101 protein-coding genes and 1 pseudogene (2 of these 102 only partly in view) are annotated in these 115343 nt (G+C 70.3%); 63 read left to right on the forward strand and 39 right to left on the reverse strand.

Translation table 11 applies throughout. From position 1 onward, the window contains the following. Positions 1–5913, forward strand: partial view of a fibronectin type III domain-containing protein gene (locus LQ938_RS03010; protein ID WP_223721694.1) — the 3' portion only. Its footprint begins 399 nt before the window's first position; the window shows 5913 of its 6312 coding nt (coding positions 400–6312); its start codon lies beyond the left edge, outside the window; the stop codon is at positions 5911–5913. An 829-nt stretch (positions 5914–6742) separates the two neighbouring features. Here the strand turns inward: LQ938_RS03010 and LQ938_RS03015 are convergent. After that, positions 6743–7588, reverse strand: a complete 846-nt coding sequence (locus tag LQ938_RS03015; RefSeq protein ID WP_223721695.1) for an NAD-dependent epimerase/dehydratase family protein — start codon at positions 7586–7588, stop codon at positions 6743–6745. A gap of 386 nt (positions 7589–7974) precedes the next feature. Here LQ938_RS03015 and LQ938_RS03020 point away from each other — a divergent pair, with 386 nt between their 5' ends. Next, positions 7975–9615: a sensor histidine kinase gene (locus LQ938_RS03020; protein ID WP_223721696.1), complete on the forward strand. Its 1641-nt coding sequence runs from the start codon at positions 7975–7977 to the stop codon at positions 9613–9615. Positions 9616–9703: 88 nt separating this feature from the next. Here the strand turns inward: LQ938_RS03020 and LQ938_RS03025 are convergent, their stop codons facing one another. The 3 genes from LQ938_RS03025 to LQ938_RS03035 all read right to left on the reverse strand — a co-directional run bounded on the left by LQ938_RS03025 (position 9704) and on the right by LQ938_RS03035 (position 11167). Beyond that, a complete protein-coding gene (locus tag LQ938_RS03025; RefSeq protein ID WP_223721697.1) occupies positions 9704–10075 on the reverse strand; it encodes a hypothetical protein in 372 nt (123 codons plus the stop codon). 79 nt (positions 10076–10154) lie between these two features. After that, positions 10155–10469 carry an NIPSNAP family protein gene (locus tag LQ938_RS03030; protein ID WP_223721698.1) on the reverse strand — a complete coding sequence of 105 codons (315 nt, stop codon included), beginning with the start codon at positions 10467–10469 and terminating at the stop codon, positions 10155–10157. Next, complete coding sequence (locus LQ938_RS03035) at positions 10466–11167, reverse strand: cyclase family protein (protein WP_223721699.1); 702 nt, start codon at positions 11165–11167, stop codon at positions 10466–10468. The genes LQ938_RS03030 and LQ938_RS03035 overlap by 4 nt, the downstream gene beginning before the upstream one ends. 204 nt (positions 11168–11371) lie before the next feature. On the opposite strand from LQ938_RS03035, the gene LQ938_RS03040 reads away from it, so the two are divergent. Continuing rightward, positions 11372–11542, forward strand: a complete 171-nt coding sequence (locus LQ938_RS03040) for a CsbD family protein (RefSeq protein ID WP_223721700.1) — start codon at positions 11372–11374, stop codon at positions 11540–11542. A 60-nt stretch (positions 11543–11602) separates the two neighbouring features. Here LQ938_RS03040 and LQ938_RS03045 read toward each other — a convergent pair whose 3' ends face one another. Together LQ938_RS03045 and LQ938_RS03050 are read right to left on the reverse strand one after the other, a co-directional pair. Next, the gene (locus LQ938_RS03045) at positions 11603–11755 is read right to left on the reverse strand and encodes a hypothetical protein (RefSeq protein WP_223721701.1); all 153 of its coding nucleotides are present in this window, start codon (positions 11753–11755) and stop codon (positions 11603–11605) included. Between the two features lie 165 nt (positions 11756–11920). Continuing rightward, positions 11921–16273 carry a LamG-like jellyroll fold domain-containing protein gene (locus tag LQ938_RS03050; RefSeq protein ID WP_223721702.1) on the reverse strand — a complete coding sequence of 1451 codons (4353 nt, stop codon included), beginning with the start codon at positions 16271–16273 and terminating at the stop codon, positions 11921–11923. A gap of 230 nt (positions 16274–16503) precedes the next feature. On the opposite strand from LQ938_RS03050, the gene LQ938_RS03055 reads away from it, so the two are divergent. From LQ938_RS03055 to LQ938_RS03080, 6 genes are all read left to right on the forward strand, one after another. Then, positions 16504–18630, forward strand: coding sequence for a glycoside hydrolase family 36 protein (locus LQ938_RS03055; protein WP_223721703.1), 2127 nt, complete (start codon positions 16504–16506; stop codon positions 18628–18630). Positions 18631–18672: 42 nt separating this feature from the next. Then, the gene (locus LQ938_RS03060; protein ID WP_223721704.1) at positions 18673–19989 is read left to right on the forward strand and encodes an ABC transporter substrate-binding protein; all 1317 of its coding nucleotides are present in this window, start codon (positions 18673–18675) and stop codon (positions 19987–19989) included. A 55-nt stretch (positions 19990–20044) separates the two neighbouring features. After that, positions 20045–20983 carry a carbohydrate ABC transporter permease gene (locus LQ938_RS03065; RefSeq protein WP_223721705.1) on the forward strand — a complete coding sequence of 313 codons (939 nt, stop codon included), beginning with the start codon at positions 20045–20047 and terminating at the stop codon, positions 20981–20983. Next, positions 20980–21897 (forward strand): carbohydrate ABC transporter permease, encoded by a 918-nt coding sequence (locus tag LQ938_RS03070; protein ID WP_223721706.1) that lies wholly within the window; start codon positions 20980–20982, stop codon positions 21895–21897. Before LQ938_RS03065 ends, LQ938_RS03070 begins: the two co-directional genes overlap by 4 nt. Then, positions 21894–22955 (forward strand): LacI family DNA-binding transcriptional regulator, encoded by a 1062-nt coding sequence (locus tag LQ938_RS03075; RefSeq protein WP_223721707.1) that lies wholly within the window; start codon positions 21894–21896, stop codon positions 22953–22955. Before LQ938_RS03070 ends, LQ938_RS03075 begins: the two co-directional genes overlap by 4 nt. A gap of 111 nt (positions 22956–23066) precedes the next feature. Continuing rightward, positions 23067–24071: a zinc-binding metallopeptidase family protein gene (locus LQ938_RS03080; RefSeq protein ID WP_223721708.1), complete on the forward strand. Its 1005-nt coding sequence runs from the start codon at positions 23067–23069 to the stop codon at positions 24069–24071. On the opposite strand, the gene LQ938_RS03085 is transcribed toward LQ938_RS03080, so the two are convergent. Further along, the gene (locus LQ938_RS03085; protein WP_223721709.1) at positions 24050–24436 is read right to left on the reverse strand and encodes a DUF7882 family protein; all 387 of its coding nucleotides are present in this window, start codon (positions 24434–24436) and stop codon (positions 24050–24052) included. The genes LQ938_RS03080 and LQ938_RS03085 overlap by 22 nt on opposite strands. A 161-nt stretch (positions 24437–24597) precedes the next feature. Beyond that, positions 24598–25080: a MarR family winged helix-turn-helix transcriptional regulator gene (locus LQ938_RS03090; RefSeq protein ID WP_223721710.1), complete on the reverse strand. Its 483-nt coding sequence runs from the start codon at positions 25078–25080 to the stop codon at positions 24598–24600. A 164-nt stretch (positions 25081–25244) separates the two neighbouring features. Here LQ938_RS03090 and LQ938_RS03095 point away from each other — a divergent pair, with 164 nt between their 5' ends. Then, a complete protein-coding gene (locus LQ938_RS03095; RefSeq protein ID WP_223721711.1) occupies positions 25245–25574 on the forward strand; it encodes a DUF7882 family protein in 330 nt (109 codons plus the stop codon). 86 nt (positions 25575–25660) lie between these two features. On the opposite strand, the gene LQ938_RS03100 is transcribed toward LQ938_RS03095, so the two are convergent. Both LQ938_RS03100 and LQ938_RS03105 read right to left on the reverse strand, forming a co-directional pair. Next, the gene (locus LQ938_RS03100; RefSeq protein WP_223721712.1) at positions 25661–26497 is read right to left on the reverse strand and encodes an alpha/beta fold hydrolase; all 837 of its coding nucleotides are present in this window, start codon (positions 26495–26497) and stop codon (positions 25661–25663) included. Positions 26498–26559: 62 nt separating this feature from the next. Continuing rightward, complete coding sequence (locus tag LQ938_RS03105) at positions 26560–27174, reverse strand: arsenate reductase/protein-tyrosine-phosphatase family protein (protein ID WP_223721713.1); 615 nt, start codon at positions 27172–27174, stop codon at positions 26560–26562. Positions 27175–27241: 67 nt separating this feature from the next. Here LQ938_RS03105 and LQ938_RS03110 point away from each other — a divergent pair, with 67 nt between their 5' ends. The 5 genes from LQ938_RS03110 (at position 27242) to LQ938_RS03130 (ending at position 32753) form a co-directional block, all read left to right on the forward strand. After that, positions 27242–28240, forward strand: a complete 999-nt coding sequence (locus tag LQ938_RS03110) for a CPBP family intramembrane glutamic endopeptidase (protein WP_223721714.1) — start codon at positions 27242–27244, stop codon at positions 28238–28240. A 106-nt stretch (positions 28241–28346) separates the two neighbouring features. Then, the gene (locus LQ938_RS03115) at positions 28347–29468 is read left to right on the forward strand and encodes a glycosyltransferase (protein WP_223721715.1); all 1122 of its coding nucleotides are present in this window, start codon (positions 28347–28349) and stop codon (positions 29466–29468) included. Further along, on the forward strand, positions 29465–30538 hold the full coding sequence (locus tag LQ938_RS03120; RefSeq protein ID WP_223721716.1) for a glycosyltransferase: 1074 nt from the start codon (positions 29465–29467) through the stop codon (positions 30536–30538). The genes LQ938_RS03115 and LQ938_RS03120 overlap by 4 nt, the downstream gene beginning before the upstream one ends. Positions 30539–30567: 29 nt before the next feature. Then, positions 30568–31938, forward strand: coding sequence for a glycosyltransferase (locus tag LQ938_RS03125; RefSeq protein ID WP_223721717.1), 1371 nt, complete (start codon positions 30568–30570; stop codon positions 31936–31938). Then, positions 31935–32753 (forward strand): glycosyltransferase family 2 protein, encoded by an 819-nt coding sequence (locus LQ938_RS03130; RefSeq protein ID WP_223721718.1) that lies wholly within the window; start codon positions 31935–31937, stop codon positions 32751–32753. Before LQ938_RS03125 ends, LQ938_RS03130 begins: the two co-directional genes overlap by 4 nt. A gap of 30 nt (positions 32754–32783) precedes the next feature. On the opposite strand, the gene LQ938_RS03135 is transcribed toward LQ938_RS03130, so the two are convergent. Continuing rightward, positions 32784–33542 (reverse strand): DeoR/GlpR family DNA-binding transcription regulator, encoded by a 759-nt coding sequence (locus tag LQ938_RS03135; protein ID WP_223721719.1) that lies wholly within the window; start codon positions 33540–33542, stop codon positions 32784–32786. Positions 33543–33588: 46 nt separating this feature from the next. On the opposite strand from LQ938_RS03135, the gene LQ938_RS03140 reads away from it, so the two are divergent. Further along, positions 33589–33954: a DUF4406 domain-containing protein gene (locus LQ938_RS03140; RefSeq protein WP_223721720.1), complete on the forward strand. Its 366-nt coding sequence runs from the start codon at positions 33589–33591 to the stop codon at positions 33952–33954. Positions 33955–34679: 725 nt separating this feature from the next. On the opposite strand, the gene LQ938_RS03145 is transcribed toward LQ938_RS03140, so the two are convergent. Then, complete coding sequence (locus tag LQ938_RS03145) at positions 34680–34952, reverse strand: GlsB/YeaQ/YmgE family stress response membrane protein (RefSeq protein ID WP_223721721.1); 273 nt, start codon at positions 34950–34952, stop codon at positions 34680–34682. Positions 34953–35172: 220 nt separating this feature from the next. Then, a complete protein-coding gene (locus tag LQ938_RS03150) occupies positions 35173–36066 on the reverse strand; it encodes an oxygenase MpaB family protein (RefSeq protein ID WP_223721884.1) in 894 nt (297 codons plus the stop codon). 348 nt (positions 36067–36414) lie between these two features. Here LQ938_RS03150 and rplM point away from each other — a divergent pair, with 348 nt between their 5' ends. Genes rplM through glmM form a run of 3 tightly spaced genes read left to right on the forward strand, consistent with a single transcriptional unit; the run spans position 36415 to position 38735 of the window. Continuing rightward, complete coding sequence (rplM, locus tag LQ938_RS03155) at positions 36415–36861, forward strand: 50S ribosomal protein L13 (protein WP_223721722.1); 447 nt, start codon at positions 36415–36417, stop codon at positions 36859–36861. A gap of 30 nt (positions 36862–36891) precedes the next feature. Then, positions 36892–37371, forward strand: coding sequence for a 30S ribosomal protein S9 (rpsI, locus tag LQ938_RS03160; protein WP_223721723.1), 480 nt, complete (start codon positions 36892–36894; stop codon positions 37369–37371). Positions 37372–37379: 8 nt separating this feature from the next. Beyond that, positions 37380–38735 carry a phosphoglucosamine mutase gene (glmM, locus tag LQ938_RS03165; RefSeq protein ID WP_223721724.1) on the forward strand — a complete coding sequence of 452 codons (1356 nt, stop codon included), beginning with the start codon at positions 37380–37382 and terminating at the stop codon, positions 38733–38735. Between the two features lie 233 nt (positions 38736–38968). Here glmM and LQ938_RS03170 read toward each other — a convergent pair whose 3' ends face one another. Next, positions 38969–39685: a TetR family transcriptional regulator gene (locus LQ938_RS03170; RefSeq protein WP_223721725.1), complete on the reverse strand. Its 717-nt coding sequence runs from the start codon at positions 39683–39685 to the stop codon at positions 38969–38971. 304 nt (positions 39686–39989) lie between these two features. Beyond that, a complete protein-coding gene (locus LQ938_RS03175; RefSeq protein ID WP_223721726.1) occupies positions 39990–40922 on the reverse strand; it encodes a Ppx/GppA phosphatase family protein in 933 nt (310 codons plus the stop codon). 115 nt (positions 40923–41037) lie between these two features. On the opposite strand from LQ938_RS03175, the gene coaA reads away from it, so the two are divergent. After that, positions 41038–41991 carry a type I pantothenate kinase gene (gene coaA / locus LQ938_RS03180; protein WP_223721727.1) on the forward strand — a complete coding sequence of 318 codons (954 nt, stop codon included), beginning with the start codon at positions 41038–41040 and terminating at the stop codon, positions 41989–41991. 172 nt (positions 41992–42163) lie between these two features. Here coaA and LQ938_RS03185 read toward each other — a convergent pair whose 3' ends face one another. After that, on the reverse strand, positions 42164–42763 hold the full coding sequence (locus tag LQ938_RS03185) for an acyltransferase (protein ID WP_223721728.1): 600 nt from the start codon (positions 42761–42763) through the stop codon (positions 42164–42166). A 250-nt stretch (positions 42764–43013) separates the two neighbouring features. Between LQ938_RS03185 and LQ938_RS03190 the strand changes: the two genes are divergently transcribed. From LQ938_RS03190 to LQ938_RS03235, 10 genes are all read left to right on the forward strand, one after another. Beyond that, complete coding sequence (locus LQ938_RS03190; RefSeq protein ID WP_223721729.1) at positions 43014–44021, forward strand: glycosyltransferase; 1008 nt, start codon at positions 43014–43016, stop codon at positions 44019–44021. 202 nt (positions 44022–44223) lie between these two features. Further along, entirely contained in the window at positions 44224–49011 is a 4788-nt protein-coding gene (locus tag LQ938_RS03195) for a DUF4082 domain-containing protein (protein ID WP_223721730.1), read from the forward strand. A gap of 52 nt (positions 49012–49063) precedes the next feature. Further along, positions 49064–50134, forward strand: a complete 1071-nt coding sequence (locus LQ938_RS03200; protein WP_223721731.1) for a Gfo/Idh/MocA family protein — start codon at positions 49064–49066, stop codon at positions 50132–50134. Then, a complete protein-coding gene (locus LQ938_RS03205; protein WP_223721732.1) occupies positions 50131–51162 on the forward strand; it encodes an NAD-dependent epimerase/dehydratase family protein in 1032 nt (343 codons plus the stop codon). The genes LQ938_RS03200 and LQ938_RS03205 overlap by 4 nt, the downstream gene beginning before the upstream one ends. Positions 51163–51211: 49 nt before the next feature. Next, positions 51212–52327, forward strand: coding sequence for a DegT/DnrJ/EryC1/StrS family aminotransferase (locus LQ938_RS03210; RefSeq protein WP_223721885.1), 1116 nt, complete (start codon positions 51212–51214; stop codon positions 52325–52327). Next, complete coding sequence (locus tag LQ938_RS03215) at positions 52324–52950, forward strand: NeuD/PglB/VioB family sugar acetyltransferase (RefSeq protein ID WP_223721733.1); 627 nt, start codon at positions 52324–52326, stop codon at positions 52948–52950. Before LQ938_RS03210 ends, LQ938_RS03215 begins: the two co-directional genes overlap by 4 nt. Then, positions 52947–54095 (forward strand): DegT/DnrJ/EryC1/StrS family aminotransferase, encoded by a 1149-nt coding sequence (locus LQ938_RS03220; RefSeq protein ID WP_223721734.1) that lies wholly within the window; start codon positions 52947–52949, stop codon positions 54093–54095. The genes LQ938_RS03215 and LQ938_RS03220 overlap by 4 nt, the downstream gene beginning before the upstream one ends. A gap of 39 nt (positions 54096–54134) precedes the next feature. Further along, positions 54135–55640, forward strand: a complete 1506-nt coding sequence (locus tag LQ938_RS03225) for a lipopolysaccharide biosynthesis protein (protein ID WP_223721735.1) — start codon at positions 54135–54137, stop codon at positions 55638–55640. Beyond that, on the forward strand, positions 55637–56704 hold the full coding sequence (locus tag LQ938_RS03230) for a glycosyltransferase family 2 protein (protein WP_223721736.1): 1068 nt from the start codon (positions 55637–55639) through the stop codon (positions 56702–56704). Before LQ938_RS03225 ends, LQ938_RS03230 begins: the two co-directional genes overlap by 4 nt. Continuing rightward, the gene (locus LQ938_RS03235; RefSeq protein WP_223721737.1) at positions 56701–57864 is read left to right on the forward strand and encodes a glycosyltransferase family 4 protein; all 1164 of its coding nucleotides are present in this window, start codon (positions 56701–56703) and stop codon (positions 57862–57864) included. Before LQ938_RS03230 ends, LQ938_RS03235 begins: the two co-directional genes overlap by 4 nt. An 87-nt stretch (positions 57865–57951) precedes the next feature. Here the strand turns inward: LQ938_RS03235 and LQ938_RS03240 are convergent, their stop codons facing one another. Next, a complete protein-coding gene (locus LQ938_RS03240; RefSeq protein ID WP_223721738.1) occupies positions 57952–59166 on the reverse strand; it encodes a rhamnosyltransferase WsaF family glycosyltransferase in 1215 nt (404 codons plus the stop codon). A 281-nt stretch (positions 59167–59447) separates the two neighbouring features. On the opposite strand from LQ938_RS03240, the gene LQ938_RS03245 reads away from it, so the two are divergent. From LQ938_RS03245 to LQ938_RS03260, 4 genes are read left to right on the forward strand one after another with little or no spacing between them, the layout of a single operon-like run. Beyond that, positions 59448–60515, forward strand: a complete 1068-nt coding sequence (locus tag LQ938_RS03245; RefSeq protein WP_223721739.1) for a glycosyltransferase — start codon at positions 59448–59450, stop codon at positions 60513–60515. Next, positions 60512–61201: a hypothetical protein gene (locus LQ938_RS03250; RefSeq protein ID WP_223721740.1), complete on the forward strand. Its 690-nt coding sequence runs from the start codon at positions 60512–60514 to the stop codon at positions 61199–61201. Before LQ938_RS03245 ends, LQ938_RS03250 begins: the two co-directional genes overlap by 4 nt. Beyond that, complete coding sequence (locus LQ938_RS03255; protein ID WP_223721741.1) at positions 61198–62388, forward strand: hypothetical protein; 1191 nt, start codon at positions 61198–61200, stop codon at positions 62386–62388. The genes LQ938_RS03250 and LQ938_RS03255 overlap by 4 nt, the downstream gene beginning before the upstream one ends. A gap of 53 nt (positions 62389–62441) precedes the next feature. Next, positions 62442–63797, forward strand: a complete 1356-nt coding sequence (locus tag LQ938_RS03260) for an O-antigen ligase family protein (protein WP_231341351.1) — start codon at positions 62442–62444, stop codon at positions 63795–63797. Positions 63798–63960: 163 nt separating this feature from the next. On the opposite strand, the gene LQ938_RS03265 is transcribed toward LQ938_RS03260, so the two are convergent. Next, a complete protein-coding gene (locus LQ938_RS03265) occupies positions 63961–65874 on the reverse strand; it encodes a glycosyltransferase (RefSeq protein WP_223721743.1) in 1914 nt (637 codons plus the stop codon). 102 nt (positions 65875–65976) lie between these two features. On the opposite strand from LQ938_RS03265, the gene LQ938_RS03270 reads away from it, so the two are divergent. Then, complete coding sequence (locus tag LQ938_RS03270) at positions 65977–66405, forward strand: VanZ family protein (RefSeq protein ID WP_223721744.1); 429 nt, start codon at positions 65977–65979, stop codon at positions 66403–66405. Here LQ938_RS03270 and LQ938_RS03275 read toward each other — a convergent pair. From LQ938_RS03275 to LQ938_RS03295, 5 genes are all read right to left on the reverse strand, one after another. Continuing rightward, positions 66353–67384 carry a hypothetical protein gene (locus LQ938_RS03275; protein ID WP_223721745.1) on the reverse strand — a complete coding sequence of 344 codons (1032 nt, stop codon included), beginning with the start codon at positions 67382–67384 and terminating at the stop codon, positions 66353–66355. The genes LQ938_RS03270 and LQ938_RS03275 overlap by 53 nt on opposite strands. Beyond that, positions 67381–68715 (reverse strand): MFS transporter, encoded by a 1335-nt coding sequence (locus tag LQ938_RS03280; protein WP_223721746.1) that lies wholly within the window; start codon positions 68713–68715, stop codon positions 67381–67383. Before LQ938_RS03280 ends, LQ938_RS03275 begins: the two co-directional genes overlap by 4 nt. Position 68716: 1 nt before the next feature. Next, positions 68717–69382 (reverse strand): hypothetical protein, encoded by a 666-nt coding sequence (locus LQ938_RS03285; protein ID WP_223721747.1) that lies wholly within the window; start codon positions 69380–69382, stop codon positions 68717–68719. A gap of 127 nt (positions 69383–69509) precedes the next feature. After that, entirely contained in the window at positions 69510–70364 is an 855-nt protein-coding gene (locus LQ938_RS03290; protein ID WP_223721748.1) for a WecB/TagA/CpsF family glycosyltransferase, read from the reverse strand. Beyond that, positions 70364–71857 (reverse strand): sugar transferase, encoded by a 1494-nt coding sequence (locus LQ938_RS03295; protein ID WP_223721749.1) that lies wholly within the window; start codon positions 71855–71857, stop codon positions 70364–70366. Before LQ938_RS03295 ends, LQ938_RS03290 begins: the two co-directional genes overlap by 1 nt. Positions 71858–72548: 691 nt before the next feature. On the opposite strand from LQ938_RS03295, the gene LQ938_RS03300 reads away from it, so the two are divergent. The 6 genes and pseudogenes from LQ938_RS03300 (at position 72549) to tsaE (ending at position 79501) form a co-directional block, all read left to right on the forward strand. Next, positions 72549–73142 (forward strand): hypothetical protein, encoded by a 594-nt coding sequence (locus LQ938_RS03300; protein ID WP_223721750.1) that lies wholly within the window; start codon positions 72549–72551, stop codon positions 73140–73142. Beyond that, positions 73139–74893 carry a DUF4012 domain-containing protein gene (locus LQ938_RS03305; protein ID WP_223721751.1) on the forward strand — a complete coding sequence of 585 codons (1755 nt, stop codon included), beginning with the start codon at positions 73139–73141 and terminating at the stop codon, positions 74891–74893. Before LQ938_RS03300 ends, LQ938_RS03305 begins: the two co-directional genes overlap by 4 nt. A gap of 289 nt (positions 74894–75182) precedes the next feature. Continuing rightward, on the forward strand, positions 75183–77033 hold the full coding sequence (gene glmS / locus LQ938_RS03310; RefSeq protein WP_223721752.1) for a glutamine--fructose-6-phosphate transaminase (isomerizing): 1851 nt from the start codon (positions 75183–75185) through the stop codon (positions 77031–77033). Positions 77034–77190: 157 nt separating this feature from the next. Then, a pseudogene (locus LQ938_RS03315) lies at positions 77191–77538 on the forward strand (holo-ACP synthase); the annotation flags it as partial. A gap of 131 nt (positions 77539–77669) precedes the next feature. Then, positions 77670–78794: an alanine racemase gene (gene alr / locus LQ938_RS03320; protein ID WP_223721753.1), complete on the forward strand. Its 1125-nt coding sequence runs from the start codon at positions 77670–77672 to the stop codon at positions 78792–78794. A 185-nt stretch (positions 78795–78979) separates the two neighbouring features. Further along, positions 78980–79501: a tRNA (adenosine(37)-N6)-threonylcarbamoyltransferase complex ATPase subunit type 1 TsaE gene (tsaE, locus tag LQ938_RS03325; protein WP_223721754.1), complete on the forward strand. Its 522-nt coding sequence runs from the start codon at positions 78980–78982 to the stop codon at positions 79499–79501. Between the two features lie 28 nt (positions 79502–79529). Here the strand turns inward: tsaE and LQ938_RS03330 are convergent, their stop codons facing one another. Beyond that, positions 79530–80471 (reverse strand): alpha/beta fold hydrolase, encoded by a 942-nt coding sequence (locus tag LQ938_RS03330; RefSeq protein WP_223721755.1) that lies wholly within the window; start codon positions 80469–80471, stop codon positions 79530–79532. A gap of 134 nt (positions 80472–80605) precedes the next feature. Here LQ938_RS03330 and tsaB point away from each other — a divergent pair, with 134 nt between their 5' ends. The 4 genes from tsaB to LQ938_RS03350 are packed head-to-tail and all read left to right on the forward strand — an operon-like array spanning position 80606 to position 83611. Beyond that, positions 80606–81283 carry a tRNA (adenosine(37)-N6)-threonylcarbamoyltransferase complex dimerization subunit type 1 TsaB gene (gene tsaB / locus LQ938_RS03335; protein WP_223721756.1) on the forward strand — a complete coding sequence of 226 codons (678 nt, stop codon included), beginning with the start codon at positions 80606–80608 and terminating at the stop codon, positions 81281–81283. Next, positions 81283–81990 (forward strand): ribosomal protein S18-alanine N-acetyltransferase, encoded by a 708-nt coding sequence (rimI, locus tag LQ938_RS03340; protein WP_223721886.1) that lies wholly within the window; start codon positions 81283–81285, stop codon positions 81988–81990. The genes tsaB and rimI overlap by 1 nt, the downstream gene beginning before the upstream one ends. Then, positions 81987–83057, forward strand: coding sequence for a tRNA (adenosine(37)-N6)-threonylcarbamoyltransferase complex transferase subunit TsaD (gene tsaD / locus LQ938_RS03345; RefSeq protein ID WP_223721757.1), 1071 nt, complete (start codon positions 81987–81989; stop codon positions 83055–83057). Before rimI ends, tsaD begins: the two co-directional genes overlap by 4 nt. Next, entirely contained in the window at positions 83054–83611 is a 558-nt protein-coding gene (locus tag LQ938_RS03350; RefSeq protein WP_223721758.1) for a hypothetical protein, read from the forward strand. The genes tsaD and LQ938_RS03350 overlap by 4 nt, the downstream gene beginning before the upstream one ends. 48 nt (positions 83612–83659) lie before the next feature. Here LQ938_RS03350 and LQ938_RS03355 read toward each other — a convergent pair whose 3' ends face one another. Beyond that, positions 83660–84862 carry a class I SAM-dependent methyltransferase gene (locus LQ938_RS03355; RefSeq protein WP_223721759.1) on the reverse strand — a complete coding sequence of 401 codons (1203 nt, stop codon included), beginning with the start codon at positions 84860–84862 and terminating at the stop codon, positions 83660–83662. Between the two features lie 184 nt (positions 84863–85046). Between LQ938_RS03355 and groES the strand changes: the two genes are divergently transcribed. The 3 genes from groES (at position 85047) to LQ938_RS03370 (ending at position 88042) form a co-directional block, all read left to right on the forward strand. Beyond that, the gene (gene groES, locus LQ938_RS03360; protein WP_047543013.1) at positions 85047–85343 is read left to right on the forward strand and encodes a co-chaperone GroES; all 297 of its coding nucleotides are present in this window, start codon (positions 85047–85049) and stop codon (positions 85341–85343) included. A gap of 175 nt (positions 85344–85518) precedes the next feature. Then, positions 85519–86493 (forward strand): EamA family transporter RarD, encoded by a 975-nt coding sequence (gene rarD / locus LQ938_RS03365; RefSeq protein ID WP_223721760.1) that lies wholly within the window; start codon positions 85519–85521, stop codon positions 86491–86493. 196 nt (positions 86494–86689) lie between these two features. Next, positions 86690–88042 carry an ABC transporter substrate-binding protein gene (locus tag LQ938_RS03370; protein ID WP_223721761.1) on the forward strand — a complete coding sequence of 451 codons (1353 nt, stop codon included), beginning with the start codon at positions 86690–86692 and terminating at the stop codon, positions 88040–88042. Between the two features lie 513 nt (positions 88043–88555). Here LQ938_RS03370 and LQ938_RS03375 read toward each other — a convergent pair. From LQ938_RS03375 to LQ938_RS03390, 4 genes are read right to left on the reverse strand one after another with little or no spacing between them, the layout of a single operon-like run. Further along, on the reverse strand, positions 88556–89278 hold the full coding sequence (locus LQ938_RS03375) for an ABC transporter ATP-binding protein (RefSeq protein ID WP_223721762.1): 723 nt from the start codon (positions 89276–89278) through the stop codon (positions 88556–88558). Next, positions 89275–90249, reverse strand: coding sequence for an ABC transporter ATP-binding protein (locus LQ938_RS03380; RefSeq protein ID WP_223721763.1), 975 nt, complete (start codon positions 90247–90249; stop codon positions 89275–89277). The genes LQ938_RS03375 and LQ938_RS03380 overlap by 4 nt, the downstream gene beginning before the upstream one ends. Positions 90250–90253: 4 nt before the next feature. Further along, the gene (locus LQ938_RS03385; protein ID WP_223721764.1) at positions 90254–91234 is read right to left on the reverse strand and encodes a branched-chain amino acid ABC transporter permease; all 981 of its coding nucleotides are present in this window, start codon (positions 91232–91234) and stop codon (positions 90254–90256) included. A 13-nt stretch (positions 91235–91247) separates the two neighbouring features. Continuing rightward, a complete protein-coding gene (locus LQ938_RS03390) occupies positions 91248–92561 on the reverse strand; it encodes a branched-chain amino acid ABC transporter permease (protein WP_223721765.1) in 1314 nt (437 codons plus the stop codon). Between the two features lie 330 nt (positions 92562–92891). On the opposite strand from LQ938_RS03390, the gene guaB reads away from it, so the two are divergent. Continuing rightward, on the forward strand, positions 92892–94394 hold the full coding sequence (gene guaB / locus LQ938_RS03395; protein WP_223721766.1) for an IMP dehydrogenase: 1503 nt from the start codon (positions 92892–92894) through the stop codon (positions 94392–94394). A 71-nt stretch (positions 94395–94465) separates the two neighbouring features. Next, entirely contained in the window at positions 94466–95173 is a 708-nt protein-coding gene (locus tag LQ938_RS03400; protein ID WP_223721767.1) for a TMEM175 family protein, read from the forward strand. A 2-nt stretch (positions 95174–95175) separates the two neighbouring features. Here the strand turns inward: LQ938_RS03400 and LQ938_RS03405 are convergent, their stop codons facing one another. Then, a complete protein-coding gene (locus tag LQ938_RS03405) occupies positions 95176–96606 on the reverse strand; it encodes a DHA2 family efflux MFS transporter permease subunit (protein ID WP_223721768.1) in 1431 nt (476 codons plus the stop codon). A gap of 64 nt (positions 96607–96670) precedes the next feature. Here LQ938_RS03405 and LQ938_RS03410 point away from each other — a divergent pair, with 64 nt between their 5' ends. From LQ938_RS03410 to LQ938_RS03440, 7 genes are all read left to right on the forward strand, one after another. Then, entirely contained in the window at positions 96671–97288 is a 618-nt protein-coding gene (locus LQ938_RS03410; protein WP_223721769.1) for a TetR/AcrR family transcriptional regulator, read from the forward strand. Between the two features lie 46 nt (positions 97289–97334). Beyond that, positions 97335–98450, forward strand: coding sequence for a GuaB3 family IMP dehydrogenase-related protein (locus tag LQ938_RS03415; protein ID WP_223721887.1), 1116 nt, complete (start codon positions 97335–97337; stop codon positions 98448–98450). Positions 98451–98457: 7 nt separating this feature from the next. Continuing rightward, on the forward strand, positions 98458–99282 hold the full coding sequence (locus LQ938_RS03420; RefSeq protein WP_374197465.1) for an SURF1 family protein: 825 nt from the start codon (positions 98458–98460) through the stop codon (positions 99280–99282). A 68-nt stretch (positions 99283–99350) separates the two neighbouring features. Beyond that, the gene (locus tag LQ938_RS03425) at positions 99351–99833 is read left to right on the forward strand and encodes a DUF3817 domain-containing protein (protein WP_223721770.1); all 483 of its coding nucleotides are present in this window, start codon (positions 99351–99353) and stop codon (positions 99831–99833) included. After that, entirely contained in the window at positions 99830–101410 is a 1581-nt protein-coding gene (gene guaA, locus LQ938_RS03430) for a glutamine-hydrolyzing GMP synthase (RefSeq protein ID WP_223721771.1), read from the forward strand. Before LQ938_RS03425 ends, guaA begins: the two co-directional genes overlap by 4 nt. A 97-nt stretch (positions 101411–101507) precedes the next feature. Next, complete coding sequence (locus LQ938_RS03435) at positions 101508–101957, forward strand: nitroreductase/quinone reductase family protein (RefSeq protein WP_223721772.1); 450 nt, start codon at positions 101508–101510, stop codon at positions 101955–101957. After that, positions 101954–103342, forward strand: coding sequence for a glycosyltransferase (locus tag LQ938_RS03440; RefSeq protein WP_223721773.1), 1389 nt, complete (start codon positions 101954–101956; stop codon positions 103340–103342). Before LQ938_RS03435 ends, LQ938_RS03440 begins: the two co-directional genes overlap by 4 nt. A gap of 450 nt (positions 103343–103792) precedes the next feature. Here LQ938_RS03440 and LQ938_RS03445 read toward each other — a convergent pair whose 3' ends face one another. After that, positions 103793–104695, reverse strand: coding sequence for a Bax inhibitor-1/YccA family protein (locus LQ938_RS03445; RefSeq protein WP_223721774.1), 903 nt, complete (start codon positions 104693–104695; stop codon positions 103793–103795). Positions 104696–104862: 167 nt separating this feature from the next. Between LQ938_RS03445 and LQ938_RS03450 the strand changes: the two genes are divergently transcribed. From LQ938_RS03450 to LQ938_RS03460, 3 genes are all read left to right on the forward strand, one after another. Continuing rightward, entirely contained in the window at positions 104863–105876 is a 1014-nt protein-coding gene (locus LQ938_RS03450; protein ID WP_223721775.1) for a glycerophosphodiester phosphodiesterase family protein, read from the forward strand. 128 nt (positions 105877–106004) lie between these two features. Beyond that, positions 106005–107147 (forward strand): zinc-dependent alcohol dehydrogenase, encoded by a 1143-nt coding sequence (locus LQ938_RS03455; RefSeq protein WP_223721776.1) that lies wholly within the window; start codon positions 106005–106007, stop codon positions 107145–107147. Positions 107148–107156: 9 nt separating this feature from the next. Then, positions 107157–107723, forward strand: coding sequence for a hypothetical protein (locus LQ938_RS03460; RefSeq protein WP_223721777.1), 567 nt, complete (start codon positions 107157–107159; stop codon positions 107721–107723). 56 nt (positions 107724–107779) lie between these two features. Here the strand turns inward: LQ938_RS03460 and LQ938_RS03465 are convergent, their stop codons facing one another. The 5 genes from LQ938_RS03465 to LQ938_RS03485 form a co-directional block, all read right to left on the reverse strand. Next, entirely contained in the window at positions 107780–108844 is a 1065-nt protein-coding gene (locus LQ938_RS03465; protein WP_223721778.1) for a YihY/virulence factor BrkB family protein, read from the reverse strand. A 61-nt stretch (positions 108845–108905) separates the two neighbouring features. Then, positions 108906–109505: a DUF3618 domain-containing protein gene (locus LQ938_RS03470; RefSeq protein ID WP_223721779.1), complete on the reverse strand. Its 600-nt coding sequence runs from the start codon at positions 109503–109505 to the stop codon at positions 108906–108908. After that, positions 109502–109915 (reverse strand): phage holin family protein, encoded by a 414-nt coding sequence (locus LQ938_RS03475; RefSeq protein ID WP_223721780.1) that lies wholly within the window; start codon positions 109913–109915, stop codon positions 109502–109504. The genes LQ938_RS03470 and LQ938_RS03475 overlap by 4 nt, the downstream gene beginning before the upstream one ends. Further along, positions 109893–110588, reverse strand: a complete 696-nt coding sequence (locus tag LQ938_RS03480; RefSeq protein ID WP_223721781.1) for a hypothetical protein — start codon at positions 110586–110588, stop codon at positions 109893–109895. Before LQ938_RS03480 ends, LQ938_RS03475 begins: the two co-directional genes overlap by 23 nt. Before the next feature lie 101 nt (positions 110589–110689). Continuing rightward, positions 110690–111571 (reverse strand): manganese catalase family protein, encoded by an 882-nt coding sequence (locus tag LQ938_RS03485; RefSeq protein ID WP_223721782.1) that lies wholly within the window; start codon positions 111569–111571, stop codon positions 110690–110692. Positions 111572–111773: 202 nt separating this feature from the next. Between LQ938_RS03485 and LQ938_RS03490 the strand changes: the two genes are divergently transcribed. The 3 genes from LQ938_RS03490 to LQ938_RS03500 all read left to right on the forward strand — a co-directional run bounded on the left by LQ938_RS03490 (position 111774) and on the right by LQ938_RS03500 (position 113158). Continuing rightward, positions 111774–112193: a DUF7882 family protein gene (locus LQ938_RS03490; protein ID WP_231341352.1), complete on the forward strand. Its 420-nt coding sequence runs from the start codon at positions 111774–111776 to the stop codon at positions 112191–112193. A gap of 90 nt (positions 112194–112283) precedes the next feature. Further along, the gene (locus LQ938_RS03495; RefSeq protein ID WP_223721784.1) at positions 112284–112631 is read left to right on the forward strand and encodes a hypothetical protein; all 348 of its coding nucleotides are present in this window, start codon (positions 112284–112286) and stop codon (positions 112629–112631) included. 95 nt (positions 112632–112726) lie between these two features. Continuing rightward, positions 112727–113158 (forward strand): Hsp20/alpha crystallin family protein, encoded by a 432-nt coding sequence (locus tag LQ938_RS03500; RefSeq protein ID WP_223721785.1) that lies wholly within the window; start codon positions 112727–112729, stop codon positions 113156–113158. Between the two features lie 56 nt (positions 113159–113214). Here the strand turns inward: LQ938_RS03500 and LQ938_RS03505 are convergent, their stop codons facing one another. The 3 genes from LQ938_RS03505 to LQ938_RS03515 all read right to left on the reverse strand — a co-directional run. Continuing rightward, on the reverse strand, positions 113215–114120 hold the full coding sequence (locus tag LQ938_RS03505; RefSeq protein ID WP_223721786.1) for an esterase/lipase family protein: 906 nt from the start codon (positions 114118–114120) through the stop codon (positions 113215–113217). Positions 114121–114192: 72 nt separating this feature from the next. Beyond that, the gene (locus tag LQ938_RS03510) at positions 114193–114420 is read right to left on the reverse strand and encodes an RNA-binding S4 domain-containing protein (RefSeq protein WP_223721787.1); all 228 of its coding nucleotides are present in this window, start codon (positions 114418–114420) and stop codon (positions 114193–114195) included. 44 nt (positions 114421–114464) lie between these two features. Next, positions 114465–115343 carry the final stretch of a helix-turn-helix domain-containing protein gene (locus tag LQ938_RS03515; protein ID WP_223721788.1) on the reverse strand. It continues 1350 nt past the right edge of the window, so only the last 879 of its 2229 coding nucleotides appear in the window; its start codon lies off the right edge, out of view; it ends in the stop codon at positions 114465–114467.

Raw genomic sequence — 115343 nt, forward strand, 5'->3', positions numbered from 1 at the left:
CTGCCGCTCGCGGCCGCCGCGGACGCCTCCTTCCGAATCGGCAACGGCGAAGAGCAGCCGATCAGCCCCGTCGCCGGTCCGGAGAAGACCGTGACGGTCACCGGCACGCTTGTCGACTCGACATCCGGAACACCGCTCGAGGGCGCTCCCATCTGGTACGAGAGCTCGGGAGGCGGGCTCGCCGGGACGGGCGACCCGATCGTGAGCGGAGCGGACGGGCGATTCACCGTCACGCTGCCCGCGGCGGGCAGTGCCTCCTTCACGTTCGGCCCCTCGCTCGCGACCCTGAACGTGTCGGCTTGGGGGTACCTCGATGGTGTTGCCCTGGGGTACGCCTACGACCTCGGCGCGATCGGTCTCGAACCCGGCGCCCTGCTCTCGGGAACCCTCTCCGTCCCGGACGCGCCCGTCGACACCGTCGATCTGTCGGTCTCGGTGCGCGCCAGCGAATCGCCGAACGACACCGGCTCGTGGAGCGGCACAGCGCTCACGGGCGGCACGACGACCTGGAGCGCCGTCGTTCCGGCCGGCACCGTTCGGGTGCAGCTGTCTGACGGACGCAACTACCAGCCGCTGTGGTGGAAGAACGCCACCACCGCCGACACCGCCACGGCCATCACGGTCGAGGCGGGGCAGACGGTGACCGGCATCGACGGCACCCTCACGTACGGCGCCAACTCACTCGCCGGAACCGTCCGCGGTGCCGATGGGCTGCCGCGCGCGGGCGTCGGAGTCTCGGCATCCTCCACCGGCACACCGTGGGCCTCGTACTACGCGACGACCGACGCGGAGGGCCGCTACTTCTTCGGCAACGTCACCGCCACGAGTTACCGCATCTCCTTCTCTCCCGCCCAGGGCGGCGGAGTACCGACCTACTACGGCGGCGCCACGTGGGAGACCGCCGCGACGGTGACGATTCCGGTGAGCACTCCGACCGCGCTGACCGGTCTCGACGCGACCATCCTGCCGGGAGCGACCGTGCGCGGCGCCTTCGACCCCTCGGTCGTCGGCGCCGTCCGATCGGTCAGCCTGCGCACCACCGGAGGGTCGGGCGTCGGATGGGCCAGCGTCGCGCCGGATGGATCGTTCGAGATCACCGATGTTCCCGCGGGAACGTACCGGCTCGCGATCAGCATCGGCGACGTGACAGACCTCTGGGGCGAACCCTTCACCGTCTCGGGCGCGCAGTCCGTCACCGTCGACGTCAGCGGATACACCGCCGAGACCGCACAGCTCACCCTCACCGCCGACGCACCCGTCGGCAACGGATCAGGGTTCAGCGTCGAATTGCTCGACGCCGGCACACGACAGACGGTCGCCACCGTCTACGTCGCCGCCGGAGCAACCCAGACGTTCACGGTGCGACCCGGAGACTATCTCGTGCGATTCCGCGCCGGCGCATTCAACTCCTCGCCGATCTACTACCCGTCATCCAACTCGGCGGCGGGAGCCACCGTGCTCACGCTCACGACCGATACCCCCCAGGCGATCGTGCTGAGCAGCGGATCGGGCAGCGTCTCCGGTCGGGTCACCGACGCCGCGACCGATGAGGCTCTGGGCGGCGTCGCCGTCGAGCTCTACCGCGCCGACAGCGTCGATACGCCGCCGATCGCCACGACGACGACCGACGTCAGCGGGGCGTACGCCTTCGAGGGGCTGACCGTCAACAACTACGCGGTGCGGGCCACCGGCGGCAGCACGCTCTACGTGGACCGCTGGTTCGGCCCGACCGGCGACCGCCAGGACGCCATCGCCATCGACCTGGCCGAGGGCGGTGACTACGACTCTGCCGACATCGGCCTCACGCTCGGCGGCGGGATCTCGGGCACGTTCGCGGATGCCGCGGCAACCCCGGATCGGTGGATCTCGCTGTACTTCACCCCGTCCGACGGGGGTAACAGCCTGACGGTGAGCGGCACGGCCCGCACCCTGCTCATCGACGGGCAGTACGTCGCTCGCGGCCTGCCGGCCGGTGAATACCGGGTATCCGGACGTCTGGGGCAGAACGAGTTCTTCGTCGCCGACGTCGTCACGGTCACCGCGGGCGAGATCACGACCGGGATCGACCTCGCCTTGCCGGTCGCGCAGATCGTCGGAACCGTCCGTGCCCACGCGACGGGCCAGCCCGTCTACGCCTATGTACGAGCGACGTGGACCGAGGGGAGCGAGTGGGGTCAGTGGACCAACTCCGCGTACGCGTACACCGAAAGCGACACCGGCGAGTACCGCCTGTCGGGCATTCCCGCCGAGACCCCGATCACGCTCGCCTTCACACGCGCGGACAGCTCCGACAACGTCTCGTCGCAGTGGTGGCGGAACGCCGCGACGGAAGATGCGGCAACGCCGATCGTGCTCGCGGCGGGTGCCGCACCGTTCGTCGCCGACGCCGCCCTGCTGCCGGGCATTCGCGTGACCGGACGCGTGACGGACGCGCTTTCCGGCGAGCCGCTCGAAGACGTGCGGGTGCAGTACTCGGGGCGCACCGCATCCGATGGCACGTTCGAGATCTACCTCGACCGGCCCGGACAGACGGAGATCACCACCGACGCCACCGATGACCACATCGCGTCACGGCAATCGTTCGACGTGCCCGCCGACGGCCTGGACGGCGTCGAGATCGCACTCACCCGCGGCTACCCGATCGCAGGTACCGTGTCGGCCGCCAACAACGGCGCGCCGCTGTCGAACGTCTGGCTGAGCGTGCATCCTTCCACCGACCAGTGGGGCGAATGGACCTCGATCTACGTCACGTCGGACGGCACGTTCCGCTCCGCGGCGCTCGCCCCCGGCCGGTACAAATTGGAGGCCCTCAACTACTCCGGGCTCTACGTCAGCCAGTGGTACGACGGCGCAGCGACGTTCGACAGTGCGCAGGAGATCGTCATCGTCGACCAGCCGGTCGACAACCTCGATGTGCGGATGACGCTGGGCGGCACGGTCAGCGGGCGAGTCGTCGACGCGAACGGCGACCCGATCGCCGGCGCGATCGTGGGCGTGGCCACCGCGCCCGTGAACGGGGTCGTGTCGTTCTTCCGCGGCCTGTTCGCCGCGGATTCGACGACCAGCCCCATCCTCGACATCGAGACGACGACGGACGAGAACGGGCAATTCCATCTCCCGGCGCTCGAACCGGGGGACTACACGCTCTACGTGTACTCGCCGGAACTCGGCACGACGTGGTTCGACGGCAAGAGCACGCGCGCCCAGGCCGACGTCATCCACATCGCTGCCGGGCAGACGGTCGCGATCACCGACCCGCTCGAACTCCCCCCGCTCGCGGAGGGCGACACGCCGCGGACTCCGACCGAGACCCTTGACTCGGCGTTCGCGATCGTGGCGAACCCCTCCGACCGCACCGCGGACGAGGGTGCAGAGGTCGTCTTCACCGCGATCGCGTCGGGTGACCCGGTGCCCAGCGTGCAGTGGCAGCAGCGCCTCGCCGGCGCAGACGACTGGTCCGACATCGGGGACGCGACGAGCTCGCGTCTCGTGCTGCCGGCCGTCACGGTCGCCGACGACGGCGCGCAGTTCCGTGCCGTCTTCACGAGCGGGTCGGACACTCTCGAAACGGCTGCGGCACGCCTCACGGTGACCGCGGCGGCCACCGCGCCGGCGACTCCGGCGGCGCCCGCGGTCGGCGCCGTGACCACGACGACCGCCGCGGTCAGTTGGACGGCGCCCGCCGACGGCGGATCGCCGCTGACCGGGTACCGGGTGAGCGTGTACGAGCCCGGGGCCGCACAGCCCGTGCGTGTCGTGCAGCTCGGCGCCGTGACTTCGGCCTCGCTGGGCGGCCTCGCGGCCGGGGCAGAGTACGAGGTCTCCGTCGCCGCGGTGAACGCCGTCGGAGTCGGTACCGAGTCGCCGCGGACGGCCTTCGGTACGAAGGCCTACACGCTGCCCGGTGCGCCGACGGATGTCACAGCAACGACCAGCGAGCGGATGCTGACCCTCACCTGGAATGCGCCAACCGACACCGGCGGCACAACCCTCACGGGGTACCGCCTGATCGTCTCCAGCGGCGGTGACATTTTCTCCGAGCTCATCCTCGATGCGAATTCGACATCGGCAATCATCGCCGGGCTCCAGCCGGACACGATCTACGAGCTGCGCCTCGCGGCCGGGAACAGCGTCGGATTCGGTGGCGAGACGATCATCGATGCGCGCACCGCGGCGACCACGCCCGTCGCCACCGTGCCCGACGCGCCCCAGACGCTGACCGCGACCGCCGTCGAGCCGACGTCGATAGCGCTCGCGTGGACCCCGCCCGTCTCCGACGGCGGTGCGCCGGTCAGCGGATACACCGTGAGCGTCACCGCGGCGGGCCTGCCCGTCACGGCGAACGTCACCGTCAGCGGAACGACGGCGATCGTGACCGGCCTGCTGCCCGCGACCGACTACGCGGTCACGGTTGCCGCCACGAACTCGGTCGGCACCGGAGCTTCGTCGGCATCTCTGCCGGTGACGACGGCCACGCCGCCGCCCACCGTTCCGTCGGCGGTACGCACGCTCACCGGCGCCGCCGCGACAACAGGACTCGACCTGCAGTGGGTGGCACCCGCATCCGACGGAGGCGCGGCGATCGCCGGGTACGACGTCACGATCACCCGCGGCGGCCAGCCGGTTGCGGCGGAGATCGTCACCGTCGGGCTCACGGCGACCGTCCGCGGACTCGCCGCCGACACCGAATACGTCGTGGCGGTCGCGGCGCGCAACAGCGTGGGCGTGGGGCCGTCGTCCAACGCCCTGACTCTCCGGACCGCACCCGCCGCGCCGGTGGCCACCGTGCCCGGAACGCCCGCGGCGCCGGTCGTCACGGCCCAGTCGTCCGCATCCGTCGCGCTCGAGTGGACCGCGCCGACCGACGGCGGCTCGGCGATCACCGGGTACGTCGTCCGCACCTCCGCCGCGGGCGCCGTCGTCGACGTGAAGAACGTGACGACGACCGCCACGGTCGTCACCGGGCTCACCCCCGGCACCGCGTACACGTTCACGGTCGAAGCGATTAACGCCGTCGGGGCATCGGCCGCATCCGCGTCGAGCCTGCCCGTCACCACACCCGCGGCAGTCCCGGGAGCACCCGTGGCACTGTCGGCGACGAGCCTCTCTTCGACGCAGGTCGGCGTGTCCTGGCAGGCGCCGGCGACCGACGGGGGAGCGCCCGTCACCGGGTACCTCATCTACGTGAGCGCCGAGGGTGTGACGGTGCAGATCGCCGCGAACGGGTCGCCGATCATCGTGGGCGGGCTCGCTGCATCCACGACCTACGCGATATCGGTGTACGCGGTGAACGCCGCCGGCACCGGTGCGGCGTCTACCGTCCAGGTGACGACGGATGCCGGATCGTCGCCGGAGCCGAGCGAATCTCCGTCCGCGCCGCCCACGTCGGCGCCCGGCGGCGGGGGTTCGGGCGGCGGGGGTTCGACGCCCGGCGGGTCTTCGAGCGGCGGGGCTTCGGGTGGCGGGGGTTCGGGCGGGCCGACGGCGCCGACCGGCCCGACGGCGCCGAGTGAGGCGCAGCTGGCGGACGCGAACCGGGGCGGTGTGTCGGTGCCGGCCGGCGAGATCGCTGCGGGCGGACGACTGACGGTGTCGGGACTGGCGGCCGGGGCGAGCTACGAAGCGTGGTTCTTCTCGACGCCGACCTTCGCGGGGGTCGTGACGGCCGACGCGGCCGGCCGTGCCGTCGTCACCGTGCCCGCCGCGCTGGCCCCCGGAACTCACCGCGTCGTGCTCGTCGACCCCTCGACGGGGGACATCGCCGGCTGGACGACGCTGCGCATCGCCGGAGCATTGGCCGGAACCGGAGCACACGCACCGGTGATCTGGGCGCTCGGCGGCGGAGCCCTCGTGTTCGGCGGCATGTCGTTGCTCCTGATCCGTCGGCGGTCGCGGACCGCATCCGGCATCTAGCGGACGAGCATTGCGGGTCAGGCGAACCGATACGCCTGACCCGCAATTCGTCGTTCCGGCGAGAAGCCGTGGAGCGCGTCGCCGCGGCGCTCGCCGCGCGGGAAGCGGTCGGCGCGGGCTGACCCCGCGTCGGGGTGGCGGGGCGGGTGCGGGCGGGCCTGGGTGGCGCTCCGGCCCGGGTGGCGCTCCGGGTCGCGTTCACGTGGCGCAATCGGCCGCTCGCGTGCGCGAATTGCGACACGTGAGCGGGTCTTCGGGTGCTCACGTGGCGCGATCGGTCGCCCGCATCCGCAGTTCGTGACACGCGAGCCGGGGTTTGGGGTGGAGTCGGGCTTTGGAGGTGGGGCGAGCTGTGAGTTGCTCACATGGCGCAATCGGCCGCCGGCACCCGCAGATTGCGACACGTGAGGCGGGGTTTGAGGTGGTCACGTGGCGCGATTGGTCGTCGGCGTCAGCGGATTGCGACACGTGAGCCGGTCTTCGGGGTGAGCCGGGCTTTGGAGGTGGGGTGAGCTGTGGGTTGCTCACATGGCGCAATCGGCCGCCGGCACCCGCAGATTGCGACACGTGAGCCGGGGTTTGGGGTGAGCCGGGCTTTGGGAGGTGGGGCGAGCTGTGGGTTGCTCACATGGCGCAATCCGTCGCCCGCATCCGCAGATCGCGACACGTGAGCTGGGGTTTGGGGTGCTCACGTGGCGGAATCGGTCGCTGGGGGCGCGGATTGCGACACGTGAGCGGAGGAGCGAAGGAGGAGCGGAGGAGGAGTAGCGGAGGAGTGGAGGAGGAGCGGGGGGAGCGGAAGCGAGAAGCGGGGGACGAGGGGCCTGGGTTAGAGGCCGTCGCGCCAGGAGTGCTGCGGGTCGAAGCCGAGGAGGCGCCGGGCCTTGTCGATCGACAGCAGCGTGGTGTGCTCGCCGAGCGCGCCGCGCACCTCCACATCCGGGAACACCTCCGCGACCAGCTCGTCGTTCGGGCGAGACATCACCGTGTCGGCCGCCGCGATGATGAACCGGTCGAAACCGGCGGGAGCCGCATCGAGCGACCGCGCGATCGCCTGCGCCCCGTCGCGGGCATCGATGTACCCCCACAGGTTCCACTTGCGCGCCCGCGCGTCGGCATCGAACGACGGGAACTCCGCATAATCCGCGGGCACCATCACGTTCGAAAAACGCAGCGCCGTGATGGAGACCTTCGGATGCCACCGCACCAGCTCGATCGCCATCGTCTCCTCGAGGTGCTTGACGAGCGAATAGACCGACTCCGGACGCGCCGGATACTCCTCATCCACCGGGATGTACGGCGGCGGCACATCGAACGGCAACCCCAGCACCGTCTCGCTCGACGCGTACACGATGCGCGTCACCCCGAGCCGGATCGCCGCCCAGAACACGTTGAACGTCGACGCGATGTTGTTGTGGAACGTCGCGATATCCGGACGGATGCCGGGCGCCGGAACCGCCGCGAGGTGCACGAGCGCGTCGACGCCGTCGTGCTGATCGCCGACCGCCTGCAGCGCATCGACGACCTGGCCGTAGTCCGTCAGATCGACCTGCACGAAACCCGGGCCCCGCGTGCCGTGCTGATCGAACCCGATCACCTCGTGCCCGCCAGCCCGCAACTCCCGCACGACGACAGCGCCGAGCTTTCCCGACGATCCGGTGACAGCGATGCGCATGATGTTCTCCTCGACGAGCGACAGAAGGGATGCGCAGACCAACGCGCACCCGGAGTCTATGGCGCGCGAGAGACCTCTCGGTCGGGCTTGCGCCGCACGCGGGGAGGAGCCATCCGACGCGCGGAAACCGCCAGCCCGCGCCCGCGCGACCACGCCGGGAAAGCGTCAAACCGGTCCCGCGCGAGCAGGCGGCGCAGAGCCGAACCGGCCCGCGCGAGCAGGCGGCGCAGAGCCAGCCGGCACCCGCGCGCAACGCCACCCGGCACCCGCGCGCAGTCCTCCCGACAGCCACCCGGGCGAAACTTTCACGCCCTTTCGCCACATCACCTGGGCGAAAGTTTCATTATCACGATCCAAACTGTGCTGTGATCGTGCACACTTCAGGTGTGCCGCTGTTCGAGATGGAAGCGACGCGGCCCGCTCGCGTACGCGTCTTCCTGCGCGCCCAGCTGCCGTTCCTCCTCAGCGTCCTCTTCATCGCCGCGATGGTGGCCCTCGGGCACCCCGACCACTTGACCTCGCCGATCCTCATCGCGGGCGTCGCCGTGACGTTCGCTGCATCCGCCGCATCCGTCCTACTCCCCTGGGAGAAATGGCGTCCGACGTGGATGCTGATCATCGCCGTCGCCGACATGATCGCGGTCGCGTTCCTCCGCGCCGACCTGACCGGCACGATCCCCTCGGTCGGCATGCTCGCGATCTTCCCCGTGCTCTGGATCTCCTACGGATTCGGGCGCTGGGCGATCAGCGTCGCCATCGTCGGCGCCGCGTTCATCACGTCGTTCACGTTCGCGTACCAGGGGCGCGTGCCCGGCTCGGTGGCGGACTGGATCAACGTCATCGTGCTGCCGGTGCTCATCGTCGCCGTCGCGTTCATCGTGAACATCGCCGCCGACAAGCTCCGCCGTTCGGGCCGCCGCATCGCCGCGGCGCACGATGCCGAGTCCGCCGCGCTGCGCCTGGCGCTCGACAGCGAGTTCCTCGCCGGCAGCATCCTGAACACCGTGCACGCGGCCGTCATCTACTACGACGCCGACGGCGCGCTTCTCGTCGCGAACCGGCGTGCAATAGAGATGTCGGCCTCGATGGGACTCTCGCTCGCGGCCCCGCCCTACTTCGGCGACGACGTGTTCGGGGCCGATCGGGTCACCCCGATCCCGCGCGAACAGCAGACCATCGCGCGCGCGCTGCGCGGAGAGAACATCGCCGATCACCTGGAATGGGTCGGCCCGCCCGACCTGCAGCGCGCCATCAACATCGCCGCGAAGCGCGTGCACCGCGAGGACGGCGTGCGCATCGGCACCGTCGTCGTCGCGCACGACGTCACCGACCTCGCCACCGCCGTCGACGTGCGCGAGCAGTTCCTGAAGACCGTTTCACACGAGCTGCGCTCGCCGATGACCAGCATCATCGGCTACCTCGACCTGATCGGCGAGCGGCTGCCGGACGCCGACCGCAGCGGCCACGCCTACCTCGACATCGTGCTGCGAAACGCCGACTCGCTCATGGACCGGATCGGCGAACTCGTCGCCGCGACCACCGATTCGGTGTTGGTGTCGTCGCAGCACACCGACCTGACCGCGCTCGTCGGCGACGCGATCGCCGACGTCGGCGACCGGGCAGAGGCCCGCGGCATGACGATCGAGCGCGTCGGCGAAATCGTGTTCTCTGCCCCCGTCGACCCGTGGCGGATGCGGCAAGTCGTGCGCGAGCTGCTCACCAACGCCGTGAAGTTCGGCACCCCGCACACCGCGATCACGATCGGGCAGGTGCGCGAAGGCGACGTCTGCCGCATCAGCGTCACGAACACCGGACCGGCGATCGGCCGATCCGACCGGCGGCTCGTCTTCGACCGCTTCTACCGTGCCCCGCACGCGCACCAGAACGCGATCCAGGGTTTCGGAATCGGCCTCAGCCTCGTGAAAGACGTGATCGCTTCTCACCACGGACGCGTGATCATCGACGCGCCGTACGCCGGAGCGACGCGCTTCACGATCGAGGTGCCGTCCGTGGTGGCGTCGGCGTAGAGGTCGTCGCGCGGCCCCGCGGCCCTGCGGCCCCGCGGCACTCCGGGCGTGCGTCACCCGCGGTGCTGCGTTCTTCCGGCCCCCGCTGTTACGAGAAGCGCGGGTAGTCGAGGTCGCCGAGATCCTGGTTCGGGTCTTCTTCTTCGTCGTCCTCGACGACGAAGAAGTCGCGCGGGGTGGGGCTGATGCGCTCGAGCCGGGCGTGCAATGCCCGTACATCGTCATCGAACGAGGGCACTTCGCCGGTCGGCTCCCAACGGGCAGGAGCCGACAGTACATCGTTGCCCACGCCGATCACGAGCTGCGCCATGCCCTCCTCGCCCGTACGGTCATCGATGATCGGGATGCTGACGGCTTCCGCGTTGCCCTGCTTCGCGACCGCCGCGGTCAGGAGCACCAACACCTCGGCGACGTCGTCGGTGGTGTGAACGGTCTGGCCCGCATATGTCACGCTGCGCATGAGTGAAGTGTTTCGTGCCACCCCGGACGAAAGCGGGGGGTTGCGCACGAGTGCTACACGGCGCAGGGCCCGGTTCGGCTCAGGCGCGGTCGCCGAACTCCGGAGTGAGGAAACGGCGCTCGTAGCGGCGGATGCAGCCCGACTCATCCGCGAAGCGGTAGGCCGCGAGGCATTCCGCATCCGTCGTCGCCGTGACCCGGTACTGCTCGTACGCGGCGAGGGAATCGAAGGTGAACAGCGCGAACGCCTCGTCGCTGTCGCCTTCGCTCGGCAGGAAGTAGCCGTGATGGATGCCGCCGAGCTTCTCGACGAGGCGGATCCACTGCCGTCCGTACTCGCGGAAATCGTCGACCTTGGCCGCATCGATCTCGTAGCGCAGGTGGATCGTGATCACGCGCGGGAGCCGGTCCGCGCGGGCGAAGGCGCCGCATCCGGAACCGTGGCGAACGCGCGCACCGGGAAGGTGCCGAACGCCTCGACCTTCGGTGGGACCGCCGTGAAGCGCGCGCCGCGCTCGGGAACTGCGTCGAGCCCGGTGAGGTGCTCGACAACGTGGATACGGGCTGCGAGCAGCAGCGAGTGCGCCGGGCGGGCGCCCGCCGCATCCGGGCTCGTGTCGTCGATGTTCAACGAGTCGATGCCGACGAGCGCGACACCCTGCGCGATCAGCGCCCGCGTGCCGGCCTCGGTGAGGAACGGGGCGTCGGTGGCGTAGGCGGGGGTGCCGAAGTGGCGGTCCCAGCCGGTGTCGAGCAGCACGGCGGAGCCCGCGGGGATGTCGGTGGGCAGGTCGGATGCGTCGATGCCGCGGCGTCCGATGCCGCGCACGTGCACGGTGACCGTCGGGAGGTCGACGAGCGTCGCAAGGTCGAGGCTCGAGAGATCGCCGCCGTCGCCATAGCGGTGGAAGGGCGCATCGAGGTAGGTGCCCGTGTTGCCGATCATGGTGATGATGTCCATCGCGAACTCGGTGCCGGGAGCGTAGACGCCGCGCGAGTTCTCGCGGGTGAGATGCGGGGTGAACGTCGGTGCGGGCAGGCCGGGGTAGGTGACGAGGCCGGCGCGGATGGTGTGGCTGAGATCGATGAGCACACGCCCAGTCTGCCGGGGTGGTCGGCCGCATCCGTACCGCGCATCGCGCATCGGCAGGAAAGCGACGGCGGATGACGGGCGTCGAGCGTTTACCCCTATCCGTCACCGAATTCCAGCCCCCCGATGCGCGGGGATCGCCGACGTAGCGTGGGGGAATCGCGCGGGGCTCGTCCCCGGTTGATCACAGAGAAGGGAGCCCGAACTATGGGACTCGACGACAAGATCAAGAACGCTGCCGAAGACATCTCCGGCAAGGCCAAGGAGGCCGCTGGTAAGGCCACCGACAACGAACGCCTCGAGGCGGAGGGCAAGGGTGACCAGACCCGCGCCAGCCTCAAGAAGGCCGGCGAGGACGTCAAGGACGCGTTCAAGTAAGCCTGCCTGACGATGCCCCGGAGACTCGTTCTCCGGGGCATTCGTCGTGTTCGGGCGGGGTCAGCCCGAGGGGTTGTCGACGGGGCGGTTGTTCTCGTCGGTGGTGTCGGGGAGCTCGGGGGAGTCGCTCGTGAGCGGCGCACCATCCGGGGCTTCCGGCGTCTCCGGATCGTGGTCGCCGTGGGTGTTCTTCGCGGAATGCTGATCAACCATCGGGTCGCTCCTCTCCTGCGGCGCACAAGGCGGCCGCGTCGGTGAACAGGCGACGTTACGCGCGTCGGCCTGCGGCATCCGGGGCTTGACGCCCGCGAACACGCGTCGCAGAGGGGATGCGGGGCGGCCCGCGTAGTGCGGACCGCCCCGTGCGATGTCGAGGGGTCAGGACCTCCGCGCGCGTGCTCGCGCGACGAAGCCCGCCGCGATCGCCAGTCCGCCCAGCAGGAGCAGCGCTCCGATCGGGGCGATCATCCCCGTCGCCGCAAGCGAGCCGTTGCGCTCGGATCCGGGCGCCGCAGCGACACCGTCACCGGTGTCCGGTCCCGAACCCGGGCCGGACCCGCCGCCGCCGCCGCCTCCTCCGCCTCCGCCCCCGGCCGACACGGTGAACACCGCCGACGCGGGAGACGGCGCGGATTCGCCGACGCCGTTGAGCGCGACGATCCGTGCGGTGTACGACCCGTCGGCTAGACCGGCAACGGTCGTCCGCATCTGCGCGGCGAGACCATCGGTGACGGTCACCGTCCGCACCGGCGCTGCGACTCGTCCGGTCGCGGCGAGAGCGGGGCCTGCCCACAGCTCGACACGGTACGACGTGACGTCCGATCCGCCGTCAGCTGGAGCCGCCCACGCGACCGTGGCCGACGAACCCGACACCGAGACGCTCGGCGCCGCCGGCGCGTCAGGCACGGTGGGTTCCTCGCCATCCGTGTCGAGCACGAAAGGCGCGAAGGCGATCCAGTCGACATCGGGCGCGATCGCATATCCATCCCGCACCTGATCGTCGGACGTGCTGCCCGTCGGGCCCTCGTCGATGAACAGAGTGGAACGGGTGTTGCCGAACTCGATCGCCCCGCCGTCGGTGCGGAGGTTCAGCGGCATGACCGCTTCCCAGAAGTTCGTCGCCAGGTACGTGTACCGGAACGTGGTGCGCCCGGCCAGGCCGTCGACACCGCCCTCCGACGCCTGGAGCCCGAGGTCGACGACCTGTGGGTTGTAGTCGTGAGTGCCCTCGATGTCATCGTTCGAGTAGTGGACAACCGCGTTGTACTGGCCTGCCGCCGCGAAGCCGTCGCCACGCGGGATCGAGAGGGTGCCCTCGTTGGCGGGATTCGCGTCGGTGATGCCGAGTCCCTGGACGAAACCGTCCCCCGAACCAGACGTGCCCGCGCCCGTCGTCGGCTGGTCGCTGAAGCCGGAGACCCGTGCCGATCCGCCGAGCGTGACCGTGGTGAGGTCCTCCGCCTCCACCCGCACGATGCGGGCATCGCCCTCGACGGCGCGCGTCGTCGTCACCCCCGACACGGTCGCCGGACCGGAGCTGCGCAGCTCGACCTCGCTGATCCCCTCGGGGAGATGCACGCGGACACGGGATGCGGTCTCGCCCCCGCTGCGCTCGAACGTGCTCGCCACTCGACCGTCGACCGTGAGTTCGAGACGCGCATCGCCGTCCGCTGCCCAATCGACCGTGACGTCGTAGTAACCCGACTCGTACGCGGAGGGGTAGAGATCGATGCGTTCGCCGTCATCGAGGCGCGCGGAGCCGCGAGCCGCGCCGTCCCACGTGAGTGTCGCGCCCTCCGCGAGGCGGAAGGTCGACGCCGGGTACCGGACGCTCTCGGTGTTGACGTCGTCCCCGATTCGGACGAGCTCGAAGCGGTCGAGAGTGACACCTCCCTCGTAGCCCGCGTTCGCGAGCAAAGTTGTGCCGTCCTCGCTGGTGCGCAGACTGAGCGTGTTCTCGCCGGCCGCGAGCGCCACGGCGACCTCGGCACTCCCGCGAGCGACGCCGCGCACGTTGCTCGGTTTGATCGCGTTCGCGCCGTACTGCACGATCTGGTCGAACGCGTCGTCGACGAACAGCGCATGCTGCACGGGCACGCCGGGCGTCGCCCCGAGGATCTGCAGGCGATACAGCCCCGGTTCCTCGATGTCGACCGTCCAATCCGCCCGCGAATCGAGGGCGGCGAAGCCCGACACGTCCCGATCCGCGGACGCGCGGTATCCGTCCGGGGTCCGTTCCGACGCCGACTGCAGGGTCACTCGTTCCGCTTCGATGACGTGACGCTCACTCTGCGCGCTCAGTGCGGCCGCGACGTCGCGCGGCGCAGCCGGGGTGACGATCACCTGGTAGGCGCTGCTCGCATTCGCAGAGGGGATACGGATGTCGACCCGTCCGTTCACGATGGCCGCACCGTCGAACGCAGCGACCACACGAGGAGCGCCGGAGATACCGTCGGTTCCGCTCACGAGTGCTTCGCGGACCTCGATATCGACCGCGTCGCCGAAGGTGCCGGGGTCGAGGCCCTCCAGAGCGAGGGCGCCGTCGCGACCGTCGGCGATGCCCGCCACGATCACCTGCGCCCGCCGTGACTCCTCATCGATGGCCGCGATCGCCTTCTGCTCCCCGAGGGGAACGCGAACGGTCTCCGACCCGGTCAGATCGCCGTACCACTTGAACAGCCACCATCCGCCGTTCGCCGCGTTCACTTTGGCCTGGTTGTCGGACAGCGTTCCGGATGCGGTCCAGTACGCGGTCTGCGCATCGATCTTCGCGGCCTCGAAGCTCGCGAACCAGCGCAGCAGGTTGGCCGGGGAGCTCATGTTGGTGCTGGCGCCCCACTCGGTGATGTTCACCTGGGGGACGTCCTCGGGCGCGATGCCGAGATTCCGCGCGTACTGACGGAACTGCTCCGCACGCTGCGGCATCCACTGGTAGCCGCGTAGCTCGTGCCAGACATAGACGTCCGGCACCGTGTCGGTGTCGATCGCCATCTTCAGGAATGAGGTGATGTTCCCCTCGCCCCGCCAGGCGGCGTCGCCGGGACCGGCGATCCGGGGCCGTTCGAGGTCGTACTTCGCGTAGGTATCGGTGATGACATCCCAGGCGGCCGTCCAGTCGGTCGCGCCGTCCGGAGTGAAGCTGTCGGGCTGCCCGCCCACGTGCATGTAGCGGTTGTAGAGGTCATCCGAGTTCAGCCACTGCAGGTCCACCTCGTTGAACGGGATGAAGACGTACTTCTCCGGGTTGTCGGACTCGCGGGCGATCTCGTCGACGACGATCTCGAGTACCTCGAGGTAGTCCCAGCGTCCGTTCGGCGTCGAGGTGCGCTCGCCGGTCAGACGGCCGTCGTCGCCGCGCGCGAACGTCAGGTCGTCGCCGGGGCGTCGGCCTCCGTTGTAGGGCCAATCGGGGTAGAAGTCCTGGGTGTAGACGTAGAGGTCCTTGCCGTGCTTGTCGAAGAACGAGTCCTCGATGTGGAAGGCATCGCCGCCGGGATGCTGGGTGCCGAACGGCGGCTTCTGCGACACGTTCGTCATCGCGGCGCCGTTGACGAGCGCCTGCGTGGGCGATCCCTCATCGCCGAGGCCGTACAGTGTGCCCGAGGCTCCGCCGCGGAACTCGCCCGTGGTCTCGGAGAAGTCGACAGTGACGTCTTCGGTCAACCGCTCGTCGACCGTGACGGTGGCGGTCAGGGTGCCGTCCCATCCGTCGACCGTGCCCGCGACCGTGAACACCGATCCTGCGTTCGCGTAGTCGGCGGGACGAACGCGCTCCCACTCGATCGGGGCATCGACCGCGGGGCCCGCTTCGCGCGCGGCAGCGACGGTCGACGGCAAGACGGGCGGGATGCCGGCGGGTGTCGTGAGAGCCCAGGTCTCTTGCGAGAGCCCCACGATCTCGCCGACGTATCCGGAGAAGAGCGTCTCGACCTGCGCGGCGGTCAGCGCCTCCCGGTAGACCGAGAAATCGTCGAACTCGCCGCCGAAGAAGGCGGCCCACGGGCCGGCCCACGGCACGCGGCCGATGAGGCCCGAGCGGGTGCTGGACGCGCTCGCGAGCTTCGCGAAATCGACGGTTACCGCCTCGCTCCGAACGAGCGAGCCGTTGATGTAGTACGAGAGGGTGGAGCCGTCGACGACGCTCGTGATGTACGTCCAGGTATCGGTGGACAACGGCGCGGGGGAGACCGCCTTCACCTCGCTCCCGGAGTTGGCGGCAGCCTTCGACTGGCCGCCCTCGTTTGGCACGTAGTAGACGCCCCAGTTGTCGGCGGGGAGTGCATCGCTGCCGACGATGTACGCCCAGGGCAGCTGGCTCGCGTTCTTGCCGTCCCACTTGATCCACGTCGACACGGTCAGGGCGTCTGCATCGTCGAACAGGCCGGCCGGGATCTCGAGGTAGGGCTTGTCGCTGGAGGGGGAGTTCTGGGCGCCGCCCGGCAGCAGGCCGGACGAGCCGGCGTCGTCGGTCGGCCCGTCGCCGCGCGCCAGCGTCGGCGCGTTTCGGACCCGCGCATCGAAGGCGGCGCCGAGCGACCCGTCGTTCGTGACCGTCCCGAGCGACGCATCGCCATCGAACGAGTACCGCACCGACGGGTCGGGCAGCGAAACGGCGGCGTGCGCCGCGGGAGCCGCGGCCGACACGAGCGATGCGGCCAGCACAGCGGTCGTCGTCAGTGCTGCGGCGAAGGTTCGGCCCGGTCGGGCAGACGTGCGTGAACGGTGTCTCATCGCTTCCTCTTCATTGAGTGTCGAGTGCATTTCCGGCGGCCGCGGAGTGGTTCTCGGGCGCCCGTGCGGCGGAGAAACAGAAATCATCCGCCGTGTCGGGTCGAAGCTAGCAGGCAGTGATAACGGTTTCAAGAAAAAGTTGATAGCGGTTTCACGTTGTCGTATGGTCTACCTGAAACCGCTATCACAGCGGACCTGCCTTCCCGGAACGCGCTATCAACGGAGACGCGATGACGACCACGACCCTTTCCCACACGAGCACCGTCCGCTGGGACGGTGGCGACGCAACCGTCGCATTCGCGTGGGCAGAGGACGAGCCCGTGCACGTCGCGTCCATCGGCGTCGATGGGCGCACGGTCCGGGTTCACGCCGTCCCGGCCGTCGAGATCATCAGCGCCGATCGCGGGAGCGTTCCGGCGTCGTACCGGCTCGTGCATTCCGAGATCGGTGCCCAGTTGCGGTACGTCGACCACGTCGAGTCGCGGCACGGCATGACGCGGACGCTCCGCATCCGTCAGCGCGCCGGGGGCATCGAGGCCGTCCTCCAGCTCGATAGTGACGACGATGTGGCGGGGTTTCGCGCTCAGGTGACGGTGACCAATCTTTCGGCCGAGCCGCTCGTGCTCTTCTCGGTCGCGTCGTGGGCGATGGGATTCACCGCGGACGGCAGCACCGACCGCGCCCTGTCGGGATGGCAGCTCGTCTCGGGGCGCAGCGACTGGCTCGCCGAGGGGCGCTGGACGACCACAGCGCTCGAGGGCCCCGAGTTTCCCGACCTGGCCGAGAATCGCACCGGACACAACCCCCGCGGCGCCTTCATCGTGACGTCGGACGGTACCTGGTCGACCGGCCGCCACCTGCCCGTGGGCATCATCGCGAACGACGAGCTCGACCTCGCCGTGGCGTGGCAGATCGAACACAACGGCGCCTGGCGCTGGGAGATCGGCCGCGACACCGCCGGCGCGTTCCTCGCGCTCTCCGGACCCACCGACGTCGATTCCGCGTGGTCGCTGCCGCTCGGAACGGACGAGTCGTTCACGACCGTGCCCGTCTCGGTGACGCTCGGGCGCTCCCGCGTCGCCGCCATCGCCGCCCTCACCGACTACCGCCGTCGGACTCGTCGATCGCACGTCGACAATGCGCGGATGCCGGTCGTCTTCAACGACTACATGAACACCCTCGACGGCGATCCGACGACCGAGAAACTGCTGCCGCTGATCGCCTCGGCCGCCGAGGCGGGCGCCGAAGTGTTCTGCATCGACGCCGGGTGGTACGACGACAGCGGCCACTGGTGGGCGTCCGTCGGCGAGTGGCTGCCGTCGACCACTCGCTTCCCGGGGGGCCTGGCCGAGGTCATCGACGCGATCCGCGCGTCGGGGATGGTACCCGGCCTGTGGCTCGAGCCCGAGGTCGTCGGCGTCGACAGTGCGGCGGCCGACACGCTGCCCCAGGATGCCTTCCTGCAGCGCAGCGGCGTCCGCGTCGTCGAGCACCACCGCTACCACCTGGACCTGCGGCACCCCGCCGCGCGCGCGCACCTCGATGAGGTCGTCGATCGACTCGTGCGGGACTTCGGCATCGGGTTCATCAAGATGGACTACAACATCAACCCGGGACCGGGCACGGATCGCGACGCGGCGAGCGTCGGCGACGGCCTGCTGCAGCACAACCGCGCACATCTGGCGTGGCTGGATGCGGTGCTCGACCGGCATCCGGAACTCGTGATCGAGAACTGCAGCTCGGGGGCGATGCGTCAGGACTGGGCGATGCTCTCGCGGCTCGCGATGCAGTCGACGTCCGACCAACAGGATTTCACCAAGTACCCGCCGATCGCTGCCGCGGCGCCCCTCTCGATGCTGCCCGAGCAAGCCGCGAGCTGGGCGTATCCGCAGCCGGAGATGAGTGACGAGCAGATCGCGTTCTGCCTCGTCACGGGTCTGCTCGGCCGTTTCTACGTGTCGGGGTACCTCAACCGGATGACCGGCGGCCAGCGCGCTCTCGTGGCGGAAGCGGTCCGCGCCGCGAAAGACCTGCGACCGATCATCGCGACCGCCGCACCGCACTGGCCCACCGGCCTGCCCGGGTGGACGGATCGCGTCGTGTCGCTCGGGCTGCACGCGGGCGACACCGACCTGGTATCGCTCTGGCAGCGCGACGGAGAGGCGTCGCACGTCGCCCTCGCCCTGCCCCACCTGACGGGGCGCGACGTGACTGTCTCCACCGTCTTCCCCGCAGATCTTCCCGACTGGCCGACCGAATGGGACGCCACCTCCGGGACCCTCACCGTACACACGACGGACGCGATTCCGGCCGCGCGTACCTTCCGCCTCACCACGCCGCTCAACCCGACGGCGTAGAGGCACAGCACCAGTCACACTGATCACAGAAGGAGCATTTCGATGAAGAAGCGGTTCCCCGCGGCGTTGGCCCTCACGGCCACTGCCGCCCTTGCCCTCGCAGGCTGCTCGGACCCCGGAGCGGGCGGCGGCTCGTCCGAACCCGCGACCTGGCCCGACCAGAACGCGGATCTGAGCGGCACGACCCTCACGATCTGGGCCGCGCAGAACTCCAACACGGTGCCCGACAGCGTCGTCGCGGGCTTCGAGGAGCTCACCGGCGCCAAGGTCGACGTCGTCACCATCCCCGATCCGTACGAGCAGAGTGTGCAGACCAAGGTCGCGACCGGCGACAAGCCCGATCTCGCGTTCTGGCAGCCGACGGCGTCGCAGCTGACGGCACTCAACGCATCCGAGAACCTCCAGTCGCTCGACGATGCACCGTGGCTCGGCGCCTACGACGGAGATCTGCGCGACATCACCGGCATTCTCGATGACACCCGCTACGCCGCCCTCATCACTACCCCGGCCGTGGAAGGCGTCTACTACAACAAAGACGTGTTCGCCGCGGCCGGCATCAGCGAAACGCCCGCAAACTGGGACGAACTGCTCACCGTCGCGCGTCAGCTGAAGTCCGAGGGCACCACTCCCTTCTTCGACTTCGGCGGCGGCACGCCGTGGGCGACGCAGTGGTGGGTCCAGGTGCAGTTGGCGGATGCCGCTCAGGACGGTCTGTGGGATCGCGTCAACTCGGGCGAGGAGAAGTTCACGGACGAGACGATCCAGGGCGCCATCGACACCTACGACGGCCTGATCGGCGAGGGGCTCTTCAACGAGAACCTGAAGACCGCGACGTTCGAAGACCAGGGCCCGGCCCTGCTCGCAGGAGACGCGGCGATGGCCGTGCAGGTCAACTCCTTCTTCGGTCAGCTGCAGTCGCTCGCCGACACCGCAGAGCTGGACGAGAAGATCGGCTTCTTCCCGATCTCACCGACCGGCAACGTCGGCACGTTCATCCCCGACCAGTCCAACGCGCTCGTCGCATTCAAAACGGGCGACGCCACCCGCGAGGCGGCGGCTCGACAGCTGCTCTCTTACTGGCTGGGTGACGGATACGCGGACTTCGTCGAGGCGCAGTCGACGGTGTCGCTGCAGAGCGACGTGCCGACGCCCGACGGTGTTCCGCAGGCCCTCCTCGACGCGAGCGCGTCGCTCTCCGACTCGGTCGGTTCGATGCAAGCGCTCGCAATCGTGAACCCTGACCTGTACCTGAACCTCGGGGACATGATCCAAGGCACGAAGACGCCGACAGAAGTCGCCGAGGCAACGCAGGCGCAGTTCGCCGAGCTCGCGAAGGCGATCGGCGCGGCCGGGTTCTGACTCGCAGGGCGGGCGTCGGTTCTCCGGCGCCCGCCCCCACCCGAATGAGGATGACATGACCACGAATCTCGGCCTCTCCCGTGGAGCGGCGAAGACCCGGGGCGTCGCGCAGTACCGCCCGTCCCGGCGGGCCAAACAGGACCACCCGATGTGGTTCCTGATCCCGGCGATCGTCGTGCTGACGTTGTTCTTCGTCATCCCGACGCTGTACAACTTCATCTACGCCTTCACGAACTGGTCGAGCTTCAAGAGCTCCATCGACTTCGTCGGAGCAGACAACTTCGTCGCGCTGTTCTCCAACGGAAGCCTCGTCAATGCACTGGTCGTGACCCTCACCTACGCGGTACTGGTGGCGATCTTCCAGAACGCGTTCGGGTTGGGGCTCGCCCTGCTGCTCGAACGCGACACCCGCATCAACCGGGCCGTACGCGTCGCCTTCTTCGTGCCCGTGATCATGTCGGCGCTCGCGGTGGGCTACATCTTCCAAGCGATCCTCAAGCCAGACGGCGCGGTCAACGGGATTCTCGGGGGCATCCTCGGCCAGGAGATCGACATGGCGTGGCTCGGCAGCACGACCTGGACGATCGTCGTCGTCGCTCTCATCCACTCGTGGAAGTGGATGGGGCTGTCGATGCTCATCTATCTCGCGGGCCTCAAGACCATCAGCGAAGACGTGCTCGAGGCCGCTCGCCTGGACGGTGCCGGATGGTGGACGACGCTGCGCACCATCCGCTTCCCGCTCCTGGCACCCGCCGTGACCTTCAACGTCGCGACCGCGCTGCTCGGCTCCATGAACGGCTTCGACATCGTGCAGGCGACCACCGCCGGCGGCCCCGGGGGCACGACAGAGCTCCTGAACATCTTCATCTTCCGGACGTTCGGGCAGGGTCTGTTCGCCCAGGCCACGACGATGAGCCTGGTGCTCTTCCTCATGGTCTCGGTGCTCGCCTTCCCGGTGATCCGATTTCTTCGCAAGCGGGAGGACGTGCTGTGAGCGCCACCACCATCGCACCGAGCGCGCCGTCGGGCGCGGGCGACGACACCACCACGATCGTGACGGGGAAGCCGCGCGAGCGTCGTCGTCCGCGCGGCGCCATCTCCCGGTTCGTGCAACCGGTGTCCGCGATCGTCATCGCCCTGCTGCTGCTCGGCATCCCCTTCTGGATCGTCGTCGTGACCGCATCGAAGACGCAGGCGGAAGCGCTTCGGCCCGACATGTCGCTGCCGACCGAGTTCGCGCTCTTCGACAATTTCGCCACCGCGTTCACGGACGGCAGCATGCTCGTCGCGTTCGGCGGCAGCCTGCTCGTCATGGTGCCGTCGGTGCTCGGGGTGCTGATTCTCGGGTCGATGGCGGCGTGGATCCTCGGACGCCGCTCGTCGCGTCTGCTCGCGTTCCTCTACGCGCTGGGTATCAGCGGAATCGTGCTGCCGCCCGCGGTCGTGACGATCGTGCTGCTCCTGCGTCAACTGGGGCTGGCCGGAACCGCCGTCGGCATGATCGGGGTGTACATGGGGATGTACCTGTCGACGGTGATCTTCTTCGTCACCGGGTTCGTCCGCACCATCCCGCCCGAGCTCGAAGAGGCGGCACGGGTAGACGGAGCGTCGCCCCTGCGGGTGTATGTCAAGATCATCCTGCCGCTGCTCATGCCGGTTCTGGCGACGGCAACCATCCTCATCTGCCTGTACATCTGGAACGATGTGTTCTACGCGTTGTTCGTCATCGGGGGTCGCGTGGACACTCTTCCCTTGAACCTGTACCAGATCGCGAGTTCCGGGCTGTACCTGCAGAACTGGCATCTGATCTTCGCGTACATCATCCTGATGAGTCTGCCGCTGCTGATCACCTTCATCGTCGCGCAGCGCAAGATCATCTCCGGCATCACGAGCGGAGCGGTCAAGTGACAGCGGCATCCGACGAACGCAGCGGTTCCGCACGGAACGCGACCATCGCGGATGTGGCGGCACGGGCGGGCGTTTCCGTGCCCACCGTCTCGCGGGTGCTCACGGGGGCGGCGAAGGTCAGCGACGCTCGGCGCGAACTCGTCGAGCGGGCGATCGCGGAACTCCGATTCCGGCCGAGCGCGGCAGCGCGAGTGCTGGCATCGCGCAAGGCCCAAGTCATCGCGATCATCGCCGGCGACACCTCGCGGTACGGCTACGCCGAGACGATCCGGGGCGTGGAAGAAGCGGCGCGCGCGCGGGGCTTCACCGTCATGATCACGGTCGTCGAGAGCGCGGATGACGCGGAGATCGATCAGGCCATCTCCGCCACTCTCGGCCAGCCGCTGGCGGGGATCGTGGTCCTCAAGTTCGATCCGCCCGGCGTCGCCGCGCTGAACCGCGTGCCCCCGGAGATCCCCGTGGTCGCGCTGTCCGGCATCCGCGAGGCCGGCGTCCCGCAGGCGGTTCTCGACGAGACACGAGCGGCGGAGGAACTCACCAACCATCTTCTCGGCCTCGGCCATGCGACCGTGCATCACGTGCGCGTGCCGCCGTCCCGCAAGGAGGATGGGCGGACGACGGGATGGCGACGCGCGCTGAAGAAGGCCGGTCGCGTCGTGCCGCCGCTGCACGACGCGGGGTGGGATCCGCGAACGGCCGTGGGAGTCGGTCGCGAGCTCGCCGAGGATCCGGCCGTCACGGCGGTGTTCTGCGGTAACGACGAGATCGCGATGGGAGTCATCCGAGGGCTGAGCGACGCCGGACGCACCGTGCCGGGCGACGTCTCCGTCGTCGGGTTCGACGACCACCCCCTCGCGGCGCTCTGGTCGCCTCCCCTCACCACCGTCGAGCAGGATTTCGCCGGGATGGGACGCCGGGGCATGGGGCTCCTCTTCGCGGAGATCGCCGGTGAACCGACGAAGCGGTACTCGTCGGCGCGGCCGGGACTCGTCATCCGAGAGTCGACCGCTCCGCCCGCGGCCGGTGTCGTCGCCGACGTACTCGCTCCGGGCGCCTGAGAAGACGCGACGATCCCGCACGCGATCACGACGCGTGCACCCGCACTGGCGCAGGTCGGCACCGAACGCAAGCCGCCGGGCAGTTCGAGCCCTCGCGGATACGTTGAGCGGATGAAGGCCCACCGCTGTCGCGTCTGCGGCAACCCCCTCTTCTTCGAGAACACCCGCTGCGAGGTGTGCGGCAGCGCCCTCGCATACTCGCTCATCGAAGATGCCATCGTGCCGCTATCGGGCGGGGAGTACCGCGCCGGCGACGGCCTCATCTGGCACACCTGCGCGAACCGCGACCTCGCCGCCTGCACGTGGCTGACGGCGGATGCGGGCACCCTCTGCTCGAGCTGCGCCCTCACTCGCACCCGCCCCGCCAACGGCGACGAGGCGGGCCTGGCCGGCCTCGTCATCGCCGAGCGCGCGAAACGTCAACTCGTGCGCGAACTGCACCGCCTCGGCGTGCCGCTCGTGCGCCAGGGATCTGCCGCCGACCCCGCGGGCACCGGAATCGCCTTCGATCTTCTCTCCGACACCCCCGATGGCGTCGTGATCGGCCACACCGACGGCGTCATCACCATCAACCTCGCTGAAACCGGTGACGCGTACCGGGAACGGATGCGGATCCAGCTCGACGAGCCGTACCGCACGGTGCTCGGGCACCTGCGGCACGAGATCGGGCACTATGTCGAGTGGCTGCTGCTCGAGATCCCCGACCGGATGGACGCCGCGCGCACCCTTTTCGGCGACGAACGTGCGGACTACGGTGACGCCGTCACCCGGCACTACGCCCAGGGCCCGCCAGACGACTGGCGGCGCACGTACATCTCCAGCTACGCGACGATGCACCCGTACGAGGACTTCGCCGAGACCTGGGCACACTTCCTGCACATCCGCGACGCAGTCGAAACAGCCGAGGAGTACGGCATCCTGCGCGAGCGGGCGGTGCCGCATCCGTTCTCGAGACTCGTGATCGACGTGTGGCTTCCGCTCGCCACCGGTCTCAACATGGTCAATCGCTCACTCGGGCAGAAGGACCTCTACCCGTTCGTGATCACCGCGCCGGTGCTGCGCAAGCTCGACTTCGTCGACGACGCGATCCAGCGTTACGCGGCCGAATCCGCGTAACCGCCGCCCGGGCGAGGAGCGGTCGCCGCCTTCGCGGGGCCCGGGGCGGCCGCGGGGCCGGCGGCGCCCGCAGCGTCGAGATCGATCGTCAGCCCGCTCGAGGAATTCGCCTGCTGCGCCATGTCTTTGAGGAGCGCGGAGTTCAGCACCTCGGGCTCGGGCGACTCGAACACGAACCGCAGCGGGATCGACGGCTGTATCCACACTGTCGTTCGGCCCGGCACGTCGGCGCCGGAATGCCGCCACGAGAGGGTGAATGCCTCGTTCCGCCGCAGCTTCGTCGACACCACGACCTTCACGTGCGCCAACAGGGTATCGGGGATCGCGATCGACTTCGATGCGTTGCCGTAGAACAGATCTCCCATGACGTTCCCCCCGATACGTCAAGCCGAGCAGCTTGTGAGAAAAACACTAGCACTACATAAGACTAGGAAAACTAGCGAATAAAGATGAGAACGCTCTCATGTAGATCAGCCGCGGATGATCGTCCCCAGAAAGGCTGCGCACCGGTGTCGGTGGGGTGGGCTCAGGCTCCGGGGGCGGGTGCGTCCGGGTCAGAGACGGCCGCGAGAACCTGCTGCAGGAAGCCGGCGACGATGACCGCGTGTTCGGGTGCGAGGGTGGCGGCGATGCCCCGGATGCGGGTCGTCAGCGGGTCGACGTGGTCGGGATCGATCGTGCGGTCGAACGGCTCGATCACTTTCTTGCGTCGGTCGGTGGGGTGCGGTGTGACGGTGATGAATCCGCCCTTGATCAGGCGATCAACCACCGAGGTCATCGCCGGAGGGGTGAGGTGGAGCGCCGCCGCGAGCACGGACGGCGTCATCGGCGACGCGGAGTCGCTGTACTCGAGGATGAAGCGCACGGCCGCTCGGTCGGTGTCGTTCAGGCCGGATGCGGACTGCCTCTGGCGGGCGAGCTTCGCCTCGGCCAGGCGCAGTTGCTCAACCAGTTGCGCGACGTTGAGGCTCTCGCGCGTCTCGCCGGCGGTGAGTGCGTCATCGGTCATGGGTACCCCCGCACGCCACCTGTTCGGGCAGTGGGTGCGGTCCCAGTCTGGCAGAAGAGAGATTGAATTATGAGAGCGCTGAATATTAAGTGTCGAATAGTTAATCGGTGAACTATACTGGGGAAAGGTCGGCGGTTGCCGGCTGAAAGTGAAAGGTGCCAGCCATGGGAAGTCTGTTCTACGGGTCCGATTCCGAGCCGATCGACATCCCTGATCGTCTGCTCGCACACATCAAGGTCGTCATGGCCACCAAGCTTCGTCGCGGTGAGAGCTTCACGCTCTCCTGGCGCCACCCGGAGAACGAGCCCGGCGGGCGCAGCACGCTGTGGCTGCATCCGTCCATTCCGCTTCGCATCGTCTTCGACGACGCCGAGCCCGAGGTGCTCGACTCGCAGTGGCTCCAAGAGCTCGCGGCCGGCGCCAGCTCGACCGGCGGACTGAACATCTCGCTCACCGCGGACGCCGCTCACGCGCGCGTTCCGCAGAAGGCGTGACGCGCGACACCCCCGGACGCGTGAAGCGGGGCGGAACCAGCATCAGCTGAGTTCCGCCCCGCTTTCGCATTTCCGGATGCGCCCCGTCAGTCCGCGAGGAAGCGGATCAGCGCGTCGTTGAACTCGATCGCGTGCGAGACGTTCAGGCCGTGCGGTGCGCCCTCGATCAGCACGAGCTCGCTCGCGGCGATCGCCAGGTGCGTGCGCGCGCCCGATCCCTCGAATGGCACGATGCCGTCGCTGTCGCCGTGCACGACGAGCGTGGGGACGGAGACCTGCTCGATGTCGTCGCGGAAGTCGGTCGTGGCGAACGCCTCCATCGCCTTCACCGCGGCGTGGTGATCGGCATCCCGCGTCAGGGCGAGAGCCTGCAGCCGCTGCGTCTCCGACACTTTCAGCTCGCCGTCCACGGAGAAGAAGTCGCGCGTGAAGCCGTCGTAGAACGCCGCCTCGTCATCGCGCAGCGCCTTCTCCATGTCGGCGGCAGCCTCCGCCGTCAGGGGGCCCGCGGGGTTATCCGACGTCTGCGCCAGGTAGGGGGTGACCGCGGCGGCGAACACGATGCTCCGGATGCGGCTCCGCCCGTGCCGGGTGAGGTAGCGCGCCACTTCGCCGCCACCCATCGAGAACCCGACGAGGGTCAGGTCGGAGAGGTCGAGCTCGTCGAGCACCGCGGCGAGATCGTCCGCGAAGGTGTCGTAGTCGTACCCGCTGCGCGGCTTGCTGCTGCGGCCGAACCCGCGACGCTCGTACGTGACAACCCGATAACCGGCGCCCGCGAGCACCGGGACTTGCTCCGACCAGGACTCGCCCGACAGGGGCCAGCCGTGGATCAGAACGACCGGGCGGCCCGGGCCGCCGGTGTCGTCCACGTGCAGTTCGACACTCGACAGCAGGCCATGATGTGCAGTGATTTCGCTCATGCGGTCATGGTGCGCGCCGACCCTGAACGGGGCGCCACGGTTGACGACGGATGCGGAAAGGGTTAGCTGTGCGAACCTGCGTGCGGGCCGATCGCGATGTCGAGAACGCGCACGACCTCGCCGAGCGACGGCATGAGTTCGGCGGCCATCTGCTCGTAGACCTCCCACGAGCGCCGGTACGGGTCGATGACGTCGTCGGCGGTCGGGTCGGCGGGCGGATCGAGCTCGCCGCGCACCGCCGTCAGGCGCGCGAGCAGCGCGCGGAGCCGCGCAGCGGGATCGGTGCCCGCGGCATCCGCCACCGCGTGGGCGTCCGCATCCGGCACCGCTGCGGCGAGGCGAGCGAACTCCCGCACCGTGAACGTCGTGCGCGTCTGCGCGGGCGCCAGCTCGACGACCGCGCGGCGGTGCTCCCGGGTCATGGCGAGCACGAGATCGGGCTCGACGAGGTGCGATTCGTTCAACCATCGGGCGCGGTGCCCGGAGATGAGGTCGTCGGGCACGCCGTACTGGCGGGCGAGCTGCATCGCCTCCGGGGTCATCGGGCTGTCGATCATCGCGCGCGCACCGGCGCTCGCGACGTGCACGCCGCGGTGGCCGAGTTCGTCCTGCAGGACGATCTCCGCGAACGGCGACCGGCAGATGTTCCCCGTGCAGACGGTGAAGACCTCGAGCATGCGGTGGTGGCCTCCCCTGTACCTGGCGCGGAGACGGGCGTGCTCTCGTCCCGGTAACGTGGGCGCCGTGAGCGAGTCTAACGATCGAACCTCCCGGTTCTCGCGGTCCGAGTCCGGCGAGTGGGTCGCCCGGCGCATCGCGCCGGCGGAGATCGACACCGACCCGCGCGTGACCGACGACGATGCTGCGGCGGGCGAATTCGCGGGAGACGGGACGGCGGCGGACGGCGGTCCGACCTCGGATGCGGGTACCGACGGTGCCGATGCTGATGCGGCCGAGTCCGGCTCCGGTCGGCGGCGACGCCGTCGGCCGAGCGCGCCGCGCGTCTGGTTGCAGGGCGGCACCACAACCCAGCCCTGGGGCTGGCTGCTCGTCGGCTGGGCCATCGTCTCGCTCGGTGCCGGCATCCTCATCGCCACGGCCGCGACCGAGTTCATCGGCGGCGTGCTGGGCGGGTGGATCGGCACGGTCGTGCTCTGGGTCGCGATGCTCGTACCTGTCATCTACGGCTTCACGCGCTCCGTGCCGCGCGGACTCCTGCGCTTCCGCGCGACCGACGTGCTGTTCGGGCTCGTGTTCGGGGTGGCACTGCGGGTCATCACCGGATGGCTCGAGCAGGCCGCATCCGGAGTGTCCGTCTGGCCCGCCTACCCGACCGTCGACGGTGGACTCGGCGCGGACTGGTGGTTCGGCGACCTCCTCCTGCCCGTCGTCATCGCGCCCGTCGTGGAAGAGCTCTTCTTCCACGCTCTGCTGCTCGTCGCGCTGTACACCGCGTTCCGCCGCCTGACGCGGGCCCCGGCCGTCGCCGGCTTCGGCGCCGCCCTCGTCAGCACCGGGGTGTTCGTGCTGCTGCACCAGCTCACCGGATCGCTCGGCGCGACCTGGGCGTCGGCGGCTGCGATCGCCCTCGTCGGACTCGTCGGCGCGACCCTCGTGCTCGTCACCGGCCGGTTCTGGGGCGCGCTGCTCACCCACGCCGTCTTCAACGCCTCGTACGTCGTGCTCGCACTCGTCGGCACCCTCGCCGGCGGCTCCGGCGGAATCGAGCTCGCGCTCTCGTAACGCCCTCGGCGCACCGGCGAAAGAACTTCTGTCAAGTGCACTCGCCCGACACATCCGCGAGTGATGATGCGAATATCCACGCACCATCGCTCCGGAAGGGGGTGCATTGTCGTTCGATGTCCTGATTCGCGCTGCCGACGCACCGCCCACCGCGGCTGACACCATCCGAGTCGCCTCGGTTCCCGCATCCCACGTGTACGTCCGTCACCTCGATCCGGTGATCGAGGGCGGGGAGCTTCCGCGCATCGTGCGGCTGGCCGACCCCGACCCGGCGTCGCCCGCCCGCTCGACCGTGTCGCGCTGGTGGCCCCCGGTGATGCTCGATTCCGAGTGGGTGCGGGCGAACGATTTCGACGTCTTCCACATCCAATTCGGGTTCGACGCGCGCACCCCCGCCGAACTGCAGGCTCTCGTCGATGCGCTCCGGCGCGCCGGGCGCCCGCTCGTCTACACCGTGCACGACCTCCGCAATCCGCACCACGAGACGAGCGCCGAGCACGATGCGCAACTCGACGTGCTGGTGCCCGCCGCGGACGCGCTGATCACCCTCACCCCTGGCGCCGCCGACGAGATCCGCCGCCGATGGGGTCGCGAGGCGATCGTGCTTCCGCATCCGCACGTCGTCGAACCCGACCGCATCCGTGCCGTCCGCCCGCGCCGCGAGAGCGGGGAATTCCGCGTCGGACTGCACGTGAAGAGCCTCCGCGCGAGCATGAACCCGCTCGCCGTGCTGCGCGTGCTGACGGATGCGGTGAACGCGCTGCCCGGCGGCGTGCTGCAGGTCAACGGGCACCGCGATGTGCTGCTGCCGGGCGGCGCGCGGTACGACGCCGAGCTGGGCGAGTTCCTGCAGAACGCCGAAGCGGCGGGGCTGCTCGAGACCCGGGTGCACGACTTCCTGCCCGACGACGAACTGTGGGACTACCTCGAGTCGCTCGACGTGTCGGTGCTGCCGTACCGCTTCGGCACGCACTCCGGCTGGCTCGAGGCGTGCCGCGATCTCGGCACCGCCGTCATCGCCCCCGACTGCGGGTACTACCGCGAGCAGGGGCCGGTCTTCCGGTACGGCAACGACGGCTCCGGGCTCGACGCGGCCTCCCTCACCGCCGCCGTGCGCGCCGCCTTCGACGCGGGTCCGACGGCGCCCCTGTCGGTGGACGAGCGGATGCAGCAGCGCCAGCACGTCGCCGACGCGCACGCGCGGCTCTACCGGGACCTGCTCTCTTGAGGCTCCGGATCTGCCTCATCGCCTCCAGCCGCTTCCCCATCGCCGAACCCTTCGCCGGAGGACTCGAAGCGCACACGCACGCGCTGGCCTCGTCGCTCGCCGCGCGCGGACACCATGTGACGATCTTCGCGGCGCCGGGATCGGACCCCGACCTGCACGTGCGAACGCTCGACGTCGCCGAGTACGCGCCGAGCGCCGGGGCGCGCCGCGACGTGGCCGCGCCGCCGGACTCGTGGATGCGAGAGCACCACGCCTACCTCGCCCTGCTGATGGACCTGCAGCGAGGAGGCGCCTGCGACTTCGACATCATCCACAACAACACGCTGCATCACCTGCCGATCGCGATGGCGTCGGCGATCGAGGTGCCGATGATCACGACCCTGCACACGCCCCCGACGCCCTGGCTCGAATCCGCCATGCGCCTCAACGGACACGCGTCGACCTTCGTGGCCGTCAGTCACGCGACCGCGGCGGACTGGTCGGAGACCGTCGACCCGATCGTCGTGCACAACGGTGTCGACATCGAACGCTGGGCCGCCGGTCCCGGCGGCGGCGGCGCGGTCTGGTTCGGGCGGCTCGTGCCCGAGAAGGCCCCGCACCTGGCCATCGACGCGGCCCGGCTCGCCGGCATCCCGATCGCGCTCGCCGGACCCCTGCACGACCCGGACTACTACGTCGCCGAGATCGCGCCGCGCCTCGGCGACGACGTGCGCTACGCCGGACACCTCGCCGGAGCAGACCTCGCGGGACTCATCGGGCGCTCGTCGGTCGCGATCGTGACCCCGCGGTGGGAGGAGCCGTACGGCTTGGTCGCGGCCGAGGCCATGGCCTGCGGAACGCCCGTCGCCGCATTCGCGCGCGGAGGACTGGTCGAGGTCGTCACGCCCTCGAGCGGGAGACTGTCGGCGCCCGACGACCTCCCGGCGCTGGCCGCCGCCATCCGCGAGGCCGTGCTGCTGCCCCGAGACGGAGTGCGGCGTCACGCGCAGACGGCGCTGTCGCTCTCGGCCATGGTCGACGGCTACGAGCGCGTGTACCGCGACCTCACCCGTCCCGTGCTCGCCGCGTGAGCGCGGGCGGGGTGGGGGCGAGAGGCGGGGTGCTTTCGGGGGTGGGGTACTACATCCACCACCACGGACGGGGGCATCTGCATCGCGCGTCCGCGATCGCCGCGGCGCTCGGCGGACCCGTCACCGGGCTGTCGTCGCTGCCGCGTCCGGCGGCGTGGAACGGCGACTGGGTCGACCTCCCGCTCGACGTGCCGGATGGGGCGGCGGATGGTGCGGCCGCTGGTGCGGCGCCTGGTGGGCGGGGCGGGGCGGGGCGTGTCCCGCCGGGTCCGGTGGGTGTCGCCCCGGGCCGTCTCCCGGGCGGTCTCGCAGGTGCCGTGCGGGAGGCGTCGGCTCTGCGCCGTGAAGAACCGCGGCCGGTCGACCCGACCGCGAACGGACGCCTGCACTGGGTGCCGCTCGGCGTCGACGGGTTGCGTGAACGCGCGGCGGTGATCTCGGCGTGGATCGCCCGGGCGCATCCGCGGGTCATCGTCTCCGACGTCTCGGTCGAGGTCGCGCTGCTCGCGCGCCTGCACGGGCTGCCGGTCGTGACGGTGGCGCTGCCGGGGATCCGCGACGACCCAGCTCACGCTTTGGGCTTCGACATCTCGGCCGCGATCATCGCCGCCTGGCCGGACGAGGCCGAGGGGATGGTCACCGGGCTCTCGGATGCGGCCGCCGCCCGGCTGCATCCGGTCGGGGCGATCTCGCGCTACCCGTTCGGCGCGGGCGCCGGGGTGCCGCCGGCCGGCACCCGGCGACGTGCGCTCGTGCTCGCGGGGGCGGGCGGCGACGGTTTCACCCCGGATGCGGTCGCCGCCGCGCGCGCCGCGACCCCCGGATGGGAGATCACGCACCTGGGCGGTTCGTCGGGCGCGTGGGTCGCCGACCCGCGGGACGCAGTGCGCGCATCCGACGTCGTCATCACCCACGCGGGGCAGAACGCGATCGCGGATGTCGCGGCCGCCCGCCGCCCCGCCATCGTGGTGCCGCAGGCGCGACCGCACGACGAGCAAGCCGCCACCGGACGCGTGCTGGCGGCGGGGGACTGGCCCGCGATCGTCGTGCCGCGCCTGCCCGACGGCGGATGGGGCGACCTGCTCGACGCGGCGCACCGGCTCGACGGGTCGGTGTGGCGAGCGTGGAACGACGGCGGCGGCGCCGCGCGTGCCGCCGAGATCATCATCCGCGTGATGCGCGGCGGAGTGGGGTTCGGGGCTGCCGGGGCGGGGGCGGGGGTTTCGCGTGGGATTTCGCGCCGCGGGACGGGAGCAGGCTCGGGCGGTGCCGGGTCTGGTTCGGGCGGTGCGGGGGCGGGTGCGGGGGCCGGCGCGGGCGGTGCTGGGTCTGGCTCGGGCGGTGTCGGTACGGAATCCCGCGCCGGCGGGGCGGGCGACCGCATCCGGGGCGACGGATGACCCGCACGGCCGTCATCACGATCGCGCACGGGCGGCACGCGCACGCGCGGCGCCAGGCCGACGCGCTCGCGCTGTCGATCGAACCGCCGGACGACCGCATCCTGGTGACGATGGACGATCCCGCGCTGGGTGCGCTCGCGCATCCCGGCACGCACGTGCTCGTGCTCGCCGCGGCGCCGGAGGGCCTCCCGCTCGCCCGGGCGCGCAATGCCGGCGCCGAGGCCGCGATCGATCGCGGGGCCGAGGTGCTGATCTTCCTCGACGTCGACTGCCTGCCGGGGCCTCACCTGGTCGGTGCCTACGCGGCCGCCGCGACAGATCCGACGACGGCGGACCGGCTGCTCTCCGGACCCGTCACCTACCTGCCGCCCGCACCGCCCGACGGCTACGACTTCGGCACGCTCGCGGCGCTCGACCGGCCGCATCCGGCGCGTCCTGCTCCGGGCCCCGGCGAGGTGGTGCACGGCGGCGACCCGAACCTCTTCTGGTCGCTGTCGTTCGCGGTCACGGCCGCCACGTGGCGGCGCATCGGCGGGTTCTCCGAACGCTACGTCGGGTACGGCGGCGAAGACACCGACTTCGGGCACACGGCGCACGCGCGCGGGGTCGAGATGGCGTGGGTGGGCTCAGCCCGCGCGTACCACCAGCATCACGCGGTCGAGAGCCCGCCGGTGCGGCACGTCGACGCGATCCTGCGCAACGGTGCGATCTTCGCGGAGCGCTGGGGATGGTGGCCGATGACCGGGTGGCTCGACGCGTTCGTCGCGCTCGGGCTCGTCGTGCGCACTCCGGACGGCGGCTACCGCCGCGCGTAAGCGCTCCGGGTCAGGCGGAAATGCTCCGGGTCAGGCGGAGAGACGGAGGTCGAGGCCCTGGGCCGTGAGTGCCCGGGCCGTGGGGGAGTCCGCATCCGCCGCATCGATGAGGACGGCGGTCACCTCGTCCAGCGGCATCACGAGATAGCGCGACACCGCGCCGATCTTCTCGCTGCTGCCGAGCACGAACGTTTCGGCAGCGCGGCCCGCGAGCGCGCGCTTCATGGCGGCTTCGTCGGCGTCGCCGGTCGTGAGCCCCTCCGTGTCGTGGATGCCCGTCACGCCGAGGAAGAAACGGTCGGCGCTGATCGCGCGGGTGGCCTCGACCGCGGCCGCGCCGCTCGCGACCGCGGAGTGCTTGAAGAGGCGACCGCCGAGGATGAGCACGTCGGCGGCGTGGTCGAGGAGGGCCGCGGCGATGGTCGGGCTGTGCGTGATGATCGTGCAGTCGGTCGTCCGGTCGATCGCGCGCACCATCTCGAGCGCGGTCGTTCCGCCGTCGATCAGCACGGTGCTGCCCGGTTCGACGAGCGACGCGGCGAGTCGGCCCACGCGCTGCTTGCTGTCGGTGGCGACGGTCTGCCGCGCGGTGTAATCGGCGACCGCGGGAGACGCCGGCAGCGCCCCGCCGTAGACGCGGACGGCGAGACCGGCGGCGTCGAGTTCGCGCAGATCCCGCCGGATGCTGTCTTCGGAGAGGCCCAGTTCAGCCGCCAATTCCTTGGCGATGATGCGGCCGTCGGCCCGCAGTCGAGCGAGGAGCAGGTCTTTGCGCGCGGCTGCCAGCATCCGTATTCCTTCACGTTGTTGCACGTTCATGCACTATTCTGGGGCTATGACCAAACCTCTCATGATTCTGATCGCTGGACCATACGCATCGGGGACGGGCGGGGATCCCGCGCTGATGCGGCAGAACCTCGACCGACTCGAGGAGGCGGCGTGGCCGATCTTCCGGGCGGGTCACATTCCGATGATCGGCGAGTGGGTGGCGCTTCCCGTGCTGTCGAGCGCGGGAGCCACCGGGCCGGCCGATCCGCTGGCCGCCGACGTCATGTACCCCGTCGCGCACCGGCTGCTGCAGCACTGCGACGCGGTGCTGCGCCTGCCGGGCGACTCGGTCGGTGCCGACAAGGACGTCGAGATCGCGCTCGAGCGCGGACTGCCCGTGTACCGCTCGCTCGCCGAGGTTCCGGGCGTCTGAGCCGGCCGCGGGCGACGCGGCTGGGGTCGTGCGGGCCTGCGCGGGGCCCGCGCCGTGCGGCGGTCGTCTCTCCTGAGTTGCGGGCGTTGAACCCCGCGCCGCGCCGGGTCGCTGAGCGCTGCCTCGCTAACTCCTCCAATACACCCGCGGGCCGGGTCCAGGTCGTGGATAGACCCAGGTTTGGAGGAGTTGGCGCTGGCCCCTCCCGCATCCGCACGCCGCTGCCGGACGGGAAGTCTCGCCAACTCCTCCATAAGTGCGCCGGATCAGGCCCAAACGCCCCCGAGGCCAGGATGTGGAGGAGTTAGCCAGCGGTCGGGCGCGCATCGCGACGCGCTTACGGGAGGGGAGTTCCTGCTAACTCCTCCAAAAGGGTGCCGGTGCCGCCCCAGGCGCCGCCGAGGCGCGGATTTGGAGGAGTTATCCGCGGTGGGCTCGCGCCTATCGCCGCGCCGCGGGAGCCCGGCGCGGGACGAGGCGCTCGCGGTCGGCCCGCATCCCGCCTCGCTGTCGGCCGGGAAGTCGGGCTAACTCCTCCGAAAGGGGTGCCGCTTCTGCGCCAGGCGCCGTCGAGGACCGGATCTGGAGGAGTTAGCCGCCGTCGGTCACGCTTCCCCGCCCCGCCCCGCCCCGCCCCGCCCCGCCCCGCCAGACCCCGCCCGAACGCGGCGATGCCCGCCGGGTCGGCGCGAAGCGCGATCCGGCGGGCATCGGTGCAGCGGGAATTACGCCCGGCTGCGGTTCTTGCGACCGAAGATGAGGCCGTAGATCAGCAGCACGACGATCGAACCACCGATCGCGAGCAGCCAGGTCTGGATCGAGAAGAACTCCTCGAGCGGCGCGTTGAACAGCACGCTGCCGAGCCATCCGCCGAGCAGGGCGCCGACGACGCCGAGGAGCAGAGTGATGAACCAGCCGCCACCCTGCTTACCCGGCAGGATGAGCTTGGCGATGGCGCCGGCGATGAGACCGAGGAGCAGGAATCCGAAGAAGCCCATCAGGGCCTCCTTTCTCTACGCGGACCGAAGCCCGCGAAACATGGTGCATAGGACAGGAAGCGTTCCCCGAACGCAATTCGGGCCGACTCGGGGAACAGCTTCCCAGCGTGCCGAACTCGGCGAGGCTCTGCGCCGGGTTGACCGAAGCTACCCGTCCGCGGTACACGCACACGACCCGATCCGGCCGCGAGCCGTGCATGCGACGCGGCGCGCACCATCGTCAGCGGCCGGGCTGCGCGTCCCGCTCGAGCCGGCGCAGCCGCTGCCGGGCGAAGTCCTGCGCTCGCGGACCCGACCCGAGTGCCCGCGCCGACACCGCCAGCACCACCCGGGTGAGGGTCACGACGGGGAAGATCGAGCGGCGCAGCCCCAGCATCCGTCGCCACTTCGTCGGCAGGCTCGCCACCGCCGCGGCGAACAGCACGCGGTACGCGACCGCCATCATCCCGGTGAACGGCGGCTGGCGAAGGAAGCGCACGACTTCGTCCACACGTTCGTCGCGGCGGAGCTCGCCGCGGTCGGCGAACGCCTGCATCTGCGCCCGAAGCTCGGCCGCCGTGCGGGGAGGGGCAGCTACTCGCATGAGGGTTCCCGCGGTGGCCCACTCGGCGACGTAGGCGTCGGCCCCGCCCGGAATCGGCCCGCCCCAGGTCTCGTGCGCGCCGAGGAACGCATCCGCGAAGACGAGGTGCACCCAGGTCACGAGGTCGCCGTCTCCGGCGGTGTAGGTGCGCGCCGATCCGTCGCCGCCGGTGTAGTCGCCCTCGACGCGGGAGTGGAAGCGGCCGATCCGGGCGACCTCCGCGTGCGTCTGCGTCTTCGACCCGTAGGTCGCGACGATGATCCAACGCACGGTGCCGCTGAGTCGGCCGAGCGGGTCCTCACGGAAACGCGACCAGTCGTGCACGCCCGCCATGGCGCCCGGATGCAGCGCCTGGATGAGCAGGGCACGGATGCCGGCGACCATGGTCGCGAGCCCGCCGTGCACCGTCCACGCGGCGCCGTCCTCCGCGAAGTAGCCCGTGTCGTCGCCTTCCGCCAGCTCCCGTACCCACGCGGGCGTGCCGTCGGGATCGCCCGCGAGCGCGGTGAGGAGCTTGGCCCGAAGCGGCAGGCGAGCGGGACGAGCGGCGCGGGCGGGATCAGCGGCGCGAGCCGGACGAGCGGCGCGGGCGGCACCCGCGGAGCGAGCGGGATCAGCGGCACCAGCAGCACGAGCGGGGCGGGGGACGGTCACCCACACAGCCTCGCATCCCGGCGCCCGCCCGGGGCCGATCGGCGGGATCCTCATTCGTGGCCGCGAGGGTCGGCGTGCTATTCTGATTCTTTGGTGCCGTGTCCCTGCTGGACCGGCCCGCGAACGTGAGCCCTCCACTGGCGTCTTGCCTCGACATCCGTCGCCGCAAGCACCCCGGAGTGGGATTCACGAACATCTCCGTTCGATCAAGAAAGCAGCACTATTGTGACGCGCACTTACACCCCCAAGGCTGGCGAAGCCCAGCGCGAGTGGCTCATCATCGACGCGACCGACGTCGTGCTCGGCCGCCTCGCCTCGCACGCTGCCGCGCTTCTGCGCGGCAAGCACAAGGCGACGTTCGCTCCCCACATCGACATGGGCGACTTCGTCATCATCATCAACGCCGAGAAGGTGGCCCTGACGGGTCAGAAGCTCGAGAAGAAGAAGGCCTACCGTCACTCGGGTTACCCGGGCGGACTGAAGTCGATCACGTACGACGAGTTGCTCACGAAGAACCCCGAGCGTGCCGTCGAGAAGGCTGTCCGCGGAATGCTGCCCAAGAACAGCATCGGCGCCCAGCAGCTTCGCAAGCTCAAGGTCTACCGCGGCGCCGAGCACCCTCACGGTGCGCAGCAGCCCACGACCTACACCCTCGACCAGGTCGCCCAGTAAGCGCCGCCAAGACTGACTAAGGACATACTCGTGGCGAATCTCGAAGAATCCACCGACTCCAACTACTCCACCGAGACCCCGGCCGACCTGGAGACCGCGGAGGCCGTGCGCCCCGTTCTCTCGGTTCCCGGCGCTGCCGTCGGTCGTCGCAAGCAGGCCATCGCTCGCGTGCGCATCGTTCCCGGCTCGGGCAACATCACCATCAACGGCCGCACGTTCGAGGACTACTTCCCGAACAAGCTGCACCAGCAGCTCGTGACCGACCCCTTCACGGTGCTCAACCTCACCGACGCGTACGACGTGATCGCCCGCATCTCCGGCGGTGGCCCCTCGGGTCAGGCCGGCGCACTGCGTCTCGGCATCGCTCGTTCGCTGAACGGCATCGACGAAGAGAACAACCGCGCCACCCTCAAGAAGGCCGGCTTCCTCTCCCGTGACGCTCGCGTCAAGGAGCGCAAGAAGGCTGGTCTCAAGAAGGCGCGCAAGGCTCCTCAGTACTCGAAGCGCTGACACGCCAGATGGCGTTGTTCGGTACGGACGGCGTGCGGGGGCTGGCGAACGGCCCCCTCACCGCCGATCTGGCGCTCTCCCTGGCCCAGGCGACTGCTGTCGTCCTGGGCCAGGGCCGTTCCGCCGAAGCGCGGCGCGCGGCAGGCAAACGGCTCACCGCCGTCGTCGCCCGCGACCCGCGCATCTCGGGGGAGTTCCTTTCGGCTGCGGTCGCGGCCGGCCTGGCATCCTCCGGTGTCGATGTGCTCGACGCCGGTGTGCTGCCGACGCCCGCCGCGGCGTTCCTCATCGCCGACATCGACGCGGACTTCGGTGTGATGGTCTCGGCCTCGCATAACCCCGCTCCCGACAACGGGATCAAGATCTTCGCGCGCGGTGGTGTCAAGCTCCCGGATGCGGTCGAGCAGCGCATCGAGTACGCGATCGCCGGCCAGAAACTCCAGCCGACGGGGGCCGACGTCGGCCGCATCCGTCGGTTCGCGGATGCCGAGGACCGGTACGTTCTGCACCTGCTCCAGTCGCTGCCGCACCGGCTCGACGGGCTCCACGTCGTGCTCGACTGCGCCCACGGCGCCGCCGCGGGCGTGTCGCCCGAGACGTTCCGCGACGCGGGCGCGCAGGTGACTGTGATCGGGGCCGACCCCGACGGACTGAACATCAACGACGGGGTCGGGTCGACCCACCTCGACCACCTCGCGGAGCACGTGCTGCGCACCGGTGCCGACCTCGGCATCGCGCACGACGGCGACGCCGACCGCTGCCTGGCGGTCACCGCATCCGGCGAGAAGATCGACGGCGATCAGATCATGGCGATCCTCGCCGCCGCGATGCAGGACCGCGGTGTGCTCCGCGACGACACGCTCGTGGCGACGGTCATGAGCAACCTCGGACTGCACCGTGCGATGACCGCGCGCGGCATCCGCGTCGTACAGACCGGCGTCGGCGATCGTTATGTGCTCGAGGCGATGGATGCGGGCAAGTACACGCTCGGCGGCGAACAGTCCGGCCACGTGATCATGAGCGAGTTCGCGACGACCGGTGACGGTCTGCTGACCGGCCTGCACCTCATGGCCGAGATGGCGCGGCAGGGTAAGTCCCTCGCCGAGCTGGCGTCGGTGATGACGGTGTTCCCGCAGGTGCTGTTGAACGTCGACGGCGTCGACCGCACCCGGGTCGCGGATGCGGGCGTCGCGGAGGCCGTGGCCGAAGCCGAAGCCGAGCTCGGCGACAGCGGACGCGTGCTGCTGCGCGCCTCCGGTACCGAGCCGCTCGTGCGCGTCATGGTCGAGGCCGAGAACGTCGAAGACGCCCAGCGCATCGCCGAGCGCCTCGCCGACGTCGTCCGCACGCGCCTCGGTCTGTAGCGCCGCGGGCGTCCGCTCGCGCGTCGGTGCTCCGCATCGGCATCCGCGAGACGGGATCGGGGCGCCGAGACATGGGCCCACGCCGCCCGAGGCTCCGCGCGCGCGAAGCGCGGGTGGAGTGGGGGTGGGGAGGGGTTACTCCACGGTCTCGGCGCGAAGATCCCGTCTCGCGGCCAAAAGCACGGTCAGGCGGGGCGGGAGCGCGCGGGGGAAAGGGCGGGGGGGCGCGGCGGTCAGACGGGGCGGGTGAGGCCGTCGAGCATGGCGGCGAAGGCGAGCGCGGTGACCTCCCACTCGACGGGTTCGCCGTCGAGTCCGGGTCGGGTGACGGTGCTGTCCGCATCCGTGACGCCGATCAGGCGCTTGCTGGCCATGCCTTCCACGAGCGAGGCGCCGACGGCGGCGATGTGCAGGTAGGTGACGCCCTCCGCGGGTCGCCGCCCGAGGTACTCGAGCACCGAGCGGTAGAGCTCGCCCATCTGCTGCAGGAACGCCGTCTCGGCGGCCCGCAGCGCCGCCTGCACGCGCGGACGCTGCACGGGCGGAAGGCTCTCCACCGACACCGAGAGGGCCATGTAGGTGCGCCACTGCGTCGACTGCATCGTGTCGGCGACGTTTCGCGCGAGCGAAAGCCGGATCGACTCGCGCATGACCTCCGCGGCGCCCTCGGGATCCAGCGTTCCGTCCGCGCGCACGAGGCGATCGGCGTGGCGGGTGAACGTCGCCGCGGCGACGTCGTTCGAGCCGGGGGAGTAACCGAGCGCGTGCGGTCCGTCGGGTTCGAGCAGGCGCAGCATCAGCGCGGTGAGCAGTTCGTCCTTGCCGCCGAACGCGGCGAACGCGGAGCTGCGGGGCACGCCGACCCGTCGGATCAGCTCCTCCATGTTGAGGTGGTGGAGTCCGACCGAAATGCCGCCTTCTTCGAGCAGAACGGTTGCGGCATCGAGCACGCGGGTGCGAAGTTCGTCGCGCGAGATGCGGGTCGAACGCTTGCGGGGAGCGCTCTCACCGCGTGCTGCCGCATCCGATGCCGGATCGTTATGGACTATAAGTCCAGAGTCTTGTCCGGCGGACGAAACTGATCTATTTTCGTTCATACCGACGGATGGTCCTTGTTGTTGTTGGCCGCCTGTTTGGGGGGTCGTCGGTGCGGGCCGCATGCCCGACGGTGGGTGTTTTCCACCCGTCGGGCGTGCGGATGCCTCATCCTATGGGCGCAATTCCCGCGAGGGAAGAGCGGCCGGGGCCGGAGGCTCATCCCCAGGCCAGGCTCTCCAGGTAGCGCAGCAGCACGCCCTCGCGGAGCGCCCACGGACTCACTTCGAGCTCATCGATGCCGAACTCGCGCATCGCCGTGTGCAAGACGACCGCGCCGGCCACGATTTGGAACGTGCGGTCGGCCGTGATGCCCGGCAGTTCCTGGCGGGCGGATGCGGGCAGCCGCGCGAGACGCGGGATCCACGAGCCGAGTGCCGCCCGCGGAAGCATCAACCGCTCGCTGCCCGACCAGCCCGGCACCGGGTAACCGGCGAGCTTCGCGAGCGAGCGGATCGCCTTCGACGACCCGGCGACGTGATCGGGCGTCGGCTGATCGCGGAACGTCGCCACGATCGGCGCCAGCGTCTCGCGGGCGTGGGCGCGGAGCGCATCGACGGCGATCTCGCCGGGCGGATCCTCGGGCAGGAACGTCACCGTCATCCGCCCCGCACCGAGGGGGACGGATGCGGCCGCCGCGGGCAGTTCGTCGGCGCCAGCCGCGATCTCGAGTGAGCCGCCGCCGATGTCGAACAACAGGATCTGCCCCGCCGACCAGCCGAACCAGCGACGTACCGCGAGGAACGTGAACCGCGCTTCGTCTTCGCCGCCGAGCACCTGCAGCGGTTGACCCAGCGCGTCTTCGATGCGGCGGATGACCTCGGTGCCGTTCGTGGCATCGCGGACCGCGGATGTGGCGGTCGCGAGCAGTTCGGCGACCCCCTCGGCGCGGGCGTGCGCGCGCGCTTCGGCGACCGCATCCTCCAGCGCGCGGATGCCCGGCTCGCTGATCGCGCCGGTCGGCGTCAGATAGCGCATGAGGCGCAGGACGGTGCGACGGCTCGTCGTCGCCAACGGGCGACCGCCCGGATGCGCATCAGCGACCAGGAGGTGCACGGTGTTGGATCCGATGTCGAGAACGCCCAGACGCACCCGCCCAGCGTACCCGCGCGGCAGCGGCGTCCGGTCGGCGCGGCGTCCCCGCGCGGCGGCCGCAGATCGCTGCGGCCGCAGATCGCTGCGGCCGGGCGGAGGTTACGATGGGCGCGTGCCAGAGGTGTCCTCCGTGTCAGAGCCGCTCGCGTTGTCGCTCTACCGCCAGATCAACCGACCGGAGTGGGCTCGACTCGCCGCCGGCATCGAGCAGCCGCTGACCGAATCTGAGGTCGTGCAGCTGCGCGGTCTCGGTGACCGGCTCGACCTCGCCGAAGTGCGCGAGGTGTACGTGCCGCTGAGCCGCCTCCTCTCGCTCTACGCCTCATCGACCAAGCGGCTCGGCGCCGACGAAAGCGCGTTCCTCGGCGATGCCGACACGACGACGCCGTTCGTCATCGGCGTGGCGGGATCGGTCGCCGTCGGCAAGTCGACGATCGCGCGCCTGCTGCGTGAGCTGGTGAGCAGATGGCCCGGCACGCCCCGCGTCGAGCTCGTCACGACCGACGGGTTCCTGTATCCGAACGCCGAGCTCGAGCGTCGCGGGCTGATGGACCGCAAGGGCTTTCCGGAGTCGTACGACCGCCGCGCACTCGTCGAGTTTCTCACCGCCGTGAAGTCGGGCGAGCCCGAGGTGCGCGCCCCGTACTACTCGCACATGCGGTACGACATCATCTCCGACGCGCACACGACGGTGCGTCGACCCGACGTGGTGATCGTCGAGGGACTGAACGTGCTGCAGCCGCCGCCGACGCCGAACGACGTCGCGATCAGCGAGCTGTTCGATTTCTCGATCTACGTGGATGCGGACCCCGCCCTGATCGAGCAGTGGTACGTGGACCGGTTCCTCGCGCTCCGCCAGGGCGCGTTCAGCAACCCGAACTCGTTCTTCCGCGTCTTCGCCGACATCTCGGATGACGAGGCCGTGCGCCGCGCGAGCTATTTCTGGAACGAGATCAACCTGCCGAACCTCGTCGAGAACGTGCTGCCGACCAAGCACCGCGCCTCGCTGGTGCTGCAGAAGGGCCGCGAGCACACGGTCGACCGCGTGCTGCTCCGCAAGCTCTGACCCCATAGCGCGGGCTCGCCCCGCATCCGGGCTCGCGCCGCATCCGGTCCCGCCCCATTTTCCGCGAGACGGGATCTGGGCCCCGAGACTGCGGGGTTACCCCACTGTCTCGGCGCGAAGATCCCGTCTCGCGGGTTGGGGCGCGGGCGACGCGCGCGGGCGGGCGCGGGGGTCAGGCCGGGGTCAGGATGCCGGCGGATTCGCGGTAGCGCTCGGCGGCCTCGGGGCAGATCCAGGTGCCGTCGCCGGCGTCGGTCAGGCGGTGTCCGGCGCGACCGACCCAGCCGATGCGGCGCGCCGGAACCCCGACGACGAGCGCGAAGGCGGGCACATCGGTCGTGACGACCGCGCCGGCCGCGACCAGGGCGTACTCGCCGATGTGCACGGGCGCCACGCACACCGCGCGGGCCCCGATCGATGCGCCGCGGTCGACCCGCACCGCGACCGCGTGCCAGTCCTCGGCGGTCTTCGCCGAACCGTCGAGGTTCGCCGCGCGGGGGAATTCGTCGTTCGTGAACACGACCGCGGGGCCGATGAACACCCCGTCCCCGACGACCGCCGGTTCGTACACGAGCGCGTAGTTCTGCACCTTGCAGGCATCGCCGAGCACGACGCCCGGGCCGATGTACGCGCCGCGTCCGATCGTGCAGTCCGCGCCGATCCGGGCGCCCTCGCGCACCTGCGCGAGATGCCAGACCCGGGTGCCGGCGCCCAGCTCGACGTCGTCGTCGAGGTCGGCGGACGGATGCGTGAACGATGCGGTGCCGGCCATGGTCGACCTCTCCCTCGGGTGTCGCGAACGGATGCCGCCGCGCGATCGGATGCGGCGAGCACACCGCAACCCGATGCGCCCGTGCGTCGAATTGTATTGTGCGCACGCCGCGCGGCTCGCTACAGTGGCCGCGGGGACACCGGTCGTGGGCGTCTGGGGACGCGAACACGACGGCGGCGAGTGGGATCGTCGACCGGACCGGCTTTACGCGCGCACCGCTCGCTCGGGGTGCGCGCATCTGGGGAAGAGCATGGGGACATCAGGGGACGTCCGGGCTGCGCACGCCGCCACGGACATCGACGTTCAGAGTGCCATCGCGGCACCGGAACTCAGCGCGCGGAGTGCCATCGCGGCACGCGAGCACAGTGTTCGAGGCGCGGTCGCGGAACGCGAACACCACCTTCGGAGCACCGTCGCGGCGCGGGAGCACGACGTGCGGGGGGCGATCATCATCCCGGCGCACGACGAGTCGGCGGTCATCGGCCGCACGCTCCGTGCGCTCGCGCCGCTGGGGGCGATGCCGGGGATCGAGATCGTCGTGGCGTGCAACGGATGCCGCGACGACACGGCCGCGATCGCCCGCGGATACCCGGGCGTGCGGGTGATCGAGACCGAACGACCGTCGAAGACCGCTGCGCTGAACCTCGGCGACAGCGTGGCGACGGCGTGGCCGCGGCTGTATCTCGACGCCGACATCGAGATCGCGCCGTCCGCCGTGCTGGCCGTGTTCGCCGCGCTCGACGAGCCGGGGGTGCTGGCCGCGCGCGCCCCGTTCGCCTACGACACCGCCGGTGCGTCGCTGCCGGTGCGGGCGTACTACCGGGCGCGCAGCCGCATCCCCGTCGCGGTGCGGCTGTGGGGAGCCGGCGGGTACGCGATGAACGAGGCGGGCCACCGCCGGGTGGGGGAGTTCCCCGACGTCACCGCCGACGACGCGTGGGTCGACGAGCAGTTCGCCGGGGGCGAGAAGCGGATCGTCGCCGCTTCCGCCGCTCGGGTGCGGACGCCCCGTGACACCGCGGGCCTGCTCGCGGTGCTCACGCGGCAGCGGCGCGGGGTCACGGAGCTCGGCGGTTCGTCCGAGGCGGCGTCCCGCGGCACGGCGTTGCTCGCCGGCATCCGGGGTCCGCGGAGCGCGGCGGATGCGGCCTGGTACGTGCTGCTGACGCTCATCGGGCGGCGCCGGTCGGCGCGGCAGTCGGGTCGCGCGTCCGGCTGGGAGCGCGACGCGTCCAGCCGGGTCGCCGCAGCGACATGACCGCCCGACGTGACGGCCCGCGCGTGACGAATACTCGCCGCTTCGGGTTGCGTCGGCGCCCACGATCGATATAGTTGCCGCGGGGACACCGGAAGCAACGCGTCTTGGGGACGCCGCGCACGGCAACGAGTGGGATCGTTTCGCCGCATCCGGTTTTATGGCTCGCACCGCTTGCTCGGGGTGCGTGCGTCTGGGGAAGAGCATGGGGACATCGGGGATCGCTGCCGCGTCGACGGAGCGCTCATCATCGCGCGTGCGGCGGATCATCGCCGCCATCGCCTTCGCCGCCGTGCTCGGCACCGCGCTGGTCGCCGTGCAGCCGGCCGATCGTGCGGTGGCGTCCAGCCCGTGCGGTCCGACGGTGAACGCGATCGTGTGCGAGAACGAGCAGGAGGGCACCTCTCCCGATGTCTGGGACATCGAGGGCGCCGGCGACCCGACGATCCAGGGATTTGCGACCGACATCAGCGTCAACGCGGGGCAGCGGATCGACTTCAAGATCGACACGGATGCCCCCGGCTACACGATCGACGTCTACCGCACCGGGTGGTACCAGGGCCTCGGCGCCCGCCACATCGATTCGGTGACTCCGACGCGTCTCGGATCGCAGACGAACGAGTGCATCTCCGACGTCGCCACCGAGCTGTACGACTGCGGCACGTGGGACGTCTCGGCGTCGTGGGCGGTTCCCGCGACGGCCGTGTCGGGCGTCTACGTCGCGCGCCTGCAGCGCGATGACACCGCCGGCGCCAGCCACATCACCTTCATCGTCCGCAACGACGGCAACACGTCCGACGTCCTCTTCCAGACCTCCGACCCGACCTGGCACGCGTACAACTCGTACGGCGGCTCGGACTTCTACCAGGGCGCCGCGAACGGCCGGGCGTACAAGATCAGCTACAACCGTCCGTTCGCGACCCGGCAGGGGTACACGCAGCGGGACTTCTACTTCAGCTCCGAGTACGCGACCGTGCGGTTCCTCGAACGCAACGGCTACGACGTGAGCTACATCGCGGGACTTGACACCGATCGACGCGGCTCCGAGCTGCTGAACCACAAAGTGTTCATGTCGGTCGGGCACGACGAGTACTGGTCGGGCGCGCAGCGCGCGAACATCGAAGCGGCCCGGGATGCGGGCGTGAACATGCAGTTCCTCACCGGCAACGAGGGCTACTGGCGCACCCGCTACGAGCCCTCCGCCGACGGCTCGCTCACCGATCGGCGCACGCTCGTGTCGTACAAAGAGACCTGGGCCGACAAGAAGATCGACCCGACTCCGGAGTGGACGGGCACTTGGCGCGACCCCCGGTTCGCGGATGCCGCGCAGGGCGGGCACTCGCCCGAGAACTCGGTCACCGGCACGATGTACATGGTCAACGACGTCTACCTGCCGGTCACGGTCGACGCGACCGAGGGCGACTACCGGCTCTGGCGGGACACCGGGCTGTCGGACCTCGATCCCGGCGAAGCGGCGGAGCTCACCGCGCAGACCGTCGGTTACGAATCGAACGAGGACGTCGACAACGGCTTCCGCCCGGCGGGCCTCATCCGCCTGTCGACCACGGTCGGGCCGACCCCGCAGTACCTGACCGATTACGGCAACGTGCTCGTGGACGGCACGACGATGCACCACGTGACGCTCTACCGGGCAGACAGCGACGCGCTGGTCTTCTCGTCCGCCAGCATCCAGTGGTCCTGGGGGCTCGACAGCCAGCACGACGGCCAGCAGCCTCCCGCCGATCCGCGGATGCAGCAGGCCCAGGTCAACCTGTTCGCCGACATGGGCGTGCAGCCCGGTTCGCTCATGCCCGAGCTGACGCGCGCGGAGGAGAGCGACGACGAGACACCGCCGACGACGACGATCACGTCGCCCACGGCGGGGCAGCAGCTCACCCACGGACGCACCGTCACGGTCACCGGAACGGCATCGGACGTCGGCGGTTCGGTGGCGGGCGTCGAGGTCTCCACCGACGGCGGCGCGAGCTGGCATCCGGCCACCGGCACGACGAACTGGTCGTACGACTATCTCCCGCAGGGCAGCGGGACCGCCGTCATCACCGCACGGGCGATCGATGACTCCGCGAACTTCTCGCGCGTGGGAATCTCCCGCGAGGTCTCGGTCTCGGGCCCGGCCACGGTCTTCGGCGACACCGTGCCAGCGATCGCGTCGGCAGACGACCCGGAACCCGTCGAACTCGGGATGCGGATCACTCCGTCCTCCGACGGATACCTCTCGGCGATCCGCTTCTACAAGGGGCCCGGCAACACCGGCGTGCACACAGGCACGCTATGGGACGCCGCCGGAAACCGCGTCGCATCCGTCGTCTTCGCGAACGAGACGGCCACCGGATGGCAGACGGCCCCGCTGTCGGTGCCGGTGCCGGTGACGGCCGGGTCCGAGTACACGGTGTCGTACACGGCACCGGCCGGCGGCTACGCGATCGCCACGACCTACTGGCCGTATCGTGCCCGCGCGTCGGCCCCGCTCGCTCCCGCGACGGGCCCCGGCACCCCCGGTGTCTCGGGCCGGGCGGGCACGCTGCCCACCTCGGCGTGGCGCGGCTCCAACTACTTCGTGGATGCCGTGTTCGAGGCCACCGACTCCTCGCCGCTGCGGATCGCGTCGCGCACACCGCAGGCGGATTCGTCGAGCGTGGCGCTCGATGCGCCGGTGAACGCGGTGTTCACGCGCGCCGCCGACCCGGCCACCGTCGCGGTGTCGGTCACCGATCCGTCCGGGGCAGAGCTGCCGGGGTCCGTGTCGTACGACGCAGCGAGTCGCACCGTGCGGTTCGCGCCGACCGGCGGCTACGCGCCGTCGACCCGCTACACGGTGACGCCGTCCGCATCCGACCCCGCCGGCGTCGCGCTCGAGCCGAACGCCGCCTGGTCGTTCACGACGCAGGCGGCCGACCTGCCCGAAGGGGTGTGCCCGTGCACGCTCTTCCCGGAGAGCAGCCGCCCCCAGTTCGCCACGAACGCGGACACGTCGCTCGTGACCCTCGGCGTGCGGTTCACGGTGGCTGCGCCCGGCACCGTGACCACCGTCTCGTTCTTCCGGGGGAGCGGGAACACCGCCCCGCACTGGGTGACGCTCTACCGTGCCGACGGATCCGTGCTCGGGTCGGGCACCTCGGTGAATGAATCCTCGTCGGGGTGGCAGCACGTCGCGCTCGACCAGCCGGCCGCCGTCGTGCCGGGGGAGACGTACGTCGCGGCGTACCTCGCACCCGCCGGCGCCTACCCGGTCTCGCCCGACGTCTTCGGTGCGGGCTACACGCGGGGTCCGCTGACCGTGCCGGCCCTCGGTGGCGCCTACACGTACGCCGACGGCTTCCCCGCGAACGCCTCGTCGACGGACTACGCGGTCGATGTGACATTCGTTCCGGATGCGGTCGCCCTCGACCTCATTGGCACGACGCCCTCCGCCGGAGCCGCGGACGCACCGGCCGACACGACCCTGTCGGCGTCGTTCAGCGCCGCGGTCTCGCCCGGCTTCGCCGGTGCGGTCACCGCCGCCGGCGCGCCCGTGTCTGGAACCTGGGCGAGGTCGGATGACGGGCGGACGCTGACCTTCGCGCCCGCGGCGGATCTGCCCGCCGGCGCGGTCGTCTCGGCGGCGCTCACCGGACTCGTCGGCCCCGACGGGCGCGCGGGCGCCGACGTCTCCTGGTCGTTCACGGTCGAGCAGACGGCCACGCCGCGCACGACGATCTTCGGCAACGCGTTGCCTTCGGTGGTCGCCGACTCCGACTCCTCTCCGGTCGAGCTGGGGCTCTCCTTCCGGAGTTCGGTTCCGGGCGAGGTGCGCGCCATCCGCTTCTACAAAGGACCCGGCAACGGCGGAACCCACACGGGCTCGCTCTGGGGTCCCGGCGGGGAGCGTCTGGCCCAGGTCACATTCCGCGCCGAAACGCCCTCCGGCTGGCAGCGGGCCGTGCTCGACCAACCGGTCGAGATCACGGCGGGCACGTCGTACACCGTGTCGTACTACGCGCCGCAGGGACACTATGCGAACACCGGCGCCGCGCTCACCGCCCCCATTACGAGCGGCCCCCTGACGACCGAGGCTCCCGAGAACGGCGTCTACCGGTACGGTCCGGGCGGGCTGCGTCCGGTCGCCTCGTGGAACTCGACGAACTACTTCGTCGACGTGGAGTTCGTGGTGGATTCCGACGCCGCCGCACCCGTGCCGCAGGTGCAGGCCGTCACGCCCGCCCGCGATGCCACCGACGTCGCCATCGACGCATCCGTATCGGCGCGCGTCGACCGGCTCCCGGTGGGGCAGAGCCTGTCGATGACCCTCACCGGACCCGGTGGCGCCGTCGGCGGCGCGGTGACCTCGACGCCCGACCACACGTTCACGTTCGCGCCGTTCACCGAACTCGCCGTCGACACGCTCTACACCGCGCAGGTCACGATCGACGGATCAGCGCTCGACTCGTGGACCTTCCGCACGACGGCGGCCGCGGGCGCCGGCACGACCGACACGCTCTTCGGCACCGCGGATCCCGCCGCAACCGCCACGAACGACGGCGACCCGGTGGAGCTCGGCACGGCCTTCCAGGTCACCGAGTCGGGCACCGTCACGGCGCTCCGCTTCTTCGCGACGCCGCAGAGCGTCGGCACCCACCGGGTGACGCTGTGGTCGGCGGATGGCCGGGTGCTCGCCCAGCAGGAGTCTTCCGGAGAGACCGGATCCGGCTGGCAACGGGTGGAGCTCGCCGCGCCGGTCGACGTGGTGCCCGGGGACACCTACACCGCGTCGTACCTCGCCACCGACGGGCGCTTCGCGATCGCGAACGACTACTTCGTCTCTCCCCGCACGAACGGGCGCATCGTGGCGCCCGCGGGCGAGAACGGCCGCTTCCTGTACCGGGATGGCGGAGGATTCCCGACCGGATCGTGGAGGTCGTCGAGCTATTTCGTCGACGCCGAGATCTCGTTCGGGACCGACTCGGGGGACGCCGCAAACGTCCCCCGACGATGAGCGGCGCAGCCGCGTTACTGGGGGGAACACAGTGGGGACACCGGGGGAGAACATGAACAGACGACTGAACGTCGCCGTCATCGGCGCAGGGTACTGGGGGCCGAATCTGGCGCGGAACTTCCGCGCCGGCGCGGACTGGAACCTCGCGTCGATCTGCGACGTCGACATCGATCGCGCCCGTCGCGTCGCCGACGCCGTCGGCGGAGTGCCGGTGACAACGGATCTGCAGGCGGTGCTGCGCGATCCGCTGATCGACGCGATCGCGATCGCGACACCCGCGCGCACGCACCATCCGATCGCGCTCGCTGCGCTCGCCGCGGGGAAGCACGTGATGGTCGAGAAGCCGCTCGCCGACACCCGCGAACGCGGTGAGGAGATGGTGCGGGCCGCCGAAGCGAACGGTCTCGTCCTGATGGCCGACCACACCTACTGCTACACACCCGCGGTGCTGAAGATGAAAGAGCTCATCGCCGACGGCGCGCTCGGCGACATCCTGTTCGTCGACAGCGTGCGCATCAATCTCGGACTCATCCAGCCCGACGTCGACGTCTTCTGGGACCTCGCCCCGCACGATCTGTCGATCATGGACTTCGTGCTGCCCGGCGGCCTCGACGCCGCATCCGTCGCTGCGCACGGCTCCGACCCGCTCCGCACCGGCAAATCCTGCGTCGGCTACCTGGCTCTGCCGCTGAGTTCGGGCGCCATGGCGCACGTGCACGTCAACTGGCTGAGCCCGACCAAGATCCGCCAGATGGTGATCGGGGGCACGAAGCGCACCCTGGTGTGGGACGACCTCAACCCGCAGCAGCGCCTGAGCGTCTACGACCGGGGCGTCGACATCGACAGCGTCTCGAAGGTCACCGGCGTCGACACCCGCGCCGCGAACATCTCGTACCGGCTGGGTGACACGTGGGCCCCGGCGCTGCCCGAACGCGAAGCGCTCGGCGGGGTCGTGGCCGAGTTCGCCGCAGCGATCCGCGAGCGGCGCCCCGCGCGCACGAGCGGAGCCGCGGGGCTCCGGGTGCTCTCGATCCTCGGGGCCGCGGCGGAGAGCGTCGCCGCGGGCGGCGTGCCGACCCCGGTGTTCTCCGCCGCGCGTGCGGTCGAAGGAGTGGCGGCATGACCCGGCTGAGCGGTGCCGTGGTGCTCGTGACCGGGGGCGCCGGATTCATCGGCAGCCACCTCGTCGACGCCCTGCTCGACACCGACGTCGCGGAAGTGCGCGTCGTCGACAACTTCGCGACCGGTTCGCGCGCGAATCTCGCGAGTGCTCTCCGGGACCCGCGCGTGCACCTCGCGGAGCACGACGCCCGCGACCAGGTGGCGATGGCGCGCGCCGTCGCCGGCGCGGACGTGGTCTTCCACCTCGCCTGCCTCGGCGTGCGGCACAGCCTGCACGATCCGCGCGAGAACCATGACGTGAACGCCACGATGACCCTCGATCTGCTCGAACTCGCGCGCCACCGCGGCGTCGGACGCTTCGTGCACGTCAGCTCGAGCGAGGTCTACGGATCCGCGCAGTACGCGCCGATGGATGAGGGGCATCCGACCTTCCCGGAGACCGTCTACGGCGGCGCGAAACTCGCCGGTGAGGCGTACGCCCGCGCGGCGTTCCGCACCCACGGATTTCCGGTGACGGTCGTGCGACCGTTCAACGCCTACGGTCCGCGGAGCCACTTCGAGGGCGACAGCGGCGAGGTCCTGCCGCGCACCATCGTGCGTGTGCTGGCCGGTGAACCCCCGATCGTCTACGGCGACGGGAAACAGTCGCGCGACTTCACCCACGTCACCGACACGGCGCGCGCCATCATCGCCCTCGCCGAGTCCGACGAGTCGATCGGTCTCACGGTCAACGTGGGTTCGGGCAGCGACGTCACGATCAATCGGCTCGCCGACATCGTGCGCGCGGCCGCCGGGCGCGAAGACCTCGCGGTGCTGCGCCTCGATCCGCGCCCGGGAGACGTTCGTCGCCTGCTCGCCGAATCCTCGCTGCTCGGCCGGCTCACCGACTTCGCGCCGCGCGTGCCGTTCGACGAGGGGGTGCGCGACCTTCTCGCGCACATGCGGGCGAGCGAATCGAGCCCGGCCGAGATGCTGTCCCAGGTCGCCGAGCGCAACTGGGCCGTCGGAGCGGGGGCCGGTCGTGGCTGAGCGCACGCAGACGGCGATCGTCGACGAGGCTCCGCCGCGGATCAACGTGATGGTCCCGTGGCTCGGCCAGGAGGAGATCGACGCGGTCGCGGAGGTGATCGCGAGCGGATGGGTCGCCCAGGGGCCGCGGGTCGCCGAGTTCGAACGCCAGTTCGCCCTCGCGATGGAGGTGCCGCACGCGGTCGCCACCACGAACTGCACCAGCGCGCTGCACCTCGCGCTGATCGTCGCGGGCGTCGGCGCGGGCGATGACGTCGTCATCCCGTCGCTCTCGTTCATCGCGACCACGAACGCCGTGCGGTACGTCGGGGCGAACCCCGTGTTCGCCGACGTCGACGCGATGACCGGCAACGTGACGGGTGAGACCGTGCGCCGCGCGCTGACCGAACGCACGACCGCGGTGATCGCGGTCGACCAGGGGGGAGTCCCGGTCGACCTCGACGATGTGCGCGCCGTCACCGACGCCCGCGGCATCGTGGTCATCGAAGACGCCGCGTGCGGCGCCGGGTCGCAGTACCGCGGGCGACCCGTCGGCCACCGCGCCGAACTCACCGCCTGGTCGTTCCACCCGCGCAAGGTGCTCACCACGGGTGAGGGCGGGATGCTGACCACCCCCCGCGCGGAATGGGCGGCACGCGCGCGACGCCTCCGCGAACACGCGATGAGCGTGTCGGCGACCGACCGTCACGAGTCGGTGCTGCCGCCGGCGGAGCACTACGGGGAGGTCGGCTACAACTTCCGGATGACCGACCTGCAGGCGGCCGTCGGCATCGTGCAGCTCCGAAAGCTGCCCGAGATCGTGCGCCGACGCCGGGAGATCGCCGAGATCTACCGGGAGGCGCTCGCGGACGTGCCCGGGCTCCGTCCGGTGCGGGACCCCGCGCACGGCACCGGCAACGCGCAGTCCTTCTGGGTCGAGGTCGGCGACGACTATCCGCTCGATCGCGACGGCCTCCTCGCCGCTCTCGCGGAGGGTGGCATCTCCGCCCGACGCGGCATCATGGCTGCGCACCGGCAGCCGCCCTACCGGCATCTGGTGCCGGCGGCGGGGCTCCCGGTCACCGACCGCATCACGGATGGCACCCTCATCCTGCCGATCTATCACGCGATGACGGATGCCGAACTGGCCCGCGTCATCGACGTGCTGCGCGGGGCGCGCCCGTGACCTCCGGCGTGCTGCTCGTGGGGGCGAGCGGACTCGCGCGCGAAGTCGTCGCGGCCGGAATGGTCGGGATCACCGGGATCCTCGACGACGATCAGCGTCTGCACGAGACGGAGATCGACGGGGTACCCGTGCTCGGCCCGGTGGCCCTCGCCGCCGAGCGACGCGACCGGCTGCTGGTGTGCATCGGCCCGAGCGCGGCCCGGCGGTCGGTGGTGCGGCGCCTGCGCGCCGCGGGCGTCGACGACGCGCGGTACGAGACGTTCGTCGCCCGGTCCGCCCGCATCGGTTCCTCGAGCGCCATCGGCGCGGGCACGATCGTGCTCGACGGCGTGGTCATCACGGCGCACGCCCGCGTCGGCCGGCACGTCGTCATCATGCCGAACGCCGTCATCACGCACGACGACACCGTGGCCGACTACGCCACGCTGGCCGCCGGCGTCGCCCTCGGCGGCCGCGTCGCGATCGGCGAAGGCGCGTACCTCGGCATGCAGAGTTCGGTGCGACCGGACGTATCGATCGGCGCGGACGCGGTGATCGGCATGGGTGCGGCCGTGCTGCACGAGGTGCCCCCCGGAGAGACCTGGGTGGGCGTGCCCGCCCGCCGGACGGAGGAGAAGCGATGAGCACGGTGACGACAGCCGCACCGAAGACGGATGCGGAGGCGGTGCCGTTCCTCGACCTCGCCGCGCAGCAGGCCGAGGTCGCCGACGAGGTGCTGCGAGGCTGGGAACGCCAGCTGCGGACCGCCGCGTTCATCGGCGGCGCGGACGTGGACGCCTTCGAACGCGAGTACGCGGACTACATCGGCGTCGCGCACGTCGTGGGCGTCTCGAACGGCACCGACGCTCTGGAACTCGCCTACCGGGCGCTCGGGATCGGCCCGGGAGATGAGATCATCATGCCGGCCAACACGTTCATCGCCACCGCGGAGGCCGCATCCCGTCTCGGCGCGGTGCCGGTGTTCGTCGACATCGACGACACCTCGCTGCTGATCGACCCGGCCATGATCGAGTCGGCGATCACATCGCGCACCCGCGCGATCGCGCCCGTGCACCTGTTCGGACAGACCGCCCCGATGGGACTGATCTCGGCGCTCGCCCGCCGTCACGACCTGTTCGTCGTCGAAGACGCCGCGCAAGCGCAGGGAGCGTCGGGTCCGAGCGGGCCGGCGGGCTCGCTCGGCCACGTGGCCGCGACCAGCTTCTACCCGGGAAAGAACCTCGGCGCCGCGGGCGACGCGGGGGCGGTCCTCACCGACGACCCCGCGCTCGCCGCCCGCGTCCGCACGCTCGGTGCGCACGGCAGCTCGGTGAAGTACGTGCACGATCGGGTCGGGATGAACGCGCGCCTCGACGCCGTGCAGGCGACCGTGCTGCGCGCAAAGCTCCGGCGACTCGACGGCTGGAACGGCGCGCGCCGATCCGCGGCGGACCGGTACGCCGAGCTGCTCGCGGATGTTCCGGGCGTCCGGCTGCCGGTCTCTCGCCCGGGCAACGACGACGTCTGGCACCTGTATGTGATCCGGGTGGACGAGCGCGACCGCGTCCTCGCCGAGCTCGGCGCCGCCGGGATCGGGGCGGGGATCCACTACCCGACGCCCGTGCACCTCACGGCGGCGTACGCCGACCTCGGGTACCGCCGCGGGCAGTTCCCGGTCGCCGAAGCCGCCGCCGACCGCATCCTGTCGCTGCCGATGTTCCCGCACCTGACCGCCGCGCAGCAGCACCGAGTCGCGGAGGGTGTGCGGGATGCCGTCCGGGCCCGCTGAGCGGCCGCACCGTCGCCGCGGGCGCCCGGGGGTGAGCACGTGGTGATCGAACGCGAGGCGAGCGCGCCTCTCGCGTCCCGCGCGTCGGCCGGCGCTGTCTGGCTCACCCTGCAGAACTGGGTGACCCGGCTGAGCGGGTTCGTGACCGTCGCCATCCTGGCGCGGTTGCTGACCCCCGGCGAGTTCGGTCTCGTGGCGATCGCGATGACGGTGCTCTCGATGGTCTACCTCTTCGCCGACCTCGGGTTCACGACGTACGTCGTGCAGGCCACGACCCTCACGCCGCGCACCACGACGACGACCTTCTGGGCATCGACCGGGCTCGGGCTGCTGCTCGCCGGTGTCCTGATCGTCGCCGCGGTACCCATCGCCGGGTTCCTCGGGACTCCGGATGCGGCCGCGGTGATCATGGCCGTCGCCCCCGCGGTGGCGATGGTGGCGCTCGCGGCCACGCCGACCGCGCTCATGCGCCGCGGGATGCGCTTCCGTGCGCTGTCGATCCAGGGCGCGGCGGCGGCGGTCATCGGCCAGGTCTGCGCCCTCGTTCTCGCGTTCAGCGGGTTCGGTGTGTGGGCGCTGATCGCGCAGATCCTCGTCTCCCAGGGGATGACTCTGCTCCTCGTATGGAGCACGGCGCGGTGGTGGCCGCGCGGATGGCCCGACCGGAAGCTCCTCCCCGAGATCATGGGATTCGGTTCGAAAGTCGTCGGCGTCGACTTCGCGGCGATGGCACGGCTCTGGGCAGAGAACGCCGCCGTGACCCGTGTCCTGGGGGTTGCCGCGCTCGGCCAGTTCGGGATCGCGCAGCGCCTGGTGTTCACGGTGCGGGATCTGATGGGCTCGGCGATCGCGCCCGTGTCGACCGTGGTGTTCGCGCGCGTTCGCGGCGACAGCGGCCGGCTCGCCGCAGGGTACGGCCGTTCTCTCGCGCTGTCGTTCATGGTGATGGCCCCGGCCCTCGCCTGCGTCGCCGTGCTCGCCCCGATCCTCGTGCCGCTGCTGTTCGGTCCGCAGTGGACCGCGAGCATCCTCCCCGCCGTCGCCCTGGCGTTGGCCGGCATCGTGGGGCTCTCGGCCACCCTCGACCACGGCCTGTTCTACGGGCTCGGCAAACCCGGCCGGTGGCTCGTCTACGCGGTGGTCATCGAGACCGTGCAACTGGCCGTCACCCTCGTCGTCGTGCGGTACGGGCTCGACGCCGTCGCGTGGGGGTTCGTGGCGACCTCCGCCGTCGCGACCGTCGTCCGGTGGTTCCTCGTCGCCGCGCTGCTCGAGCTGCCCGTACGGCGGGTCGTGGGTCTCAGCATCCGCCCGCTCCTCGGCGTCGCCGTCTCGATTGCCGTGGGCGCCCTCGCGGCCGCGGTCCTCGATGGTGTGCTCGGTGCGCCGGCGTTCGTCGTGCTGCTGGCGGTCGGCCCGCTGGTCGTGCTCGCGCACCTCCTGATGGCGCGGATCCTGGTTCCCGCTGCGCTCGCCGACGCGAGATCGCTGCTGCTCTCGCGCTTCGGACGTGGTTCCCGGATGCCGACGGAGGTGCCCGAATGAGAGTCGGACTCCTGCCCGCCGCGGAGACGCAGCCCACGGTTCTCGTCGTCGTGCCCTGCTACAACTACGGGCACTATCTGCCCGCGTGCGTCGACAGCATCCTGGGTCAGACCGGTGTCTCACCGCGCGTGCTCATCATCGACGACGCCTCGACCGACGACAGCGCGTCGGTCGCGCGTGCGCTCGCGGCACGCGACGATCGGATCGAGGTCGTCGTGCACACCGCGAACGTCGGACACATCGGCACGTACAACGAGGGTCTGTCGAGCGCCGAGACGACGTATGTCGTGCTGCTGTCGGCGGATGACCTGCTCGCGCCCGGTGCCCTCGGGCGCGCGGTGCGGGTGATGGAGTCCGATCCGCGGATCGGCCTCGTCTACGGTCATCCGCAGAACTTCGAGGGGGAGCCCGACCCGACGCCGTCGAGCATCACGACGTGGACCGCGTGGACGGGTCCGGAGTGGATCGACCGGCAGTTCCGTCGCGGGCTCAGCATCATCTACAGCCCGGAGGCCGTGGTGCGCACGGCCGCGCACCGGCAGGCCGGGTGGTACCGACCGGAACTTCCGCACTCGGGCGACCTGGAGATGTGGCTGCGACTGGCCGACGTCGCGCACGTTGCCCGGATCAACGGTCCGGATCAGGCGTACCGGCGGGTGCACGAGGCGAGCATGATGCACACGGCGTTCGCGACCCCGTTGGCCGATCTCGAGCAGCGCCGCGCCGCCTACGAGTCGTTCCTTGACCGCTCGTCGCTGCCCGCTGCGCGCGTCGCACGCCTTCGCCGCACGATGCAGAAGCGGCTCGCCGCGGAGGCGATCGGGTGGGCGTGCGACCGGCTGAGCGAACCGGCGCCCCTCCCGGGCGCCGAGATCGACCGGTGCCTGGCCTTCGCGCTCGCGACCTGGGACGGCGCGCACCGCCTGTCCGGGGTGCGCGAGCTCGCGCTCCGGCGGAGCCCCTCGTCGGCTGCGGGCGACCGCATCCGCATCCGGCTCGGATCCGCGGCGCGGAACGTCGCGGGTCGACTGCGCTGGCGACGCTGGAGGTACCTGGGCACATGAGCGCCGCACGCACGATCCGGCGGGTGGCCTTCGTGCACCCCTCCCGGGGGCCGCTGACCGAGCGAGACTGGTCGGGAACACCCGCGGGCCTGGTCACCGCGCTCCGCGCGCGGGGCATCGAGGTCGAAGAGATCGGGTACGACGTGCCCGCGCCCGTCCGCGCGGCTGTCCATCTGCTGGCGCGCGCGACCACGCCGAACCCGACCGCCGCCGAACGCAGCCCGCTGAAGGTCTGGCTGCGCGAGCGTTCGCTCCGGCGCCAGCTCGCCCGGGTCCCTCCGGTGGACGCGGTCATCGCGGTCGGCACGGACTGCTTCCGCCTGGGGCGGCTCGAGGCGTCGGCGCCGACCGCCACCTACGACGATGCGTCTCTCAGTCGGATGTGGGCGCACCCGGACTCCGACATCCGCCAGGCCGGCTTCCGCGAGGCCGATGTCGCGCGGTGGATCGCGGTGCAGCGTGCGTCGCAGCGCGCGGCGACCGTCGCCTGTGTCAGCACCGCCTGGGCGGGTCGCTCGCTCGTGCGCGGCGACCGGATGCCGGAAGAGCGGATCGCGGTCGTCGGAATGGGGCACCGGCCCCGGGACGACGGCGGGGAGGCGTCGCGGGACTGGGCTTCGCCCACGTTCCTGTTCATCGGGGTCGATTGGCGCCGCAAGAACGGGGATGCGGTGCTGCGTGCCTTCCGTCGGGTGCGTGCGGACTTTCCCCGGGCGACGTTGCATCTGGTCGGGGCGCACGAGCGCGTCGACGAGGACGGGGTCATCGACCACGGACTCCTCGCCCGCGAGGATCCGCGGGCGCAGGCAGAGCTCGACGGCGTTCTTCGGAGCGCGACGGCGTTCGTCCTCCCGAGCACGTTCGAGCCCTTCGGCATCGCCTACCTCGAGGCGGCCTCCGCGGGTCTGCCGGTCATCGCGACCACCGAGGGCGGCGCGGGGGAGATGCTCGGCGACGCGGCGATCACCGTCGCACCCGGTGACGACGACGCCATCCTGCGCGCGATGCTGATGCTCTGCCGGCCGCAGGAGGCGGAACGGCGGGGCCGGCTGGCCCGCGCCGCCGCCCGCGAGTCCTCGTGGGGTCACGTCGCGGGGCGCATCCTGGACGCGCTCGAATCGGCGGCGGCCCCCGAGCGGGAGGCGAACCGCGCGCGCTGATCACCGGAGTGTCGACGCGCGTGCAGAACCACGCGCCGACTCTTGCGCGCGCCGACCCCTGCGCGCCGACCCCTGCGCGCCCGCGGGTCAGGCGCGCGGGTGACCGACGCGGGTGAGTTCGTCCGCGATCAGGGCGGCGGTCGCCTGTTGCGTCTCCCGCCAGGAGCGACCGACCACCGACGCGGCGACGCGGGCGGCGTGCGCGTCGCGGTCGGGGCGCCGGACTGCCGTGATGAGCTCTTCGGCGAGGGCGGAGGGGGTCGCCCGCGCCCATGCGGCGTGCGGGTTGCCGAGGTCCGCTCGAGGAAGCGGCGAGTCGTTGACGACCGCGATCGCCCCCGCCGCGAGAAGTTCCTCGGCCACCAGCGAGATGTTCGTGAACGAGAGGGCGAGGCCCGCGACCACGGTGTTGTAGAGCGCGTTGAGGGCCGTCGGGTCGAGGTTGCCGTGCGCCACGTGCGGGAACGGCGCATCGTCGACCGCATCACCGTAGATATGGATCGGTTCGTCGGGGCACGCCTCGTGGAACGCGCTGAGCGTTCGGATGGCGAGCGCGAAGCCGCGGCGGTCGTTGCTGCGTTTCGCGTAGAACACGACGCCCCGACGCGGGCCGGCGGCCGGCAACGCGCGGTAGATATCGGTGTCGCAGCCGAAGGGCACGAAGTCGCTCGCGGCGTCCACCTCGTCTCGCAGCGCATCTTGCACCATGTGGCCCAGGGCGATGTGACGGAAACCGAAGCGGTAGCTGTCCTGCGCGAGGGCGTACTCGGCGCCGTGCGGTACGAAATAGGGCTCGTAGTCCTGGACGAAGTACAGCAGGCGCCCCTCGTCGACCCGGGATGCGGCGACGTGCGCGGTCGGCCACGAGGTCGCGACGACGGCGTCGTAGCCCGTGATCCGATCGGGCGCGGGCCGGATGTCGGCGGTCATCCACGGCCACGCCCGCCGGACCACGTCGGCCTTGCGAGCGAATTCGCCGCCGTGGCGGTCGTAAAGGAGGAGAGTCGTCTTCTGCCCCGCCTCGATCGCCGCCGCCATCATCCGGAACTGGGTCGTGTGTCCGCCCGAACCCGGTCCGGGAGGTGCCGCGAGCCACGCCACCTCCGGCGCGCGATCGACGTTCCGCTCCCGTTCGACCGGGGGCCGGAGGCTCGCGGAATCCGCGAGATCCTGCGACAGCAGCGGAAACTCGAGCTCGTGCGCGCGCAGTCTGGCGGTCAGCCGCAGCGCGGCGTACTGCGCCAGATATCGCGGCGAACGCCCGCGAACGCGCGCGAGCAGACGTCGTCCCCCAGATCCCATGCATCCCCCCACGAGTGCGTGCGCAGGCGCACGGTCGTGCGTCCCCATCCTGCTCGAGGAGAGTATCGCATGCCGCGGGGGAGGTATAGAGTGAGCGGACGATCCGAATGGCTGGGGGCCGACGGTGACAACTGGGGGATTTTCAGGCGCGCCTTCGCGCCTCCGGATGAGGCGGGGAACCGCATCCGGTTCATCATCGTGCCCGGCGTTCGTGCGCCCGAGGCGTGCGACTGCGGCACCGTGGTGCGTCGTCGGCCGTTCCGGCACGATCGGGGCGCGCCATGACTGAGCGCTCGCCCCGCGTGCTCTACGTGCGGACGGAAGGGCGCGGCGCCGAGCCACGGGCCACGCGTCGCGCGCGGGAGCTCGCCGGGTCCGTTCCGCGCCGCGTGCTTGTCGAAGAGGCGTTCGGCTTCGATCTGCTCGGCGAGTCCGACATCCGCGCACTCACCGGCTGGCGAGGGCGGATGCTGCGCGCCGTGCCGATGCCGCTGGCCCTCGCCGCCGAGGCGCTGCGGCGGAGCCCGGACTACGACGTCGTGCTCACCTGGGCCGAGCGCTTCACGGTCGCCGTCGCCGGCGCGCTGCTGCTGCGCCCGCGCCGCCGCCGGCCGCGTCACGTCGCGATCCTCGACTGGGTGTCCAAGCCCGTCGTCCGCATCCCGCTTTGGCTGGTCCGCCGGGGCGTCGACCGCGTGCTCACCTGGAGCAGCGTCCAGGGCGCCGTCTGCGTCGACCGCATCGGATTCCGGCCCGACCAGGTGCAGCGCATCGAGCACCCCGTCGACGAGAACTTCTTCGCACCGCTCGACGCGACCCGGGTGCAGGTCATGTCGGCCGGTGAGACCCAACGCGATTTTCCGACGCTGATCCGGGCGGTCGACGGCTCCGACATCGTCACGACGATCGCGGCGGGGCGGATCGGCGCATTCGGCGGATTCCGCACGCGCCTGCGATCGGCCGAAGACCTGCTGACGGCGCCCCCCGGGGTGACGGTCGGCCCGCTGTCGCCGGTCGAGCTCCGGGCCGCGTACGCGGCGGCGTACGCGGTCGTCGTGCCGCTCGTCGAGGCCGAGAACAACGCGGGGATCAGCGTGGTCCTCGAGGCGATGGCGATGGGACGACCGGTGATCGTCACCCGCACGGTGGGCCAGGTCGATGTCGTCGAAGACGGTCGCACCGGCTTCTACGTGCCGCCCGGCGATGCCGGCGCGCTTCGCGCGAAGATCGACTACCTGCGCGAGAACCCCGACGTCGGAGACGAGATCGGGCGCCGCGGGCGCGCCGAGGTTCTGGCCCGGCACCGCACCGAGGACTTCGTGGCCGCCGTGCGGGGCGGTGCATCGTGACGGTCCAGGAGTTGCTCGTGGTCGTGCTCCGGCGGTGGTACATCCTCGTCGGCGTCCTCGTCGTCACAGCCTGTGTGGGGATGCTGTTCGCCCGCGATGACGGACTCTTCGTCACCCGCACGGCCGTCACGTTCGAGGCATCCGATCCCGGTCCGTGGGAGACCGACGGGTCTCGCGAGACCGGCGTGATCTCGCTCGCCATCGCCGTCTCCCAGCAGGTGGGCGTCGGATCGGATGCCGCCGCGTACGCCGCATCCGATGCCCCGTACTACGGCGCGGGGATCCGCCAGGGCGTGCGGGTGAGTGTTCCGGACTCGGGCGGCCAATGGCAGGCGAGCTACACCCGCGCGGCGATCATCATCGACGCGGTATCGCCCGACCGGGCGTGGGTGGAACGGCAGCAGGCCGAGAAGATCCAGGCCGTCGACGCGGCCGCCGCCGCGCTGCAGGTCGGAATTCCGGCATCCGCTCGAATCGACGTCGATGTCGAACCGCTCAGCACGGCCATCCAACAGGTGGGACCGTCGCGGCTGGGCCAGATCCTGGGGTTCACCGCGCTGGCCGCCGTCGGACTGCTGATCGGGTCCGCGGCGGCGGTATGGGGGGATCGGCGCGCGGTCGCGCGCCGGATACGGGTGACGCGCCCGGAGAGACGACGCGTCGGGGGAAAGGAAGTCGTTCGATGAAACTCGCCGATGTGATCGGGGCGCTGCGCCGACGGTGGTACGTGCTGCTGGCTGGAGTGCTCGTTGCCGCGGGGGTGTCGTCGTTCCTCTGGTCGACGGTGCCGCCGGAGTACGAGCGGACGGGCACTCAGCTGCTGCTTCCGGGGCTCGCGACGATCCCCGAGCACGCCAATCCATACCTGTTCGTGGGTGGGCTCTACCAGATCGCCGATGTCGTGGTGCGGGCGATCGGACCCGACGACATCGCGGAGGCCACCCGGGACTATCCCGGCGCCGATGTCGTCGTGGGGCGGGATCAGGCTGCGGGAGCGGTGCTCGTGGTCACGGTGACGGCGTCGAGCGATGCCGACGCCGGTGCCGTGCTCGACACAATGCTCGGAATCACCGGGCGAACGCTCGATGAGCTGCAGAACGAGCAGCGCATCCCCGCGGACGAGCGGGTCGTCATCACCCCGCTGACGGCGGCCGACGAGAGCACGGTCATCCAGAAGACACGTCTCACGGTGACCGCCCTCGCGGGCGCGGCCGTGCTGCTTCTCGCGCTCGGCATCGCGGTGGTCCTGGACGGCATCGTGCGGGCACGTCGCCGAGCGCGCGCGGGGGCGATCCCGCGCGAGCAGGATGCCGCGGGCGGCGGTCGGGCGGGCGATGACGCGACGCGCGACGATACGACGGGCGGCGATACGACGGGTGAAGCTGCGGTGGGCGCAGCATCCGTCGGCGTCGTCCGCCGGCCCCTGGCGACGATCGATCCGGTCGAGCCCGTGAGCTCCCGCTCGGAGCAGCTGCGCGACGACGCGGAGCCGCCGGCCGGCGCGGATCACGCGGAGGCCGAGGGTGAATCGGCCGGCGAGCCGTCGCCGACGGGTGCGGTGGCGGACGCCGACGCGGGTGACGAGAGTGCCGCCGCGGACGGCGGTGGTGGTGAGCGGGATGCGGATGCGGACGCGGATTCGGATGCGGAACCGGGCGTCGAGCCCGAGGCCGGGCCGGACACGGATGCGGAGCCGGGCGCGGACACGGACACGGACGCGAAGCCGGAGCCGGGCGCGGACGCGGACCCGCCCGTGGCGGCGGCATCCGCGGGTGGGCCGCGCGGGGCGGACGCGCGCCCCGCGCGGAACGGTCGCACCGGCGGTTCCGCGGCACGGGCGCGGTCGCTGGTCGGAAAGCGGCCGACCCGCTGATGGACGCGGTGGCGGGCGCGCGATACACGCCGATCGCGGCGTCGCGGCACAGTGTGTCGCGGCGACCCGGGATGGATGCGGTGTCGATGCTGACGGTGTACATCGTGCTGCTCTACGGCTTCCCGTCGAACCTGGCGTTGTCGTTCCTCGGCTCCTACGGGCGGCCGCAGTTTCTCTGGGGGCTCGTGCTGCTGCTGTGGTGGGTGTTGTCGCGCTTCCAGCCGCCGACGCTGTCGCGGTCGGTGTCGCAACCCGTTCGGCTCGCGCTCTGCGTGCTGCTGGTCGTCTTCCTGCTGAGCTTCGCGCAGGCGATGTTCCGCGGTCAGCCGGCCGATCAGATCAGCCCTGCCGTGTCGTCTCTCGCGCGCCTGCTGTCGTGGACCGGAGTCGCGCTCGTCGCGATGGACGGCATCCGCACGATGGACGAACTGATGACGCTGGTGCGCCGCGTCGCGCTCGCCGGCGGGCTGGTGGCCGCGCTCGGGCTGCTGCAGTTCGCGACAGACCAGCCGATCATCGACTTCCTGAGCGGCCTTCCCGGCTTCAGCGGCGACGCCGGAGGCATCGACAGCCGCGGCGGATTCATCCGTGCGTCGGGCACCGCCACGCATCCGCTCGAGTACGCCATCGCGATCTCGGTGGCTCTCCCGCTCGCCGTGGCCAGTGCGATCATCGGCGATCACGGCCACAAGCGGCTGCGCTGGTGGCTGCCGGTCATGACGGTCGCGATGGCCTCGTTCCTCGCGGTGTCGCGCTCGGCCGTGATCGGTTTCATCGTCGCGACGGTCGCGGTGATCCCCGGGCTCCCGCGGCGCTTCCGAGGTGTCGTCATGGTCGTGGTGGTCACGGCGTTCGTGGGGGCGATGCTGACCGTGCCGGGCCTCTACGGCACCATCGTCGGCATGTTCCTCGGCATCGGCACCGACACCAGTACGCAGTCGCGCACCGTGGCCCTCGACCTCGCGCCGCAGTTCCTGGCGTCGTCGCCGCTGCTCGGCGCGGGCACAGGAACGTTCCTGCCGAGGTACCGCATCTTCGACAACGAGTGGATCCACACGGCCGTCGAGGTCGGCATCCTGGGCGTCGCCGCGCTCGCGGCGCTGTTCGCGGTCGCCATCTGGAGCGCCTGGCGGGCGAGCCGCGAGTCGTCGCTCGAGGATCTGCAGGTCGTGGGCCGGTGCCTGGCCGCCTGCGTCGTGACGATCGCGGTGCTGTTCTCACTGTTCGACGCATTCGCGTTCCCCATGGCCCCCGGAACCGCATTCCTCATCTTCGGGTTGTGCGCGGCGGCGCGGACGGTCGGGCGTTCCGACCGCTGGCTCTCGCACACGTGGGTCGCGGAGCTGGACGGGATGCGGGAGTTCCCGCCTCCGCTGGTTCCCGTCGCCGCGTCTCGCGCCGGCGGGTGACACACCGCGCCACGCGCGTCTTCGCGCCCGTTGTGTCATCCGCGGGTTCGGGGCACGATATTTCGTTCGGGGCGCGATATTCGTGCCCCGAACGTAGGATTGCGCCCCAAACCCGGAGGACGTGACTCGCTGCCGCACCCCGCGCCGGCGGGTGAGACCCGGGTCAGCGGCGGATGAGGCGGGCCTTGACTCGATCCCATCCGTCCTTGCCGAGGACCCCCAGAAGCACGCTCTTCGCGGTGGCGCGGACGAGCTCGCGCGCCGCACGTACCGGCGCGCCGACGCAGCGATCCGCGAGGAGGGACGCCCGGGTGGGGGTCACGGCTGGCAAGGCCGGCGCGAACCGTGCGCGGTACGCGGCCGGATCCACCCGGGTACCGCGGATGCGGTTGCTGACGTTGCCGCCGTGCACCACCTGCAACCACGCGGGCGCGCCGGCCTCGGTGACCGCGGGATAGTGGCGGGGGAGGAGCGTGTGCCAGTCGTTCCAGGCGGTGCCCGGAGACTCCCACGACTCCACGACGCTGCAGAACGCGTTCCGGCGATCGCGGCGCAGGTACAGATCGTCGCCGTGCGCGATGAGACCCGACGTCAGATAGATCACGGCGTGCCGATGACGGCGCGCGAGACGCTGCAGCCGCTCGACGAAGTCGTCGGCGAGGGCGTCGTCGTTGTCGAGATTCGTGGTCAGCAAAACGTCCCCGGATGCGCCCGTGAGCGCGCGCGCATCGGCCGCGACATCGACCCACGTGACCGCGTCCCTATATAGAGGAGTGAAAAGTCCGCGATCGACGTACGGGCGGAGCCGATCCAGCAGCCAGGCGGGGCTCTGCGGGTCGAGGTAGACGATCCACGGAACGCCCCCCACCGTCTGCCGGTCGACGGAGGGAATCGTGTAGCGCTCGAACAGGTCGATCCGTTCGCGGAGCCATCCGTCGCGCGCGCGCACCAGACTCTCCGGGCCGGGCGTGGGCAGGTTGAAGCGGGTCAGGAGCACGTGATCGACGGACACCTCGGCGGCCTCGGCCTCGGCCCCGGCATGCCCGGCGGCCCCGGCGGCCCCGGTGGCTCCAGCTTCAGTCCGACCCAGCCCGTCCGCGCCCTCAGCCCGCGGAAGCTGCTGCCACCGGGCCCGCCGACGGAGCGCCCAACGCGCGCGGGCATGCGACGGGTCGCGGCGGAGTTCTTCGCCCGCCATGATCGCCGCGCGGAAGGCGCCGGCGCGGGCGGGAGCGTGCTTGTCCATGTACCGCACGCGGTTCACGATCGTGAGCGCGACGAGGTCGTCCGAGACGCCCGACCCGCCGCCGCGGTGCACGACGACCGCGGACGGGTCGAACTCGATGCGCCAGCCGTCTTCGCGGAGCCGGCGCTGGAAGTCGGTCTCCTCCGAGTAGAGGAAGAACCGCTCGTCCCAGGACCCGACGGATGCGGCGGCGGACGAGCGGATGAGGAGGGCCGCGCCCGTGGCCCAGTCGATCGAGTGGGCGTCCCGGTACCGGCGCGGATCCCGCACGTACTCCGAGAGGGCGGCGGGGCGCGCCGGCCACATCCGTCCGAAGAGGCCGTCGGCGGCGGCGCGGAGGACGCCCGGCTCGCGGCGGAGCGAGGGGTAGACCGAGCCGTCGCCCTGCTCGATCAGCGGCACGACCGCCCCGACGGCCTCGTGCGAACGCAGGCGTGCGAGCATCGCCGAGACGGCGCCGGCGCGCACGCGGAGGTCCGGATTCAAGACCAGCACCGCCTCCGCGTCGCCGACCGCGCGCATCGCGATGTTGAGGCCGCCCGCATACCCGTGGTTCCCACCCGTCCGGAGGGCGACGACGTCGCGGTGCGCCGCGGCCGCGTCCCACGTGCCGTCGTGCGACGCGTTGTCGGCGACGATGACCCGGATACGGGAGTCCGCCGCCTCGATGCGAAGATCCGCGATCAGCGCATCGAGGTCGGCGGCGCTGTTGTAGGTGACGATGAGCACCGCCACCTCGACGGTGCCGATGCGGTGGAAAGCGCCGGTCGTCGCCTGCGCCGACGGGGCGACGATAGTGGAGGCGGGAGCGGCGGGCGACGTGATCGTCACGGTCGGGTCCTCTGTTCGTGTGGGTGGTGATGATCGTCGGGCGTGCGAGACGGCGCGCGCCGGAGAGCGACGGGCGCGGCGCCGCTGTGCCAAGGTGGGACCGTGAACCGACGGCGCATCGTTCTGATCGTGGCGCTGGCGGTGTACGGCCTCGCGGCGCTCGTTCTGCTGATCTCGCCGATCGGCCCCGGCGAGATCGTGGCGGCGGTCACCGGGTGGGTGCAGAACGATCTCGGGTGGAGCACGGTTCGGCAGGGCTGGATCGAGTTCGGCGCCAACATCGCGCTGTTCGTGCCGCTCGGCTTCCTGCTGACCGGGCTGTTCCGCCGCCCCTGGTGGGGATTCGCGCTTGCCCTGGTGCTCTCGATCGGGGTCGAGCTCGTGCAGATCCTGCTCCCGGCGCGGTTGCCCAGTCCCCGCGACGTGCTCGCCAATGCGCTCGGCGCCGCGGTCGGGGCGGCGATCGCGTGGGTCGTCCTCATCCGTCCGTCCCGTCGTGCACGACGGCCGGCGACCAGGCGTGGGCGATGAACACGCGTGCGCTGCCGGAGCCGTCGGCGGCGAGAGCCCAGATGTCGGAATCACCGGGCACGTCGTCCCGCGGAAGGCCGTACAGGATCGTGTCGTCGTCGAGCCACTCGATCTGATCGTCGATGCCGCGCGTCTCGGGCAGCAGCTGAATGTCGCCCGTGCCGATGTCGTAGACGGCCGGCGTCCAGTGCGCGTCGGGGCCGGAGCCCGCGGTGAGTCGCTTGAACGCGATCCGCGTGCCGTCGGGTGAGAGCGACGGGCATTCCACGTTCTCGGCGAGGGCGGTGAAGGTGCGCGTGGCGATGTCGCCGCGCACGAGATACGTCGTGCCCGCGGAGGCGATTCCGACCGTCGCGTAGAAAGAGGTGTCGTCGATGAAGGTGACGCCCCAGTAGTTGCGGTCGACCGGCGCACTCGGTGTGCCGTCGATGAGCAGCGTCCACTGTTCGAGATCGCCGAGATCCTCGCCGTCCCGGCGGTGGATCGACGTGTCGGTGGAGAAACCGACGGTGGCGTACGAGTGACCCGTCACGAAGGCGGTCGTGGCGACCAACTCGCCGCTCGGCGAGATCCGCGTGCGAGAGGGGATGCCGGCGAGCGGCCACTGTGCGAGAGGCGTGCCATCGAGGCGGGTGATCTCGGCCGTGTAGCTCGGGGTGATGCCGCGCACCGTGCGCACGCACGAGATGATGCCGGCATCCGCGTCGACACGGTCGCACACCGCGTCGCTCACGGCGCGTTCGCCCTCGGGGGCGGCGGCGCTCACGCTCGCGACGTGCCCGTAGCCGCGGCCGGATGCGGTGCTGCGGAACACGATGCGACCCTCGTCGATCGCGGCGGGCCCGCCCGTCGCCACCTCGCTCGTCGCATTCGCGCGCTCGTCGTACTGCGCCCAGGCGACCGCGCCGGCCGCCGCGGTGCCGCCGAGGGCGACGAGGGCGACGCCGGCGATGATCGCCCAGGCGCGACGCGGGTTCACGCGGGCACCTGCCGGGCGGACGACAGGAACGGCCGCAGCAACAGCAGCACGAGGGGAATCGCGACGGCGAGGGCCGCGGCGACGATCAACAACGACACCTCGGGCCCGACGGTGAACCAGAGCACGCCGAAGCCTGCGGCGGAGAGGAAGCGCGAGACGGCGACGACCGTCTGCGCGGCGGCGATCCCGGTGCCGCGGTTGTCGGGCGTCGTGAGTTGCGCGGCGAGGGCAGCGAGGACGCCGTCGGTTGCGGCGTAGAACGCGCCGAGGAAGAAGAGGCACAGCACGGTTGCGACCGCGTCGTCCCACGCGAGCACCGCGACCACGTAGGCGGCGAGCAGGCCGAGGTGACCGAAGACGAACACGCGCGCGCGGCCGATGCGATCGGCCAGACGCCCGAACGGGATGGCGAACGCCAGGAAGGCGACGTTCGTGCCCACGTAGAGCAGCGGGAACCACTGCGCCGCGAAGTCGCTGCGGGACTGCAGAACGAGGTAGACGAATCCGTCGCCGATGGTGAGGATCCCGAGAAGTCCGGATACGGCGAGCACCCGCCGCATCGGTCCGCGCCAGACGTCGGTCATCCGCGCCCGCGCGGGCCGATCCCGCGCGAGCCGATTCCGTACAGGCGCCGCCGTGGCCGAGAGCGCCGCCCCGGATGCCTCCCGGTCGGGTGAGAGCGCCGCATCCGTCTTCCCACGGCTCCGGAGGTTCGGCACGATCAGCCCGAGGATGAGCACGCCGATCACGGCGAACGCGAGCGATGCGGTGAAGACGACCGCGTAGCCGTCCGGAACGACGAGCAGGATCACGAACGCGATCAGGGGCCCGAGAGCCGCCCCGATGTTGTCGAGCATCCGGTGCACGCCGAACGCGCGCCCGAGGTCGGCAGGCGGCGAGGCGATCGTGATCATCACGTCGCGGGGTGCGGTGCGGATGCCCTTCCCGATGCGGTCCGCGACGATCACGGCCGACAGCGCGGCGAAGCCGCTCGCGAAGAGCAGTCCGATCCGCGCGACCATGGCGGCGGCGTATCCCGCGAACGCCACCCACTTCGGGCGGTCGATGCGGTCGGACGTGTAGCCGCTGGCGATGCGCACGACGGCGCTCACACCCTGATGGAGCCCGTCGATGAGTCCGAACGCGATGACCGACAGGCCCAGCATCCCGGTGACGTAGAGCGGAAGAACGGCCGAGACGGACTCGGAGGAGATGTCGGTCAGCATCGAGACGACGCCGAGCGTGATGACGGTCGATGAGACCGTGCGGACGCCGCGCGCACGCGGGGCGGAGCCGGTCGATGCCGGGGCGTTTCGGAGCGAGATGTACATGTCACTCCGTCCGCAGGGTTGCGAACAGGGAGTACACCGTGCCCGTGCCGGTTTCGATGACGTCGAGGGTGACGGATGCGGTGTCGCTCGCGAAGAGCTGGTTCTCCACCGATGCATCCCGGGCGAGGAGTCCGAACGAGGCCCAGAGCTCGCGGAAGTGCGTGCGGATCTCGTCCGCCCCCCGGTCAGAGCGCGCGGTGAGGGTGACCTGCAGGGTGGTTCCCTCGGGTGACACCGAGCTGTCGATCACGTCGTCGCCGGTGGCCGGACCGACCACGCTCGCCGGAAATCCCGTCACCAGGTGGCCGCTGGCGGATGCAGCGGCGGGAAGCGGCGCCGAGACGATCGGCGGGTCCGCCTCGCGGGGCGGGATGCGGTTCGGATCCTCCCCGCTCGTCGGGGGCAGCACTTCACTCCCGTCGACGGGTGTTGCTCCCGGCGCGGGCCCGCGGCGCTCCCTCGCGTCCGCGGTCTCACCGTCAGGTGCATTCTGACCCGCGACCGTCGGTGCGTTCTCCGATGCCGGGCCGCCGCCGAAGCCGCCGCCGATGCCCAGCGCAACGGCCGCGCCGATGAGTACGCCGACAGCGGTCAGCGCCACCACGATCACCGCCCTGGTCGGGCGGTGACGTGGTGGTGCCGGCGAGGTCGATACCTCGGTGTCCATTTCTCCCCCTTCGAACCGCGTTACGGACGCGGCGGCCGTCTGTCATCCGGTGGGGCCCCATCGACCCACAGGGCGGACACGGCCGGACGGGGGGAGCGCCCGACCGTGCCCGCGTGCAGGTGGCGGGTCATGCTCGACCGGGTCTCGACGACCGTCGGACGGCCAGATAGGCCGGGGGTCCCTCGATGAGGTACCTCCGAGCCAGCCGTCGAGGCTCGAGCACGAGCCGCCACATCCATTCGAATCCCGCCGCGCTCACCCAATGGGGTGCGCGCGAGACCCGACCGGCCAAGAAGTCGACCACGGCTCCGAAGGCGAGCAGAACACCCGCGCCCGTCGCCTCCGCGTAGTCGTTGATCCACTTCTCTTGCCGGGGTTTTCCCAGGCACACGATGATGATGTCCACTCCCGCCGCACGGATCTCGGCCGCCAGAGCGAGCGAGGATTCGCGCGAGGACAAAGCATCGCGTGTCGGAGTCCAATGTCCGACGAAGGTCATCGTCGGCCAGTCTGTGGTGAAGCGCCGGGTGAGGGCGCCCCGAATCTCATCGCTGCCGCCGAGGACGGCGACGCGGGAACCGCTGGCCTGCGCGTCGGTCAGGATGCCGGTGATCAGGTCGCTACCGGCCAGACGCGGCCAGGGCGTTCCCGTCATCCGGAGTGCCTGTCGGGCGATCGGTGCGCCGTCGATCAGGTTCATCCATCGCGTCGCCGAGGCGACGGGCGCGTCGCCGTGGAGCGATGGCAGGTGGTGAATGTGATCGAGGTTCACCGAGGCCACCGCGAGCGGCGACGAGGTGCGTGATCGTGCGGCATCGGCGATCGCCTCGCGGGCGCCGGCCGCATCCGTCAGATGCACGAGGGTGTCGGCGATCGTGATGGCCGGAAAGCCGACGGGGGTGGGTCGCGGTGCCACCGGCACGCGGACGGGAATGGAGCGACGACCCGTCAAGACGGGCGTCGTCGCGACACGCATAGCCATCAGTAGGCTCCCTTCGCGCGCAGGACGACTCCGGCCGTGCGCAGCATGATTCCGATATCGCTCGGTACCGACCAGTTCTCGACGTAGTGCAGATCGAGCCGCACGCTCTCCTGCCACGACAGGTCGCTTCGCCCGCCGATCTGCCAGGGACCGGTGATCCCGGGCCGCAGGTACAGGCGCCGGAAGACCGGGTCGTCGTACTGACGCACCTCGCTCGGCAACGGAGGGCGCGGTCCGACCACGCTCATGTCGCCGCGGAGCACGTTCCAGAACTGCGGCAGTTCGTCGATGGAGTACTTGCGCAAGATCGCGCCCACCCGGGTCACGCGCGGGTCGCGGCGCACTTTGAACAGCGCGCCCGCCGCCTCGTTCGCGGCGGAAAGCCCGGCCAGCTCCGACTCGGCGTCGGGCCGCATGGTGCGGAACTTGACGATGTCGAACTCGTGGCCGTCGCGGCCGACCCGGCGCTGACGGAAGAACACGGGCCCGGGCGAATCCAGTCGGATCGCGGCGGCGATCAGGGGGGTGATGAGGGCGATGGGCACGATCGCGCACGCCGCCGCCAGCACATCCATCACGCGCTTCACCCGATGGGGCGCTCCCGTGTACGTCGGGATGCGGAGATTCATTAGGGCGAGTCCCGGCGCGGTGCGCAGCGACATGCGGCCCGCGGCGACGTCGGTGAGGAGCGTTGCCACCGTGAGGCTCGTGGCGGTGCCCTCGAGCTGCCAGCTCAGACGGCGGATGAAATCGGCGTCATCGGTGGCGCCGGCGACCATGACGATCTCGGCGTCGATCTCGCGAGCCAACTGCGCCGCGGCGACGGCCGGACCGAGGATCGGCACGCCCCCCGGTGACGCCGCCGAAAGGTCGGGGACGACGGTCGACTCGATCGCGTGAGCTCCTACCAACGCCGTCCCCACGACGTGGTAACCGAGTCGACCGTCGCGTTGCAGCGTCCGGGCCAGGATGTCGAGATCGGCCCGAGAGCCGACCAGGAGCGTCCTCGGCGAGGACAACCGGCGGCGGCGGGGGGCCCACCGACGCCAGAACGTGCGGTTCAGGAGAACTGCTGCGAGCGCGACCGGCACACCGAGCAGCACCTGCACGCGCAACTCGGTCGACGGTGCGACCGTGTTCACGCTCGCCCCGGCCGCGAACACGAACACCGCGGCGGCGATGAGCCGGCGGTACTCGGATGCGGCCAGGATCTCGGTGGACCTGCTGCGCGTCGTCGCGAGCGCGATCAGCCAGACGGTGATCCCTCCGGCCGCGATGCCGCAGAGCAGCGCCACGTCGACGGCCGTCGGCCCGGCGGCGGCAATGCCAACGGTCGCGGCGCTGACGATGGCGGCGCCGACCGTGAGGGCCGCGGCATCCGTCGCCGTCACCAGGGCGCGATGTCGCTGCCGATCACGCAGACGCCTGAGCAGCGTCGTCGTCGGCCGCGGCGTTGCGACGGACTGAAGCGTCAGCGCGCTCGCCGTCAGCATGCCGACACCCGGTCGCCGAAACGACCTTGTTCGTTGCCATTGCGGCGCGTCGATTGCGCACGCATGCCACGTTCCATCCCCATGAACGTCATTCCCCAGATTTCAGGCCCGGACCGAAATCCGTGCCTCCCCAGTGCGGACAGAGCCCGCGTTCCCCAGTGCAGGGTTCCGGTTTCCCGGATCCCACGTCGCGGCGAGCCCGATTCCCATATCGGGTCGCCCCTCGGAACACCGACCCCTCGGTGATCCGACTCCGCGTTCAGCGGCTGACGTGGGCCGAGCATGACACACGCCGGCTGCAATCACAAGTGCGCGAATCGGACGGCGTCGGTTCGGCCCCGAAAATGACGTCGGGCCCCTTGCGCCTCGCTCTAGTGAGCAGAGTGCACAAGGGGCCCTGACAAACGTGAGCAGATCCCCCAGATCTAGGCCACGCTGTCCTTGCCGTGAATTGCCGTTGCGCTCCCCAAAGCACTTCGGACTGCGGCATTCGTCACGCTACTCCAGGAACGCCGTGTCCCCCAAGTGGTGGACAAATCTCTTTACTTCGCGGGTGCTGCTGGTGTAGGGAGATCGTGAAAAATCGGGGGATACGTTTCGGTGAGATGTGGGGTAACGTTCACCCCGTTATTCAAATGCGGTGCCGAGTCTGGGGAGAATCGGCACCGACGACAGCCTGGGGGAGGCTGATATGTGGGGGAATGTTCTGCGATCCGCGCTGCTGTGCGGAGTACTCGCATCCGGAGTTCCGAGCGGAGTCGCCGCAGTGGACGGGTTCGATCCGTACACGCCGGTGACGCCGCGAGAGTCGACGCTGGCCGGTTCGGTGTTCACGACGGCGTGTCGCTCGGGTGAGCCGATGATCGTCTACTCGCTCGTCATGACGGAGGGATCCGCGTCGCCACCGGCGGCCCGCACCGTGTCCGACGCCGCGTCGGCGGTGCTCACGGTGACGGGCGATGTGTCGCCGTCGAGCCTGCCGCTCGGCACGATGCGCGACGGCCGGCTCGACGGCGAGGTCGCCTGGCCGTGGCCGGAGACCGACGTGACGGCTGCCGCCGTGCGTGCGGAGGTGAGGGTCGGAGAAACCGCGCTCGCCGTGCCGCTCGATCGGCCGCAGGGCCCGGGCTGCGCCCTGCCCGCCGTCGGCGCCGCCACCCTGGCCGGCACCGGCGCCGAGGTTCCGCTCGTGATCGCATCGCTCGGCGGTGCGGTGCTGGTCGGCGGCGTGGTCGTCTTCGCCATCGGGCGGCGTCGGTCGCGCCGTGCTGCGGTGGGGCGATGAGGGCCCATCGCCTTCGTCGCCTGATCACCGCATCCGTCATCGCCGTCGTGCTTCTCGCGGCGGTCGCGGTGTTGTACGTAGGGGTTCGCGCGGTGCAGGCCCGAGAGCATTTGGCCGCAGCGGCGGATGCGGCGGCTCAGGCCTCCGCGCTCCTCGCGGGCGGAGACGTCGACGGGGCCGAGACGGCGATCGCGGCGATGACCGATCACGCCGCGCGCGTCGACGTGGGGGCGGATCCGGTCTGGCGGCTTGCCGAGACGGTGCCCGGGGCGGGCGCGAATCTCGCCGCGGTGCGCATCGTCTCCGACGGTCTCGCCCGTCTCGGTGGCGACACCGCCGTGCCGCTTCTGTCGGTCGCGCGGGAGCTCCGCGGCGTCGATTCGGCGCGCGCGAACGAGGTGCTCGCGGCGTCGGCGGATGACCTCGCGGGTGCGGATGACGCGGTCGGCGCGGTGCGGGACGAACTCGCGGGCCTCGACCGCAGCGCGCTGATCCCGGAGGTGAGCGGCGGCGTCGACACGCTCGACCGGGTGCTGGCGGAGGCGGGTCCGCTCACGAAGGGCGCCGCGGAGGCGGCCGCCCTCCTGCCGCCGCTGCTCGGCATCGACGAGCCGCGCACCGTGCTGGTGGCAGTGCAGAACACGGCGGAGCTCCGGACGGGTGGGGGCATCACGGGAACGTTCATCCAGCTGGATGCGGAGGGCGGACGGGTCGCGGTCACCGGCATCCGGGACTCGTCGTCGTTCGCGCCCGTCGCTGAGCCGCTCCTTCCGCTGCGGGCGGGCGAGCAGCGTTCCTTCGGGGACGGCATCGGACGCTTCGTGCAGGACGCCTCGATGACGGCGGACTTCACGCTCACGGCGCGCCTCGCCTCGACGTGGTGGGAGTCGGCGACCGGGGTCGTCCCCGATGCGGTCGTGTCGGTCGATCCGCTCGTGATGGCCGCCGTTCTGCGGGTAACCGGCCCGGTCGACTCGATCGCCGGCACGTTGACCGCCGACGACATCGTCGACCGGCTGCTGGTCACTCCGTATCTGTCGTCGACGCCGGAGGAGCAGAGCGACCAGTTCGCGGATGCGGCCACCGCGGTGTTCACCGCGCTCGTCGAACGAGCGGACGTGCTCGGGCTGGTGGAGTCGCTCCGCGCACCGCTGGCCGAGGGGCGGGTGTCGCTGTGGAGCGCGCGCCCCGCCGAGCAGGAGATCATCTCGCGGTCGGCTCTGGCCGGGCCTCTCGCCCGGCAGGAGCAGGCCGGCGATGACGCGTTCGCGGTCTACTTCAACGACGCCACCGGCGGCAAGCTGACCCCGTATCTGAGCGTGGGCCTCGGCGTCGCGACGACGACGTGTCGCCCCGACGGCCGGGAAGACGTGAGCATCACGGTCGATCTTGGGAGTGCTCTGCCGACGGATGCGGCCACCGCATTCCCCGTCAGCGTGACGGGCGGAGGGCTCTTCGGCGCCGCTGTCGGCGATATCGCGCCCACGGTCACGGTCGTGACGCCGCCGGGCTGGTTGCCCGGAGGGGTGTCGCTCGACGGGGACCTGGTGGCGAGCGTCGCCGTCGAGGATGGCGAGCGGCTGGCCGTCACCCGCCGCACCGACCTCGCGCCGGGGCGTTCGCGCACGCTCGTCTTCCGGTTCATCGCACCGGATGGCGGCGATGTCGAGCCGGTCCTGATCCACACGCCGCTTCTGACCGAACCGGGCGCCGCTCGGGTGGCGGCCGCGGAACCCTGTGCGTCGAGCTGAGCGAGGGCGGAGGAGTCGGATGGTGCGTTACGGCGCTGCGGCTTTCCTGCGGGGCACGGATAGGAATACCATAGGGGTGCCGCCATTCTGAGCACCCGCACCGCCCCCAGCGGTGACGCGGGCGATTCGTCCCCAACGCTTGTCCGCAGGGCGCCGGGCGGTTTCGCGGACCCTCTCGAGCTATCCAGTCCCCACTGGGACGCTCGAGAGGGTCCGTTCTCTCTCCGTCGCGCCACGCCCACGTTCCGACCGGGCCGGCTGCCAGGCCCACTCGCCTACGATTGACCCCATGTGTGGAATCGTCGGATATGTCGGTCCTCGGCCCAGCCAGGACATCCTCATCGCCGGGCTCGCCCGGCTCGAGTATCGGGGGTACGACTCTGCGGGGATCGCCGTCATCGACGGCGAGGGTGCGCTCGGAATGCGCAAGCGCGCCGGCAAGCTGAAGGTCCTCCGCGACGACCTCGCGCAGACGCCGCTCGGCGACGGCACGACCGGCATCGGCCACACCCGGTGGGCGACCCACGGCGGCCCGACCGATGCGAACGCGCACCCTCATCTCGCCGACGACGACAAGCTCGCCGTCATCCACAACGGGATCATCGAGAACTTCGCCGACCTGAAGGAAGAGCTCGTGAGCGAAGGCTACGAGTTCCGCAGCGAGACCGACACCGAGGTCGCCGCGATCATGATCGGCCGCGAGTACGCCGTGTCGAAGGACCTCGTGCAGGCCTTCCGGGCGACGGTCTCCCGCTTCGAGGGCGCGTACACGCTGCTCGCGATGCATCAGGATCAGCCGGGACTCGTCGTCGCGGCGCGCCGCAATTCGCCGCTTGTGATCGGTCTGGGCGAGGGGGAGAACTTCCTCGGATCCGATGTCGCCGCCTTCGTCGAGCACACGCGCAACGCGCTCGCGATCGGCCAGGACGAGATCGTCGCGATCACGCCGTCCGGCGTGGAGGTCACCGATTTCCGCGGTGATGTGGTCGAGGTCGAGCCGTTCGAGGTGACCTGGGACGCCGCCGCCGCCGAGAAGGGCGGATGGTCCTCGTTCATGGCGAAGGAGGTGTCCGAAGAGCCCGAGGCCGTCGCGAACACCGTGCGCGGCCGCATCCGGGACGGCATCGTCCGGGTCCCCGAGCTCGACGGACTCGACGACCTCTTCCGCGACATCACCCGCATCATCGTCATCGCCTGCGGAACCGCCGCGTACGCCGGCCAGACCGGCAAGTACGCGCTCGAGCAGTGGGCGCGCGTTCCCGTCGACGTCGAGCTCGCCCACGAGTTCCGCTACCGCGACCCGGTGATCGGCCCCGACACGCTCGTGGTCTCGATCAGCCAGTCCGGCGAGACGATGGACACGCTCATGGCCGTCAAGTACGCCCGCGAGCGCGGCGCGCGGACGCTCTCGATCTGCAACACGCAGGGCGCCACCATCCCGCGCGAGTCCGACGCGATCGTCTACACGCACGCCGGCCCCGAGGTCGCGGTCGCATCGACGAAGGCGTTCGTCGCGCAGATCACGGCGCTCTACCTTCTGGCGCTGCATGTCGCGCACGTGCGCGGTTCGCTCACCGACGCCGAGATCGCCCGTCACGTGCACGAGCTCGAGGCCGTGCCGAAGAAGATCTCGCGCATCCTCGACGAGGAGCAGGAGCGCATCACGCAGCTCGCCGGCTGGATGGCCGACACCCGTTCGGTGCTGTTCCTCGGCCGGAACGTGGGCTACCCGATCGCGCTCGAGGGGGCGCTGAAGCTCAAGGAGATCTCGTACATCCACGCCGAGGGCTTCGCCGCCGGCGAGCTGAAGCATGGACCGATCGCGCTCATCGAGCCCGGCCAGCCGGTCTTCGTGATCGTCCCGTCGCCGCGGGAGTCGTCGCTGCTGCACGACAAGGTCGTCTCCAACGTGCAGGAGATCCGGGCGCGCGGCGCGCGCGTGATCGTGATCGCGGAAGAGGGCGACGCGTCGGTGCTCCCGTTCTCCGACGAGGTCATCCGCATCCCGCTCGCCGGTGCGCTCTTCGAGCCGCTGCTCGCGGTCGTGCCGCTGCACATCTTCGCGATGGGCCTGGCAACCGCCAAGGGCCTCGACGTCGACCAGCCCCGCAACCTCGCGAAGTCCGTCACCGTCGAGTAATCCGCGAGCTCTTCACCCGCGAGACTGCACTTTCGCGGCGAGACGTTGGTCGCAGGCCGCAGTCTCGCGGCGCCACTGCAGTCTCGCGGGATGGAGGCGCCCCGCGGGGCGCGGATAGAGTGGCGGATGCGGTGGGCCGCCGCATCCGGGAGGACACATGATCGTCGGCATCGGCGTCGACATCGTCGACATTCCGCGGTTCGAGCAGACCCTGCTGCGCACACCGCGGCTGCGCGAACGCCTGTTCTCGGTCGCCGAGCAGGCCCTCAAACCGCGCTCGCTCGCGGCCCGTTACGCCGCGAAGGAAGCGCTGATCAAGGCGCTCGGCGGGTCGGACGGCGTGCACTGGACCGAGATCCAGATCACCCCGGAACCGTCCGGCCGGCCGTGGTTCACCCTCACCGGGTCGACCGCGGAGGTCGTGGCGGCGCGCGGGATCGTGACCCTGCACCTCTCGATGAGCCACGACGCCGGACTCGCCACGGCGTACGTCGTCGCCGAGGGTGCTGAGTCGCTCCGCGCCGCGTCCGTGGTTCCGGATGCGGGCGACGCTGCGGCGGGCGACGCTGCGGGATCTCCGGATGCGGGCGACACCGCGACGGGTCACGCGGTACCGGGCGAGGGAAAGGACGCGGCATGAGCACGCTGCCCGCGGGGGTCATGCGCGAAGCCACGATTGACGTCGGCGCGATAGAAGACAACGTCCGGCAGCTGCGCCGCATGGTCGGCGTCGATGTGCTCGCCGTCGTGAAAGCCGACGGCTACGGGCACGGCGCCGGACGCAGCGCCGCGGCGGCTCTGGCCGGCGGGGCGAGTCGCCTGGGCGTGGCCGATGTGCCCGAGGCGCTCGCGCTCCGCCGCACGGGCATCGACGCCCCGATCCTCGCGTGGTTGCACGCGCCCGGGGCGACCTTCGGTGAAGCAGTCGAGCGCGGCATCGACCTGGGCATCTCGAGCCTCGATCAGCTGAACGCGGCCGCGGCGGCCTCGACCGCCGACCGGCCCGCGGTCGTGCACCTGAAGCTCGAGACCGGCCTCGGCCGCAACGGCCTCGCGGCCGGCGAGGACCGGGTCGTCTTCGCGGAGGCCGCGCGGCTGGAGCGGCTCGGCCGCATCCGCGTCGATGGCATCTTCAGCCACCTCTCCAACGCGTCGGCGGATGCGGACCGCACCGCCCTCGCGCGATTCCACGACGGTGTGGCGGCCGCGAGTGCCGCCGGACTCGCGCCGCGCGTTCACCATCTCGCCGCGACCCACGCGGCGATCGACCTGCCCGAAGCGCGGCTGAACTGCGTCCGCATCGGCATCGGTCTGTACGGGCTGTCGCCGTTCGCGGACCGGAGTTCCGCGGACCTCGGCCTGCGTCCGGCGATGACCCTGCGTGCGTCCGTCGCCGCGGTGCGCCGCGTGGGCGCCGGGCAGGGGGTCTCGTACGGCTACGACTACGTCACCGAGCGCGAAACGACGCTCGCCCTCATCCCGGTCGGGTACGCCGACGGGGTGCCGCGGCAGGCGTCGGGCGCGGGACCGGTCGTCATCGGCGGACAGCGCTTCCGTGTCGCGGGTCGCATCGCGATGGACCAGTTCGTGGTCGACGTCGGCGACGCCGTCGTGTCGGTCGGCGACGAGGCGATCCTGTTCGGCGATCCGACGCTCGGCGCCCCCGCCGCGTCGGCATGGGCGGATGCGGCGGGCACGATCAACTACGAGATCGTCACCCGGATCGGCGCCCGCGTCACCCGCCGTCAGGTCGCGTCGTGAGCCGCCGCGTCCCCGGCGGCACCCCCGCATCCGACCGCGAGACGGGATCTTCGCGCCGAGACAGTGGGGTAACCCCTCCGTTTCGGCGCGAAGATCCCGTTTCGGCGGAGGTGGATGCGGATGCGGGGCCGGATGCGGATGCGGACGCGGGGCATGAAGCGGGCGCGCTCAGCGTTGGAGATCACATGGCACAGGACACGCAGACGACCGGACTCGACGACCTCCTCGGGCAGCGTGAGATCGATTCGCCCGACGCGATGGAACAGCTCGGGCGCGACATGGGCTCCCGGCTGCGCGCGGGCGACGTGCTGGTGCTGACCGGCCCGCTCGGTGCCGGAAAGACCACCCTCACGCGCGGGATCGCCGAGTCGCTCGGTGTCCGCGGCCCGATCCAGAGCCCGACCTTCGTGATCGCGCGCACTCATCCCTCGCTGGTCGGTGGCGTGCCCCTCGTGCACGTCGACGCGTACCGTCTGGGCTCCGCAGCGGAGCTGGACGACCTCGACATCGACTTCGCCGGTTCGGTCGTCGTCGTCGAGTGGGGCGCGCCGTTCGCGGGAGCCGTCACCGATTCGTGGTGGGAGGTCGAACTCGACCGCGAGTGGCACGGCCGCGGCGTCGACACCGCGTGCGGCACGTACTCGCAGGCGACGCTCGCGCTCGACGCCGACACCCCGCGCCTCGTGACGATCAGCCGCCGCCCCTGACGCCGCTCGCCACCCCGGGCGGCGTCGGTCAGGCGGTGACGCGGCGGTAGTCCCGCCAGCGCGGGTCCGTCCCGCCCGCGGCGCCGAGGCCGAGGGCACGGAGCGTGGCCACGGGCTGTTCCACATGGGCGAAATGCCCGGCGGACCGCATCCGGACCTCGCGGAAACGGGGGACGATCGCGGCCAGTCGGGCCTGCTCATCCGCCGCGGCGAAGACGTCGCGTTCGCCGCGCACCGACACCACGGACGCCGTGATGGTGCGCCACCTGGCGGTGTCGTAGGCCGCGGCGAGGCGGGCGGCACCGCCGAACGCGACCGGCCGGATCTCGTCGGCCAGCGCGGAGATCACCGAGGGGTCGATGCGGTCGAGTCGCGCGAAGAGCGGGGCGGCGAGGGGCCGCAGCAGTCCCACCCGATCGAGGCCGCGCAGGAGGTCGGGTGCGCCCGCGCCGAGCCCGGAGAGCGCCCGCATCGCGAGCAGCATCCCCGCGAATCCCGGCACTCGTGCGGCACGGGCGAACGGCCGGCGGACCACCGCCTGCACCCCGGGGCCGCTCGGCGACACGAGTCCGACCCCGACGGTCGCCTCGGGCTCGCGCGCCGCCAGGTCGAGGGCGACGAATCCGCCGAGGGAGTGTCCGACGACGCGCCAGCGCTCGAATCCCTGCGAGCGAACCATCGCCGCGAGCTCGGCCGACACCGCGCCGATGTCGTCGACGGTGCCGGCGCTGTCGCCCCATCCGGGCAGGTCCGGGATGATCACGTCGGTGAGCGGGGTGCCCAGACGATCGGATGCGGCGATCAGCGGCGTCCACGTCGTCCACGACCCGGCGGCGCCGTGCAGCAGCAGCGTCGCGACCTCGCCGCGTTCGCGTCCGGCGTGCACGGTCATCCGGCCCAGCCGGGTTCGTCGCAGCCCCAGGGCGGCGGCGCTCGTGCGGAGCGCGGTGAGGCTCGTGTCTCGGTGCATACCCGCTATTCGTTGCGGCGGGGGCCGCGGATTGGCGCCCGGCGCGCGGATGTCGGCACGCTGACCCACCGGCATCCGTCCCCGCGGTCGAGCCTCGCCGACGGGGGACGCAACCGGCCGGATACCCTGGAGGGGTGATCCTCGGCATCGACACCTCCCTCGGCACGGCGGTGGCACTCGTCGACCCCGACGGTGTCGTGCGGGCCGAGGTCGCGAGCGACAACCCGCTCGGCCACGCGGAGGTGATCGGCGATCTTCTCGTGCAGGCGACGGAAGCGGCCAGAACGACCGCCGCGCACGGCAGCGGGCTGCCCGCATCCGGTGACGACCCGATCACGCACGTCGTCGCCGGCATGGGGCCCGGTCCGTTCACGGGGCTCCGGATCGGGATCGCCGCGGCGCGGACCTTCGCCCTCGCGCGTGCCATTCCGGTGATCCCCGTGCCGAGCCACGACGCGGTCGCGCTCGGGGTGCTGCTGGCCGCGGCGTTCGAGGGAGCAGAAGCGGGCCGGTTCGCCGTCGTCACCGACGCACGGCGCAAGGAGTTCGCCTACACGGTGTATCTCGGGCTCGACGATGACGGCCTGCCGGTACGGGTCGCGGAGCCGGCGCTCGTGCCCCGTGACCTGCTCGATGACCGGCTGCGCGAGCTCGACGCCGCGCGGATCGAGGCGACCTCGGTCTCGGCGGCCCTGCTCGCCATCACCGGCGCGCGCGCGGTCGCGGCTAGGCGCAGCCTCGCCGGCCCCGAACCGCTCTACCTGCGTTCGCCCGACGTCACCGTCGCGCACGCGCCGAAGCGGGTCTCGTGATGCGCGACGTGGCGCCGCATCCGCAGGCCGGCGTGATTCGGGAGGCGACCGCCGACGATCTCGGCGCGATCATGGCGCTCGAGCGGGCCTCGTTTCCGACCGACGCCTGGAGCACCGCGATGATGCGCGCCGAGTTGGCGTCGCCGCACGGCCGCTACCTCGTGCTCGAACGTGACGGCGTGTTCGCCGGGTACGCCGGACTCCGCTCGGTCGCCGGCGCCCCCGACGCCGACATCCAGACCATCGCCGTGTCCGAGAGCGAGCGGGGGCGCGGGAGTGGCCGGATGCTGCTGCGCGCCCTCATCGGCATCGCGCACGAACGCCGCGCGCGGACGGTCTTCCTCGAGGTCCGCGACGACAACCCGGTCGCGCAGCAGCTGTACGCCTCGGAAGGCTTCGTCGAGACCGGCCGCCGCCCGCGGTACTACCAGCCCGACGACGTCGACGCGATCGTGATGACCCTCGACGTGCCCGCGTGGGCGGCCCGCCCGGTCCCGCCCGCCGCCGCGGCTTCGGCCGCACCCGCTCCGGTCGCTCCGCCCGCGACGCCCGCCCCGGCCGCGACGCCGTCACCGGTTTCGGAGATGTCACCGGATTCGGATGCGGCGGCCCGCACGCATCCGAATCCCGTCACATCTCCGAATCTCGTAACACCCGCCGCCACCGGCCCGACACCCGCCACCGCGGACGGAGGAGGCCCGACATGACCGCATCCGAACCCCTGGTTCTCGGCATCGAGACGAGCTGCGATGAAACGGGCATCGGCATCGTCCGCGGCCGTACGCTGCTCTCCAACACCATCGCGAGCTCGATGGACGAGCACGCGCGGTTCGGCGGGGTCGTTCCCGAGGTCGCGGCGCGCGCGCACCTCGAGGCGCTGCAGCCCTCGATCGAGGCGGCGCTCGTCGATGCCGGCGTTGAGCTGGGTGACATCGATGCGGTGGCGGTGACATCGGGCCCGGGTCTCGCTGGTGCCCTGATGGTCGGTGTGGGCGCCGCGAAGGCGCTCGCCGTCGGCCTCGGAAAGCCGCTGTACGCCGTCAACCACCTCGTCGGACACATCGCCGCCGACATCCTCGACGCCGACGCGCCGCCGCTGGAGTACCCCACCGTGGCCCTGCTGGTGAGCGGCGGGCACACGTCTCTTCTGCTCGTTCGCGACCTCACGACCGACGTCGAGCTGCTGGGGGAGACGGTCGACGACGCAGCGGGCGAGGCGTTCGACAAGGTCGCGCGCATCCTCGGCCTGCCCTACCCGGGCGGTCCCGAGATCGACCGTGTCGCCGCTGCCGGCGATCCCGCCGCCATCCGCTTCCCCCGCGGACTCACGCGCGCATCCGACATGGATCGGCATCGCTACGACTTCTCGTTCTCGGGGCTGAAGACGGCCGTCGCGCGGTACGTGGAGCAGACTCCGGAGCCGTCCGTGCCCGACGTTGCCGCATCGTTCCGCGAGTCCGTCGTCGATGTGCTCGTCACCAAGGCGCTCGATGCGTGCGCCCGCTTCGGCGTCCCCCGCCTGCTGCTCGGCGGCGGCGTGATCGCGAACCGGCGGCTCCGCGATGTCGCCCTCGAGCGCGGTTCGGCGGCGGGCGTGGCGGTCCGCATCCCGCCGCTGAGCCTCTGCACCGACAATGGCGCGATGATCGCCGCGCTCGCCTCCGAACTGATCATGTCGGGGCGGCGCCCGTCGACTCTGTCGTTCGGCGCGGATTCGACGCTGCCGGTCACCGAGATCCAGGTCGCCGAGTCCCCGGCGGTGGTCCCGGCATGACCGAGCGGGAGGCGGGACCGGAGACGGATGCGGCGGATGCCTCTGCGCAGCCGATTCTGGCCGCCACCGAGGCGCTCGCTCCCGAGACGGCGCGGCCGCGCCCCCCGGCGCCCACGGTCCTGACCTCCGTCGAGGCGCCGTCGACCGACGTGGAGACGCCTGTCGCCGAGGCCGTTCTGCCGGGCACGCACCGCGGCGGTTTCACGCGCCCGCCGACCGCGCCCCTCGCACTCGCATCGTTCGACGCGAACGAGCCGCGGATCGAGCTCGTGCCAGCGACGGGAACGTCGGTGGCGCCGATCGCCGCCGTTCGACCGGCGAACCTGGCGGCGATCGGCCTCGGCTTCGCCGTCGTCGGACTCATCGCGTCGTTCGTCGTCGGCCTCGCGCTGCCGATCGCGCTCAGTGGGCTCGTGCTCGGCGCGCTGTCTCTGCGACGCCGCGCCGAGTCGCGTCAGATGGCGATCTGGGCGATCGCGCTCGGCGCGCTCGCGGTGATCTACAGCGCCGGATGGCTGGCGTGGGCCGCGTACCGCGCCGGATGGTGGGGCTGACGGCGCGACGGCGCGCTCGATCGTGGGGCTGACGGCGCGACTGCGCGCTCAGCCCACCCGGTCGGCGAGCAACGCGCGACGCCGCCCACCCGTGCGGGTGAGGATCAGCGTCGCTCCTGCGTCGCCCGAGAGCTTCAGCCGCGTCCGCAGCGTCGCCGGGTCGATGTCCACGCCGCGCTTCTTGATCTCGAGGCGCCCGATGCCCCGTTCCTTGAGCGCCCGGGCGAGCTTCTTCGTGTCCAACGGCAGTTCTTCGCGGATGCGGAACGACTGCACGAACGGACTCGTGACGGCCGCATCCGACGTCAGGTACGCGATCCTCGGGTCGAGCATCCCGGCATCGAGCGCGCGCGCGACGTCTCCGATCAGGCGCGCGCGGATGACGGCCCCCTCGGGCTCGTGCAGGAACTCCGCGAGCTCGCGCGGCGGGGCGTCCTCGGTGTCGCCCGCGGCCGTCAGCTCGTGGGCCTGATCCCCCCGGATGACGAGCGCCGCGCGCCGCACCCCCTCGCGGGCGAGCGCCCCCGACCACAGCACGAGCTCGATCGTCGATCCGTCCACGCTGATCCACTGCGCCTCGGCGGCCTCCGGAATGTCGGCGCGCTCGAAGCCGGGGCCGAGTTTGATGCCGGTGGGCACGCGTTCGGCCAGCGCGAACGCCCAGTCGAGCGACGGTGTGTAGTCCGAGGCGCGCAGGCGCGTCGTGTCGTCGTGGCCGGCGCTTCGACGCGCGGGGTCGAGCCACACGGCGTCGATGCCCTCGAGCGGGGTCTCCTCCGCGCGGGAGTGGAGCACGCGGATGTCATCCCCGAACGGCGCCAGGTTGTAAGCGGCGACCGCGGCGGTGACCTCGTCGGCGTCGACGGCCGTCACCCGCATCCCGAGCGCCGCGACGCCGAGGGCGTCGCCGCCGATACCGCAGCCGAGGTCGGCGACGTGCGTGCGTTCGCCGCGGGGCGCGAGCGCCGCGAAGCGGGCGGCGTGCCGGGCGGCGATCCCGAGCCGTGTCGCCTGTTCGAGACCTGCCCGGGTGAACAGCATCCCGTCGGCGAACTGCGCGAACTTCGCGCGCGCCCGCGTGCGGAGCCGCGCCTGCGTCACCACGACCGCGACGAGCTCGGGGGAGTGCCCCTGCGCTCGCAGCCGGCCGACGGCGGATGCGGCGTCGTCGGTGGACTCGACCGTGCCGACCTCATCGAGCAGCCGTAGGCCCTCGGGGGTAAGCAGCGTGCGCAGGTCCGCCATCTCCATCCCGCCAGCCTACGGTCGGCGGCGCGTCCGCTGTCGTGAGGCGGGCTCGTGGCGTGGCGAGCGGGCGCGGATTGGCACTCGCGTTGCACGAGTGCCAGGACGCCTCTAGACTTGCGTTAGCACTCTCGATGTGAGGGTGCTAATGAGTCTTCCGTTTCACGAAGCGAGAAAGAAGAGGTAGACCGTGTCGGTTTCCATCAAGCCGCTCGAGGACCGCATCGTCATCCAGCAGGTCGAGGCAGAGCAGACCACCGCGAGTGGTCTGGTCATCCCCGACACCGCCAAGGAGAAGCCCCAGGAGGGCGAGGTCGTGGCTGTCGGCCCCGGCCGCATCGATGACAACGGCAACCGCGTTCCGCTCGACGTCGCCGTGGGCGACCGCGTCATCTACAGCAAGTACGGCGGAACCGAGGTCAAGTTCGGTGCCGACGAGTACCTCGTGCTCTCGGCCCGCGACGTGCTCGCGGTCGTCGTTCGCTGACGATCCTCTGACGAAGGGCCCGACCACTCCGGTGGTCGGGCCCTTCTCTTTTTCGCGCCCCTCCCTGGGGAGAGGCGCAGCGGGAAGAGCGCGGTGGCAGGATCCCGCGGGTGATCGGCAGCACACCGGATGCGGCGCCGCATCCGGTGTCCTTCCCCCGCCGTAGGCTGAGGAGGTGACTCCGAACGCCTCCGCAGACCAGACCACCGCGGGCGGGCTGTACGCGTTCGGCGCCTACTTCCTCTGGGGATTCCTGCCGCTGTACTTCGTGCTGCTGGCACCGATCGGCCCTTTCGAGATCGTCGCGTGGCGCATCCTGCTCTCGCTGGTGTTCTGCGCGCTGCTGATCCTCGTGACCCGGTCGTGGGGGCGGCTGGTCGCGATTCTGCGCCAGCCCCGGCTGCTCGGGCTCACGGCGCTCGCGGGCGCCCTCATCTACGTCAACTGGCAGGTCTTCCTGTACGCCGCCCTGAGTGGGCATGTCATCGAGACGAGCCTCGGGTACTTCATCAACCCGATCGTCACGGTGCTGCTCGGTGTTCTGCTGCTGCACGAACGTCTCCGTCTCACGCAGTGGATCGCGATCGGCCTCGCCGCGGTCGCGGTCGGCGTGATCGTCGTTGGCTACGGCGTGTTCCCGTGGATCGCGCTGTCGCTCGCCTTCTCGTTCGGCTTCTACGGACTCGTGAAGAAGAAGATCGGCCCGGCCGTCGATGCGGTCAGCGGGCTCACCCTCGAGTCGGCCTGGCTGACCCCGGTCGCGCTCGTGCAGCTCGGTGTGGTGGCCGCGACGGGTGGCCTTCTCGTCGTCTCCGTGGGCATGCCGCAGACGGCGCTTCTTGCGGCCGCGGGCATCGCCACCGCGACGCCCCTGCTCATGTTCGCCGCCGCCGCCCGGCGCGCCCCGTTGAGCCTGCTCGGCATCATGCAGTTCGTCGCTCCGGTCCTGCAGTTCGTCATCGGAGCGTGGCTGCTGGGCGAAGAGATGACGACGGGCCGCTGGATCGGATTCGCGATCGTCTGGGTCGCCCTGATCCTGCTGACCACCGACTCGCTCCTCGCGGCGCGCCGCACACGACGCGGGCGAGCGGATGCGGCGGCCGCCCGCGAGCGCGACGACGCGCCCTCGGATGTCGCAGAACTGACGTGATCGCGCGGCGAACGGGCACGACGGGGGTTCGCAGAGGTGCTCGCTCACGCAGAGGAACTCACAGCAATTTGATAACGATTGAGTAGCGAAACCTTCCGTTAACACATCGCAACATGTGCGACGCGGTCCCTTGGCTAGGTTTGTCACAATTCGCGCGGCGACGAGCCCGCGTTTCCGACTCTCACCAAGGAGCACCATGCGCGCTTTCCCGCGTTCCGGTACCGCAAAGGTCCTGGGCGGCATCGCCCTGATCGGCGCGAGTGCACTCGTTCTGGCCGGATGTAGCGGCGGCGGTGGCAGCGATGCCACGTCGACCGAGGCAGCCGGTTCGGACTTCCCGATCGACTGCGACGCGGCCCAGCCCGCGTCCTACACCCCGGAGTTCAGCTCGACCTCCGAGGGCCCCGGCACCGACCTGACCTACAAGATCGGTACCGCTCTGCCGGTCACCGGCAACCTGGCGTTCCTCGGACCGCCCGAGATCTCCGCCACCCAGTACGCGACCTCCGAGGTCAACGCGGCTGCTAAGGGCGTCACGGTCGACCTGATCCAGGGCGACTCGGGTGACACCGACAACAAGGCTTACGAGACCGAGATCCCCCGCCTCCTCGGCGAGGGCGCGACCGCCATCATCGGCGCCGCATCCTCGGGTACCTCGCTGCAGTTCATCGACCAGGTCATCGCGGCCGACGCGATCCAGTTCTCCCCGGCCAACACGTCGGCAGCCTTCACCGGCTACGAGGACAAGGGCCTCTACTGGCGCACCGCCCCCTCGGACGTGCTCCAGGGCGAGGTGCTCGGCAACCTGATCGCGGCCGACGGCAACGAGACGCTGGGCATGATCGTGCTCAACGACTCCTACGGCACCGGACTCGCGTGCTTCACGAAGGCCGCCTTCGAGGCAGCCGGCGGATCGGTCGTCGCGGCGTCGCTCTACAACACGGGTGACACCAACTTCTCGGCCCAGGTCGAGGACGTCATGGCGGCCAACCCCGACTCGATCGCCCTGATCACCTTCGAAGAGGTCAAGACGATCATCCCCGAGCTGCTCGGTGCAGACTTCCCGGCCGACAAGATGTACCTCGTCGACGGAAACCTCGCTAACTTCGGCGATGAGTTCCCCGAGGGCACCATGGCGGGCGCGAAGGGTACGTACCCGGCGGTCGACCCGGCCACCACGGCGACCTTCCGCGACAACCTCCAGTCCTTCTGGACCGGTGCGGGCAACGCCGAACTGGCTGACTTCACCTACGCTCCGGAGTCCTACGACGCCGTGATCCTGCTGGCGCTGGCGGCTCTCGAGGCCGGCTCGACCGCAGGCCCCGACGTCGCTGCGCACCTGCAGTCCGTCTCGGGCGGCGCGGATGACGGCACGAAGTGCACGACGTACGCGGAGTGCGCCGACATCATCATCGCCGGTGGCGTTGCTGACTACGACGGTGTCTCCGGTCCGATCACGTTCAACGCGGTCGGCGACCCGACCGAGGCGTCGATCGGCATCTTCCAGTACGGCGAAGACAACAACTACGAGTTCCTGAACGTCGGCTGACCCGACCGCAGGATCTGGGCCCCGGTCTTCGGACCGGGGCCCTTTCGCGTGCCCCGGCCCCTGCACGTGCTCGTGCCGGTGCCCCGGCCCGTGCCCTGCTCGTGCTCGTGCCTATGCCTTCCGTGAGCGAAGGTCGGATGCCTCACATGTCGCAATCTGTCGTCGTTCCCGGCCGATTGCGTCACGTGAGCCCGACTCCGGATGCTTCACGTGTCGCGATCCGTCGTCGTTCCTGACCGATTCCGTCACGTGAGCCAGATCCCGTGTGAGCGGCACCCGAGCATGGCCCGAGCCAGACCTCGGATGCTTCACGTGTCGCAGTTCGCCGTGGTTCCCGACCGATCGCGCCACGTGAGCAAGAAAAGAGGGGCCCCGCGCACGGAAATGCCGGCCCACCCGAAGGTGGACCGGCATTTCCGTGCAGCGGCGCGCAGGCGCATCAGGCGATCGCAGGCGCGTCAGGCGCGCGCAGGCGCGTCGGGCGCGAGCGGCGCGTCGGGCGCGAGCGGCGCGTCAGGTCCCGAGGGTGCCCAGGTACAGGCCGATGACCTTGGGGTCGTTCAGCAGGTCGCGGCCGGTGCCGGTGTAGGCGTCACGGCCCTGGTCGAGCACGTAGCCGCGGTCGCAGATCTGCAGGCAGCGTCGCGCGTTCTGCTCGACCATGATCGTCGTCACGCCGGCCTTGTTGATCTCCGACACCCGCAGGAACGCTTCATCCTGGCGAGAGGGGGAGAGGCCGGCGGACGGCTCGTCGAGCAGCAGCACGTGCGGGTCCATCATGAGCGCACGGCCCATCGCGACCATCTGCCGCTCGCCACCGGAGAGCGAGCCGGCGCGCTGTCCGAGCCGCTTGGCGAGGTCGGGGAAGATCGACGCGACGAAGTCGATGCGCTCGCTGACCACCTTCGGCCGCTGGTAGGCGCCCATCTGCAGGTTCTCGGCGATCGACAGGCTGGGGAAGACGTTGTTGTTCTGCGGCACGAAGCCGACGCCCTTGGCGACGAGCTTGTTGGCGCGGAGCCCCGTGATGTTCTCGCCGTTCAGCATGACGGAGCCTTCGCGCACCTTCACCTGTCCGAAGATCGCCTTCAGCATGGTCGACTTTCCGGCACCGTTGGGCCCGATGATGCCGATCAGTTCGCCTTTGGCGGCGGTGAGGTTCGCACCGTTGAGAATGTTCACACCGGGCAGGTAGCCGGCGAAGACATCGTTCAGTTCGACGACGTTCGTACTCATCGGCCGTCCTCCGGCTTGTCTGCATCGCGGTGGATGTCGGCCTCCACGGCCTGCTCCAGTTCCTGAGCGGTCTCCAGGAGCTCCTGACCCTCCGCCGTGAGCGTGCCGGCGTGGCGTCCGGTGACGACACCGAGGTCGACGTCCTGGTGCGCACCGAGGTACGCGTCGATGACGGCCTGCTCCTTCATGACGGCGTCGGGCGGGCCCTCGGCCACGACCTTGCCCTCGGCCATGACGACGACCCAGTCGGCGATGTGGCGCACCATGTGCATGTCGTGCTCGACGAACACGACCGTCATGCCGAGATCCTTCAGATCCAGGATGTGGTCGAGCAGCGACTGCGTCAGCGCCGGGTTGACGCCGGCCATCGGCTCATCGAGCATCACGAGCACGGGGTCGCTCATGAGCGCCCGCGCCATTTCGAGAAGCTTGCGCTGACCGCCGGAGAGGCTGGCGGCGAAGTCCTTCTCCTTGGCATCGAGCTTGAAGCGCGCGAGCAGCTCGCGGGCCTTGGCTTCGATGTCGGTCTCCTGCTTGCGCCAGAGGAAGGGCAGGATGCCGGCCCAGATGCGCTCACCGGACTGCTTGGTCGCGCCAAGCTTCATGTTCTCGAGAACCGTCAGCAGGCCCAGCGACTTGGTGAGCTGGAACGTGCGCACCTGACCCATGCGGGCCGTCTTGTATGCCGGGATGCCGGCGAGGTTCGTGCCGTCGAACGACCAGCTGCCGTCGTTCGGCTTATCGAAGCCGGTGAGCAGGTTGAACAGCGTGGTCTTGCCGGCACCGTTCGGGCCGATCAGGGCGGTGATCGCCCCGCGCGGAATCTCGAGGTGCTCGACGTCGACGGCGGTGAGGCCGCCGAAGGTTCGGCGCACGCCGTCGATGACGATGATCGGGTCGACCTTGGCGACACCGGGGCGGGGTTCGCCCTGGTGCAGGCCGGTGGTCTTCGGGCGCGGGGTGGGGGGCACGGCCTCAGCGGACAAAGGTCAGCTCCTTCTTGCTTCCGAGGATTCCCTGCGGGCGGAAGATGACCAGCAGCATGAGGGCCACACCGACGAGCACGAAGACGAGCATCTGGCTCTGCTCCGTGGTGAGGAACGGCAGCCAGCCGATCGAGACGAGCGCGGGCAGCAGGTTCGACAGGAACGCGCGAACGATCCAGAAGAGCACAGCGCCGAGCACGGGGCCGAAGATCGTCGCGGCGCCACCGAGGAGGAGGGCCGTCCAGATGTAGAACGTCTGCGAGGTGACGTAGACGTTCGGGTTCACGTTCGTCCCCATGGCGGTGACGATGCCACCGGCGGCGATGATGACGCCACCGACGATCAGCGCCTGCATCTTGAACGCGAACACGTTCTTGCCGAGCGAGCGGACCGCATCCTCGTCTTCACGGATGCCGCGGATCACGCGGCCCCACGGGCTCCGCATCAGCAGCCAGACGATGGCGATGACGATCGCGATCGTGATGACGCCGACGATGATGACCCACCACTGGTCGGACTGATAGGTCCACGGTCCGATGCCGTAGCGACCGGCGGGAAGCGGGTTGCTGGCGCGGAAGCTCGCTTGGAAGCCGGAGAGACCGTCCGCCGAACCCGTGTAGTTGCGGAACGCGGAGGTGAGGAAGAGGAGCCGGAGCACCTCGGCCGCGGCGATCGTGACGATCGCGAGATAGTCGCCGCGGAGCCGGAGCGTCGGGATGCCCATGATCAGGGCGAACACCATCGAGGCGATGAGCCCGATCACGATCGCGATCGGCCACGGCACGTCGAACGACGCGATCGAGATCGCGAAGCCGTAGGCGCCGACCGCCATGAAGCCCGCGACGCCCATGTTGAGGAGCCCGGCGAAGCCGAAGTGCACCGACAGGCCGATCGCCGCGAGGACGTAGCCGAGCGTGGCCGGCGCAAGGATCTGCGCAGCGGTGTTGGAGAGGATTTGCAGCATGTCCATGAAGGCGCCCTACCTATCCGATTCTTTCTCGGCGTCCGAGGATGCCCTGCGGACGGAACAGGAGGATGACGATCAGCACGACGAGCGCGCCCACGTACTTGAGGTCGGAGGGGATCCAGAGCGTCGAGACCTCGACGAGCAGACCCACGATGATCGAGCCGATCAGGGCGCCGAAGGCGGTACCGAGACCACCGAGCGTGACGGCCGCGAAGACGAGGAGCAGGATGCTGGTTCCCATGTCCCACTTGATGCCGGGGCGGAAGAAGGCCCACAGCACACCCGACAGGCCCGCGAGGGCTGCGGAGACGACCCACACCACTCGGACGACGGCGTCGACGTCGATACCGCTGGCGGCGGCGAGCGACGGGTTGTCGGACACGGCCCGCGTCGCGCGCCCGATGCGGGTGCGCATCAGCCAGAACGCGAAGCCCGCGATCACGACGATCGAGACGGCCATGCTCACGACGTCGGTGACGGTGAGTCGGATGGGGCCGAGCCCGGGGATGGATGCGGAATCACCGCCCGGGAGCTGCTCTGTACCGCCGCCGACGAACATCTGGTAGACGTACCGGAGGGCGAGCGACAGACCGATCGAGACGATCATCAGCTGGACGGTTCCGAGGCCCTTTCTTCGGAGTGGTCGCCATATTCCGGCATCCATCCCCAATCCGAAGAGCGCCGACGCGATCACCGCTAGGGGGATCGCGATCCAGATCGGCACGTCGAGGCCCGCGGAGAAGAGGAGTGCGGCGAGAGCGCCGAACGTGACCATCTCGCCGTGAGCGAAGTTCGAAAGCCCAGTGGTGCCGAACACGAGCGAGACGCCGATCGCGGCGAGCGCGAGCATCAGGCCGAAGTTCAAGCCGTTCACCGTGCGGGAGATCAGCTGGTCGACGAAGCTCGTCGTCACCCGCTCAGCGGCGGTCAGCGTGAAGTTGCGGGTGATGGTGCTGGTCGCACCGAAGGTGACCTCGACGGACGATTCGAAGCCGTCAGGTGCGGTCACGCCGCTGGGCAGCTCGAGGTCGATCGTGTACGGAGTGTCCTTGGTCGGAACGCCGATGCGGAAACTGCCGTTCTCGGCGGTCGTCGCTTCGCTTTCGAATCCGTCGGCCCCGGTGACGGTTACGGTCGCGTCGGGGATCGGTGCTCCGTCCGTGCGGACGTTACCGGCGATCGTGTACGGCAGATCCTCCGGGTCGTCGGTCTGCGCGGATGCGGGCGATGCCCAGCCCAGCAGCAGTACGGCGGCGAACAACGCGGCGATCAGCGTTGCGATCGCGCGACTCGAGCGGTTGTCAGCGCGCGATGTGCGGGTGATCCCCACTGGCACCTCCTGGGGTGAACGGTCTTGCCGGTCGATGTGTCGGTGTACCGGAGAACCCGTCGGTGACCTCGGCGAAACCTGAACGTACCCAGTGATTGTTGCCTGTGTGTTTCCAGGCCGCAACTGATAACGGGAATGCGCAGTCTGGTCACCCGGCGGCTCGCGCATGTGTCACGCGCGCGTGCGCATCGCGCGCGAGTGATCAAGGTGCACCGGGAACAAAAGTGCATGACACGGCGCTTAGAATCGGTGAGCCGGAGATCTCCGCGATCCCGCGCTACGGTCGATGTCGCCCGATCGCTGCGTGTCGGCGATCGGAGAGGAGAACTCATGGAGCACCACGATCCCTTCGGCTTTGTCGGGCTGACCTACGATGACGTCCTGCTGTTGCCGGGGCACACCGATGTCATCCCGAGCGAGGCCGACACCTCGTCGCGTGTCACCCGCCGCATCACGGTCGCGACGCCGCTGATCGCCGCCGCGATGGACACGGTCACCGAAACGCGGATGGCGATCGCTATCGCCCGTGAGGGTGGCCTCGGCATCCTGCATCGGAACGTCTCGATCGCCGACCAGGCCGCGATGGTCGACCGGGTGAAGCGCAGCGAGTCCGGCATGATCTCGGACCCCGTCACGACGACGCCCGACGCGACGATCGACGAGGTCGACGCGCTGTGCGCGACCTACCGCATCTCGGGTCTGCCCGTGGTCGATCCCGATGGCCGCCTCGTCGGCATCATCACGAACCGTGACATGCGGTTCGTCTCGCACTTCGAGCGCAAGAGCACCGTCGTCCGTGACGTGATGACGAGCGAGGGTCTCATCACGGCCCCGGTCGGGGTCAGCGCGGGCGACGTGATCGCCGCGTTCGCGAAGCACCGTGTCGAGAAGCTGCCGCTCATCGACGGCGACGGCAAGCTCGCGGGCCTCATCACCATCAAGGACTTCGACAAGAGCGAGAAGTACCCCCTCGCGACGAAGGACGACCAGGGACGCCTGCGGGTCGGGGCAGCCATCGGGTTCTTCGGTGACGCGTGGGAGCGCGCGGAGGCGCTGCGCGATGCCGGTGTCGACGTGCTCGTGGTCGACACGGCCAACGGCCAGTCCGCCGGCGTCATCGACATGGTGCGCCGGCTGAAAGCCGACGAGTCGTTCGCGCACATCGACGTCATCGGCGGCAACGTCGCCACGCGTGAGGGCGCGCAGGCGCTCATCGACGCGGGCGTCGATGCGGTCAAGGTCGGTGTGGGCCCCGGCTCCATCTGCACGACCCGCATCGTCGCGGGTGTGGGTGTGCCGCAGGTGACGGCGATCTACGAGGCGTCGCTCGCAGCGCGCGAGGCCGGGGTTCCGGTCATCGCCGACGGCGGTCTGCAGTACTCGGGTGACATCGCAAAGGCGCTGGTCGCCGGTGCCGACAGCGTCATGCTCGGTTCGCTTTTCGCGGGCACCGACGAGTCGCCGGGCGAGATCGTCTTCCAGGGCGGTAAGCAGTTCAAGCAGTACCGCGGCATGGGTTCGCTCGGCGCGCTGCAGACGCGCGGAAAGAAGACGTCCTATTCCAAGGACCGGTACTTCCAGGCCGACGTGCCCACCGACGACAAGCTGATCCCGGAGGGTATCGAAGGCCAGGTCGCCTACCGCGGACCGCTCTCGGCCGTCGCGTACCAGCTCGTGGGTGGCCTTCGCCAGTCGATGTTCTACGTCGGAGCCCGCACGGTCGACGAGCTGAAGGCGAAGGGCAAGTTCGTCCGCATCACGTCGGCGGGGCTCAAGGAGTCCCACCCGCACGACGTGCAGATCGTGGTCGAGGCGCCGAACTACAAGCGCTGAGTCTGCGAACTTCGGGCGGCTCCTTCGCGGAGCACCCGCGCGTCGCCCGGGCGCGTCACTACGCTGACGGTGTGATCCGCCGCCGTTCGCACCCCGACTCGTCCGTCACGACGACGCGCGTTGCGGCGTACACGGATGCGGTCTTCGCCATCGCGGCAACGTTGCTGGTCCTCGATCTCACGACCCGCTCGTTCGGCGATCTGAAGAGCAATGCCGATCTCGCGGACGCGTTGCTCGACATGTGGCAGCCGGTGCTGACGTTCATCGTCAGCTTCGTGATCCTGAGCCTGATGTGGACGACGCACGTCGCCCAGTTCGAGTGGATCGCGCGGATCGACGGGCCCGGTATGTGGATCAACAACATCCGGCTGCTGTTCATCGTGCTCGTGCCGTTCACTTCGTCCTTGTCGACGGACTACTCGCATTTTCTCCTTGGCCGGATCCTGCTGCCGATCAACTTCTTCTTCGCGATCCTGATGAGTTGGATGCAGTGGGGATGGGCCGTGCGGCGCCGCGAGATCCTCACGCCCGGCCTGTCCGCGGCGGAAGCTCGCCGGGGGAGCGGCGCAACGCTCAGCGCACTCATCATCTCGGCCGCGGTCGTCGTCGCGAGTCCGTGGGTGGGACCGTGGGCATTCTGGCTGTTCCTCGCGGACGGTCTCCTGACCCGCGCCCTCGGCGGTACGCCGGGCGTGCCGGGCCATGAGCGCACGGCCGACGCCGGGCCCGCCCGTGAGGACGAGGGCGGCGCCGCACCGGCGCCGGACCCTCGCCCCTGACGTCAGGCCACCGGCGCCAGAGCCGACTCGTCCGCAGCGGTCGCCGGCACCGGGCGGGCGGCGCGGCCAGCGGGAAGCCACAGCGCGGCCACGGCGGCGATCAGGAGGACAGCTGCCCCGATGAAGACGGCGGGACGCGCCGCATCCACATACTGGTCCGGCAGCAGCGCGCCGCCCGCACCGACGAAGACCGCGGTCATGACGGCGGTGCCGAGTGCGATGCCGATCTCGCGGACGGTCGAGTTGACCCCGGATGCGGTCGCGTGATCGACGAGCCCGAGGGTCGCGAGCAGCGCGGTCGCGGACGGGGCGAAGACGAGTCCCATGCCGATCCCCGCGAGCAGGAACGGCGCGATGAGGACTCCGTAGTCGAGCGTCTCGGAGAGCATGGCGGCGATCCATCCCAGCGCGATCCCCTGGAAGGCGAGACCCGTGACCAGCAGCGCGCGGGTGCCGATCCGGCCCGAGAAGATGCCGGCGAGTGGCGCGACGAACATCGGGGCGATCGTCCACGGCGTCGTCTGCAGCGCGGCCTCGAAAGGCGTCGAGCCCTGCACGACCTGCATGTACTGGATCAGGATGAAGATCGCCCCGAAGGTTCCGAAGCTGAACGCGAAGCCGACGACGTTCGTGAGGGTGAAGGACCGGTCGCGGTAGAGCCGGAGCGGCATGAGCGGCGCCCGGGTGCGCGACTGCCAGAACAGGAAGCCGGCGATGAGGAGGGCACCCGCGACGATCTCACCGACCACGCTGAAGGACTCCCAGCCGTCATCGTTGCCGCGCACGATCGCGTGGACGAGAGCGAGCACGCCGAGGCCGGCGAGCACCGCGCCGAAGACGTCGATCCGCTGCCGGCGCCCGAAGTCGTTGCGCAGCACGAGGAGCGCGAGCGGGATCGCGATGATCGCCACGGGCACGTTCAGCCAGAAGATGGCCTGCCAGTTCCACCCCTCCATGACCGCGCCGCCGACGAGCGGGCCGACCGCGACGCCGAGGCCCGACACGCCGCCCCAGATGCCGATGGCGAGCGGTCGTCGTGCGGGCGAGACGCCGCCCGACAGGAGGGCGAGCGAGAGCGGCAGCACGCCGGCACCGCCGAAGCCCTGCACGGCGCGCGCCGCGATGAGCTGCGCGGGGTCGGTGCTGAGCGCCGCCAGCACGGAGCCGATTCCGAAGATCGCGATGCCGGCGAGGAAGACGGTGCGCCGACCGAAACGGTCGCCGAGGGCCGACGCGATGAGGATCGTGCTGGCGAACGCGAGGGTGTAGGCGTTGACGAACCACTGCAGCTGCTCGACGCTGGCGCCGAGATCGTCGTGGAGGACGGGGAGGGCGTTGGTCATCACGAGGTTGTCGAGCGTCGCCATAAACATCGGCAGGGCCGTGGCCGCGACGACGAGTCCGAACGGACGCGGGGAAAGGGGAGTGGACATGAGGTCTCCTGTTTGTAATCGAATGATTACTTGACGAGAGTGACTGTAGTAATCGACTGATAACATGTCAACCATGACTGCGACGGATGCCGCAAAGCCGCGGCTGAGCTCCGAGGAACGCCGGGCCCAGATTCTTGAGGCGGCGATCGCGGTGTTCGGGGCGAAGGGGTACGTGGGCACCACGACCGACGACATCGCCCGTGCCGCATCCGTGTCGCAGCCCTACGTCGTCCGCCTGTTCGGGAGCAAGGAGCGCCTGTTCCTCGACGTGCTCGATGACGCCCTCGGGCAGCTCTTCGCGGCCTTCGAACGCGCCGCCGCCGGCAACCCCGATGAGCCGCTCGAACAGCGACTCGGGCACGAGTACATCGGCCTCCTGCAGACCCGCGGTCTGCATCAGACCCTCTCGCACGCCTTCCTCCTGGGTGCGCACCCGGTGATCGGGCCGCGCGCGCGTGACGGTTTCGCGCGGGTCTGGCAGTACGTGCGAGATCTCGGGATGTCGGCCGAGCGCGCGCAGGAGTTCATCGCGCAGGGGATGATGCTCAACACGCTGATCGGACTGCGGATGGCCGACGATGACGGCAACGATCCCCGGGTGACCGATCTGTTCACCGCGTGCTTCCCCACGGAGAAGGCGGTCGTCCTCCGCCTCGCGCCCCGTGTCGACGAGCCCTGGTGACCCGCCCGTCGCTGTCGTCCCCGGCGGCTAGGCTGGAGGGGTGAGCATGGAGATCGAGATCGGACGCGCCAAGCGCGCTCGCCGCGCGTACACCTTCGATGACATCGCGGTCGTGCCCTCCCGGCGCACGCGCAATCCCGAAGACGTCTCCACGCACTGGTCGATCGACGCGTTCAGCTTCGACATCCCGGTCCTGGGTGCGCCGATGGACTCCGTGGTCAGCCCCCGGACGGCCATCATGCTCGGCCAGCTCGGCGGGCTCGGCGTGCTCGACCTCGAGGGCCTGTGGACTCGCTACGACGACCCCGAGCCCTTCCTCGCCGAGATCGCCGGCCTCCCGGGCGCCGACGCGACGCGCCGGATGCAGCAGCTCTACACCGAGCCGATCAAGCCGGAGCTGGTGCGCGACCGCCTGGCCGAGATCCGCGCCGCGGGCGTGACGGTCGCCGGGTCCCTGACTCCGCAGCGCACGGCCGAGCTCTACGAGACCGTCGTCGCGACGGGCGTCGATCTCTTCGTCATCCGGGGCACCACGGTGTCGGCCGAGCACGTCTCGTCGGTTGCCGCGCCCCTGAATCTCAAGAAGTTCATCTACGACCTCGACGTGCCGGTCATCGTGGGCGGCGCCGGCACCTACACGGCCGCGCTGCACCTCATGCGCACGGGCGCGGCGGGGGTGCTCGTCGGATTCGGCGGCGGCGCGGCGTCGACGACCCGCGCGACGACCGGCATCCACGCACCCATGGCGACGGCGGTCGCCGATGTGGCCGGCGCGCGACGCGACTACCTCGACGAGTCCGGCGGGCGCTACGTGCACGTCATCGCCGACGGCGGAGTCGGCACTTCCGGCGACATCGTGAAGGCCCTCGCGATGGGCGCCGACGCCGTCATGCTCGGGGTGGCGCTCGCACGCGCGACCGACGCCCCGGGGCGCGGGTTCCACTGGGGCCCGGAGTCACATCACCCTCGTCTTCCCCGCGGTCACCGCGTGCAGGTCGAGCAGGTCGGCTCGCTCGAAGAGGTGCTGTACGGCCCCGCGCGGGTCGCCGACGGCACCGCCAACCTGATCGGCGCGCTCCGCAAGTCGATGGCGACGACCGGCTACTCCGACCTGAAGGAGTTCCAGCGGGTCGAAGTGGTTGTCGCGCCCTACGGCCGCTGAGAACGCGATGACGTCCGTGGACGAGCAGAACCGGGCGGCATCCGTGCCCGAGGTCTTTCCGCCGACGCTGCGCGAAGTGATGCTGCGGCCGAAGTGGATCGGCGTGCTGCTGCTGTGCCTCGTCGTCGCCGGCATCTTCGCCTGGCTCGGTCAGTGGCAGCTCGCGCGCGCGATCGACACGGCACCGCGCGAAGAGGGCGCGACCGAGCAGGTCATGCCCCTCGCAGACGTCGTGACGCCGGGGTCCTATCTGAGTGATCCTCTCGTGGGTCAGCGGATTGAGGTCTCCGGATCGTTCGTCGCCGACGACTTCATCGTGGTCTCCTCGCGCTTCAACGACGGCGAAGAGGGGTTCTGGGTCACCGGCCAGTTGCGCACGGATGATGCCGAGCCGACCTCGATCGCCGTCGCGGTGGGCTGGGCCGAAACGCGGGAGCAGGCGGATGCCGCCGCCGCCGCGCTGAACGCCGACGCCCCGGCGAACCTCGAGGTGACGGGGAGGCTGATCCCCGACGAGGGCCCCGTACCGCCCTCGAGCGGTGCGGACCCGACCGACATGACGCGCATGTCTCCCGCGGCGCTCCTCAGCCGCTGGCACGACGCCGTCGACCTGAACGTCTATCGCCAGTTCGTGGTGGCCGATGATCCCTTCGGCGGGCTCGTCGACATCCACTCGCCGGCTCCGGATGCAGGAGCCTCGGTCAACTGGCTGAACATCTTCTACGCCGCCGAATGGGTGGTGTTCGCCGGTTTCGCGTTCTACTTCTGGTATCGCCTCGCGAAGGACGAGTGGGAGAAGGAACTCGAGCTTCTCGAAGACGAGACTGCCTGACCCGCACCCTCTCCGGGGTGGCGCGGGCGGGGCGGATGCGGCGAACCGCCGCGGGTAGGATGGACTCCATGCCTCAGCCGAAACTCGCCACCTTCCCGGCGATCCGCGGGGCGCTGCGGTTCTATCAGATCTGCTCGATCATCACGGGCGTCGGACTGCTCCTGCTGGTCACCGAGATGATCCTGAAGTACACGCCGCTCGCGGTCGAGGTCTTCGCCGGAGGATCGGGCGGGGCCCTGTGGCTCGCTCCGGTCATCGCCGGTCCCGAAGGCGAGCTCGTGTCGACCGGCGACGGGGTCAACCTGTCGCTCGCGATCCTCATCATCCACGGCTGGTTCTATGTCGTGTACCTGTTCGCCTGCTTCCGCGTGTGGAGCCTGATGCGCTGGCCGTTCTGGCGTTTCCTGCTGCTCGCCGCCGGCGGTGTCGTTCCCTTCCTGTCCTTCGTCATGGAGTGGTTCGTCGCCCGTGACGTGAAGCACTACCTCGCCGTCCGCGAAGCGGCCGAGGCCGTTCCCGCATCCGCCGCCGCTACAGAGAGTCCCCGGTGACCGAGCAGACCGAAACTTCCCAGCGTCCCGTCCTGGTCGTCGACTTCGGGGCGCAGTACGCCCAGTTGATCGCGCGCCGCGTCCGCGAAGCGGGCGTCTACAGCGAGATCGTGCCGCACACCGCGTCGGCCGCCGAGATCGCGGCGAAGAACCCGGTCGGCATCATCCTCTCCGGTGGGCCCTCGTCGGTGTACGAAGAGGGTGCTCCGAACCTCGACGGCGGCGTCTTCGAGCTCGGAGTTCCGACCCTCGGCATCTGCTACGGCTTCCAGGTCATGGCCCGCGCCCTCGGCGGCGACGTGGCCAACACGGGCTTGCGCGAATACGGGGCGACCGACGCCACGATCCTCACCGAGGGAACCCTCATGCAGGGTCAGCCGGTCGAGCAGAACGTGTGGATGAGTCACGGCGATCAGGTCTCGCGCGCGCCCGAGGGCTTCGACGTGCTCGCTCGCACCGGCGCGACGGCAGTTGCCGCGTTCGCGAACGACGCGCGCGGCTTCTACGGCGTGCAGTGGCACCCCGAGGTCAAGCACTCGGACTATGGCCAGTCGCTGCTGGAGAACTTCCTGCACAGGGCCGCCGGCCTGCCCGCCGACTGGAACAGCGGCAACGTGATCGCCGAGCAGGTCGAACGCATCCGGGCGCAGGTCGGTAGCGCTCGTGTCATCTCCGCCCTCTCCGGCGGCGTGGACTCCGCGGTCTCGACGGCGCTCGTGCACGAGGCCGTGGGCGACCAGCTCACCGCGATCTTCGTCGACCACGGTCTACTGCGGAAGGGCGAGCGCGAGCAGGTCGAGAACGACTACGTCGCCTCGACCGGCGTGCGCCTGATCACGATCGACGCGCGCGAGCAGTTCCTGACGGCGCTTGCGGGTGTCAGCGATCCCGAGCAGAAGCGCAAGATCATCGGGCGGGAGTTCATTCGCTCGTTCGAGGCCGCGGAGCGCGAGCTCGTCGCCGAGGCGGCGGCCGACGGAGAACCCATCCGCTTCCTCGTGCAGGGCACGCTGTATCCGGATGTGGTGGAGTCGGGCGGCGGCACGGGCACGGCGAACATCAAGAGCCACCACAACGTGGGCGGGCTTCCCGAAGACCTGCAGTTCGAGCTCGTCGAGCCGCTGCGCACCCTGTTCAAGGACGAGGTCCGCGCGATCGGGCGCGAACTCGGCCTGCCGGAGGAGATCGTCGGCCGTCAGCCGTTTCCGGGGCCCGGCCTCGGCATCCGGATCGTCGGTGAGGTCACCGCTGACCGCCTCGAGATTCTGCGTGAGGCCGATGCCATCGCCCGGGCCGAACTGACCAAGGCCGGCCTCGACAACGAGATCTGGCAGTGCCCGGTGGTGCTGCTGGCGGACGTCCGCTCGGTGGGCGTGCAGGGCGACGGCCGCACCTACGGTCACCCGATCGTGCTGCGTCCCGTCTCCAGCGAAGACGCCATGACCGCCGACTGGACGCGTCTGCCCTACGACGTGCTCTCCAAAATCTCGAACCGCATCACGAACGAGGTCCGCGACGTCAACCGCGTGGTGCTCGACGTCACGTCGAAGCCGCCGGGGACCATCGAGTGGGAGTGACCCTCCCTCCCGCCTTCGGGCGGGGCTCGGCACCGGGCGCACCCCGCCGGGTGCTGCTCTGCGTGAGCGGACGTTCGTCGTGCGCCGGAGCGCGCCGATGAGCGCACGGTTCATCCGTCCCACGCGGGTCGACGCGGCGTTCAACGCCGTCGTCGGGTTCTCGACCCGCATCGGGTTGCCTCTCGCGGGGAGCCGCGTGCTGGCGGTACGAGGGCGTTCCAGCGGCGAATGGCGCACGACCCCGGTGAATCCTTTGCGCGTCGGCGGTGCGGAGTACCTCGTCGCACCCCGCGGGCATGCGCAGTGGGTGCGCAACATCCGTGTCTCCGGAGGTGGCGAGCTGCGCGCCGGACGGCGGGCGGTGGCATTCCGTGCGGTCGAGGTGGCGGATGTCGACAAGCCGCCGATCCTGCGCGCCTACCTGAAGGCGTGGGCCTGGGAGGTCGGACGCTTTTTCGAGGGCGTCGACGCGAACTCGCCGGATGAGCGTCTGTCGGAGATCGCGCCGGGCTTCCCGGTGTTCCGGATCGAACGCGCCGGATCGTGAGCGCGCCCGGCGGAGGTGTCGAGTTCCCCGACGCCTGGTACCTCATACTCGCGAGTCGACTGATCCCCGATCTCGACGGCGGCTTCACCGTGGCGACGCTGGCGCGCGCTCGGCAGCTGGCCGACGCCGGGCGTGAGCCGCTCCTTCTGACGCTGGATCCCGGCCGGCCGGAGAACCACGCCGCCCACCGCGAGGAGTTCGCGCGTCGTGGCGCCATCGCGCGCGCCGATGCGATGCGGAACCTATTCGATGAGGCGTCGTCGGGGGTCGACGGCGGTGCTGCGGACTGGCTGCGCCGCGCGGCGCACGCCGGGTCCGTCGATGAGTCGCTCGAGTACCGGCAGGTCACGGATGCGATGGGCCGTCCCGTCGTCGATCTTCCGGTGATCGCCGAGGACCCTGACTGGCACACGTCGGCGGCGCCCGTGGGGGTGCGCGGAGCGGACGGTTCCGTGGTCGGCGTCGTCGACGGCTTCGGGGAGCTGTACCGCGCGTGGCTCGACGAGCTGGTCGCGTCGCTCCGTGCCCGGGAGGATAAGCCCGTCGTCCTCATCTGCGAGTCGCGCCAGCTCGGTGAGCTGCTCGCGCGCTGGCGGCCGGAGGGCGTTCGCCTCGCGCACACCATCCATATCGCGCACGTGCTGCCGCCCTACACGCCGGACGCGCCGGTCAACCCGCTCTGGGAACGCTGGTTCGCCGTCGCCGGTGAGTTCGACGCGGTGCTCTGGCCCACGCCCCAGCAGAAGCGCGATGTCGAGCAGCGCTTCGGCGCGCACTCCGGGTACCTCGTCGCGGCGAACGCCGCCCCGCGCGTTCTGGCGGAGCCGGCGCCCGTCGCCGGGAACCGTATCGTGATGCTGAACCGGCTCGCCCCGGTCAAGCGCGTCGATCACGCGATCCGCGCGTGGCAGAGCGTGCATTCCGTCGTGCCCGCGGCGACGCTCGAGATCTGGGGCGACGGAGTGTTGCGGGACGACCTGCAACGCCTCATCGAGGAACTCGGGCTCACCGCATCCGTCGTGCTCCGCGGGCGGAACGACGCGGGGCCGGTCGTGTTCGATGGCGCCGTCGCAATTGTGCAGTCGTCCGCTTACGAGGGGCAGGGGCTCTCGACGCTCGAGGCGATGAGCCGCGGCTGCCCGGTGATCGCTTACGACGTGCCGTACGGGCCGCAGGATCAGCTGGAGCACGGCGCCGGCATCCTCGTCCCCGACCCCGGTGGCCGGGGTGACATCACCGGGCTCGCCGAGGCGATGATCCGGATGCTGACCGATCGTCCTGGGCGTGACCGGATGGCGGCCGAGGCGCTCGAGGTCGCGCACCGCTTCGCGCCGGAGGCCGCCGCCGCGGCGCTGGCCGCCGGCATCCGTCACGCCCTGCGCTGACCCGCGCCCGCCCGCGGAAGCCCTCGCGTGCTCGCGCCGCGCCGCCCTCGCTCCGCCCGCGCGTGCTCTCGCCCGCCCGCCCTCGCGCCGCCCCGCCCTCGCGCCGCCCCGCCCTCGCGCCGCCCCCGCCCCCGCCCCCGCGAGGGCGCTCAGCCTCCGTGCTCACGTGTCGCAATCTGTCGCTCCGTGGCGCGTATTGCGACACGTGAGCGCAGGGTAGGGCTGCTCGCGTGGCGCAATCGGTCGGTGAGGGCAGCGTATTGCGACACGTGAGCGTTGACGACGCGGGCGAGCACGAGCGACGCGGGCGAGAACGAGCGACGCGGACGACGCGGACGACGCGGGCGAGCACGAGCGACGCGGACGACGCGGGGGACCGCACGCGCAAGCAGGACGGCGGGAACGACGAAGGGGCCGCCTCGCGGCGACCCCTTCTGTGCGAACGTGCGGCTAGTTGTTGCCGCGCAGGATGGCGAGGATGCGCAGGATCTCGAGGTACAGCCAGACGACCGTGACCATGATCCCGAAGCCGCCGAGCCAGCCGTACTGACGCGGGGCTCCGTTGCGCACACCCTGCTGGATCGAGTCGAAGTCGAGCACCAGCGAGTACGCCGCCATGATCACCACGAGGACACCGATGATCAGTCCGAGCGGAATACCCGCGATCTCCATCGAGCGGAGACCAAACGCGCCACCGGCGAGCGGCACGTTGAAGAGCATCAGCCCGACGTTCAGCAGGCTGAACACCAGGTAGCCGACCATCGCGATCATGAAGACCTTGGTGGCGCGCTTGGAGGCACGCACCTTGCCGCTGGCGAACAGGGCCAGGGTCACACCCACGACGGCGAGCGTCGCGAGCGTCGCCTGAACGACGATGCCGGGGTAGAGGAACTCGAAGAACGCCGAGATTCCGCCGACGAAGAGTCCTTCGAACGCGGCGTACGCGAAGATCAGCGCGGGGCGGATCTTCTTGCGCGAGGTGAAGATGACGACCATCGAGAGCACGAAGCCGACGAGCGCACCGATCAGCATCGGGGCGATCGACGGGCGCGGGTTGGCGGCGGTGACGCCGGCCATCGTCCACATCCAGCCGGCGACCGCACCGACGACGAGCACGCCGAACAGGGCGAGCGTCTTGTGGACGGTGTCTTCGACGGTCATGCGACCGGTCTCGATCGCACCGGCGGGCGGGCCGGCGAGGGCGCCTTCCAGCTGAGCGTGCGCGGCCAGGTCGGCGGACTGCGACGCGGGCGGCGGCACGAGGCTCGCGTCGCGTGCGCCGCCGGGGTAGGAACGCACCGCGCGTTCGTCACGGAACGCGGGATTGTTGAACGCGGGGTTGGATGAAGCCATCGGCTCGATCACACTCCAGGTATCGGGTGACGGCACGGTGCCGTTAACCCACGATATCCGAGTAATTACGGGGGAGACGAGCCGAGACCTGTGAGTGGACTTTGAGCCGCCGATGTGCCCGGCCGGATCGAGGGTGAGCGCGACCCCCGCCCGGTAGCCTGAACGCGATGTCTCCCCTCGTGATCGGCCACCGCGGCGCTCCCGGCTATCTGCCCGAGCATTCCCGTTCGTCCTACGAACTCGCGATCGCGAGCGGTGTCGACGCGGTCGAACCCGACATCGTGCCGACGAAGGACGGCGTGCTCGTCATCCGGCACGAGAACGAGATCTCCGGCACGACGGATGTGGCCGACCACCCCGAGTTCGCGCACCTGCACCGCACGAAGGACTTCGCGGGTCACTCGCTGACCGGGTGGTTCACCGAAGACTTCACCTGGGCCGAGCTCTCGACGCTGCGGTGCCGCGAACGTCTCCCGAACATCCGCCGCGCGAGCGCCGCCCACGACGACGAGGATCCGATCCTCCGCCTGACCGACCTGCTCGGCATCCTCGCCTCGGCCGGGCGCCCGGTCGCCATGGTGCTCGAGATCAAGCACGCCGCGTACTTCGCCGCGATCGGCCTCGACCTCGTGCCGATGATTCTGAGCGAGCTCGCCGCATCCGGATGGGCGGATGCGGACGCCCCGCTGATCATCGAATCATTCGAGCCCACCGTGCTCGCGCAACTGCGGGGGCACGGTCTCGCAGGCACCTACATCCAGCTCGTCGAAGCCGAGGGCGCCCCGATCGACCTCCTGCTCACGCAGGGCGCCGCGGCGCCGAGCTACCGGGACATGGTCTCTCCCGCCGGACTCGATCTCCTGATCGACCGGGTGGACGGCATCAGCCTCGATAAGAAGATGATCCTGGCGCCCAATAAGCTCGGCCGGATCACCGGACCTGCCGCCGTCGTCGCCGAGGCGAAGGCACGCGGCCTGCAGGTGTTCACGTGGACCTGCCGGCCGGAGAACCGATTCCTCGCGCGGCAGTTCCGCGTCGGCTCGGAGCCCGCGCAGTTCGGCGACTACGAGGGCGAGTGGGAGATCCTCCGCGCGGCCGCACTCGACGGCGTGTTCGTCGATCACGCCGACCTCGGTGTCGCGTTCTTCGGCGCGTCCGTGCCGGTTCCGCCGCGCGCGTGACGACCGGACCCCGCTCGACCTGACTCGCACCGGCACCGACGCGTGTCGCACACCCGCGTGGCTCTGGCAAGCCCGGATGTCGCGCTCATGCCCTGACCACACTGGGGCATCGAGAGACGGGAGTGCTCATGAAAGCGATGACCTACCGCGGGCCGTACAAGGTGCGCGTGGAAGAGAAGCCCGATCCCCGGATCGAGCACCCGAACGACGCGATCGTGCGCGTCACCCGTGCGGCGATCTGCGGATCCGACCTGCACCTGTATCACGGGATGATGCCGGACACCCGGATCGGGCACACGTTCGGGCACGAGATCATCGGCGTCGTCGAAGAGGTCGGCTCATCGGTGCAGAACCTGCAGCGCGGCGACAAGGTGATGGTTCCCTTCAACATCTTCTGCGGTTCCTGCTACTTCTGCGCTCGGGGACTGTACTCGAATTGCCACAACGTGAACCCGAACGCGACGGCCGTCGGCGGCATCTACGGCTACTCGCACACGACCGGCGGGTACGACGGCGGGCAGGCCGAACGGGTGCGGGTGCCGTTCGCCGACGTCGGACCCACCGTCATCCCGGAGTGGCTCGCCGATGAGGACGCGTTGATGTTGACGGATGCGTTCGCCACCGGATACTTCGGCGCCCAGCTGGGCGACATCGTGCAGGGTGACACAGTCGTGGTCTTCGGCGCCGGGCCGGTGGGCCTGTCGGCTGCGCGCTCGGCGTGGTTCATGGGAGCCGGCCGCGTGATCGTCGTCGATCACCTCGACTACCGCCTGGCGAAGGCGCGCGAATTCGCCTACGCGGAGACGCTCTCGATCTCCGAGCACAAGGACATCGTCGTCGCCCTGAAACAGGCGACCGAGTATCTCGGCGCCGATGTCGCGATCGATGCCGTCGGAGCGGAGGCCGACGGCAGCCTGCTGCAGCATGTGACGGGCGCCAAGCTGAAGCTGCAGGGCGGATCGCCGGTCGCGCTGAACTGGGCCATCGACTCGGTCCGCAAGGGCGGCACCGTGTCGGTCATGGGTGCGTACGGGCCGATCCACGCGGCGGTGAAGTTCGGCGACGTCGTCAACAAGGGTCTCACCCTGCACGCCAACCAGGCGCCGGTGAAGAGGCAGTGGCCGCGGCTCTTCGAGCACATCCAGGCCAGCCTCGTGCGACCGAGCGACCTCATCACCCACCGCATCCCGCTCGAGGACATCGCCGAGGCCTATCACGTGTTCTCGTCGAAACTCGACGACTGCATCAAGCCCGTCATCGTCGTCTCCTGAGGAGAAGCCATGCCTTACACCGCAGAGAACCCGAACCCCGGTCCGTCCGTCGAGAAGCTCCGTGCCCGCATCCCGGGGTGGGGAGTCGATCTCGACACGGCCGACCGGCCGTCGTTCCCGCAGGAACGTTTCGATCTTCCGCCGACCGGTGCTCATTGGGACGAGCCGGAACGGCAGCCGGACGATCCCGGTCGGGAGCGCTCGATCGAGCACGCGATGCTCACCCCCGTGTACGGCACGGCGCAGCCCCTTCACGGGCTGTCCGGTGCCATCCGCCGCTCCGCCTACGCGCGGTTCAGCGAGGGTCGGGCTCGGCACTGGCTCCTGCTCATCGCAGCGGATCGGGTGGAGGCGGCCGGAGCCCACGCGCGGTCGCTGTTCACGCTCCGCCCCGACAACCCGATCACCGAGACCGGCATCCTCGCCGAGCGGCGCTCCCGCCCGCTGTCGTCGCGGTACGGCCGCGGGCGGGTCGACGCGCGGCACACCTGGATGGACCCGCTCCTGGTCGCGGGGCCCTGGGTGCTCGCCGCGGCAGGGCTCTGGAGCATCGCGGCGCGCCTCCGCCGACGCTGACCCCGCTGAGCGCCCCGTCCGTCGCGGACGGGGGCGCTCAGCGGGTGCGGTGATCTTCAGCGGTCCGAACCGCCCGCGGGCGGGTTCAGGTGCCGGATGCGGCGTCCCTCGGCCACATCCGCCCGCTCTTTCTCCTGCGTCTTCTCGATCTTGCGGGTGTCGCGCGGTGGCAGCTGGATCTGCTCCTCGGCGGCAATGCCAGCCTGGAGCTGCCGACCGCGTTCCAGCTCGGCGTCGAACTCCGCCCCGAACAGGATGGCGAGGTTCGCGATCCAGAGCCACAGCAGGAAGATGATGACGCCCGCGAGCGACCCGTAGGTGCGGTCGTAGTGGGAGAAATTCGCGACGTAGATCCCGAAGCCGAGCGTCGCGACCGCGAGGATGACGAGGGCGAACACCGCGCCGAGGCTGATCCAGCGGAATTTCGGCTGCTTCGCATTGGGAGCGCCGTAATAGAGGATGGCGAGGATCGGCACGACGATCGCCACCAACACCGGCCACTTCGCGATACTCCAGATCGTCAGCGCCGCCTCGCCCAGCCCGAGCGACGATCCGACGGCTTCCGCGATCGGGCCGGAGACGACCAGGATGAGGGCGGCGAGGGTCACCAGTGCGACCGCGATCACGGTGAGCAACAGCTGGACGGGCTTCAGCTTCCAGACCGGTCGCCCCTCGTCGATCTCGTAGATGCGATTCATCGCCCGACTGAACGCACTGACGTACCCCGAGGCCGTCCAGATGGCCAGCACGATCCCCAGGACGAGGGCGAACCCCGCACTCGGTGACGAGGAGAGCTCCTCGATCGGCGCCCGGAGGCTCTCCGCCATCCCGGGGGCGACCTCGTCGACGATCCCGAGGACCGTCTCGGCGGTGCTCTCGCTCTGCCCGACGACGCCGAGCAGCGAGAACACCGCGAGCAGTCCCGGGAAGAGGGCGAGGACGCCGAAATAGGTGAGCGCGGCGGCGATGTCGGGGCACTGGTCCGTCATGAACTCTCGGACGGTCTTGCGCAGAACGTACTTCCAGGATCGCCCGGTGAGGTCATCGGGCGAGTCCGGCTTCCGGGCCTCGGCGGATGCGGCGGTGCTCTGCGCGCGAGACGGGGTACTGCTGTCGTTCACGGTTCTCCTCAAAGAAGAACGGAGGCGATGCGGCACCGGCCGCACCGCCCCCGTTCGGTGATCACTGCGGGGCGGTGACGTTCTCGCGGGCGTCGCGCGCGCGGTCGCCAACCGTCGCGGCGGCGCCGGTGGCGGCGTCCTTTACGTTCGAGACGGCTTCGGTCGCGCTGTCCTTCACGGCGGCCGCCGCATCCTGCGCCGGTTCCTTCAGCTGCTCGCCGACGTCTTTCGCGACGCTCGATGCCTCGTCGAGGAGCGGCTGGGCCTGGTCCTTCACGGTTGCCGCGAGGTCCTTCTCCTTGCTCGACGCCGGAATCAGCGAGGAGAGGAGGAGGCCCGCGCCGAGGGCGATGAGGCCGACGGCCAGCGGGTTGCCGCTGGCTTTGGCGGCCGCGCGGTGCCCGGCGCCGGAGACGCCGGCGAGGGCGGATGCTCCGGAGTCCGCGAACGAGGAACCGGCGTCGTGGATCGACGAGCCGGCGTCGTCGGCGACACCCATGACCCGGTCGCGCACCGAACCCAGCGCGCCCCGCATCTTGTCGGTCTGGCGGTGCACGATCTTCGACGGGGTGACTTTGTCGGCGAGGGCGTCGACGTTCTGTCCGAGATCGCGGCGGGTGCTTTCGATCTCAGCGCGGATGGCTTCGGGTGAATCGCTCATCGGTTCTCCTCATTTCTCTTGATGGCGTCGGGGATCTCTTTGAGCGTGTCCACGGTCAGCGGTGCTCCCTCGACGTTCTTCATGTTCTTGCGGCCGCTGCGGAGCAGAATGGCGGCGATGATCGCCCAGATGACGGCGACGATGATCGCGGACCAGACGAGACCCGTCAGGAAGCCGAGGCCCCACCACAGCGCCATTGAGACGAAGTAGATCGCCATGAGGCCGGCGTACCCGCCCGCTCCGAGGAGACCGGCGCCCTTGGACGCGTGACGAGCCGACTCGGAGAGCTCGGCCTTCGCCAGCGCGATCTCCTGACGCATGAGCGTCGAGAGGTCGCGGGTCACCTCGCCCAGCAGATCGCCGAGCGAGGTCGTCGCGGCCTGCTGCTCAGAGGGTGTCGGATCGGTCATCGCGAGGGCCTCCTGTCGGGGTGGATTCCGCCCATGCCGCGCGCGACTGGTCGTAGACGGGCGTCGCGTCCAGCGGAGCGGGAGCGGGAGCAGCAGCGGGTGCGGGTGCGGGTGCGGCGCTCGCCGTCTCGGATGCCGCGGCGTGCTCGTCCTTGGCGTTCTCGCCGAGGGCGCGCACGAGACGACCGACGACGAGTCCGGTGACGGCGGCGATGCCGATGAACATCCCGGGCTTGCGGCGGGCGTAGGACTTCACTTCCTCGAGCAGGGCCGCGGGATCGCGGTCGCCGATCCACGTCGCCACGTTCGAGACCCGGTCGGAGGCCTGGCGGACGAGGTCTGCGCCGATGCCCGGAGACTCGGCGCCATCCGCCAGAGACGAAAGCTCGTCGCCCACGGTATGCAGTCCCGACGCGATGCGCTCCTGCTGCGTTGCCGCTTGGTCCGCCAGCTGCCGCTGCGTCTGCGAGTACAGGTCCTTGACCTGCGTGACGGCCTCGTGAGCGACCGTGGAGACTTCGCTCTTGCTCGTCTCGACGACGTTCCCGGCCTCGTGCACGGCGGTGTCCGTGAGTTCGGATGCTTCGTGCTTCGCCGTGTCGACGGTGCCCGAGGGGGTGGACGATTGTGCGGTCGGCGCAGCGCTCAACCCTTCGCCGTAGATGTTCGACATTGTGTTCCTTTCGATCACCGATCCGGAGGATCGGGGGAGGGGGTGGAGTGCGGCACGGATCCTGTTCTCGCACAGGACACCCGCGCCGCGAGGCGCGGGGCCTACTTGGTGCTGAACGTGTCCTTGATGACGCCGGCCGCCTTGTCGACGATGTTCGGCTTCGGGTCGGTGCCGAAGAACCGCGGGTCGGGCTGGGTGGGCGGCGGCATCGGCACGCTGGAGTCGGGGCCGGCGAGGTAGGTGAATTCCCCCTTGCCGTCGGGCGTCGGCCCGGAGGCCCAGGACCCCTCGGCGGCCGCCTGCCCGTCGGAGAAGTTGATGTACTGGTAGCTCACATCGCGGTTCTCCTGCGAGATCGGGAAGTTGCTCGGTACGGGCAGGTCTTCCACACCTTCCTCGCGAAGCTCCTGGACGGCGCGCGTCCACTGGTTCTGATGCATCGTGTCGCGAGCGATCAGGAAGGAGAGCAGGTCGCGCACGCCGTGGTCGTCGGTCATGTTGTAGACCCGCGCGGCCTGGATGCGTCCCTGCATCTCGGCGTTCACGTTGGCGGTGAAGTCGGCGAGCAGATTGCCGCTCGCGGTGACATAGGAACCCTGCCACGGGTTGCCGTTGCTGTCGACGGGACGAACGCCCGCTCCCGCGACGATCGCTGCCTGCACGTCCATCCCGCCGATGACCGCACCGAGTACGGGGTCGGCCGCCGCGGCGGCTTCGGACTGTTCGACCGGCGCCTTCTCGAGAAGCTGCGCGATCATGATCGCGAGCATCTCGACGTGGCCGAATTCTTCGGCGCCGATGCCGTAGAGGACGTCGCGGTATTTGCCGGGCACGTGCGAGTTCCAGGCCTGGAAGCCGTACTGCATGGCCACCGAGATCTCGCCGTACTGGCCCCCCAGCAGCTCCTGCATCCGCCGCGCGAGGATCGCGTCGGGTTTGCTCGGCGACGCCTGGAACTGGAGTTCCTGCTTGTGGAAGAACATGAAAACCCTTCGGTTCGACGGGACCCGTGCGGGTCGTGGGATGGCGACGTTACGGCCGCCCGGAAAGGCGTTTATGCACTGGTGGGATGGCGTCGGAAGGAGTAGCCTCCGCGGCCGAGTGCGCGCGCGTGGGATAGGTCGTGGGAGCGCGCACACGGCGAAATGTCAACCCCCTTTGTGAGGCGCGGAGCCCGGCTTTACGGTGGCCGCTCTGCGCGGCTCCGAGGCATTCGGAATGCGCATTTTCCATACGAGTGAGGGGGATTCATCAGTGGGAAAGTTGTTGTACAACTCGGGGGAGTTCCCGTTCGACATCGACGATCGGACGCTGGCGCACCTGCGGGTGGTCTTCATGAATAAGCTGCGGCGCGGGGAGCCCTTCATGCTCCAAGTTCCCGACCCGAACGGCATCGGGACGCGCAGTGTGTGGATCAGCGCCGGGGTACCCGTGTCGTTCCAGTTTCTGGGGAGCCGTGCTCCGTCCATTGATATGCGATGGATCGACGAGCTGATGACCGAGGCGAACAGCCCCAACGGCTTGACGTGCTCGTCGGAGCCGGCCTATGTCACGGCCGAGCTCCAGGCGGCCGCCCGGCTCGATCTCTCGTCGAGCCGGGGCTGAGGAGGGCCGCCGCGGCTGCTCGCGCGTAACGGATCTGGTCTCCGAAGGGAAGATCGGCCGAGAATCGATTGCACGGGATACACCTGACCAATGGACAGGATTCACTATGCGGGCGACTCGTGTGCGACGGGCACGGACATCGCGCGAGCGTTGCTCGACTACGCGCAGGCTCTCGCCCAGACGGGCGGCTCCGCGACGGTCGACGTTCCGACGATCAACGACGACGGATCGCGGGGGCGCTCGCAGTTCTTGGTCGGCCCGTCGAGCCAGTTGATCTCGAGTGCGGAGGCCTCGACCTACGACGAACTGATCGATGAGGAGTTGGTCGCCTTCCTGCGGGGAGAAGCATCGCGATTGCGCATGTACGGCCCGGCGGCACCCTCTGCGGAACTCGCTGACGCCGACCAGCCGGAGGCGTGGACCGAGTACGGAGTCTGAGCTCCGAGAGGTGGCATCCGCGCGACGAGCTTGCTAACATATCCGTAGTTGAGTCGTGGGGACTCAACTACACGACCGGAAGGAGATCTTTCATCATGGCTATGACTTTTGACCCTTTCAGCGAACTCGACCGACTGGCCGCAGGGCTTCTGCAGTCTCGTCCGGGTCCGCGCACGATGCCCGTCGACCTCTACCGTGACGCCGATCGGTACGTCGTGACCGCCGACCTTCCCGGTATCGACCCGGGCTCGGTCGACGTCGATGTCGACGGCCAGTTGCTCACGATCCGCGCGCAGCGCACGGCCGGCAGCGCCGACGGCGCGAAGTGGCTCGTGCAGGAGCGTCCGGCCGGCACGTATCTTCGCCAGTTCAGCATCGGCGAAGGCGTCGACACGGCCGGAATCTCGGCGAGCTACGACAACGGCGTGCTGAGCGTCGTCATCCCCGTGAGCGAGCGCGCCAAGCCCCGCAAGATCGAGGTGCAGAGCGTGGCCGCATCCGAGACGCAGAAGACGCTGACGAGCTGAGGCTCGACACGAGAAAGGCGCGGACCGATCGGTTCCGCGCCTTTCTCGCGTATCGGCTAGGCGCGAAGCGCACCGTCGATGAGATCGAAGACGCGCGGATCCCAGGTGAGTGCGCGGTCCCAGCTCAGGCCAAATCGGTCCGCGAGATAGATGCTGTGCACGTCGTCGACCTCGTGGATCGTGCGGCGGGGGAGGACCGCATCCGAGACCTCCCGCGCCGACGCGCTGCGCAGTGCCACCAGCCCGTCGTGCGGCCAGAGCGTGGGCGGTTGGTCGGCGGACGCGAAGAACGACCCGCCGATCAGCGTCACGGAGATGTCGTCGAGCGCCCCGCGTTGGGTGTCGTTCCACCCGTCGGCGCCCGCGAGGAATGCGTGCGAGACCTGGCCGGCGGCGCCCTGCGACACCCGGTCGGCGTATTCGCGCGATTGCTCCAGGATGGCGATCGTCGCCGGATCCTCGTGGGCGTCTTCGAGGCGGATGTCGCCCGCCAGGACATCGCCGAGGAGTGACCCGGACCACGGCGTGCCGAGGGTGACGAGTCGGCTCAGCGGCGCGACCGAGGGATCGGCCCGGCTCTGCCCGAGCGCGGCCCGCGTGAAGAGGCCGCCCATCGAGTGCGCGACGACGTCGATCCGGTCGAGATCGAAGGTGGCGGTCAGGTGAGCGAGGAAGGTATGCAGCGCGTGTCCGGCGTCCGCGATCGTTCCCGCGGCATTGATGGTCATCGCGGCGGGGAGTTCTGCCGGCACATCGGAGAATCCCTGCCAGCCGGTGTCGTCGGCGACGGTGCCCGGCCCGATGCGGGCGGGAGCGGTGAACACGGCGTGCCCGGCGCGTAGGAGGTGCGCGCGCACCGCGGTCATCGTGTTGCCCGCGGCCAACCCGGTTCGGGCGCCGGCATCCGGCGTGGTGAACGGGGTGACGGCAGCGCCACCGGAGACGAGGACGACAGCGTGCACGTGACTACTGTGACAGACGCGATGAGGGCGCGAACGCACCGCATCCGACTCGGCCGGTCGGGGTGCTCCGCGTCACGCCGAGACCCGCACCGTGCGGCCGTCGAAGACGACCAGATCGCCGACCCTCAGCTGTCGTCCGCGGCGGCGCTCGACGTCGCCGTTGACGCGGACCTCGCCGTCGACGATGGCTTCTTTGACGTCGCCACCGGAGTCGAGAAGACCGGCGAACTTCACGAACTGTCCGAGGCGGATGCCGTCTTCGCCGACGGACACATCGCGGATCGGGGTCGGATTCGTCATCCTCGAATGCTAGTGAACACCGGTCGTCCGCGCGCGGTGAGGCGTCAGCGTGGGCCGAGCGAATCGATCGCCGCCTGGATCTCTGCCGCCCACCAGTCCGGGCGTTCGTGCTCCTGGACGAGCTCGAGCGCTCGCTGAAGGTCGCTCCGCGCTTCGTCGTGCTTCTGCAGGCCGAGATGCGCGAACCCACGGTGACGGTACGCCCGGGCGAGGAAGTCCGGTTCGTGCGGAAAGAACGATGCGTCGTCCATGATCCGATTCGCGACGTCTTTGGCGTCGGAGTAACGCTCGAGGCGGAGAAGCGCTTTCACCGCGATGGCCGTCGTCACGCTGTTCGAGGAGTACCACTCCCGGATCGAGAAATCGGCCTCGTGCTCGTCCAGCACCCGACGCATCTCAAGGGCTTCGCCGAGCGCGCCCTCCGGATCATCCGGCATCATCGCGATGGCTATCCAGTATCTGGTCTGCACTTGGGCTTCGGGAGAGCGTTGTTCTCGGGCCTCCGCGAGAGCCTGTCGCGCACGCGCCAGGGCCGAGTCGAGCTCGCCGCGCCGGGCGCTGCTCCAGGCCAGCGAGATCAATGCCCACGTGGCGACAGTGCCTGCCCCTGCCGCCTCCGCCGTCGAGCGCGCCCGAAGGGCGATCTCTTCGGCGACATCCGCATCCCCGTCGATCAGTCCGAGCTCGAGCGCCGCCATCATCTGCAGCTGGTAGGCCAGGGCCCCCTGATCGCCCAGGTGCTCGGCAGCAGACACCCCGATCTGCGCGACCGTGCGCCAGTGTCGATACCCGAGCCATCGCTCCGCGAATTGGGTGAGCGCCCGCGCCGTGTCGAGGACGGCGACCTGCGACTCCGCGGGTGTCGCTGCCGAGACCTTCAGTGCTTCGAGCCAGGTGTCTGCCTCCGTGATCAACCACGCTCG

Origin of the sequence: Microbacterium sp. cx-55 (assembly GCF_021117345.1) — a bacterium.
Classification (GTDB): domain Bacteria; phylum Actinomycetota; class Actinomycetes; order Actinomycetales; family Microbacteriaceae; genus Microbacterium.

Bases quoted from the DNA above. Each gene is read 5' to 3' on its own strand.
- LQ938_RS03295 (WP_223721749.1), bottom strand. From the start codon at position 71,857: ATGCTGACGGCGAGCGCGCTGACGCTTCAGTCCGTCGCAACGCCGCGG.
- LQ938_RS03205 (WP_223721732.1), top strand. From the start codon at position 50,131: ATGACCCGGCTGAGCGGTGCCGTGGTGCTCGTGACCGGGGGCGCCGGA.
- LQ938_RS03025 (WP_223721697.1), bottom strand. From the start codon at position 10,075: ATGCGCAGCGTGACATATGCGGGCCAGACCGTTCACACCACCGACGAC.
- LQ938_RS03500 (WP_223721785.1), top strand. From the start codon at position 112,727: ATGGCTATGACTTTTGACCCTTTCAGCGAACTCGACCGACTGGCCGCA.
- LQ938_RS03255 (WP_223721741.1), top strand. From the start codon at position 61,198: ATGAAACTCGCCGATGTGATCGGGGCGCTGCGCCGACGGTGGTACGTG.
- LQ938_RS03190 (WP_223721729.1), top strand. From the start codon at position 43,014: ATGGGGACATCAGGGGACGTCCGGGCTGCGCACGCCGCCACGGACATC.
- LQ938_RS03410 (WP_223721769.1), top strand. From the start codon at position 96,671: ATGTCAACCATGACTGCGACGGATGCCGCAAAGCCGCGGCTGAGCTCC.
- LQ938_RS03385 (WP_223721764.1), bottom strand. From the start codon at position 91,234: ATGGACATGCTGCAAATCCTCTCCAACACCGCTGCGCAGATCCTTGCG.
- LQ938_RS03050 (WP_223721702.1), bottom strand. From the start codon at position 16,273: ATGAGACACCGTTCACGCACGTCTGCCCGACCGGGCCGAACCTTCGCC.
- LQ938_RS03375 (WP_223721762.1), bottom strand. From the start codon at position 89,278: ATGAGTACGAACGTCGTCGAACTGAACGATGTCTTCGCCGGCTACCTG.
- guaB (WP_223721766.1), top strand. From the start codon at position 92,892: ATGGAGCACCACGATCCCTTCGGCTTTGTCGGGCTGACCTACGATGAC.
- tsaE (WP_223721754.1), top strand. From the start codon at position 78,980: ATGGCACAGGACACGCAGACGACCGGACTCGACGACCTCCTCGGGCAG.
- LQ938_RS03305 (WP_223721751.1), top strand. From the start codon at position 73,139: ATGAGGGCCCATCGCCTTCGTCGCCTGATCACCGCATCCGTCATCGCC.
- LQ938_RS03100 (WP_223721712.1), bottom strand. From the start codon at position 26,497: ATGAGCGAAATCACTGCACATCATGGCCTGCTGTCGAGTGTCGAACTG.
- rimI (WP_223721886.1), top strand. From the start codon at position 81,283: ATGCGCGACGTGGCGCCGCATCCGCAGGCCGGCGTGATTCGGGAGGCG.
- LQ938_RS03300 (WP_223721750.1), top strand. From the start codon at position 72,549: ATGTGGGGGAATGTTCTGCGATCCGCGCTGCTGTGCGGAGTACTCGCA.
- LQ938_RS03220 (WP_223721734.1), top strand. From the start codon at position 52,947: ATGAGCACGGTGACGACAGCCGCACCGAAGACGGATGCGGAGGCGGTG.
- LQ938_RS03145 (WP_223721721.1), bottom strand. From the start codon at position 34,952: ATGGGCTTCTTCGGATTCCTGCTCCTCGGTCTCATCGCCGGCGCCATC.
- LQ938_RS03045 (WP_223721701.1), bottom strand. From the start codon at position 11,755: ATGGTTGATCAGCATTCCGCGAAGAACACCCACGGCGACCACGATCCG.
- LQ938_RS03040 (WP_223721700.1), top strand. From the start codon at position 11,372: ATGGGACTCGACGACAAGATCAAGAACGCTGCCGAAGACATCTCCGGC.
- glmS (WP_223721752.1), top strand. From the start codon at position 75,183: ATGTGTGGAATCGTCGGATATGTCGGTCCTCGGCCCAGCCAGGACATC.
- LQ938_RS03140 (WP_223721720.1), top strand. From the start codon at position 33,589: ATGACCAAACCTCTCATGATTCTGATCGCTGGACCATACGCATCGGGG.
- tsaD (WP_223721757.1), top strand. From the start codon at position 81,987: ATGACCGCATCCGAACCCCTGGTTCTCGGCATCGAGACGAGCTGCGAT.
- LQ938_RS03460 (WP_223721777.1), top strand. From the start codon at position 107,157: ATGCCTTACACCGCAGAGAACCCGAACCCCGGTCCGTCCGTCGAGAAG.
- LQ938_RS03280 (WP_223721746.1), bottom strand. From the start codon at position 68,715: ATGTACATCTCGCTCCGAAACGCCCCGGCATCGACCGGCTCCGCCCCG.
- glmM (WP_223721724.1), top strand. From the start codon at position 37,380: ATGGCGTTGTTCGGTACGGACGGCGTGCGGGGGCTGGCGAACGGCCCC.
- LQ938_RS03085 (WP_223721709.1), bottom strand. From the start codon at position 24,436: ATGGGAGATCTGTTCTACGGCAACGCATCGAAGTCGATCGCGATCCCC.
- LQ938_RS03285 (WP_223721747.1), bottom strand. From the start codon at position 69,382: ATGGACACCGAGGTATCGACCTCGCCGGCACCACCACGTCACCGCCCG.
- LQ938_RS03510 (WP_223721787.1), bottom strand. From the start codon at position 114,420: ATGACGAATCCGACCCCGATCCGCGATGTGTCCGTCGGCGAAGACGGC.
- LQ938_RS03015 (WP_223721695.1), bottom strand. From the start codon at position 7,588: ATGCGCATCGCTGTCACCGGATCGTCGGGAAAGCTCGGCGCTGTCGTC.
- LQ938_RS03210 (WP_223721885.1), top strand. From the start codon at position 51,212: ATGGTCCCGTGGCTCGGCCAGGAGGAGATCGACGCGGTCGCGGAGGTG.
- LQ938_RS03060 (WP_223721704.1), top strand. From the start codon at position 18,673: ATGAAGAAGCGGTTCCCCGCGGCGTTGGCCCTCACGGCCACTGCCGCC.
- LQ938_RS03435 (WP_223721772.1), top strand. From the start codon at position 101,508: ATGAGCGCACGGTTCATCCGTCCCACGCGGGTCGACGCGGCGTTCAAC.
- LQ938_RS03455 (WP_223721776.1), top strand. From the start codon at position 106,005: ATGAAAGCGATGACCTACCGCGGGCCGTACAAGGTGCGCGTGGAAGAG.
- LQ938_RS03370 (WP_223721761.1), top strand. From the start codon at position 86,690: ATGCGCGCTTTCCCGCGTTCCGGTACCGCAAAGGTCCTGGGCGGCATC.
- LQ938_RS03350 (WP_223721758.1), top strand. From the start codon at position 83,054: ATGACCGAGCGGGAGGCGGGACCGGAGACGGATGCGGCGGATGCCTCT.
- LQ938_RS03420 (WP_374197465.1), top strand. From the start codon at position 98,458: ATGACGTCCGTGGACGAGCAGAACCGGGCGGCATCCGTGCCCGAGGTC.
- LQ938_RS03095 (WP_223721711.1), top strand. From the start codon at position 25,245: ATGGGAAGTCTGTTCTACGGGTCCGATTCCGAGCCGATCGACATCCCT.
- LQ938_RS03090 (WP_223721710.1), bottom strand. From the start codon at position 25,080: ATGACCGATGACGCACTCACCGCCGGCGAGACGCGCGAGAGCCTCAAC.
- LQ938_RS03405 (WP_223721768.1), bottom strand. From the start codon at position 96,606: ATGTCCACTCCCCTTTCCCCGCGTCCGTTCGGACTCGTCGTCGCGGCC.
- LQ938_RS03475 (WP_223721780.1), bottom strand. From the start codon at position 109,915: ATGACCGATCCGACACCCTCTGAGCAGCAGGCCGCGACGACCTCGCTC.
- LQ938_RS03240 (WP_223721738.1), bottom strand. From the start codon at position 59,166: ATGGGATCTGGGGGACGACGTCTGCTCGCGCGCGTTCGCGGGCGTTCG.
- LQ938_RS03185 (WP_223721728.1), bottom strand. From the start codon at position 42,763: ATGGCCGGCACCGCATCGTTCACGCATCCGTCCGCCGACCTCGACGAC.
- LQ938_RS03425 (WP_223721770.1), top strand. From the start codon at position 99,351: ATGCCTCAGCCGAAACTCGCCACCTTCCCGGCGATCCGCGGGGCGCTG.
- LQ938_RS03495 (WP_223721784.1), top strand. From the start codon at position 112,284: ATGGACAGGATTCACTATGCGGGCGACTCGTGTGCGACGGGCACGGAC.
- LQ938_RS03080 (WP_223721708.1), top strand. From the start codon at position 23,067: ATGAAGGCCCACCGCTGTCGCGTCTGCGGCAACCCCCTCTTCTTCGAG.
- LQ938_RS03355 (WP_223721759.1), bottom strand. From the start codon at position 84,862: ATGGAGATGGCGGACCTGCGCACGCTGCTTACCCCCGAGGGCCTACGG.
- LQ938_RS03415 (WP_223721887.1), top strand. From the start codon at position 97,335: ATGGAGATCGAGATCGGACGCGCCAAGCGCGCTCGCCGCGCGTACACC.
- LQ938_RS03330 (WP_223721755.1), bottom strand. From the start codon at position 80,471: ATGCACCGAGACACGAGCCTCACCGCGCTCCGCACGAGCGCCGCCGCC.
- LQ938_RS03445 (WP_223721774.1), bottom strand. From the start codon at position 104,695: ATGGCTTCATCCAACCCCGCGTTCAACAATCCCGCGTTCCGTGACGAA.
- LQ938_RS03055 (WP_223721703.1), top strand. From the start codon at position 16,504: ATGACGACCACGACCCTTTCCCACACGAGCACCGTCCGCTGGGACGGT.
- LQ938_RS03135 (WP_223721719.1), bottom strand. From the start codon at position 33,542: ATGCTGGCAGCCGCGCGCAAAGACCTGCTCCTCGCTCGACTGCGGGCC.
- LQ938_RS03230 (WP_223721736.1), top strand. From the start codon at position 55,637: ATGAGAGTCGGACTCCTGCCCGCCGCGGAGACGCAGCCCACGGTTCTC.
- LQ938_RS03485 (WP_223721782.1), bottom strand. From the start codon at position 111,571: ATGTTCTTCCACAAGCAGGAACTCCAGTTCCAGGCGTCGCCGAGCAAA.
- alr (WP_223721753.1), top strand. From the start codon at position 77,670: ATGAGCACGCTGCCCGCGGGGGTCATGCGCGAAGCCACGATTGACGTC.
- LQ938_RS03290 (WP_223721748.1), bottom strand. From the start codon at position 70,364: ATGGCTATGCGTGTCGCGACGACGCCCGTCTTGACGGGTCGTCGCTCC.
- LQ938_RS03235 (WP_223721737.1), top strand. From the start codon at position 56,701: ATGAGCGCCGCACGCACGATCCGGCGGGTGGCCTTCGTGCACCCCTCC.
- LQ938_RS03450 (WP_223721775.1), top strand. From the start codon at position 104,863: ATGTCTCCCCTCGTGATCGGCCACCGCGGCGCTCCCGGCTATCTGCCC.
- LQ938_RS03480 (WP_223721781.1), bottom strand. From the start codon at position 110,588: ATGTCGAACATCTACGGCGAAGGGTTGAGCGCTGCGCCGACCGCACAA.
- LQ938_RS03200 (WP_223721731.1), top strand. From the start codon at position 49,064: ATGAACAGACGACTGAACGTCGCCGTCATCGGCGCAGGGTACTGGGGG.
- LQ938_RS03130 (WP_223721718.1), top strand. From the start codon at position 31,935: ATGACCCGCACGGCCGTCATCACGATCGCGCACGGGCGGCACGCGCAC.
- LQ938_RS03195 (WP_223721730.1), top strand. From the start codon at position 44,224: ATGGGGACATCGGGGATCGCTGCCGCGTCGACGGAGCGCTCATCATCG.
- LQ938_RS03470 (WP_223721779.1), bottom strand. From the start codon at position 109,505: ATGAGCGATTCACCCGAAGCCATCCGCGCTGAGATCGAAAGCACCCGC.
- LQ938_RS03065 (WP_223721705.1), top strand. From the start codon at position 20,045: ATGACCACGAATCTCGGCCTCTCCCGTGGAGCGGCGAAGACCCGGGGC.
- LQ938_RS03245 (WP_223721739.1), top strand. From the start codon at position 59,448: ATGACTGAGCGCTCGCCCCGCGTGCTCTACGTGCGGACGGAAGGGCGC.
- LQ938_RS03105 (WP_223721713.1), bottom strand. From the start codon at position 27,174: ATGCTCGAGGTCTTCACCGTCTGCACGGGGAACATCTGCCGGTCGCCG.